This window comes from Acinetobacter sp. YH12205 (assembly GCF_013418125.1).
GTDB lineage: Bacteria > Pseudomonadota > Gammaproteobacteria > Pseudomonadales > Moraxellaceae > Acinetobacter > Acinetobacter towneri.
In genome coordinates this window covers 285,290-400,632 of sequence record NZ_VPCQ01000002.1, presented here as the reverse complement: position 1 = coordinate 400,632, position 115,343 = coordinate 285,290, and the positions used below count along the sequence as shown (strand labels likewise).

99 protein-coding genes, 1 tRNA gene and 1 pseudogene (2 of these 101 running past the window's edge) are annotated in these 115,343 nt (G+C 40.4%); 41 read left to right on the top strand and 60 right to left on the bottom strand.

Annotated features, from left to right (window positions below; all coding sequences use genetic code 11):
- Positions 1 to 1,545, bottom strand: partial view of a penicillin-binding protein 1B gene (gene mrcB, locus FTU92_RS04200; protein ID WP_180095693.1) — the 5' portion only. The gene continues 849 nt to the left of window position 1, outside the view; the window shows 1,545 of its 2,394 coding nt (coding positions 1-1,545); the start codon lies at positions 1,543 to 1,545; its stop codon lies beyond the left edge, outside the window.
- A 103-nt stretch (positions 1,546 to 1,648) separates the two neighbouring features.
- Positions 1,649 to 2,179, bottom strand: a complete 531-nt coding sequence (locus FTU92_RS04195) for a hypothetical protein (RefSeq protein WP_167846107.1) — start codon at positions 2,177 to 2,179, stop codon at positions 1,649 to 1,651.
- Positions 2,180 to 2,468: 289 nt separating this feature from the next.
- Between FTU92_RS04195 and FTU92_RS04190 the strand changes: the two genes are divergently transcribed.
- On the top strand, positions 2,469 to 3,386 hold the full coding sequence (locus tag FTU92_RS04190; protein ID WP_207973958.1) for an NAD(+) kinase: 918 nt from the start codon (positions 2,469 to 2,471) through the stop codon (positions 3,384 to 3,386).
- Positions 3,386 to 3,655: a YeaC family protein gene (locus tag FTU92_RS04185; RefSeq protein ID WP_004972971.1), complete on the top strand. Its 270-nt coding sequence runs from the start codon at positions 3,386 to 3,388 to the stop codon at positions 3,653 to 3,655. Before FTU92_RS04190 ends, FTU92_RS04185 begins: the two co-directional genes overlap by 1 nt.
- Positions 3,656 to 3,739: 84 nt before the next feature.
- Here FTU92_RS04185 and FTU92_RS04180 read toward each other — a convergent pair whose 3' ends face one another.
- Positions 3,740 to 4,750 carry a glycosyl transferase family protein gene (locus tag FTU92_RS04180; RefSeq protein ID WP_096901857.1) on the bottom strand — a complete coding sequence of 337 codons (1,011 nt, stop codon included), beginning with the start codon at positions 4,748 to 4,750 and terminating at the stop codon, positions 3,740 to 3,742.
- Positions 4,751 to 4,990: 240 nt separating this feature from the next.
- On the opposite strand from FTU92_RS04180, the gene FTU92_RS04175 reads away from it, so the two are divergent.
- The 5 genes from FTU92_RS04175 to FTU92_RS04155 all read left to right on the top strand — a co-directional run bounded on the left by FTU92_RS04175 (position 4,991) and on the right by FTU92_RS04155 (position 11,510).
- Positions 4,991 to 6,133 carry an acyl-CoA dehydrogenase family protein gene (locus FTU92_RS04175; protein ID WP_131261776.1) on the top strand — a complete coding sequence of 381 codons (1,143 nt, stop codon included), beginning with the start codon at positions 4,991 to 4,993 and terminating at the stop codon, positions 6,131 to 6,133.
- A gap of 351 nt (positions 6,134 to 6,484) precedes the next feature.
- Positions 6,485 to 7,594: a prephenate dehydratase gene (gene pheA / locus FTU92_RS04170; protein WP_004972976.1), complete on the top strand. Its 1,110-nt coding sequence runs from the start codon at positions 6,485 to 6,487 to the stop codon at positions 7,592 to 7,594.
- Positions 7,595 to 7,667: 73 nt separating this feature from the next.
- Positions 7,668 to 8,759: a histidinol-phosphate transaminase gene (hisC, locus tag FTU92_RS04165; RefSeq protein WP_004972978.1), complete on the top strand. Its 1,092-nt coding sequence runs from the start codon at positions 7,668 to 7,670 to the stop codon at positions 8,757 to 8,759.
- Between the two features lie 3 nt (positions 8,760 to 8,762).
- Positions 8,763 to 11,009: a bifunctional prephenate dehydrogenase/3-phosphoshikimate 1-carboxyvinyltransferase gene (locus FTU92_RS04160; RefSeq protein WP_154320591.1), complete on the top strand. Its 2,247-nt coding sequence runs from the start codon at positions 8,763 to 8,765 to the stop codon at positions 11,007 to 11,009.
- Between the two features lie 135 nt (positions 11,010 to 11,144).
- Positions 11,145 to 11,510, top strand: a complete 366-nt coding sequence (locus FTU92_RS04155; protein ID WP_004972981.1) for a hypothetical protein — start codon at positions 11,145 to 11,147, stop codon at positions 11,508 to 11,510.
- 74 nt (positions 11,511 to 11,584) lie between these two features.
- Here the strand turns inward: FTU92_RS04155 and FTU92_RS04150 are convergent.
- Positions 11,585 to 12,330 (bottom strand): annotated as a pseudogene (locus FTU92_RS04150) (IS5 family transposase).
- 450 nt (positions 12,331 to 12,780) lie between these two features.
- On the opposite strand from FTU92_RS04150, the gene yaaA reads away from it, so the two are divergent.
- Positions 12,781 to 13,560 carry a peroxide stress protein YaaA gene (gene yaaA, locus FTU92_RS04145; RefSeq protein WP_180095691.1) on the top strand — a complete coding sequence of 260 codons (780 nt, stop codon included), beginning with the start codon at positions 12,781 to 12,783 and terminating at the stop codon, positions 13,558 to 13,560.
- A gap of 82 nt (positions 13,561 to 13,642) precedes the next feature.
- On the opposite strand, the gene FTU92_RS04140 is transcribed toward yaaA, so the two are convergent.
- From FTU92_RS04140 to FTU92_RS04130, 3 genes are all read right to left on the bottom strand, one after another.
- On the bottom strand, positions 13,643 to 15,085 hold the full coding sequence (locus tag FTU92_RS04140) for a deoxyribodipyrimidine photo-lyase (protein ID WP_180095689.1): 1,443 nt from the start codon (positions 15,083 to 15,085) through the stop codon (positions 13,643 to 13,645).
- A gap of 254 nt (positions 15,086 to 15,339) precedes the next feature.
- Positions 15,340 to 15,822 carry a peptidylprolyl isomerase gene (gene slyD / locus FTU92_RS04135; RefSeq protein ID WP_096901865.1) on the bottom strand — a complete coding sequence of 161 codons (483 nt, stop codon included), beginning with the start codon at positions 15,820 to 15,822 and terminating at the stop codon, positions 15,340 to 15,342.
- A gap of 283 nt (positions 15,823 to 16,105) precedes the next feature.
- The gene (locus FTU92_RS04130) at positions 16,106 to 17,416 is read right to left on the bottom strand and encodes a D-alanyl-D-alanine carboxypeptidase family protein (RefSeq protein WP_179988814.1); all 1,311 of its coding nucleotides are present in this window, start codon (positions 17,414 to 17,416) and stop codon (positions 16,106 to 16,108) included.
- A 204-nt stretch (positions 17,417 to 17,620) separates the two neighbouring features.
- Between FTU92_RS04130 and FTU92_RS04125 the strand changes: the two genes are divergently transcribed.
- Positions 17,621 to 19,324: a M61 family metallopeptidase gene (locus FTU92_RS04125; protein ID WP_180095687.1), complete on the top strand. Its 1,704-nt coding sequence runs from the start codon at positions 17,621 to 17,623 to the stop codon at positions 19,322 to 19,324.
- 95 nt (positions 19,325 to 19,419) lie between these two features.
- Here the strand turns inward: FTU92_RS04125 and FTU92_RS04120 are convergent, their stop codons facing one another.
- Positions 19,420 to 20,205 carry an rRNA large subunit pseudouridine synthase E gene (locus FTU92_RS04120; RefSeq protein WP_180043807.1) on the bottom strand — a complete coding sequence of 262 codons (786 nt, stop codon included), beginning with the start codon at positions 20,203 to 20,205 and terminating at the stop codon, positions 19,420 to 19,422.
- Between the two features lie 245 nt (positions 20,206 to 20,450).
- On the opposite strand from FTU92_RS04120, the gene FTU92_RS04115 reads away from it, so the two are divergent.
- From FTU92_RS04115 to FTU92_RS04105, 3 genes are all read left to right on the top strand, one after another.
- Entirely contained in the window at positions 20,451 to 21,011 is a 561-nt protein-coding gene (locus FTU92_RS04115) for a M23 family metallopeptidase (RefSeq protein WP_180072563.1), read from the top strand.
- Positions 21,012 to 21,115: 104 nt separating this feature from the next.
- Positions 21,116 to 21,937 carry a PhzF family phenazine biosynthesis protein gene (locus FTU92_RS04110; RefSeq protein ID WP_004973001.1) on the top strand — a complete coding sequence of 274 codons (822 nt, stop codon included), beginning with the start codon at positions 21,116 to 21,118 and terminating at the stop codon, positions 21,935 to 21,937.
- A gap of 263 nt (positions 21,938 to 22,200) precedes the next feature.
- The gene (locus tag FTU92_RS04105; RefSeq protein ID WP_180095685.1) at positions 22,201 to 25,017 is read left to right on the top strand and encodes a pitrilysin family protein; all 2,817 of its coding nucleotides are present in this window, start codon (positions 22,201 to 22,203) and stop codon (positions 25,015 to 25,017) included.
- 96 nt (positions 25,018 to 25,113) lie between these two features.
- On the opposite strand, the gene FTU92_RS04100 is transcribed toward FTU92_RS04105, so the two are convergent.
- Together FTU92_RS04100 and FTU92_RS04095 are read right to left on the bottom strand one after the other, a co-directional pair.
- Positions 25,114 to 26,178, bottom strand: a complete 1,065-nt coding sequence (locus tag FTU92_RS04100; protein ID WP_179989590.1) for an amidohydrolase — start codon at positions 26,176 to 26,178, stop codon at positions 25,114 to 25,116.
- Positions 26,179 to 26,321: 143 nt separating this feature from the next.
- Entirely contained in the window at positions 26,322 to 26,723 is a 402-nt protein-coding gene (locus FTU92_RS04095) for a DUF3144 domain-containing protein (RefSeq protein WP_004973007.1), read from the bottom strand.
- A gap of 108 nt (positions 26,724 to 26,831) precedes the next feature.
- Here FTU92_RS04095 and FTU92_RS04090 point away from each other — a divergent pair, with 108 nt between their 5' ends.
- Positions 26,832 to 27,464 carry a hypothetical protein gene (locus FTU92_RS04090; protein ID WP_167846097.1) on the top strand — a complete coding sequence of 211 codons (633 nt, stop codon included), beginning with the start codon at positions 26,832 to 26,834 and terminating at the stop codon, positions 27,462 to 27,464.
- Positions 27,465 to 27,585: 121 nt separating this feature from the next.
- Here the strand turns inward: FTU92_RS04090 and FTU92_RS04085 are convergent, their stop codons facing one another.
- Positions 27,586 to 29,052: a CHAD domain-containing protein gene (locus FTU92_RS04085; protein ID WP_167846096.1), complete on the bottom strand. Its 1,467-nt coding sequence runs from the start codon at positions 29,050 to 29,052 to the stop codon at positions 27,586 to 27,588.
- A gap of 204 nt (positions 29,053 to 29,256) precedes the next feature.
- Positions 29,257 to 30,729: a CYTH domain-containing protein gene (locus tag FTU92_RS04080; protein ID WP_180095683.1), complete on the bottom strand. Its 1,473-nt coding sequence runs from the start codon at positions 30,727 to 30,729 to the stop codon at positions 29,257 to 29,259.
- A gap of 503 nt (positions 30,730 to 31,232) precedes the next feature.
- On the opposite strand from FTU92_RS04080, the gene FTU92_RS04075 reads away from it, so the two are divergent.
- From FTU92_RS04075 to FTU92_RS04050, 6 genes are all read left to right on the top strand, one after another.
- Positions 31,233 to 31,622, top strand: coding sequence for an Mpo1-like protein (locus FTU92_RS04075; RefSeq protein ID WP_373686042.1), 390 nt, complete (start codon positions 31,233 to 31,235; stop codon positions 31,620 to 31,622).
- A gap of 642 nt (positions 31,623 to 32,264) precedes the next feature.
- Positions 32,265 to 32,885: a thiamine phosphate synthase gene (gene thiE / locus FTU92_RS04070; protein ID WP_180095679.1), complete on the top strand. Its 621-nt coding sequence runs from the start codon at positions 32,265 to 32,267 to the stop codon at positions 32,883 to 32,885.
- Between the two features lie 46 nt (positions 32,886 to 32,931).
- Positions 32,932 to 34,233 carry a glutamate-1-semialdehyde 2,1-aminomutase gene (hemL, locus tag FTU92_RS04065; RefSeq protein ID WP_180037635.1) on the top strand — a complete coding sequence of 434 codons (1,302 nt, stop codon included), beginning with the start codon at positions 32,932 to 32,934 and terminating at the stop codon, positions 34,231 to 34,233.
- A 486-nt stretch (positions 34,234 to 34,719) separates the two neighbouring features.
- On the top strand, positions 34,720 to 35,364 hold the full coding sequence (locus tag FTU92_RS04060; protein ID WP_004973024.1) for an RluA family pseudouridine synthase: 645 nt from the start codon (positions 34,720 to 34,722) through the stop codon (positions 35,362 to 35,364).
- Between the two features lie 146 nt (positions 35,365 to 35,510).
- A complete protein-coding gene (rapA, locus tag FTU92_RS04055; RefSeq protein WP_180008524.1) occupies positions 35,511 to 38,348 on the top strand; it encodes an RNA polymerase-associated protein RapA in 2,838 nt (945 codons plus the stop codon).
- Positions 38,349 to 38,759: 411 nt separating this feature from the next.
- On the top strand, positions 38,760 to 39,569 hold the full coding sequence (locus FTU92_RS04050; protein ID WP_180095677.1) for an alpha/beta fold hydrolase: 810 nt from the start codon (positions 38,760 to 38,762) through the stop codon (positions 39,567 to 39,569).
- Positions 39,570 to 39,646: 77 nt separating this feature from the next.
- Here the strand turns inward: FTU92_RS04050 and fabR are convergent, their stop codons facing one another.
- Positions 39,647 to 40,327, bottom strand: a complete 681-nt coding sequence (gene fabR, locus FTU92_RS04045) for an HTH-type transcriptional repressor FabR (RefSeq protein ID WP_026438369.1) — start codon at positions 40,325 to 40,327, stop codon at positions 39,647 to 39,649.
- 154 nt (positions 40,328 to 40,481) lie between these two features.
- Here fabR and FTU92_RS04040 point away from each other — a divergent pair, with 154 nt between their 5' ends.
- Both FTU92_RS04040 and FTU92_RS04035 read left to right on the top strand, forming a co-directional pair.
- The gene (locus FTU92_RS04040; RefSeq protein ID WP_180095675.1) at positions 40,482 to 41,552 is read left to right on the top strand and encodes a ferredoxin reductase; all 1,071 of its coding nucleotides are present in this window, start codon (positions 40,482 to 40,484) and stop codon (positions 41,550 to 41,552) included.
- Positions 41,553 to 41,565: 13 nt separating this feature from the next.
- On the top strand, positions 41,566 to 42,660 hold the full coding sequence (locus FTU92_RS04035; RefSeq protein ID WP_096900933.1) for an acyl-CoA desaturase: 1,095 nt from the start codon (positions 41,566 to 41,568) through the stop codon (positions 42,658 to 42,660).
- 292 nt (positions 42,661 to 42,952) lie between these two features.
- Here FTU92_RS04035 and FTU92_RS04030 read toward each other — a convergent pair whose 3' ends face one another.
- Both FTU92_RS04030 and FTU92_RS04025 read right to left on the bottom strand, forming a co-directional pair.
- Positions 42,953 to 43,600 carry an HAD-IB family phosphatase gene (locus FTU92_RS04030; protein ID WP_004973036.1) on the bottom strand — a complete coding sequence of 216 codons (648 nt, stop codon included), beginning with the start codon at positions 43,598 to 43,600 and terminating at the stop codon, positions 42,953 to 42,955.
- On the bottom strand, positions 43,567 to 44,772 hold the full coding sequence (locus FTU92_RS04025) for a DUF1615 family protein (RefSeq protein ID WP_180095673.1): 1,206 nt from the start codon (positions 44,770 to 44,772) through the stop codon (positions 43,567 to 43,569). The genes FTU92_RS04030 and FTU92_RS04025 overlap by 34 nt, the downstream gene beginning before the upstream one ends.
- An 83-nt stretch (positions 44,773 to 44,855) precedes the next feature.
- Here FTU92_RS04025 and dusB point away from each other — a divergent pair, with 83 nt between their 5' ends.
- A complete protein-coding gene (dusB, locus tag FTU92_RS04020; protein WP_180095671.1) occupies positions 44,856 to 45,878 on the top strand; it encodes a tRNA dihydrouridine synthase DusB in 1,023 nt (340 codons plus the stop codon).
- 84 nt (positions 45,879 to 45,962) lie between these two features.
- Here dusB and FTU92_RS04015 read toward each other — a convergent pair whose 3' ends face one another.
- Positions 45,963 to 47,009 carry a nitronate monooxygenase family protein gene (locus FTU92_RS04015; RefSeq protein ID WP_168461353.1) on the bottom strand — a complete coding sequence of 349 codons (1,047 nt, stop codon included), beginning with the start codon at positions 47,007 to 47,009 and terminating at the stop codon, positions 45,963 to 45,965.
- Between the two features lie 158 nt (positions 47,010 to 47,167).
- Between FTU92_RS04015 and FTU92_RS04010 the strand changes: the two genes are divergently transcribed.
- A complete protein-coding gene (locus FTU92_RS04010) occupies positions 47,168 to 47,683 on the top strand; it encodes a hypothetical protein (RefSeq protein WP_131260826.1) in 516 nt (171 codons plus the stop codon).
- A gap of 403 nt (positions 47,684 to 48,086) precedes the next feature.
- Here FTU92_RS04010 and FTU92_RS04005 read toward each other — a convergent pair whose 3' ends face one another.
- Positions 48,087 to 48,431 carry a hypothetical protein gene (locus FTU92_RS04005; RefSeq protein ID WP_180095669.1) on the bottom strand — a complete coding sequence of 115 codons (345 nt, stop codon included), beginning with the start codon at positions 48,429 to 48,431 and terminating at the stop codon, positions 48,087 to 48,089.
- Between the two features lie 250 nt (positions 48,432 to 48,681).
- On the opposite strand from FTU92_RS04005, the gene FTU92_RS04000 reads away from it, so the two are divergent.
- The gene (locus FTU92_RS04000) at positions 48,682 to 48,900 is read left to right on the top strand and encodes a DUF1653 domain-containing protein (protein ID WP_004973051.1); all 219 of its coding nucleotides are present in this window, start codon (positions 48,682 to 48,684) and stop codon (positions 48,898 to 48,900) included.
- Positions 48,901 to 48,987: 87 nt separating this feature from the next.
- On the opposite strand, the gene FTU92_RS03995 is transcribed toward FTU92_RS04000, so the two are convergent.
- The 3 genes from FTU92_RS03995 to ahpC form a co-directional block, all read right to left on the bottom strand.
- Positions 48,988 to 49,194 (bottom strand): hypothetical protein, encoded by a 207-nt coding sequence (locus FTU92_RS03995; RefSeq protein ID WP_004973053.1) that lies wholly within the window; start codon positions 49,192 to 49,194, stop codon positions 48,988 to 48,990.
- Between the two features lie 249 nt (positions 49,195 to 49,443).
- Positions 49,444 to 49,761, bottom strand: a complete 318-nt coding sequence (locus FTU92_RS03990; protein WP_225530638.1) for a hypothetical protein — start codon at positions 49,759 to 49,761, stop codon at positions 49,444 to 49,446.
- 345 nt (positions 49,762 to 50,106) lie between these two features.
- The gene (gene ahpC, locus FTU92_RS03985) at positions 50,107 to 50,670 is read right to left on the bottom strand and encodes an alkyl hydroperoxide reductase subunit C (protein ID WP_005178834.1); all 564 of its coding nucleotides are present in this window, start codon (positions 50,668 to 50,670) and stop codon (positions 50,107 to 50,109) included.
- A gap of 372 nt (positions 50,671 to 51,042) precedes the next feature.
- Here ahpC and FTU92_RS03980 point away from each other — a divergent pair, with 372 nt between their 5' ends.
- The 12 genes from FTU92_RS03980 to FTU92_RS03925 all read left to right on the top strand — a co-directional run bounded on the left by FTU92_RS03980 (position 51,043) and on the right by FTU92_RS03925 (position 64,147).
- The gene (locus FTU92_RS03980) at positions 51,043 to 55,002 is read left to right on the top strand and encodes a DUF3418 domain-containing protein (protein ID WP_179989567.1); all 3,960 of its coding nucleotides are present in this window, start codon (positions 51,043 to 51,045) and stop codon (positions 55,000 to 55,002) included.
- A gap of 30 nt (positions 55,003 to 55,032) precedes the next feature.
- Positions 55,033 to 56,145, top strand: a complete 1,113-nt coding sequence (locus FTU92_RS03975) for a beta-ketoacyl-ACP synthase III (RefSeq protein ID WP_154320667.1) — start codon at positions 55,033 to 55,035, stop codon at positions 56,143 to 56,145.
- 199 nt (positions 56,146 to 56,344) lie between these two features.
- Positions 56,345 to 57,766 carry a cysteine--tRNA ligase gene (gene cysS, locus FTU92_RS03970; protein WP_180095667.1) on the top strand — a complete coding sequence of 474 codons (1,422 nt, stop codon included), beginning with the start codon at positions 56,345 to 56,347 and terminating at the stop codon, positions 57,764 to 57,766.
- A 65-nt stretch (positions 57,767 to 57,831) separates the two neighbouring features.
- Positions 57,832 to 57,907: transfer RNA gene (locus tag FTU92_RS03965), tRNA-Gly, on the top strand.
- 403 nt (positions 57,908 to 58,310) lie between these two features.
- Entirely contained in the window at positions 58,311 to 59,288 is a 978-nt protein-coding gene (locus FTU92_RS03960; RefSeq protein WP_004973067.1) for a KpsF/GutQ family sugar-phosphate isomerase, read from the top strand.
- 3 nt (positions 59,289 to 59,291) lie between these two features.
- Complete coding sequence (locus FTU92_RS03955) at positions 59,292 to 59,831, top strand: HAD family hydrolase (RefSeq protein ID WP_004973069.1); 540 nt, start codon at positions 59,292 to 59,294, stop codon at positions 59,829 to 59,831.
- Between the two features lie 40 nt (positions 59,832 to 59,871).
- Positions 59,872 to 60,414, top strand: a complete 543-nt coding sequence (lptC, locus tag FTU92_RS03950) for an LPS export ABC transporter periplasmic protein LptC (RefSeq protein WP_004973071.1) — start codon at positions 59,872 to 59,874, stop codon at positions 60,412 to 60,414.
- The gene (lptA, locus tag FTU92_RS03945) at positions 60,404 to 60,970 is read left to right on the top strand and encodes a lipopolysaccharide transport periplasmic protein LptA (RefSeq protein WP_180095665.1); all 567 of its coding nucleotides are present in this window, start codon (positions 60,404 to 60,406) and stop codon (positions 60,968 to 60,970) included. The genes lptC and lptA overlap by 11 nt, the downstream gene beginning before the upstream one ends.
- Entirely contained in the window at positions 60,970 to 61,737 is a 768-nt protein-coding gene (gene lptB, locus FTU92_RS03940; protein WP_004973074.1) for an LPS export ABC transporter ATP-binding protein, read from the top strand. The genes lptA and lptB overlap by 1 nt, the downstream gene beginning before the upstream one ends.
- Positions 61,738 to 61,959: 222 nt before the next feature.
- Positions 61,960 to 62,559, top strand: a complete 600-nt coding sequence (locus FTU92_RS03935) for a YigZ family protein (protein WP_096900925.1) — start codon at positions 61,960 to 61,962, stop codon at positions 62,557 to 62,559.
- Positions 62,552 to 63,178, top strand: a complete 627-nt coding sequence (locus FTU92_RS03930) for a DapH/DapD/GlmU-related protein (RefSeq protein ID WP_096900924.1) — start codon at positions 62,552 to 62,554, stop codon at positions 63,176 to 63,178. The genes FTU92_RS03935 and FTU92_RS03930 overlap by 8 nt, the downstream gene beginning before the upstream one ends.
- Before the next feature lie 126 nt (positions 63,179 to 63,304).
- Positions 63,305 to 64,147, top strand: coding sequence for a universal stress protein (locus FTU92_RS03925; RefSeq protein ID WP_096900923.1), 843 nt, complete (start codon positions 63,305 to 63,307; stop codon positions 64,145 to 64,147).
- Positions 64,148 to 64,327: 180 nt separating this feature from the next.
- Here FTU92_RS03925 and FTU92_RS03920 read toward each other — a convergent pair whose 3' ends face one another.
- The 8 genes from FTU92_RS03920 to FTU92_RS03885 all read right to left on the bottom strand — a co-directional run bounded on the left by FTU92_RS03920 (position 64,328) and on the right by FTU92_RS03885 (position 72,623).
- Positions 64,328 to 64,993 carry an O-methyltransferase gene (locus tag FTU92_RS03920; protein ID WP_004973089.1) on the bottom strand — a complete coding sequence of 222 codons (666 nt, stop codon included), beginning with the start codon at positions 64,991 to 64,993 and terminating at the stop codon, positions 64,328 to 64,330.
- A 151-nt stretch (positions 64,994 to 65,144) separates the two neighbouring features.
- Positions 65,145 to 65,864, bottom strand: coding sequence for a D-Ala-D-Ala carboxypeptidase family metallohydrolase (locus FTU92_RS03915; RefSeq protein WP_004973092.1), 720 nt, complete (start codon positions 65,862 to 65,864; stop codon positions 65,145 to 65,147).
- A 142-nt stretch (positions 65,865 to 66,006) separates the two neighbouring features.
- Positions 66,007 to 66,330 (bottom strand): ferredoxin FdxA, encoded by a 324-nt coding sequence (gene fdxA / locus FTU92_RS03910; RefSeq protein WP_004973093.1) that lies wholly within the window; start codon positions 66,328 to 66,330, stop codon positions 66,007 to 66,009.
- A 213-nt stretch (positions 66,331 to 66,543) separates the two neighbouring features.
- Positions 66,544 to 69,183 carry a DNA mismatch repair protein MutS gene (mutS, locus tag FTU92_RS03905; protein WP_180095663.1) on the bottom strand — a complete coding sequence of 880 codons (2,640 nt, stop codon included), beginning with the start codon at positions 69,181 to 69,183 and terminating at the stop codon, positions 66,544 to 66,546.
- Positions 69,184 to 69,732: 549 nt separating this feature from the next.
- Positions 69,733 to 70,992: an OmpP1/FadL family transporter gene (locus tag FTU92_RS03900; RefSeq protein WP_180095661.1), complete on the bottom strand. Its 1,260-nt coding sequence runs from the start codon at positions 70,990 to 70,992 to the stop codon at positions 69,733 to 69,735.
- Positions 70,993 to 71,228: 236 nt separating this feature from the next.
- Entirely contained in the window at positions 71,229 to 71,486 is a 258-nt protein-coding gene (locus FTU92_RS03895; RefSeq protein WP_004973099.1) for a DNA-binding transcriptional regulator, read from the bottom strand.
- A gap of 145 nt (positions 71,487 to 71,631) precedes the next feature.
- On the bottom strand, positions 71,632 to 72,066 hold the full coding sequence (locus FTU92_RS03890) for a DUF2946 family protein (RefSeq protein ID WP_179996265.1): 435 nt from the start codon (positions 72,064 to 72,066) through the stop codon (positions 71,632 to 71,634).
- Positions 72,067 to 72,215: 149 nt separating this feature from the next.
- The gene (locus FTU92_RS03885; protein WP_096900921.1) at positions 72,216 to 72,623 is read right to left on the bottom strand and encodes a rhodanese-like domain-containing protein; all 408 of its coding nucleotides are present in this window, start codon (positions 72,621 to 72,623) and stop codon (positions 72,216 to 72,218) included.
- 242 nt (positions 72,624 to 72,865) lie between these two features.
- Between FTU92_RS03885 and FTU92_RS03880 the strand changes: the two genes are divergently transcribed.
- A complete protein-coding gene (locus FTU92_RS03880; RefSeq protein ID WP_004973110.1) occupies positions 72,866 to 73,045 on the top strand; it encodes a hypothetical protein in 180 nt (59 codons plus the stop codon).
- A 230-nt stretch (positions 73,046 to 73,275) separates the two neighbouring features.
- Complete coding sequence (locus FTU92_RS03875; protein ID WP_180095659.1) at positions 73,276 to 74,343, top strand: maleylacetate reductase; 1,068 nt, start codon at positions 73,276 to 73,278, stop codon at positions 74,341 to 74,343.
- A gap of 74 nt (positions 74,344 to 74,417) precedes the next feature.
- On the opposite strand, the gene FTU92_RS03870 is transcribed toward FTU92_RS03875, so the two are convergent.
- The 16 genes from FTU92_RS03870 to FTU92_RS03795 all read right to left on the bottom strand — a co-directional run bounded on the left by FTU92_RS03870 (position 74,418) and on the right by FTU92_RS03795 (position 94,776).
- Positions 74,418 to 76,412 (bottom strand): triacylglycerol lipase, encoded by a 1,995-nt coding sequence (locus tag FTU92_RS03870; protein ID WP_004973116.1) that lies wholly within the window; start codon positions 76,410 to 76,412, stop codon positions 74,418 to 74,420.
- A gap of 128 nt (positions 76,413 to 76,540) precedes the next feature.
- The gene (locus FTU92_RS03865; RefSeq protein ID WP_154320674.1) at positions 76,541 to 77,443 is read right to left on the bottom strand and encodes an ABUW_2363 family tetratricopeptide repeat lipoprotein; all 903 of its coding nucleotides are present in this window, start codon (positions 77,441 to 77,443) and stop codon (positions 76,541 to 76,543) included.
- A 174-nt stretch (positions 77,444 to 77,617) separates the two neighbouring features.
- Complete coding sequence (gene cysE / locus FTU92_RS03860; RefSeq protein ID WP_004973118.1) at positions 77,618 to 78,415, bottom strand: serine O-acetyltransferase; 798 nt, start codon at positions 78,413 to 78,415, stop codon at positions 77,618 to 77,620.
- A complete protein-coding gene (locus tag FTU92_RS03855) occupies positions 78,408 to 79,256 on the bottom strand; it encodes an RNA methyltransferase (protein WP_004973119.1) in 849 nt (282 codons plus the stop codon). The genes cysE and FTU92_RS03855 overlap by 8 nt, the downstream gene beginning before the upstream one ends.
- A 28-nt stretch (positions 79,257 to 79,284) precedes the next feature.
- A complete protein-coding gene (gene dnaE / locus FTU92_RS03850) occupies positions 79,285 to 82,848 on the bottom strand; it encodes a DNA polymerase III subunit alpha (protein WP_180095657.1) in 3,564 nt (1,187 codons plus the stop codon).
- 244 nt (positions 82,849 to 83,092) lie between these two features.
- Positions 83,093 to 83,788, bottom strand: a complete 696-nt coding sequence (locus FTU92_RS03845; RefSeq protein ID WP_179988650.1) for a methionine ABC transporter permease — start codon at positions 83,786 to 83,788, stop codon at positions 83,093 to 83,095.
- Positions 83,785 to 84,810 carry a methionine ABC transporter ATP-binding protein gene (locus tag FTU92_RS03840; protein ID WP_179988649.1) on the bottom strand — a complete coding sequence of 342 codons (1,026 nt, stop codon included), beginning with the start codon at positions 84,808 to 84,810 and terminating at the stop codon, positions 83,785 to 83,787. Before FTU92_RS03840 ends, FTU92_RS03845 begins: the two co-directional genes overlap by 4 nt.
- A gap of 74 nt (positions 84,811 to 84,884) precedes the next feature.
- Entirely contained in the window at positions 84,885 to 85,757 is an 873-nt protein-coding gene (locus FTU92_RS03835) for a MetQ/NlpA family ABC transporter substrate-binding protein (protein WP_096900915.1), read from the bottom strand.
- Positions 85,758 to 86,541: 784 nt separating this feature from the next.
- Positions 86,542 to 87,825 carry a phosphoribosylamine--glycine ligase gene (purD, locus tag FTU92_RS03830; protein ID WP_004973125.1) on the bottom strand — a complete coding sequence of 428 codons (1,284 nt, stop codon included), beginning with the start codon at positions 87,823 to 87,825 and terminating at the stop codon, positions 86,542 to 86,544.
- 171 nt (positions 87,826 to 87,996) lie between these two features.
- Entirely contained in the window at positions 87,997 to 89,571 is a 1,575-nt protein-coding gene (gene purH, locus FTU92_RS03825) for a bifunctional phosphoribosylaminoimidazolecarboxamide formyltransferase/IMP cyclohydrolase (protein ID WP_004973127.1), read from the bottom strand.
- Positions 89,572 to 89,663: 92 nt separating this feature from the next.
- Positions 89,664 to 89,933 (bottom strand): DNA-binding transcriptional regulator Fis, encoded by a 270-nt coding sequence (fis, locus tag FTU92_RS03820; protein WP_001086304.1) that lies wholly within the window; start codon positions 89,931 to 89,933, stop codon positions 89,664 to 89,666.
- A 389-nt stretch (positions 89,934 to 90,322) separates the two neighbouring features.
- Entirely contained in the window at positions 90,323 to 91,177 is an 855-nt protein-coding gene (locus FTU92_RS03815) for a DUF3426 domain-containing protein (protein WP_180095655.1), read from the bottom strand.
- Between the two features lie 16 nt (positions 91,178 to 91,193).
- Positions 91,194 to 92,096: a 50S ribosomal protein L11 methyltransferase gene (prmA, locus tag FTU92_RS03810; RefSeq protein WP_004973131.1), complete on the bottom strand. Its 903-nt coding sequence runs from the start codon at positions 92,094 to 92,096 to the stop codon at positions 91,194 to 91,196.
- Positions 92,097 to 92,350: 254 nt separating this feature from the next.
- Positions 92,351 to 93,232: a bile acid:sodium symporter family protein gene (locus tag FTU92_RS03805; RefSeq protein ID WP_004973133.1), complete on the bottom strand. Its 882-nt coding sequence runs from the start codon at positions 93,230 to 93,232 to the stop codon at positions 92,351 to 92,353.
- A gap of 88 nt (positions 93,233 to 93,320) precedes the next feature.
- Entirely contained in the window at positions 93,321 to 94,232 is a 912-nt protein-coding gene (locus FTU92_RS03800; protein ID WP_178319170.1) for a bile acid:sodium symporter family protein, read from the bottom strand.
- 187 nt (positions 94,233 to 94,419) lie between these two features.
- Entirely contained in the window at positions 94,420 to 94,776 is a 357-nt protein-coding gene (locus FTU92_RS03795) for a hypothetical protein (protein WP_004973135.1), read from the bottom strand.
- A 242-nt stretch (positions 94,777 to 95,018) separates the two neighbouring features.
- Here FTU92_RS03795 and mnmG point away from each other — a divergent pair, with 242 nt between their 5' ends.
- Positions 95,019 to 96,899: a tRNA uridine-5-carboxymethylaminomethyl(34) synthesis enzyme MnmG gene (gene mnmG, locus FTU92_RS03790; protein WP_096900911.1), complete on the top strand. Its 1,881-nt coding sequence runs from the start codon at positions 95,019 to 95,021 to the stop codon at positions 96,897 to 96,899.
- Positions 96,900 to 97,246: 347 nt separating this feature from the next.
- Here the strand turns inward: mnmG and FTU92_RS13990 are convergent, their stop codons facing one another.
- Complete coding sequence (locus tag FTU92_RS13990; protein WP_004973137.1) at positions 97,247 to 98,245, bottom strand: YafY family protein; 999 nt, start codon at positions 98,243 to 98,245, stop codon at positions 97,247 to 97,249.
- 398 nt (positions 98,246 to 98,643) lie between these two features.
- On the opposite strand from FTU92_RS13990, the gene FTU92_RS03780 reads away from it, so the two are divergent.
- Positions 98,644 to 99,243 (top strand): hypothetical protein, encoded by a 600-nt coding sequence (locus tag FTU92_RS03780; RefSeq protein WP_004973138.1) that lies wholly within the window; start codon positions 98,644 to 98,646, stop codon positions 99,241 to 99,243.
- Positions 99,244 to 99,410: 167 nt separating this feature from the next.
- On the opposite strand, the gene FTU92_RS03775 is transcribed toward FTU92_RS03780, so the two are convergent.
- The 5 genes from FTU92_RS03775 to alr form a co-directional block, all read right to left on the bottom strand.
- Positions 99,411 to 100,589: an acetyl-CoA C-acetyltransferase gene (locus FTU92_RS03775; RefSeq protein WP_179988648.1), complete on the bottom strand. Its 1,179-nt coding sequence runs from the start codon at positions 100,587 to 100,589 to the stop codon at positions 99,411 to 99,413.
- 82 nt (positions 100,590 to 100,671) lie between these two features.
- Positions 100,672 to 102,444 (bottom strand): class I poly(R)-hydroxyalkanoic acid synthase, encoded by a 1,773-nt coding sequence (locus FTU92_RS03770; protein WP_167846072.1) that lies wholly within the window; start codon positions 102,442 to 102,444, stop codon positions 100,672 to 100,674.
- 125 nt (positions 102,445 to 102,569) lie between these two features.
- Positions 102,570 to 102,914 carry a phasin family protein gene (locus tag FTU92_RS03765; RefSeq protein WP_004973142.1) on the bottom strand — a complete coding sequence of 115 codons (345 nt, stop codon included), beginning with the start codon at positions 102,912 to 102,914 and terminating at the stop codon, positions 102,570 to 102,572.
- A 51-nt stretch (positions 102,915 to 102,965) separates the two neighbouring features.
- The gene (locus FTU92_RS03760; protein ID WP_180095653.1) at positions 102,966 to 103,712 is read right to left on the bottom strand and encodes a beta-ketoacyl-ACP reductase; all 747 of its coding nucleotides are present in this window, start codon (positions 103,710 to 103,712) and stop codon (positions 102,966 to 102,968) included.
- Between the two features lie 530 nt (positions 103,713 to 104,242).
- Positions 104,243 to 105,319, bottom strand: coding sequence for an alanine racemase (alr, locus tag FTU92_RS03755; protein WP_179989546.1), 1,077 nt, complete (start codon positions 105,317 to 105,319; stop codon positions 104,243 to 104,245).
- 466 nt (positions 105,320 to 105,785) lie between these two features.
- Between alr and FTU92_RS03750 the strand changes: the two genes are divergently transcribed.
- Positions 105,786 to 106,352 (top strand): hypothetical protein, encoded by a 567-nt coding sequence (locus FTU92_RS03750; protein ID WP_179996264.1) that lies wholly within the window; start codon positions 105,786 to 105,788, stop codon positions 106,350 to 106,352.
- A gap of 20 nt (positions 106,353 to 106,372) precedes the next feature.
- Here the strand turns inward: FTU92_RS03750 and dnaB are convergent, their stop codons facing one another.
- From dnaB to FTU92_RS03700, 10 genes are all read right to left on the bottom strand, one after another.
- Positions 106,373 to 107,818, bottom strand: coding sequence for a replicative DNA helicase (dnaB, locus tag FTU92_RS03745; RefSeq protein WP_004973149.1), 1,446 nt, complete (start codon positions 107,816 to 107,818; stop codon positions 106,373 to 106,375).
- 233 nt (positions 107,819 to 108,051) lie between these two features.
- Positions 108,052 to 108,498, bottom strand: a complete 447-nt coding sequence (gene rplI / locus FTU92_RS03740; RefSeq protein WP_004973150.1) for a 50S ribosomal protein L9 — start codon at positions 108,496 to 108,498, stop codon at positions 108,052 to 108,054.
- A 9-nt stretch (positions 108,499 to 108,507) separates the two neighbouring features.
- On the bottom strand, positions 108,508 to 108,735 hold the full coding sequence (gene rpsR, locus FTU92_RS03735) for a 30S ribosomal protein S18 (protein ID WP_004719336.1): 228 nt from the start codon (positions 108,733 to 108,735) through the stop codon (positions 108,508 to 108,510).
- An 11-nt stretch (positions 108,736 to 108,746) separates the two neighbouring features.
- Positions 108,747 to 109,136, bottom strand: a complete 390-nt coding sequence (rpsF, locus tag FTU92_RS03730) for a 30S ribosomal protein S6 (protein WP_004973153.1) — start codon at positions 109,134 to 109,136, stop codon at positions 108,747 to 108,749.
- 354 nt (positions 109,137 to 109,490) lie between these two features.
- Complete coding sequence (gene cyoE, locus FTU92_RS03725; RefSeq protein WP_004973155.1) at positions 109,491 to 110,369, bottom strand: heme o synthase; 879 nt, start codon at positions 110,367 to 110,369, stop codon at positions 109,491 to 109,493.
- Positions 110,370 to 110,379: 10 nt separating this feature from the next.
- On the bottom strand, positions 110,380 to 110,706 hold the full coding sequence (locus FTU92_RS03720; RefSeq protein ID WP_004973158.1) for a cytochrome o ubiquinol oxidase subunit IV: 327 nt from the start codon (positions 110,704 to 110,706) through the stop codon (positions 110,380 to 110,382).
- Positions 110,706 to 111,323, bottom strand: coding sequence for a cytochrome o ubiquinol oxidase subunit III (gene cyoC, locus FTU92_RS03715; RefSeq protein ID WP_096900905.1), 618 nt, complete (start codon positions 111,321 to 111,323; stop codon positions 110,706 to 110,708). Before cyoC ends, FTU92_RS03720 begins: the two co-directional genes overlap by 1 nt.
- A 3-nt stretch (positions 111,324 to 111,326) precedes the next feature.
- A complete protein-coding gene (gene cyoB / locus FTU92_RS03710) occupies positions 111,327 to 113,315 on the bottom strand; it encodes a cytochrome o ubiquinol oxidase subunit I (protein WP_096900904.1) in 1,989 nt (662 codons plus the stop codon).
- 3 nt (positions 113,316 to 113,318) lie between these two features.
- Positions 113,319 to 114,392 carry a ubiquinol oxidase subunit II gene (gene cyoA, locus FTU92_RS03705; protein WP_004973169.1) on the bottom strand — a complete coding sequence of 358 codons (1,074 nt, stop codon included), beginning with the start codon at positions 114,390 to 114,392 and terminating at the stop codon, positions 113,319 to 113,321.
- Between the two features lie 302 nt (positions 114,393 to 114,694).
- On the bottom strand, positions 114,695 to 115,343 hold the 3' portion of the coding sequence (locus tag FTU92_RS03700; protein ID WP_180051852.1) for an RDD family protein. The gene runs 149 nt beyond the window's last position; the window shows 649 of its 798 coding nt (coding positions 150-798); the start codon falls outside the window, past its right edge — the gene reads right to left on this strand; it ends in the stop codon at positions 114,695 to 114,697.

The following is a 115,343-nucleotide window of genomic DNA, read 5'->3' as shown; positions in this document are numbered from 1 at the left end:
GTTATAAGACTGAGATAGGGCTTGTGACATAGACACAATCCCATGATCGCTGCCGCTATAATTACGTGGTGTCCAAGATTTACCATCAATTGGGATGCTGATTTGGCTGTCTTCTACAGGACTTGCCCAGTTATATCGACCAGACTCAATCGCACTTAAATAAATAATTGGTTTGAGCAGTGAGCCAACTTGACGTTTGGCATCCAAGGCACGGTTAAAACCCGTAAAATCTTGCGTAGAACCTACCGCTGCCACTAACTCGCCATTTTCAGGATGAGAAATTAGCACCGCGCCTTGTAATTCTTTTAAACGCTTTGGATTGGCTTTGCTTAAACGCTCAACCGATGCTTTAAAAGCATTTTGTACGTTGGTTTGTGCAATCGGATCAAGCGTCGTGAAGATACGCAAACCCTGATTGGTCAAATCTCCTTCTTGATATTCAGTACGTAATTGACGGCGGACAATATCTAAAAAGTCAGGGAAACGGGCAGGGCCAATGTTCGGTTTTGTAATGACATTTAAGGGACGCGCAGTTTCTTTTTCATATTGTTCTTGGTTTAAATAACCCATCACCAACATATTGTTTAGTACAATGTCACGACGTTTTTTGGCAGCTTCAGGGTTGCGCCAAGGATTATATAATGATGGACCTTGTACCAAACCGACCAAAAAGGCTTGTTGTGAAATGTTTAGCTCACGCAACGGCATACCAAAATAAAACTGTGAAGCTAGACCATAACCATTAATAGAATAGTTACCGTTTTGACCTAAATTCACCTCATTTAAATAGGCTTCTAAAATTTCATCTTTGCTGTAATGCAACTCAATCAGCATAGCCATGAGTGCTTCATTGGCTTTACGTTTTAAAGTGCGCTCTGGGCTTAAATAAAAGTTTTTCACCAATTGCTGCGTAAGGGTAGAACCACCCTGACGTTTGCCACCCGTGACGTTGCTGACAATGGCACGTGCAGTACCACGAATTGAAACGCCGTGGTGTTGATAGAAATTACGATCTTCGGTGGCAATAAGAGCTTCAATGAGTGGTTTAGGCACTTTATTCAGTTTAATCAGCACTCGATCTTCATTGTGCTGCGGATAGATTCCGCCAATCAACATCGGTTCTAAACGTGCAATGCCTGTATTAGAAGGCTTGGTGGCACTCACCTCACTAATTTGATTATTGGCAAAGCTGACTTTTAAAACCTGTTCAGGTTCAACACTATCGCCAAAGTCAAAACCACGGGTATGCACAAATAAAGTATTACCATCGCTGACATAACTGCCTGATTTAGCGTAATTATCTGTATTTTTATAGCCAAGCAGTTTTAGTTCTTGAGTAAAGTCGGTCTGGCTGACAGGTGCATTGTTATACACTTCTAATGGGCGTGCAAAAACCTTGGCTGGAATATCCCAACGCTGTCCTTCAAATTTGTCTCTGACAATATTATCCAGACGAATCAAGTAGATACTAAATGCAATAAATCCACCAATAACGATGATGCAAAATAGTAATGCAATTATGCCTATGCCACGCTCAGACTTCATAAATCGCGATAAGATCCTGATAAATTTTGCTAATCATGCGAAGCTTTTACTGAATTTGCAATAATTAATCTGTGACTGAAGGGAAAAATTATGCTCAATTTAATTAAATAGTATTAGCTTGTTGTAAACCTTCGCAGTGATTAAGGTTGGTGCTTAAGTCCAAGATACGATTCATGTGTAGGTCAAAAAATTTATAAGTAAAACTAAAACCTGCATTTAAATAGGGTTGCAAATATTCATCATTACAATTGGTTTCAGTAATCAAGCGAATATATTCTGCGGTAAAATCAGATTTTGTTAGCGGGGTAATAATGGTATAGGCAACATCTTTATCTATGAGAATTACATCTATAAAGGTTGATTTATCTTCATTTTGCAAAGGGAAGGACAGTTTTGTATCTTCTATATCTACTTTAAGTTGTTCCAAAAGATTTTTGTCTGACTGATTTGGTAGGGTGTTTTGAGAAAGACTAACCTTGTTTTCAATAGGCTGAACAAAACTTACGGGTTTATTAGTGTTAAATTCTTGCGCTTTTTCTTGATAGAAATTTAAGTAATCATGTTTAGCCAAAAACATAAGTCCAGCAAAAAATATTCCTGCTCCGTAAATGGCTAAATATTTATTAAGATTCATAAAAATGACCGATATATTCTTTAGAATTTAAGAGTAAAAAAAGATGTGGTTAGAAGTGTGTAGCATACAGATTTTTTATTGTTTTAGCTTGTTAGAAATTTTAAATATATTTGATTTTTCTCGTTTTATAGTTATCTTATTTTGCGAAAAATTTGTGTATGAAAAAGTTTGATAATATAACGATAAATGATGAGAAATAGTGTACTAAAAAATTAGAATTTTGAATCACTAAAGTTTTTTTAAATCAACTAGGTTAGTGCTATGATAGGCGTCGAATCGTAGCGGAGCGATATCGCAGGTGCAAATTTCACATAAGAACTTTCGGAACATTGGACTGATTGGTCGTCCAGACAAATATTCTGTTGTAGAAACATTATGTCTGATTCACGACCATATTTTAGGATTGGGTTTGCATCCCGTTTTTGATTCTGACACTGCTCAACTTGTACCTTATAACAATACCCAAACAGTTAGCCGTGCTTTATTAGGCGAAGTGGTCGATTTGGTGATTGTGGTGGGTGGTGATGGTTCATTGCTGCATGCAGCACGCGCTTTGGTTAAATACAATACCCCTGTAATTGGTGTGAACCGCGGGCGTTTAGGCTTTTTAACCGATATTAAACCGACAGAAGTAATCTTTAAACTTGATCAGGTTTTGCAAGGGCATTTTCAGTCAGACCGCCGTTTTTTACTGGAAATGGAAGTGCGCTCTAAAGGCGAAATCATTTATGAAGCCATTGCCTTAAATGATGTGGTGCTACATTCGGGTAAGTCGGTTCACATGATTGACTTTGAACTGAATATTGATGGGCAATATGTCTATCGTCAGCACAGTGATGGTTTAATCGTTTCGACCCCAACAGGTTCAACGGCTTATGCTTTGTCGGGTGGTGGCCCAATTGTGCATCCGAGCATGGATGCAATTGCATTGGTGCCTATGCATCCTCATACCTTATCTTCACGCCCAATTGTGGTGGGTGGACACAGCGAAATTAAAATCAATATTCGTGAAAACCGTGTGTTGCCGATGGTCAGTGCCGATGGTCAACATAGTGTTTCATTAAATGTTGGAGATAGTTTGCATATCCGCAAACATCCTTATAAATTAAATTTATTACATCCACCAGGTTATGACTTCTATATGGCTTGTCGAACCAAGTTAGGGTGGAATCAAGATTTTGAATCAATGCAACAGCAGGATGAATGATGAATATTGAACAAATGCTTGCCGTACTCGATCCTGAAATTGTTGGACGTTTAAAAACGGCAATTGAAATTGGCAAGTGGCCTAATGGTGTTGCGCTGACCCAAGAGCAACGTCAAATTTGTATGCAAGCAGTGTATGCGTGGGAAATGAAAAACCTGCCTGAAACTGAGCGTAGTGGCTATATTGACCGTGGCACTAAAGAAGAAGGCGAGCAGTGTGATGACGATCATCACAAGCATGAAGAATTTAAACCGATTCGTTTTGTTTAAATGATGCAAAACTGCTTTCATGAAAATTGAAAGATAAAAAAGACACCTGAGATGGGTGTCTTTTTTTGTATCTTCAATGACGTTTTAGTTGTGACGATTTTGCCAAAGCTGCTGTGCATTTTGCATTGCTGCCGCATAATCATCACAAACACCCATGGTATATAAAGCAATACCCATGGTTTCAGTAATGGCGACTTCACCATACTCATGAGTTTGCTGACCTAGCCAGACGGCTTTAAATACTGCCAAATCCAATTCTTCTTCTACAGGGCTACGGTTATCGGTCAGTTTAGGCAGTTCGTGTTCATATAAAGCGCCATTTTTGATGCCACAAATTAATGTCTTGGCATCAGGGTTGCGCTCAAATTCACCGCCTTCGCCTTTAATTACTGCACTGTTTTGATAACCCAACTGAAATGCGGCTTGTTGATGCGAGCTGCGATAAGCGGGGTGGAAGATCGCCTGCATGGTGGCTTTGGCATTAAATGGATTGATTAAACGGGCAAGGGTATGAATGGGTGAGCGTAAACCCATCACATTGCGTAAATTAATCAACTCACTCAAAATCGGTGAAATAACATCTAAAGGTAAATAAGCAAAATTACGCTGCGCTAATTGTTGCTCAACGTCTAGGTCATTTTGGCAAATTGGATAATCTAAATATTGCAGTGCTTGTTCGGTATATAAACGGTTGATGGTATGCCCAGAAGCACCATGCATCACCACTTTATAGCCATGTTTTGCTAAAGTCAGCGCTGCCAATAAAAACCACGGATAATGTCTGCGTTTACCTGCATAAGATGACCAGTCTAAATCGACCTGAAGCGGTTTAAATTGCAGTTGATCACGGGTAGCTTGTACAAAACCTGCCAACTCCTCTACAGATTCTTCCTTCACACGCAGCAACATTAAAAAAGCACCCAATTGCACATCCAACACTTCATTGCGCAAAATCATAGAAAAAGCTTGATAGGCCTCGTCATAGGTCAGTGAACGTGCGCCTGTTTTGCCTTTGCCAATAATTCGAATAAATTGTGCGAATGGATGTTCTGCATCTTTATAAATATTTCTTTTATTGGGGTTTGTATTTGGCATAAGCGAGTTCACACACATCTTTAGTTAGTATACTAGTGTATAAACTTCGGCAACAGTTTGCAGCACTATTCACAGCTTCAGCTTGTACGAGCTGCCATAAGTTTCATTGCATATCTGAAATGACGACTAAAGTTTGACTGTAAAGTAAGACAATCTGTAGGGATAACACATGACAGCCTGTATAAAAATGCATAGCATGGATACTATTCAAAACAACAATTGAAAAATAAAGGATTGGATATGCTGGCTTATGATGCTGATTTAGAATTATTTAGAGATAACTTTCGACGTTTTATGCAGGAGCATATTGCACCGCATTATGCTGCGTGGGAACGTGAGGGCATCATGCCGCGCAGCGTGTGGAATCTGTTAGGTGAAAATGGTTTTTTATGTATTGATGTGCCTGAAGAATATGGCGGCTATGGTGTTCCAACGCATTATTCCCTAATGTTGGTCGAAGAGTCGGCACGTGCAGGTTATAGCGCACTCTCTACAGGTATTTCCTGTCACTCTGAAATTGCTGCGCCGTACATTTTGCATATTGGTACAGAAGAACAAAAACAATACTGGCTACCTAAAATGGTGTCGGGTGAAGTAGTTGGTGCAATTGGCATGACCGAGCCAGGTGCGGGTTCAGACTTACAAGCCATGCGTACTAATGCCATTTTGCAAGAAGATCATTATGTACTGAATGGCTCTAAAACCTTTATTTCCAATGGTCAGCATGCAGACTTGGTGGTTTTGGCAGTAAAAACTGATCCGCAAGCACGTGCCAAAGGCGTGTCGCTCATGTTGGTCGATACTCACTTGGAAGGCTTTAAAAAAGGCACCAATTTGGAAAAAATTGGTTTGCATTCACAAGATACGTCAGAGCTATTCTTCGACAATGTCAAAGTGCCGAAAAACCAACTGTTGGGACAGGCAGGGCATGGTTTTGCCTATTTAATGCAAGAATTGCCACGTGAACGTACCGCGATTGCAGCCACAGCATTGGGTGCTATTCGTGGTTCAATTGATGTGACCACACAATATGTGCAAGAGCGTCAGGCGTTTGGACAAGCCATTGGTCAGTTCCAGAATACCCGTTTTGTTTTGGCACAGGCTAAAATTGATGAATTGGCAACCGCTGCTTTTTATAATCAAAACGTCGAATTGTATATGCAGGGCAAACTGGACGTCGAAACTGCAGCCGCTTTAAAAAGCTTTGCGACAGATATGCAAATGAAAATTGCCGATCAATTGCTGCAACTGTTTGGCGGTTATGGCTATATGACGGAATACCCGATTTCTCGTTTCTTTGTCGATGCGCGAATCCAGCGAATTTACGGTGGAACCAATGAAATTATGAAAGAAATTGTCGCGCGTGGTTTATTGGGGCGTTAAAACAATGCCTAAAAGTCCAATTGAATAAAGATCAAGGATCATCTCCAGAGTCAGCCCAGTGCTGGCTCTTTTTTTATGAATTTGATCAGACTTAAAAGCAATGAGCTGATTGATAATTACACTTAAAAATAAAATTACACCGCTTAGAATTAGAGATGCAAAAAAGAAAAGCATAGTTGCCCAGTTTTAAGCGGTACGTTGTGCAAAGTTGCGGCTTAAATGTATAGATTGGTGATGCTTTGATCAACTGTATGTTTTTAAATCTGAAACACTGAAAGTTGTATTGCGCAACATTTGAAAGCTAACTATTGTTATACTATTTGCAAAATGTTTATGAAGGGCGACATAACAATGATCCAAGACGATCAGAACACAACGACTTCTCTTGATCTCGCTAAAATCCGTGAAGATATTGACTCTGTAGATCAACAGATTCAGCAGCTGATTAACCGTCGAGCACGACTTGCTGAAGCGGTGGCGAAAGCAAAATTTGCAGCAGAAGAGAGCCCGTTGTTTTACCGTCCTGAACGTGAAGCGCAAGTTTTACGTAATGTTATGGAACGCAACGAAGGGCCGTTGTCTGATGTGACCATGGCACGTTTATTCCGTGAAATTATGTCGGCATGTTTGGCACTTGAAGCGCCACAAAGTATTGCGTTTTTAGGGCCAATTGGTACTTATACGCATTCCGCAGTACTTAAACATTTTGGTCAAGACGCGATTGTGCGTCCTTTGCCTACTATTGATGAAGTCTTCCGTGAAGTGGAAGCAGGTAGTGCGCACTATGGTTTAGTGCCTGTCGAAAACTCATCTGAAGGTGTGGTGAACCATACTTTAGACTGCTTTAAATCATCGCCATTAAATGTGATTGGTGAAGTGGAATTGCGTATTCATCACCAATTCCTTGTGTCAGAAAACACTCGTAAAGACAGCATTAAACAAATTTATGCGCATCAGCAAACTTTGGCACAATGCCGTAAATGGTTAGATGTACATTATCCGGGTGTAGAGCGTGTAGCACTCAGCTCCAATGCAGAAGCAGCACGCCGTATTCGTAATGAATGGCATTCTGCTGCAATTGCTTCTGAAATTGCGGCCAATATTTACGAACTTGAAATTTTACATAGCAATATCGAAGATAACCCAGAAAATACCACACGTTTCTTGGTGATTGGTCGTGAGAAAGTTCCACCTAGTGGCAATGACAAAACTTCATTGTTGGTGTCTGCACATGACCGCGCAGGGGCGTTGCTTGAGATTCTTGCGCCATTTGCGAAGCATAATATTAGCTTGACCAGTATTGAAACACGTCCTGCCTTGCCTGAAAAATGGGCCTATGTATTCTTCATTGACCTAGAAGGGCATGTCGAGCAAGACAATGTCCGTGCAGCGATTGAAGAAATCCGTCCATTGGTGAAAGAAATTCGTGTCTTGGGTTCTTATCCTGCTGCCGTGTTGTAATCGTATTTAATTCAGTGGTGTGCATGTTTGTCATGCGCGCCACATTCACCACCTAGTCAACTGGAAGTGTAAAATGTCGTTTGTCCCAGCCAATGAAGGCATCTCGAAGTTAAAGCCTTATCAACCAGGTAAACCAATCAGTGAACTTGAGCGTGAGTTGGGGATTACAGATATCGTCAAACTTGCTTCAAATGAAAACCCATTGGGCTGTTCAGACAAAGTCAAAGAAGCCGTTGCAGCAGAAATTGCTGAAATTGGTCGCTATCCAGATGGTGGTGGTTTTATTTTAAAAGACCAAATTCAAAAACAATTTGGCTTTGCGCATGACCGTATTACTTTGGGTAATGGTTCAAACGATTTGCTAGAAATGTTTGCTCGCGCATTCGTTTCAGATCAAGATTCAGTGTTGTACAGCCAACATGCCTTTGCAGTATATGCTTTGGTAACGCAAGCGATTAATGCTCAAGCGATTGAAGTGCCTGCCAAAGGTTTTTCACATGACTTGGATGCTATGGCGGCAGCAATTCAAGACAACACCAAGTTAATCTTTATTGCCAACCCAAATAACCCAACAGGCACATGGTTTGAAGAGGCTGAATTTGAAGCCTTTATGCAAAAAGTTCCTGCACGGGTGATTGTGGTATTAGATGAAGCCTATGTGGAATATTTTCCAGAGAACTTCAATAGCCTTAAATTCCTTGAGCAATATCCAAACTTAATCGTGAGCCGTACTTTATCTAAGTGCTATGGTTTGGCGGCGCTGCGCGTTGGTTTTGCTTTAGCTTCTGCAGAAGTGACCGATTATTTAAACCGTATTCGTCAACCATTTAACGTCAATCACTTGGCAATGGTGGCTGCGGTTGCGGCATTAAAAGACGAAGATTTTATCGAAAAATCACGTATTGCCAACAAAGCAGGCATGGCGCAATTGGAAGCAGGCTTTAAAGCATTGGGTCTGAATTATGTGCCTTCACGTGCTAACTTTATTTTGGTAGATGTAGAAGCCGATCCGGGTCAAACTTTTAATGCCTTATTGAAAGAAGGTGTAATTGTACGTCCTGTGGGTATTACGACCCATTTACGTGTTTCAATTGGCACAGAAGCAGAAAATGCCAAGTTCCTGCGTGCATTAGCCAAAGTATTGGGCAAGGAAGCGAAGGCATAAAACATGGCGCAACCATTGTTTGAAAAAGTTGCATTTATCGGACTCGGGCTAATAGGCTCGAGTTTGGCACGTGTAATGCTGGCAGAAAACTTAAGTCGGCATATTGTGGCATCGACCCGTTCTGAAAAAACGCTGCAAGATGCTTTGGAATTAGGATTAATTGAACAAGGCTTTAACAATCCTGTAGATGCGGTACAAGGCGCAGATTTAGTGGTGTTGGCGCTACCTGTGCAAGCCACAGAAAAAGTCTTGCGATTAATTCAGCCACATTTGGCAGATAATGTAATTCTGACCGATGTAGGCAGCACCAAAGGCAGTGTCGTGGCTGCAGCCAAAGCGGTTTTTGGAGAACATTTACCTGCAGGTTTTGTACCCGGGCATCCAATTGCTGGGGCAGAGCATACAGGCGTGCATGCAGGCAAGGTTGATTTATTTGCCAATCACAAAGTTATTTTGACACCATTGCCAAGCAGTGCGCCGTGGGCAGTCAATAAACTGATTCAAATGTGGGAAAGCGCCAAAGCCGAAGTAATTTGCATGGATGTGGAAAAACATGATGAGGTATTGGCGTATACCAGTCATCTTCCACATTTAATGGCCTTTAATTTGGTCGAACAATTGGCAAATCGGGAAGATAATTTAGACATTTTCCGCTATGCTGCAGGTGGCTTTCGTGACTTCTCACGTATTGCTGCCAGCGATCCACAAATGTGGCATGACATTTTCTTGGCCAATAAAACTGCATTGTTAAAAGCGGTGGATGGCTTTGAAAGTCAACTCGCGATTATTCGCCAACTGATTGAACAAGAAGACTCGCATGCTTTAATGGGCTTGCTTGGACATGCACAAGCGGCACGACAGCATTTTAATCATATGCTCGCCAAGAAACCTTTTATGGAGAACAATAACGTGACACAACAATTTACGATTTTGCCAGGTGCTAAGACTTTCCAAGGTAAATTTACCGTACCGGGTGACAAATCTGTGTCACATCGTTCAATTATGTTTGGTGCAATTGCCGAAGGCACTACGCATGTGACAGGTTTCCTTGAAGGTGAAGATGCATTGGCGACTTTGCAAGCATTTCGTGATATGGGTGTGAGCATTGAAGGCCCTAAAAATGGTGAGGTCACCATTTATGGCGTAGGTATGCAAGGTTTAAAAGCACCTGCAGGCCCAATTTATATGGGTAACTCAGGCACATCTATGCGTTTGTTGGCAGGCATGTTGTCTGCACAGCAGTTTGATTCTGTTATGACAGGTGATGCGTCACTGACCAAGCGTCCAATGGAACGTATTGCTAAACCATTGCGTGAAATGGGTGCACAAATTCAAACGACGGGTGAACGTGGCACACCGCCAGTATCGATTACAGGTGCGCAAGCGCTGAAAGGTATTCACTATGATTTGCCAATGGCATCTGCACAGGTGAAATCTGGTATTTTATTGGCAGGGCTTTGGGCAGAAGGTGAAACTTCAGTGACTGAGCCTGAACCAACGCGTGACCATACCGAACGTATGTTACGAGCATTTGGTTATGAAGTGAAAACTGAAGGTAACCGTATTTCATTGCAAGGCGGCGGTAAATTGGTGGGTACAGATATTCAAGTACCTTCTGATATTTCATCTGCGGCATTCTTCATGGTGGGTGCAGCCATTACAGAAAATTCAGATGTAACCTTAGAAGCGGTGGGCATTAACCCAACCCGTACAGGTGTGATTGAAATTCTGAAACAAATGGGTGCAGACCTGAGCGTGGAAAATGAACGTATTGCAGGCGGTGAACCAATTGCAGATATTCGTATTCGTGGTTCACGTACTTTAAAAGGGATTCATGTTCCTGAAGATCAAGTGCCATTGGCAATTGATGAATTTCCTGCATTGTTCATTGCTGCAGCTTGTGCTGAAGGTCAAACTGTACTGACAGGTGCTGCAGAATTGCGCGTAAAAGAATCAGACCGTATTCAAGTGATGGCAGATGGTTTAAAAACCATGGGCATTGACTGCACACCAACTGACGATGGCATCATCATTCAGGGTAAAGGCAAAGCAGGCGACTGGTCAGCGATATTTACAGGCGGCGAGATTGAATCACATCATGACCATCGTATCGCCATGAGTTTCTCTATGGCAGGCTTGCGTACTTCTGGTGAAATTAAAATTGTAGGTACAGAAACAGTAGCAACAAGTTTCCCTACCTTTACTGAGCTTGCAGGTGTGGCAGGTCTGAATATTCAAGTGACAGAATAAGCCAAAACGATAGGGGCTGCGATGAAGAGTCGCAAAGCCTAGACTTTATGCTGAAACAGCCAAGCTTTTGCTTGGCTGTTTGCGTTTTATTGCTTATGCTAAACCCATACAAGAAAAAAGCCTTTGGGTTCGAGCATGCGCAAATTAAAATTTATGGCGAATTGTGAAAATAAACAAGAGTTACAAGATTGCACTCTGGCACAGAATTATGTGGCGAATTTACTTTCACAAAACTTATCTCATTATGGCTTTCAAACGTTGCCGCAGAGTGGTGCACAAGTCGCTGTAAGTGTAGATCAACATGCGCTGCCTTTGGCAGTAAACTGTCAAAGCCGTGGTGAAGATGGGCATCTTGTTTGTGAAATTACTTCATACCCAAATGAGGAACAAGACTGGCTAGAACGAATTACCGAGCAAAGTTTATTAAATCAATTGGCGCAAGCGGTAGAAAATACTCTGAAAGAAGACCAATCTTTTAGTGAGTTTGAATGGAAAGGTTAAACCAAGCTGCAAAGACGTTGGATGTTTAAAATTTATACTTGATTTTTAAATTAAAAATAGGGTCTGTTGACATTTCATAAAGGCAGCCACAGATAAATACAAGCTAAGGCAACTGCGCTTCGAAAGTTTCGCTTTAGTTTATCAAACCGTGTAGCAATTCCTCGGAATTGCTTCAAACGGCAAAAAGCATTCTCAACTAAGTGTCTGATTTTATATAAATACCAGTCCATATGATCATTACTTGATTTCGTGTTTGATTTCTTCGGTATATTCGCTTTAGCACTTTAATTTTTAATCTGCTCTCTTAATATTTCAGAATCATAGCCTTTATCCATACAGACTATTTCAGTGTCAGTTAAATCTAATTGTTCGACTAAAATAGGGGCAACTTTGACATCATGGGTGGTTCCATCTGAAATAATAAATTCGATCGGGTTACCGTGAGAGTCAACAGCTAAGTGAATTTTAGAATTATTACCCCCAACACTTTTTGAAATATCCTGATTAGGGATTTCTGCTGAATGTTGGTGTGCTCTAACATGAGTAGCATCAATAAATATCCATTCACGATCAGCGTTCTCTGAGAATATTTTAAATATTTTCATTATCTTATCTTTATTAGACCAGCGATTGTACTTTTTAAAAATTGAGTTTGGATTACCAAAAACCTCGGGTAAATCTCTCGAAGGGCATCCTGTTCTAATACGATATAGGATTGCCTCAAAAAAATTTCTCAAATTTGATTTGAGATAAATATTAAAATTGCGAGAATAGCTTTTAACTTAGACCAGTGTTGATCATTCAACATTGTACGAGGTATAGCGAGTAGTGAATTTGGTTTGGCGATTGAATTTTACTATCTCGCTATTTTTTTATACAGCAAATGTCAACAGATCCTATTAATTTTTTAATTGAAATGTCATCTAAATGACACATCGCAACCGTATATTAAGCAGCAAGAACAATACAACAAAATAATTTTTATTTAACCCGCTTAATTTGGGAGAGTTAAGTGGGTTTTTTATTGCCTAGAGAAATGTTGCAAGTACTATAAAAAAAATAAGCTCAACTGATCAGAGTGAATCAATGTTTTTTTAAAGCAGACACTGAAATAAAAGCACCTCAGCCTCCACGTTGGATTGATCTAAGAGATCATCTTCTAGCAATACAACGCAACGTGTTTTTCCGATAGGGTTAAACAAAAACACGCATTGGAGTTTGTTGAAAGCTGCTGCTATAGTGAGCGCAGTATTTTTTATTTAGGTGGTTTATGCTCGCTTTAATTTCTCCAGCCAAGACTTTAGATTATGAAACTGCATTACCAAGCGATGAATATACTCAACCTAGATTACTTCAACATTCACAAGAGTTAATTGATGTAGCACGTAAACTTTCTGCTACAGAAATTGCCAGTTTAATGAGTGTCAGTGAAAAAATTGCCACTTTGAATGTCGAGCGTTTTCGTGACTGGCAAGCAGAGTTTGATCTTGCCAATGCACGTCAGGCCATGTTTGCCTTTAAAGGTGATGTGTACACAGGCTTAGATGCTTATAGTTTATCTGCTGCAGAGATTGAGTTTGCTCAACAACACTTGCGCATGCTTTCTGGCTTATATGGCTTATTGCGTCCATTGGATTTAATGATGCCGTATCGTTTGGAAATGGGCACTAAGTTGCATAATGCGCGCGGTGAAAATTTGTATCGTTTCTGGGGCGATATCATCACCAATTTAATTAACCAAGATTTAAAACATAACCAGTCGGCATTATTAGTTAATCTAGCTTCCGATGAATATTATAAGTCGGTGCAGGAAGCAAAAATTCAGGCTGAAATTATTAAACCTGTATTTTTAGATCAGAAAAATGGTAAATATAAAGTCATCAGTTTTTTTGCCAAAAAAGCCCGTGGTTTGATGGCACGTTTTATCATCGAGAATAAATTAGAACGCGCAGAAGACTTAAAAGCATTCAATAGTGAAGGTTATTATTTCGATGCAGACAGTTCTTTAAAAGGCGAATTGGTCTTTAAACGTGACGAGCAAGCCGCCTAACTGTCGGTTTAATCGTTGAATCTCCCATCATGCTAACCTATGGCAGATGGGGGCGAGACTGACCAATCTCCTGTTTGTACTCTTAAAGCTGTTTAAAGGCTTCTATGGCACGTAATCGGCTAAGTTTTAAATCTACAATTGGATGAGGATAATCCAGTTTTAGGTTTGGATTTTTCACATACGGTTCATGAATGTTTTTGGCATCTAAATGTGCCAGTTCAGGTAGCCATGTGCGAATATAATCACCATTGGGGTCAAACTTTTGTGATTGGCTCACAGGGTTGAAAATCCTAAAATAGGGCACTGCATCTGTACCAGTCGAGGCACACCATTGCCAGCCACCGTTATTGGCAGCCAAATCACCATCAATTAAATGTTGCATAAACCACTGTTCGCCCAAGCGCCAGTCAATTAACAGGTTTTTGCACAGAAACATTGCGCAAATCATTCTGACTCGATTATGCATCCAGCCCGTTTGCAAAAGTTGTTGCATGCCTGCATCCACAATGGGGATGCCTGTTTTTCCTTGTTGCCATGCTGCTAAACCTGCAGGATCATTTCGCCACGCCACCTGCGCGGTCTGATCTTTAAAAGGGCGGTGCTTTGAAACTTTGGGATAATCAAACAAAATATGTTGATAAAACTCACGCCACAGTAATTCATCTAACCAAGTTTGTTGCCCTGTATTTTCAAGATGAAAATGTCCTTGTGAATGCGCAAAAACCGCAGCCAGACATTGCCGAATGGAGAGAATGCCACAGTTTAAATACGCAGATAATTGGCTGGTACCAGACAACGCTGGAAAATCACGCTGTTGCTGATAATCTTGCATTTGTTCACGCGTAAAATCATCCAACAATTGCTGTGCATGTTGTTCCGTGACTGCCCATAAATTTTGTTGTGCCGTTGGAAGTGGGTCGAAACCTAAGTGTTCTAAACTTGGTACAGTAGAGAGATATTGTTCAGGAAGTTGAATCGACGTTTGAGCTTGTGGCAGAGGAAAGCAACGCGGAATACTGACACTCAACTGTTGATAGGCATATTTTTTAAATGCGCTGAATACCTGATACGGTTTCATGCTCTGATTGCGCACCGTACCCACAGGAAAAAGCGTGCGGTCATGGTACAAAACCAAATCCTGACCGTGTTGGTTCAAGGTTTGTTGAACTTCAAGATCACGTTTTAGCTCATTCACTCCCAATTCAATATTGGCATAAATATTTTGAATCGGATGAGAGTCCTTCAATGTTTGGCATAGTTGGAGCAGTGTTTGTGCAATGTCAGCCCAAGATGGTGTAATTTGAACAATCAGTGGGATATTGAGTTGTGCGAGTTCGTCTTTTAGTGCATTTAATTGACGCAAGTAAAAGTCAATTTTAATGGGCGCATCGTGATGTAAACGATATTGCTGAGGCGAAAGAATCACCACGCCAATACAAGCTCCTGCTTGGCTAGCATGCCAAAGTGCGGTGTGATCTGAAATTCTTAAATCTTGTCGGAACCAAACTAAATTATAGTTTTGCATGGGAAGAATGCTTGATGTGAGCGCTAGAAAGGTGACTTCATTATAAGCATGACTGGGTAAAATTGTCTTAAATGCGAAGGGTTTAATTGTCCAATAAAACGACAATGTGCTGTGTTGATTTTTCCTGTAATGATCTTTCCGCAATAGTCTGCCTGAAAGGATCTTTCAGTCATGTGCTTATCCTGAATTTTAGAATGACAAACAAAAAAGGCAAAGTAAAAATACTTTGCCTTTTGCTTCGGTCAATACTGATCTTAGTGGTGATGACCACCCGCACCGTGTACGTGACCGTGATCTAATTCTTCTTGAGAAGCTTCACGGATTTCAATGATTTCAACTTCAAACGTTAAATCTTGACCAGCAAGTGGGAAGTTTGCATCAACAATTACGTTGTCGCCTTCAACTGCTTTTACAGTTACGATTTGAACGCCATCATCAGTTTGCGCTTGGAATTGCATGCCTGCTTGGATGTTGTCTACACCTTGGAACATTTGTGCAGGAACTTCTTGTACTAAGTCTGGGTTGTATTCGCCATAACCTTCAGCTGCAGGTACGTTTACAGTAAATTTTTCACCTACTGTTTTACCTTCTAACGCTTTTTCTAAACCAGGGATGATATTACCTGCACCATGCAAATAGGCAAGTGGTTCACCTTGAGATTTGTCGAGAGTTTCACCCTCTGCGTTAGTCAATGTGTAGTGGAAAGAAACCACGAGGTCATTTGCAATAGCAGTCATGTTATTGATCCATTCAATTTTTTAAGGGTACATCATAAAGTGAAACGTGGAATTTGTTATAGACATTTCTGCAAATTCTTCACTTTTCCGAGTTTTTTATGACATTTTTTAGTTAATCGGGGCAATTTTTATAATTTCAATGCAAATTTGTGCGTCATACCTATAAATTTGCAGATTTTATTGCAGGCTCATTTTAAGCCCTTTGTATGATGTGTAGATGACAATAAAAAAGATGGGACATTGCCCATCTTGGTGATATTTAATTCTTGAGGATCATCGGCTTCTAACCGAGTGAAGTTTTCTCATCTTCTACAGGTTGATGGCTAAAGAAATTAAACAAACTGCCAAACCACATCATGATTCTTTCAAAAATATTGGCTTCAACAATGTTGACCTGTTCTTCAATTGCAAAGCTGTTAATCAATTGATTATTTTGATAAACGTGTACGGTTGCCAGTTTCATAACCTGTGCCAATGGCGCAGTCAGTAACTTTTCAGACAATTCAATATTGACATGCGTTTGTGTACGCTGTGCAGGTTCAAGTGTTTCTAATTCGCCCTGTGCATTCACAAGTTGTAGACGTTGAGTACTTTGATCAAACTGCGACAAGTTAATTGCATATGGCTGTTCATACAATGATGTCGTCACAAACTTTGGCTGACTGCTTTCAATCTTAAACATGCGTAAGGTCGATTTCACCACAGGCAATTCTGCAATCATTTGTTTGGGTTTAATCGCGACTTCATTACGGGTATAGCTATAAGCTAAATTTAATAATTGATGTGCCACTTCAGCACGTTTTTGCGCACTCTTGGTTCCCATCACCACCACCACTAAACGACGCTCAGGTGCAGCACTATCCAATGTTGGGCGGTTTGCAGTTAAGGCAAGGTTGTAGCCTGCAGCTTTGGTGAAGCCTGTTTTTAACCCATCTACACTTGGGTCTTGTTTTAATAATATATTGGTCGCACGGTGAAAGTGCTGATTGTAGGTAAAACTAGTTTGTTTTGAATAAGCCAAATAATCGGGTGTTTCAGTCACTATCGCTTGTGCTAAACGTGCCATATCTGCCGCAGAAGAATAATGACTAGGCATAGTCACACCAGACGGATTCTGAAAATGTGTGTCTTGCATACCCAAAGCTTGCGCTTCCTGATTCATTCGGGCAATAAACTGCGGCACACCACCTGCAACACGTTCACCTAAAGTGAGTGCAGCATCGTTAGCAGACATAATAATTAAGCCTGCCAATAATTGATCTACCGAAATCTGCTCACCTGCTTTTAGATACATTTGTGATTCATCCCACATCACTTGTTCTACCACAGGTGTTGCGGTCAAAATTTCATGTCGGTCTAATTTACCTGCCTGAATATCTTTCAGCACAATATAGGCCACCATCATTTTAGTGAGTGAAGCAGGTGCACGTTGTACGTGACTATTGTGTTCTGCAATCACTTGCCCAGATTGTGGGTCTAAAATTGCCCATGCTTCGGCTTCGACACTTTCAGCTTGAATATTCAATAATGCGGCATGCGTGATTGCGCTGCAGAGCCAGCAGAGCGCCGCAATCAGATAGATAACACGTTTCAAAGAAGTTCCTTATTTACACCAATCCATTGGTGTCACAATGGTTTTAAGCAGCAAAAACAATAACAATTGACTAGGGAATGCTATGCCTTTTTTGCTCAGATGGCTACCCATAAATGCAGACAAATCTCATCTTGACGCATCAATTGCTAAAAAAATGTTAAGCTTGTGGTCAAGTTCTTATTTATACATTTTGTATTGCCCATTATGTTGCATTATCAAATCGAATTTGACGATTATCGTCAGCATCTTATGCATGTCACAGTGCGTTTTTTGGCTAATCCTACTCAGGTTTTATCGCTACCTACTTGGATTCCAGGCAGCTATTTAATTCGTGAATTCTCCAAACATCTTGAATCGGTACGTGCTTATGATGAAGCAGGGCGTATCCTCAAAATTCAGAAATTTGAAAAGAATAAATGGCGCTTATTTAATACCGATCATGAATTGATTACGGTGGAATATGATGTCTACGCTTATGATTTGTCGGTGCGTGGCGCTTATGTCGATCAGACGCGTTTATATGTCAATCCTGCCTGTGCTTGTTTGGGCTTAGATGGACAAGAAGACAAAGCCATTGAAGTTGAAATATTTTTACCAGATGAGCTGAAGCATTTTCAGCTTGCAACAGGTTTGATTGCAAAAAGTTTGGTAAAAGGGCGTTATACCTTAAAAGCCAAAAACTATGCCGAACTGATTGATGCACCGTTTGAATTGGCAGAACAAACTCGTTTTAGTTTTACCGCAGCAGATATTCCACATGAATTTGTGGTTTCGGGTAAACATGCAATGAATGCTGCACGTATGCAGCAAGATATTGAAAAAATCTGTGCCACGCAAATTGCTATGTTTGGTTCTGCGCCATTTGAAAACTATACCTTTATGACCATGGCAACAGGCAATAGCTATGGCGGTTTAGAGCATCCAAACAGTACCAGTTTAATTACACCTCGTGATGATTTGCCGAAAGCTAACGAACCTGAACAACCTTCTAAAGATTATCAGCGCTTTTTAGGTCTGTGCAGCCATGAGTATTTTCATAGTTGGTTGGTGAAATTCATTCGTCCTGAAAGCTTTGTGAATTATGATCTGAATCAGGAAGGTTATACATCGCTGTTATGGATTTTTGAAGGCTTTACGTCTTATTACGATGATTTGTTATTGCTGCGTAGTGGTGTAATTGATCTGGCGGCTTATTTGGAGTTGCTCAAAGCACAAATTGATCGTTATTTGCAAAATCCGGGTCGTGCGATTCAAACGGTAGCAGAATCTAGTTTTGATGCTTGGGTTAAGTTCTATCGTCAAGATGAAAACTCGAACAATGCAGGAACCAGCTACTATAACAAAGGCTGTTTGGTGGCTTTATGTTTAGATTTGGGCTTGCGTTTACGTGGTTCAAGCTTAGATGCCTTAATGCAGAAATTGTACGCTAATGCGCAACAGGGCATTCAAGTGCATGAGCGCACTATCTTTGAATTATGTAAAGAATTGACAGGAGATGATTGGTCGGAGCAAATCAATCATTTAATTAACACGACTGATGAATTGCCGCTCGATCAGTTATTGCCTGAATTTGGCGTTGATTATCAGCTAAAACAGGATAAGTCTTTGCCGTTTGGTTTAAAATTGGCAGATAAACCTGAAGGGGTGTTGGTACAAGCTGCCCATCGTGAAGGTGCTGCGGCAAAAGCAGGACTTTCTGCGCTTGATGTGATTGTTGCGATTGATGGCTTAAAGGCATCTGTAAAATCACTTGAGCAATATGCCAAACAGGATGCAGCTTATACTGTTCATGCATTCCGCCGTGATGAGTTGATGACTTTTGAACTGAATGCTGCGCAGATTGAATTGCCAGAAGTGGCATTAAGCGTTACAGATCAGGCAAAAGTAGAACAGTGGTTAAAAGGCTGAGTTAAAGTTTAATTTAAAGTTCAGCTATAAAAAAATGGATGCTTCGGCATCCATTTTTGTATCTTGAACAAGTTGAGTTTTGACTCACCAACTCATTAACGTGCCCGACGTCCACGGCTTTTGGTATTAGGGCGTGTAGTACCATTGGTCTTACGACGAGGTTTCTCACTTTCTTCCATTTGCCAAATACGTGGCGTACCTGATTTTTTCTTGGTAGTGCCATCTTTATTTTTCTTTTGATGGATTGGCTTGCCACCCGTACCACCAGGTTTTTTCACATAAGAACGCGAGCGATACGGTTCAGCAGCAGGCACATCTTTAAAATCAGGATACAACAACGGTTCAATTTCTTTGGTTTCACCAGGCTGTAAACCCAATTGCACCAAATCAATTGAACCAATTTTGGTACGAATTAAACGCAAAGTTGGAAAACCAACCGCAGCCGTCATACGACGTACTTGGCGGTTGCGACCTTCACAAATTGAAATTTCAATCCACGAAGTAGGTACAGAAGCACGGAAACGTACAGGAGGATCACGCTCCCACAACCATTCAGGCTCATCGACTTTATACGCTTGCGCAGGTAAAGTTATTCCATCTTTCAGTTCTACGCCTTTACGCAATTGTGCTAAGGCATCTTCAGTGACATCACCATCGACTTGAACCAAATAGGTTTTGTATTTTTTATTGGCTGGATTGGTAATAAACTGATTCAAGCCGCCATGATCAGTCAAAAATACCAAGCCTTCCGAATCCATATCTAAACGCCCAGCTAAACGTAAGTCTGGATCATCTACAAAAGCCGACATGGTGAGATGTTTTTCATCTTCACGGAATTGAGAGAGAACGTCATATGGTTTATTTAAGATGACGATTTTCATAAGAAGTGCTTCTTTAAATTCAACAAATTGGGAAAATTGAGAGTATTTAAAAGGAAAAACGGGCGATTTCCAATTAAATCGCAAATACAGTGTGTTTAAGATGGGTCTATTATGCGATAAGAATAGGGGAAAGTATTGCTTAAAGACAATTATTTTTGTGTGTGTGCATTAAACTACAGAAACAGACTAGGCATCTATAATGCATAAAATTAAGATAAACGTGTATGAATATAAATTAGGATGTTATGCAACAAGGTCATTGGTGCTTTATACTCTTCTTTAGCTTTTCAATGCTGGCTTTGCTTAGTGCATGTCAGCCACCCGTGTCTGGCAAGTCTGCAGGAATTCAAACCCCGTATTTATACTGGAAATTGCAACAAACTGAATTCGCAGTGACTCCACTACAAATTCCAGTGAAAGGTGTAAATTTTGCTCAAATACAAGATACCTGGGGGGCAGCACGCAGTGAAGGGCGAAAGCATCAGGGGACTGATATTTTTGCGGTGCGTGGTACAGCCGTCATTGCGGCGACAGATGGCGTTGTGCATAAAATTGGTTTAGACCGCTTAGGTGGAAAAGTCATTTGGATTACTGGGCCTGCATTAAGCCAACATTATTATGCACACCTTGATGATTATGCCGAACATATTCATGTGGGAGACTGGGTTGAAGCTGGTGAAGTTATTGGTTTTGTTGGCACGTCAGGCAATGCCCAAAACACGCCGCCACATTTGCATTATGGCATTTATCTACGCGGGCATGGGGCTGTGAATCCTTATCCATATTTACTAGCAAGTTCACGCTAACCTCAGCTCTAATATTTTATAAATATGACATATTTTTAGCATTTATGTTTAAAGCCTATTCATATTAGGTAGCCGTCATTATTTTTAGGACAAACCATTTAATCATGAAAATTTACCAAGTTGATGCTTTCAGCCATGAATTGTTTAAAGGCAATCCCGCCGCCGTGCTTGTGAGTAAAACATGGTTAGCTGATGATTTAATGCAAAATATCGCATTGGAAAATAATCTGTCCGAAACCGCTTTTGTCAAAATGATAGATGCAGAAAACTTTGAAATCCGCTGGTTTACCCCCATAACAGAAGTCGATTTTTGCGGACATGCCACACTTGCCAGCAGCTTTGTTTTATTTAAGGATTATACAGAGGCAAATACAATTCAATTTCATGTGAAAAATTTGGGGATTTTTACAGTTCAGCAACAGCAAGATGGCAAAATTTGCATGAATTTCCCGATACGCGCTGCCCAGAAAGTTGAAGATTATCCCGATATTTTACGCCAAGCTTTGACTAAACCATTTAAAAATGTCTATATCAATGCGCAAGCTTATATTGTGGAGTATGAATCGGTACAAGATGTGCTAGATGAACAGCCGAATCTTGAATTATTAAAACAATTGGGACAATTGCGTACAGCTATCACAGCACAGTCGAGTGATGATGTTGCGATTACTGCTTCTAAAAATGCACAGTATGACTGTGTGTCGCGTTATTTCGCACCCGCTATGGGCATTGCAGAAGACCCTGTTACAGGCTCAATTCATACTGCAATTGCACCACTTTGGGCAGAAAAATTGCAGCAAACTGAACTTGTGGCTTATCAGGCTTCAGCCCGAGGTGGCATACTGTATTGCAAGATGTTGCCTAATGGTCGTATCGAAATTTCAGGTTATGCACAGCTATATTTGCAGGGCGAAATCATGATTTAAACTATGTCCTGCATTAGATTTCTTTCATCCTTTAAAAATGATCAAATGCATAGTCAAATTTACGATTGATCATTGCTTTATTTTTGTCATATTAAGTTTTCATCTTTCTTTATTGGAAAAAAGCTGAGATGAGAGTAGTTTGCAAGTTTTGCTTGGTTTAAATCATATATTTTGCAAATTTTTACGGTTGATTTAATCGCAGCTTGGTATGCTGTTAAGCTCAAGTTGAAAATTGCCATTTTCGATGGCAAATCAAAAATAGAATGAAATCAATCGGGAAAAAGAAGTTGCTACGTTTTAAAACCCTCACTTTATCTTTATGTGTACTGGCATTCAATGGCGTGGTTTTCGCCCAGCCAGTTTTAGTAAAATCTCAGCAAGAAATACAAGAATATCAACTTGATAATGGCTTAAAAGTCATTTTGGCACCCAATCAAAAAGAAAATAAAGTCTTTATGAATATGGTGTATTTAACGGGCTCATTGAATGATCCCCAAGGCAAAGGTGGTTTGGCACATTTGTTGGAACATTTGGCATTTAAAGGTACAGAAAATGTACCTGCCGAGGAATTTCAGCGCCGTTTAGATCAATATAGTTTAATGCACAATGCCAGCACCGACTATTATTCGACTAAATACACCAACATCATTCGTCCTGAAACTCGCGCAGTCAATGAGATGATTTATCTTGAAGCGGAACGCATGGATAAGTTGGTCATGCAGGAAAAATATGTGCCTGCCGAAATTGCGATTGTAAAGCGTGAACGTGAAGTGCGGATGGATCAACCGTTTTCAGTCTTGATAGATCAGGTGTGGAAATCGGCCTATGGCAATCAGTATTTCGGACGCTTACCTATTGGCGATTTAAACGAACTGCAATCCATCAAAATGCAGGAATTAAATCAATTTTACCGCACATGGTACGCGCCGAATAATGCCATTTTAGTGATGACAGGCAAGTTTGATCAGGCAGCGGTGTTAAAACAAATTGATCAACATTTTAGTCCAATTGCAGCACGACAAATTCCCAAACAAGTACAAGTGCCTCGATTAGACAGTAACAAAATTCAGCAACGAAATTTTGTGGTACAAAAGGGCAGTCAACTGGCCAAATTTAATCTGTATTTAAATGGCAATGACGAAAAGATCAAAACCGCTTTGGCGCTGTCACCTTATTTACATACGTTGCAACCGAGTGGGCATTTGTATCAAGCACTGGTAGAAACAGGCAAAAGTACCATGGTGCAGTCCAGCACTTGGTTAGATCAAGATTTTAATTTGGTGCTGATGGGGGCTTTGTATGCACCGAATCATGATGCCAAGCAATTACAAGCTGGCTTGAATCAAAGTATCGAGCAGGCAAAAAACTTTGATGATGCCGAGTTACAACGTGTGAAAAACTTGATTCAAAATCAGGCAGACAGTGTAATGAATGATGCGGTGGCTTTGGGTGGTCGCTTGAGTGATTATGCTGTGGCTTATCAGGGTGATTGGACACAATATTGGCGTGATTTAAACAATATTCAACAGTTAAATGCAGATGAACTAAATCAGCGTTTAAAACAGTTCTTCACTGCACAGCATCGGGTCATTGGCGATATTCAGCCCACACCTGAAGATCAAAAACAGGCACTCACAGCAAAAAATAATCTAAATACAGCAAAAACTTTAGATCAGCAAGATACACCTGTTACACCTTTGAAAGATGTGAAAAGTTATCAGCAAGAAGTGACAGACTATGTGCAAAAATCTAAACAAGCTTTGATTCAAAATGAAAAAAAGATTCAGCGTGGCAGCTTAAAAAATGGTGCCAAGTATGCATTATTTCCAACCGCAACTCGTGATGATAAAACCTATGCCACTATTTCGGTAAATTTTGGTACGGCACAATCTTTATTTAAGCAGGGCGAAATTTTAGATTTAACCGCGTATTTGTTGCTGCGTGCATCTCAAGAGCATAGTTTGCAAGACATCGCCGATCAGTCAATTGCTGCAGGTGGTTCGGCTTTTGCACAAGCCGATGCTAATGCGATTCATATTCAAATTGTGGCAAAAAAAGAAAAGTTTAATGCGTTTTTTAATTTTGTTTTAGATGTCATGCAAAACCCAAGTTTTGAGCAAAGTCAGTTTGATTTAATTCGTTCTCAAAGTTTATCCAGTTTAGAACGACCTTATACCGAGCCTGAAACTGTGGCTGCTTTGACTATGGCGCGTTTAATTGAAATTTACCCGCAGGGCGATTTACGCTATCACTTCGAACCTGGATTTGCGAAGCAACAACTGCAAGCTGCAACCCAAGCGCAGGTGCAGCAGTTATATCGTCAATTTTTCGCCATGAATTATGCACAGATTGCCATTACAGGTGAGTTTGATCCGAAACAAATTAAAAAAACTTTAGTTCAGCGTTTGGGGCAATCGCGTAATACGGAAGTGTATCAACGCTTAGATTCAGCCTATACGGCATATCCTGCGAAAAAGTTGCATGTATTGGCAGAACAGCGCGAATTTGGCAGTTATCAAAGTTTATTGACCTTGCCTTTGGGCGTAAATCATCCTGACACACCTGCCATGATGGTGCTGAGTTATATTTTGGGCGAATCGCAATTGTCTTCACGTTTGGCGCAAGAATTACGTGAAAAAAATGCATTGGTTTATGGTTTTAGTAGTGGTTTGAGTTTAAGTGAATTTGAACAATCGGGTGCGCTCAGTATTTCTGCGCAATACAGTGCAGGCAAGTCGGCTCAAGTGTCACAGGCGGTGCATAAAGTGTTGCAGGAATTGCGCCGTGATGGTGTCAGCTTGCAAGAAGTTGAAGCTGCAAAAGCCGATATTTTGAAAAAACGTGTGACTGCCTTGGAAGATGAACGCAGTATCCACCGTATGTTAGTGCCACAATTAGAACAAGGTCGTGATTTACGTTACCGTGAGCGACGTGATCAAGCGTTAGCAAAACTCAGCAAAGCCGATGTAGATGCTGTGATTCAGAAATATTTACGCTTAGAACATTTGCTTGAAGTAGCCGCCGATCAATATGGTCAAGCCAATGTTGAGGTGCTGCCGTTAAAGCCGCAGTCTAAATAAAGATTCAATTTAATTTTGAGCAGATACAAAAAACGCATCCATTTCGATGCGTTTTTTGTCTTCAAGTTTGCTATCTATGCTCAATTGGCTAAAGCTTTATAAACGATAAAACTGTTTGGCATTATGATGAAACACTTGCTGCAAAGCATTTGGATGATAGGCCGCAACAATATCACTAGTCGCATCAATTAAATTGACCAAAGACGTGCTCACTCGATCTATTGGAAAATTGGAAGCAAACATCAACCGATATATTCCAAAGCTTTGTAAGGCATGCTGAATCAGTGGTGCAGTTAAATCTATAATTTCCTGTTTTGAGGCTTCACGTTTTTGCAAGTGAAATTGATGTCCTAAAACAGGCATAAATAACCCTGAAATTTTGCTGTAAACATTTGGGCAGTGTGCCAACTCGGCAATATCTTCTTGCCAACGAAATAGAATATTTTCTCGTGCTGTTTTGGTCACGCCTGTATGTGTGCCAACTTGCCCGAACAGCCCCGCGGGTGTGCCCAAATGCTCAAGCACAATAGAAGTTTCTGGAAATTGTTTGGCCAATGCCAAGACATCACCCAATTGGGTCGAATACGTCCATGCATCAAAACTTAAATTATATTGCGCCAAAGCTTCAAAACCTTTTAGAAACTTTTTGTTCCGATATAAGTGTGGTTCGTCTGCCCAAGCAAAAATCCCGCGATCTTCATGCACGGCTGCCATTTTACGAATTCCGCGAAAATGCGGAGAAGCTTTGTGATGTAATTTGAGAATTTTCTTAAAATTAGAATCGCGCGGGTCTGCAGTGGCGACAATCGCGCCCAAAGCCAAACCATTATTTTTAAAATCCAGACTTTCTATAAATTCGGTTTCACCAACTACGCCTTTGCCTTTATGGTCGTGCCAATTGGCTTCAATATGCACGACTTTTTCAGCCGTATAAAAACCTAAGTCACGGGCATAATGCTCAGGTAAATAGGGCGATGTGACGTGCTCGGTGCGTCCTAAAGTTTCAATGAGTGTTTTTGGTTTTATCAGGCGGATGGTTTTATCTAGCAAATTGGGATGCTTGCCCAAAAGCTTAACAGCAAGTCGTGCGCTGTGCGGCGTGTTGTACGGATCCCACTGATGAATATGTGCATCAATGAGTGCAAATCCTAGGTTCTGCATAATCATCCTGTTTTTATGACGCTAGTATTTCACTATTCAAAGCCATCATGTTGCAAAAGGGAAGGGTTATTTATCGAAAAACTACAAATTTGAAAAATTGCCGCAATAAAAAAAGCCCTGTAGGGCTTTGTTTATACGCAAAATTAATGATCGTGCGAGTGGTCGTGATCATGTTTATGGGTATGGAATTCTTCGTTGTGGCGGAAGCGCAAATAGTTTTCAAACTGTTCGCAATATTCGTCATAGTTATCTTCAAGCATCATTTGAAATTGCTGCAAGATATATGACATAACTTGGTCTTTGGCATCGCGCATTTCATTGCCATCTTTAAAATTATTGGCTGCCACCCAAGTATTAAAACGTGCAGTAGCAAATAACATGGCAGCACTCACCTGACCACGAATTTCGGCAGGTTTTACTGTCGAGCCTTTTTCAAAATGACAGAAGCCATTGGCCTGTTTAATAAATTCATCGGCACGTTCAAAAAAAGCCGCATTTAATGCTTCTTCTTCGGTTACATCGGTTGCTTCAATCTTTTGAACCATGAATTTTTCCTAAGCTAAAAATCTGAATGTTTCATTATAGGCAAAGCCTTGCAGAAACAAAACCTTTGCCTTAAGCTAAAAATAGCCTAAGCAAAATTGGAGTGGTTGATGCAAGATGCGATTGCGGTACAAAGTTTAAAAAGCGACATTGCTTTATTACGTCAAAATATTTGGCCACCCGTGCAACTTGCCCATGTTGAAGGCTTGCCGATTTATTATGGAACACGCGCAGAAGTAGCAGAATACTATAAACAATGGACAGGGTTGATTGAACGTGCACAGGATTTATTTCAGCCTTTTATGCAAGATGCAGTCATTGATGCGGTGCATTTACCCAGTCATTTGAACTTGCCCTTATTTTATTTTCATGTCGATCGGATTCGAGTGAATAAAACCCGCGCCAAAGAATCGAAAACTTTTCGGGGGATTGCCAGCCTGATCGAAAAATGTGGGCAATTTGAACCGCAGGAAATTCAGCTCATGCAGCGTTGGTTAGACAGTGATGACAATGCAGCACTGGTGGCACATCGTGAGTTTATTGATTTGCGTACTTATGTGTTTCAGCATGGGCAAAGTGACTACACGCGCACCCGTTTTTATGTGAATGGTATTGTATTAAGTGTCGAACCATATTTTGAACTGGTCGATGCCCGAGATAAGCCACGTAAGCAGCGTAGTGACAGTTATCAAGACCCTTTGGCAGATAACCAAACATGGAAAGTATTTGGTAAATATCGTTAATCTTTTAGAAAGTTTGGAATTTGCAGATTAAATACTAATCTAAGATATAAAAAATAAGCTCAACATGAAATGAATCCCTGTTGAGCTTAAATGTGATCATTGATTGATGATCAAACTTCAACTACGACCAAAAAGGCTGACTTTCAGCAAACTGCTGTAAATCCTGTTCAATCTGTATGGAAATATGACGTTCTTCCGACGCAATCCAACCCAATACAAACCATGTTTTCGGTTCAGTTTGAGCATGGCTTTCATATAGACCTTGTGCCACCATTAAATCATTAAAATGCCCTAAAGTTTCCTGTAATGGTTTTAGGGTTTTTAAATACGTTTTGACGTCATCTTCTGCAAATAAACTACTCACAAACTCCACGGTATAGCGTAAACGTTTTACACGCTTACGCGTGCGGTGTTTAGATTCCACATCCAAGGTTTGGAAATGACCTGTATCATCACAAATTTGTTGATGCATTTTCTGCAAGCGTTTACGTAATACTTTTTTGAATGGTTTTGATTCTGCATCTGCAATCGCAGCCGAATGTGCAAAACTCATAAGTTGTAACAGTAATAAGGTTGTGGTCGGTGAGCGGAAAATTGCATCAATCGCAATGTTTTCAGATGCTGCAGGTGGTAGTTCGGTAATAGGTGAGCCTGCATTTTCAAGTTGCGGAATCAGACTCTCGCGCAAAGCATCTTGATCGCGGGTCGAACCTAACTGCTGAAAAAGTGTCGCCAATTGACTTTCCCAATTGTTATTTGCCAACGCATCATATTCAGCAAAAATTTTTAAGGCACTGCGTAAACGTCGAATGGCAACACGCGCTTGATGCACATGCCCACTGGCATAATCTTGACTGGCAATCGCAGTTGCATTTGGCAGCAAGTGTGCCAAACAATTCTGGGTAATTTGCGCCAACAACTCATGCATATTTTCGGGGTGTTGCAATTGCAAGGTACTTTGCTGCTGTACAGGAATCATGGTTTCATTGTTATACAGCATATTGCCACGCTGCGATTTACTGCGTGTGTCGAGCCATAAATGATATTTTTTAATCCACGGCTGAATATAGGCAATTAAGTCTGCAATTTCACCTTGTTTCAGTTCAAACTCAACTTCGTAAATTTCAACCGAATTTTTGCCTTGGCGGATTTCACCTAAATCAAAAGCAACTTCAATTTGGCTGTTTTTATAATGTGCCAATTGGCTGTAGCGTAAAACATCGGTTTCAAACTGCAGGGTTAAATCTACCTCTGAACCGTCTAAGGCTTTTTTTAAAATCTTTCGTGCTTGTTTATGATTTTCATAACATGCCAAATCACACAATTCAGGCGCATCATGTCCTAATTCATGTTCAAGCTCAAAGCGTTCATAATGTTGTGGACTAGGCGCTTTTAAAGTTTGTTTCCAAATATCGCCCTCTAAACGCTGACGCAGGGCAATGCGTTGCTTGGCTAAGTGCTGTTCAGGACTATCATAATATTTAGCCCATAAGCGTTGTTGTTGAACCAGTTTGTTCTTTTTAAATGCTTTTTCAAATGCCGCACGATAGTTGTGTGGAATTTGAAATTTTAATTCTATTTCACACATCGGGAATGCCCTCGATGAAACAAGATAAGTTCTCTTTACTATAGTGTAAATCTATAAATGAACAAGGGGAGAACTGTGAACAAAAGCTTGAAAAATAATATAATTTGTATTCAGTTTTTAACACAAAGCAGCCGAATGAATATTCACAAGGCTGCCGTTGTATTGCAGTATTTTTAGCGTGTGCTTTGAGGATGTTAAGGATACTTATTTTAAGAATTTACGGCTCACCATAAATTGTTCTGTCGCTTCCAATAAACGCTGTGCATACACTTCCTGTTTTGCAGTGAGCCAACCTAAAACAAACCAGTCGCTCGCTTCCAATTCAGTTTGTTGAATGTATGCTGCAGAAGATGCCAACACTTGATATTCCTGTGCTGCAAGCTGTGCATCATTCAAAGCTTTACTATATTTCTGCAAATTTTTGACATCATAAATATGCGTCAAAATGGGGAAGCTAAATTTTAGTTCCTGAATACGCAAAGCCAGTTGATCTAAACTTTCAAAATCGTGAATATCACTGTGCTGTAATTGTTCATGCAACTGCTTATATTGCTGTTGCAACGTGTTTTGTGCGGCAGTTTTTAAGTCTAAACCTGAGTGATCGCTCGCGGCTAAACTAAACATCAATAATTCTAAATAGTGATGCACATTTTGCGTTGAACGGACTAAATTGACCAATTTTTCTTGGGCGTACAAGGTATCTTTTTTTAGGTTCTCTGCAGTCGTCGGGTTCTGTAAAAATGCGCCGAGTGTGGCTTGCATGTGTTCCAAATGCTGCAGGTGATCAAAATGTTGTTTAAATGCTGCAATTTGCATTGCCCATTTATCGCCTAAATGCTTCGACCAATCTTTAAATAAGGATAGTGTTAGTTGTAAATGTTGCAAAGCGAACTGCGCCTGATCAATATGACTTTGTTCGGCAACTTGAGCAGAAATTGCGGCAATATTGGGCAATAAATGCTGTAATTGTTGTGCAATTAACAGGCGTAAATTTTGGTCGGCATGGTCTTTTTTACTGAATTGAAATTCTTTGCTCTGAGCCGCAGGGCTGACTTTTTGCTGCACAGAAAGCAAATGTCCAATTTCTGCTTTATTGCGCACATCCAGCCATAAATGAAATTTTTTCACCCATTCAAAACTAAAAGCCAGCAATTGCTGAATTGAACCTTGTTTCAGTTCAAACTCAACTTCATGTACTTCAACTTCAACTTCAGCATCTGCACAACGAATGTGACCAACATCTAAACTGATTTCAATGTCAGTATCTTCAACGGTCATTAGTCGTGAGGTACGTTGAATATCGGTTTCAAATTGTAGTTGCAACTGATCCCAATTTTGTCCCAAAGCTTGATTTAGCAATTGTTGTGCTTCGGGAATACTTTGATAAATTTGCAGATCAAGTTGTGGTGGAGTATCTGGATTTTCAGTTGGCGCAAGTGGATGGTTATGTTCAAAACTATGAAAATGACTTTGACCTGCCGCTTTTAAAGTTTGTACCCATTGCTCACCTTCTAAACGCAGTCTTAACGCCATGCCATGATGCGCCAAGCTGTGCGCAGATGTATCAAAATAGCGTGCTTTTAATGGAATTTGAGTCGATTTTTTCGGGTCTAAAGTTTTGAGTAGTGCAGTACGACGTGCGACTGGAATTTGAAATTTTAATTCAACTTCGACCATGAAAAATATCCTGAACGTAAAGCATGTTGCGCCAAAGCAGCGGCAAACAAATTGGTATTATAAATTTGTGAAAATTGCAGAACTAAGGTTTTGCAAAAGTGCGTTTGATTGTAACCAAAATATGCCAAGAAGTAAGGCTTGACCTTGGCTTTTTTAGGGTCTGTTGGCATTTCCTAAATGGCTTGCGCTGTAGGCTAAAACTGAGCAGATCAGGCATGAAACGCAGGGAATAGTGGGTCTATTGCCAAGTTTCATAACGCAATCTGAGAAAGTTTTAGCCACAGCCTTTCAGGACAAGCATATTTTTTGCTGCTATTGCGTTATGAGTCAGTTATTTAGAACGACTAAATTTCCTGTCTCATGCCTTATATCAGCTGAAAAATATGCGTTGTCGCAAACATAGACGAAGTGTCAACAGACCCTTGAGTTTGGTTTTTTTTTGGCTTAGTTTAAAGTGTCGTTGAGCGTAGCAAAAATAATTCAAACCTATAAACATCAGGATGATGAACATGAACGCAGCATTAAACCCCGAATTTGAGCCGACACCAGATCCCGAGTTTGAATTGCCAATTCAGGATTATTCAACATTTTATCGCTTTTATTTAACTGAACACCGCAACATTATGAGCCGTCGTTTGCACGTTGTTGGCAGTAGTATCGGTTTATATTGTGTGAGTAAAGCCATACGCCATAAAAAAGCCAAATATGTACTCTATGGTTTGCTGGCAGGCTATGCTTGTGCATGGGTCGGGCACTTTGTTTTTGAAAAAAATAAACCTGCCAGTTTTAAACAGCCTGTGTATAGTTTTATTTCAGACTGGCGGATGTTTGCCGATGTTTTGCGTGGTCATTTAAGTTTGCAAGATCGTGCTAAAGATAAAATTCCAAGTTGAATTGAGCGCTTAGTTATACCGTTTAGGCAAAAACTAGACGATATGTGATTATTTTCATAAAAAATGTACAAATAAAATTAATTTTTTGTTGAAATGATAGAGTGAATATTCTAATAATGTGTCATCAAATTTATTGATAAAAGTTTGTGACTTTCCAAGCCTAGAGTGACCTTTCTCTAGGCTTTTTTTATGTGAAAAATTATATTCAGAATGGTGTTAAATCAGAAATCATTCATCTTTAAGCAAGGATATAGAGCAAGCAGGTTACTGATAGAGCGGCATGAAAAAATATAGACACATGATCATTTGTCGCATCCCCACATGCGCTCTGGCACAAATGATCATGTGTCTAAATGGGCGACCTAAATATGTCGTTATTCGCTGTAGTCACCCGTATGGATTTTAAAATCCATATCTTATTGAACTGGTTGCAGTTCTTGTTTTGCGCAGTTCAATTAAAGCTAAATCTATCTTTTAGCGCTATCACTAGAATTTGGTATTTTTAAGTTTTTGACTCAATAAAACCCAAACAAAATAGAAGCTTATAGAGCCTATATAAAAAAACTTGTTGAGCCTGAGGTTCTGACGCATGCCGCCTGAATGTGTAATAATACAGACCTTGTATTATTTGTGGCTGAGATTATGCGCGGTTTATATTTGATTACCAATGATGATCCTATCGAACTGCTTTTGGCAAAATTAGAAGGGGCGATGGCAACTTATGAAGTCGCGGTGTTGCAATATCGCCGTAAAAATGTGCCTCAAGCTCAGCAGGCATACGAAATTGAATATATGAAATCGATGTGTGATCAATACAAAGTGCCATTTGTGATTAATGATGATCTTGAAACTGCAGTGAAATATGGTATTGGCGTACATTTGGGTCAAGAAGATGGCTCTATTGTTGAAGCGGTTGCACGTTTACCACAAGATGTATTGATTGGTCGCAGTTGTAATAACTCGATTGAATTGGCAGAGCAAGCGATTGCCGATGGTGCAAACTACGTGGCTTTTGGTGCAGTCTATGCAACTGAAACTAAACCTGAGGCAAGTACACTTACATTAGACACGCTCACACTGGCGAAGCAACAACTCAATGTGCCAATTTGCGCGATTGGTGGTTTAACTGTTGAAAACAGTCAGCCTGTCATTGAAGCAGGTGCCGATTTATGTGCAGTGATTAGTGATATATTAAGACGTCCGATGCATACTGTTGCACAGCGTGTTTATGATTGGTCTGCACTTTTCAAAGCAGACACTTAAAGCAGACAGCTAATTTTTTATTTTATTTTTTGAGTTGAGTGCCTCCATGAGCTTATCTCCAAAGCAAGAACAATTGTTTAAACAAGCCAATAAGCATATTCCAGGTGGGGTCAATTCACCTGTACGCGCATTTAACGGGGTAGGCGGAACCCCTGTATTTATTGAAAAAGCCAAAGGTGCTTATTTGTACGATGTCGATGGCAAACGCTATGTCGACTATGTAGGTTCTTGGGGACCAATGATTTTAGGTCATGCCCATCCTGCTATTATTCAGGCGGTGCAAGCTGCAGCTGAAGATGGTTTGAGTTTTGGTGCGCCAACGGTGCATGAAACGACTTTGGCCGATATTATTTGCGAAATTATGCCTTCAATTGAGTTGGTTCGCATGACCAACTCAGGTACAGAAGCCACCATGACCGCAATTCGTTTGGCGCGTGGTTATACAGGTCGTGACAAAATCGTCAAATTTGAAGGTTGCTATCATGGACACTCAGATTCGCTGTTGGTCAAAGCAGGCTCTGGACTTTTAACCAGTGGTGAAGGTGAAGCGACTTCTGCGGGTGTTCCTGCCGATTTTGCTAAACATACGCTGACTTTACCGTATAACGATATCGCCACCTTAAAAGAATGTTTTACAAAGTTTGGTGCTGAAATTGCAGGGGTGATTGTTGAGCCAGTTGCGGGCAACATGAACTTGGTTAAACCAATTGATGGTTTCCTGCAAGCAATTCGTGATGTCTGCGATGAACGCGGCTCAGTCTTTATTATTGATGAAGTAATGACAGGTTTCCGTGTTGGCTTAGGCGGTGCTCAGGCGCATTATAATGTTAAACCAGACTTGACCACACTCGGTAAAATTATTGGTGCTGGCTTACCAGTAGGTGCATTTGGTGGTAAACGCGAAATCATGGAATGTATTGCGCCATTAGGTAAGGTGTATCAAGCAGGTACTTTGTCTGGTAACCCGTTGGCGATGCGTGCGGGCATTGAAATGTTTAAACATTTACGTGCCGAAGGTTTTTATGAAAATTTAACTGCGCAACTGGAAAAATTGTTGGCAGGCTTACAAGCTGCGTCAGATGAAGCAGGTATCCCGTTCAAGACGCAACAAGTCGGTGCTATGTTTGGTTTGTATTTTACTGACCAAGATGACATCACCAGTTTTGATTCTATGCTGAATTGCGATGTCGATGCTTTCCGTAAATTCTTCCACGGAATGTTGCAACGTGGTGTGAACTTGGCGCCATCTGCTTTTGAAGCAGGCTTTATTTCATCTGCGCATAGTGATGAAGATATTGCCTACACCATTCAAGCTGCAAAAGAAACATTTGCGGAAATGAAGGCGTAATTTGACCTCTGCTTAACACTGTCCTAAAAGGCATAGATATCTCCAAAATATCTATGCTTTAGGTTAAATTGAAGACATACTCTTCAATTTAATATCAAAGGCTTAGATCAGCGTCTTGTTAAACACTAAAATAGCCTGGTCAAACTAAATATGAATCCTATTACTTCATTTGCTCCCGCCATCAAAGATATAGCTTCAGAACGGCTTTGTTGTGCAACTATCTTGCACTATGATTTCATTGTATTTTTCTATCCAAATTTTAAAAACCTTTAAAACAGTATCTTAAAAAATATTTATGCAACAAAGCCTCCTGCATGCTATAAAACCCACATTTCTAAAAGCAGGCTGATTTAAAATTCAGCAGATTGTCTGATTCAGGAATGTAAATCGGAAAATTCATCGGGAATTGATGTATTTTGCATTGTAATTCTGTGTCAGGCTTTTTATTATTGCCGCCTTGTTTTCACGATCGGCCCGGAATTGAAATTGAGTAATTTTCTAAGCGAACACCTGATTCATCGTGACGATGAGTTTATGGTGATACATAAACCCGCTGGCATACTCACCGTTCCAGGTAAAACAGCAGATTTGCAAGATTGTGTGATGAGTCGTCTAGTTAAAATTGAGCCGCGCACTTTGCTGATTCATCGCTTAGATCGTGATACTTCGGGTATTTTGGTATTTGCACTCACGAAATGGGCGCAAAAACAAATTTCGCGTCAGTTTCAAGAACGCCAAACCGATAAAACCTATCAGGCATTGGTGGCAGGGCAACTGCAAGGTGAAGGCACTGTAGATGTGCCTGTGGTCTATGATCCTGCACATCCTCCATTACACATTGCCGATGCAACCCATAACAAACCTGCGTTAACGCATTGGCGTGCATTGGAGCAATTTGAATTGCAGGGGCAAATTGTGACTCGTGTGCAACTGACGCCGATTACAGGTCGTTCGCATCAACTGCGAGTACACATGCAATATTTAGGTCATCCAATTATTGGTGATACTTTGTATGCCACGCCCGAACAGCAACAACTCATGCCTCGTTTGTGTTTACATGCAGCAGAATTAAGTTTTCTGCATCCACAAACTGAGCAACGTGTACAGTTTACTTGCCCAGTCCCATTTTAAGCGAAAAAGGTTACGCAAAGCCTGTGCTTTAGGCTCTCTTTTTAGTGCGCTTTATGTCAAAATATATTGCTATACGCCCTGAATTTTTGCTCAAATACTCAGCTGGTTTTGCGCAAAAATTTATACGTCCTAACTTCTAAATAAAGGTGGAAAAATTGCAGCAGTTTGCTATTGGTCAACGTTGGTTATCAGACACAGAAACGGAATTAGGACTTGGTGTTCTGATTGATGTAGATGAGCGATCGGTCAGCATTTTATTCCCTAAAAGTGATGAAACCCGTGTCTACGCACGCAATAACGCACCTTTATCGCGTATCATTTTTAATGTAAATGATGAAGTTCAAGACCAAGAAGGCAATGTGTGGACGGTTGAATCGGTCGAAGACCGTCATGGCGTATTGCGTTATAACGTGGTGCGTCGTTTGCAAGATGGCAGTGAAGAAAAAAAATCACTGAATGAAACCCGTATTGGTGCAAGTATCCAACTTTCGAAACCCTTAGACCGCTTGCTTGCCAGCCAAATTGACTATAAAGAATGGTACGACTTGCGTATAGAAGCCTTGTTGATGCAAGCCAATATGCAAAGCAGTCCACTGCGTGGCTTGGTGGGTTCGCGTGTAGGTTTGATTCCACATCAACTTTATATTGCACATGAAGTCGGTAAGCGTTTTGCGCCACGTGTATTGTTGGCAGATGAAGTTGGTTTGGGTAAAACCATCGAAGCAGGTTTAATCATCCATCAGCAACTCAAAACAGGACGTGCGGAACGTATCCTGATTTTGGTGCCTGATTCGCTGCAATATCAGTGGATGATTGAAATGCGTCGCCGTTTCAATCTGCAATTCTCTTTGTTCGATTTAACTCGCACAGCATCTATTAAAGAACACGATCCTGACCTGAATCCATTCTTGACTGAACAATGCATCATTGCTTCAGTCGATTTAATGATTGACCACGATGACTTACGCGAACAAGCCTTAGAAGCAGGTTTTGATTTGCTGGTGGTCGATGAAGCGCATCACTTAATGTGGAGCGAAGAAGAAGGTGGCAATGACCGTTATGATCTGGTCGAAGAATTAGCCGAACAAACTGCAGGGGTGTTATTACTCACAGCAACGCCTGAGCAACTGGGTGTAGAAAGCCATTTTGCACGTTTACGTTTGCTCGATCCGCAGCGTTTTAGTTCGCTAGACCGTTTCTTGGATGAAGAAGCGCAATATCAACATACGGCAAAAATTGCTGAAGTCTTAATGTCAGATGCCGCATTGGAAGAAAGCCATTTGGCTGCGCTAGAAGGCTTATTGGGACATCGCATAGAAGATAACCCTGAACAGCGTTTCCGTGCTATCCACGAATTATTAGACCGTCATGGTACAGGACGTATTTTGTTCCGTAATACCCGTGAAGCAATTCAAGGTTTCCCAGGCCGTGATTGTCAGCCTGCGCCGTTACCTGCACCAGAAAACTGGTCTAAAGATGGTAAGCTGCGTGAACAAATGTGGCCAGAAGAAGCACTGCTCGATGGCAGTTGGATGGAAACTGACCCGCGTGTAATGTGGTTAATGGAGCGTTTGCGTAGCGACTTAAAACATAAAAAAGTGCTTTTAATTGCGCGTAGCGGCCCTGTGGTAGAAGCCCTTGAAAATGCGCTGCGCCTACATGCAGGTATTCGTACTGCAATGTTCCATGAAGGCATGAGCTTGTTAGAACGTGACCAAGCGGCAGCATATTTCGCAGAAGATTCTTATGGTGCACAAATTTTATTGTGTTCCGAAATTGGTTCAGAAGGGCGTAACTTCCAGTTTGCATCAGACCTGATTTTGTTTGACTTACCTGCCAATCCCGACGTGTTAGAACAACGTATCGGTCGTTTAGACCGTATTGGTCAAGAAAACCGTATTCAAATTCATGTGCCGTATTTGGTGGGGACTGCGCAAGAGCGTATGTTCCGTTGGTATAACGAAGCACTCAATATTTTCAGCAATATTTCACCCACTGCACAAACCTTGCAGGAAAACTTTATTGTAGATTTAAAACACTGCTTACTTGCAGATTTAGGACAACAGTTTGAAGATTTACTGGAAGCAGTCAGTGTGCAGCGTGAAGCTTTGGAAGCAGAACTTCAAGCGGGTCGAGATCGTTTGTTGGAATACAACTCTTGCCGTCCTGTGGTGGCGCAGGAAATTGTACAAGCTTTAGAAGATTACGACGACAATACCACGTTGCCTATGTTTATGAAGCGCTTTATGGCATCGACCAATATTGACTTCGATGAACAAAGCAATGGCACGGTGATTATTAAACCAACTGATCAAATGCAAGTGCAAGGTTTGACCTTAGACGAAGAAGGCATGACCGCGACGTTCTATCGGGATCAGGCGCAAATTCGTGAAGATGCACAGTATTTGACCCTAGAGCATCCATTCACAGAAAGCGTGATGGAAATGATCAATACACAAGGTTTTGGTAGCACCAACGTTGCGGTATTAAAATCTGCCGCTTTGCCACAAGGTTCTGTGTTGCTCGAAGTCTGGTTCAAAGTGGATGTCATTGCACCTAAAGCCCTGAATTTGCCATCAAGCTTGCCACAGCAACTCATTCGTGTCTTATTGAGCGAAAAAGGGCAGGATTTATCGCAAAAAATTGCCCCTGAAATTTTAAAACCTTATTTACATCATTTAGATGGCAACAGTTGTCGTCAAGTGGTGAAAGCACGCCGTGACGCGATTGAAGCGCGTTATACACAGGCTTTGGAGTTGGCTAAAGCTGCATTGCCTGAATTTAAGCAACAAGCTAAAGATGTATATAGCAAAAAATGGCAATATGAAATTGACCGTTTAAGCTATTTGAAGCAATTTAACCCAAGTATTCGTGAAGATGAAATTACACGTTTACAGAAATTGCAAAAAGAAGGTGTTGCATTATTAGATGGTTTGTCGGTCACGCCTGAAGCAATTCAGGTGATGGTGGTGGTAAAGCCATAAAGAGTGCATTCAATACAGGTGTCTAGACGGTGTATTTGTATTGAGTCGGTTTTAATCAATCACTTTTTTAAATATTTGGCATCTTCTAAATTGCACGTTTTAAGTTGGGCATTGCGCCTCATTTTTACGGAGCAGTTTAGCGGGTGCTTTTTTAATATCGCAATAAAAATTTTGTGCGAGATTTTTCACATCACAGACTTAAACAAAGTAGCAACCAGTGCTTATGTGTCATTAAAATGACTCATAATTCATCTTTTTCAGCATTCCGGTCATTTGCAAAACCCAGTGGTATGCGTAGTTTAAAGGCTGTTGATCTTTTATCTATGATTGATGTGCCAAGTGTTGAATCTGTAAGCGCGTACGCATAGATCAAGTCACAGACCCGATATTCTTCTTTTAAGCGTATTTTAAATGACTAAAGCTGCAATTCATTTTACCCATGCCAATGGTATTCCTTCTGCCAGTTATCAAAAGTTTTTTCAATGTTTTGAAGCAGATTATCATTTAAAGGCAATTCCACTGATTGGTATGCAAGCAGAATTTCCTGTGACCTATAAGTGGACCTATTTGATTCATCAAGTGATTCAGGACATTGAGCAGCAGTTTCCAAAGCAACAAGTGATTGGTTTAGGGCATTCTTTTGGTTCATTATTAACCCTGATGTGTGCCTATCAGCGTCCAGATTTATTTTCTCAATTGATTATTATGGATCCACCTTTTGTGATTGGATCGAAGTCGGCATTATTTGAAATTTTACAAAAATTTAAACTGAAATATGTAGATCAACTCACACCTGCCGCCGTGACCATGAAGCGTCGAGATCATTGGGCTAGCCATGCAGAAGCCTATCAAGCTTTGCGGCATAACCGTTTATTTAAAAAATTTGATGCACAATGTTTTGAAGATTATTTTGCCAGCGGCATACAAGTCGATGCACAAAGAGGTGGTGTAACTTTAACAATTCCAAAACGGGTAGAAGCTGAAATTTTTAGAACCGTACCTGCATGGTGGTGGCGCACACCACGCAAAGCCCCAGATGTACCTGTGCATTTAATTACAGGAAGGCATAGCCCATTTTATTTGCAAGGTTTACCGCAAGGCATGCAAAAAACTTATGGAATTGAGTTTAGTGTGGTCGAGGGAGGACACATGTTTCCTTTGGAAAATCCTGAAACCACGGCAACACATGTGCAGCAATTAATTCAAAAACAACACGCTTAACAGCGAAGTCTAGCAATTAAATGCTCAAACGGGCGTGACCTGATTCAGGAAAATCGCCCGATTTATCCTGTGTTATGTTAACGAATTTTGGCATCATCCAAATGTCGTGCACCTTCTAAAATCATGCGAATCATGGTCATGGTTTGTTCAGCGGTTTCTTTACGTTCAGTCGCAGGCATATCAATGACTTTAGCGCCCATATTAAACACCAACTGGGTAATGGCTTTTGCGACAATATCGGGATGCGCTAACTTGCTGTTATTTAAACGTTCTAAACGAATTAAATCATCCTGCAATTCTTGCTGGAAATAATTCAATTGGCGCTCAACAGCTAGCTTATAAGAGGTTGAACCCGTATAACCTTCACGTAATAGCAGGCTTAAATTGCCTTCATCGGTATCTAATTGTTCAATAAATACTTCAACCGAGCTGCGAATAATACTGTTTTGTTTAGATGCTTTTAAACGTGCTTCATGCAGAATTTGACGCAACACCACACCTGCACGATCAATCAGTTCAATCGCGAGTTCATCAATATCTTTAAAATGACGATAAAAACTGTTTGGTGCGATGCCTGCTTCACGTGCAACTTCACGTAAACTTAAAGATGCGATACTTTTTTGTGGGCCAATTAAATTTAATGCTGCCTGAAATAATTCTTGTTTGGTAATGGTAGCTTTACGCCCAACCGTACGCACGACAAGAGGCTCATGAACCGTTTCAGATTCTGGAAAAGTCACATCATGGTTTGTTTTCATGGCAGGCTGAGTCATATTTTCAATAATTTATAAGCTTAGAGGCATTATAGCGGTTGCGCCAGTACTTGTGAAATGATTAGAAACAATACAGGTGTATATACAAATATATATACATGTGTATAATAATTAAAATTTCATCGGGTGGTGCTGAATCATGCAGCTAACTGAAAAAAGAAAATCTCCCTTAACCAGTATTGCAACTGCAGTACTAGATCCTTATGCAGCAAATTTCTGGTTGCAAAAAATTAATCCATTATGGTCGGTGAATCAGTCACTCGGCAAAATTGTAAAAAAAGATACCGCTGCACAAGGTGTAGTGAGCTTTACTTTGCAATTCAATAAAAAACTCCAAATTGGCGCAGCAGGGCAGCATCATCCTGTTTATGTGACAATTCAGGGCGTACGCTATGAGCGAACATATAGTTTGACTCAGCTTGATGCACAACACGTTTTGTTGACAGTGAAAAAAGTTGATCAGGGCAAAGTCAGCACATGGCTGGTTGAGCAAGCCAAAGTTGGCGATACTTTAGAGTTTGGTGCGCCTTATGGTGATATGCAATTGCCTGCACAAGCCCAGCCTTTAATTCTATTGGCAGCAGGTAGCGGTATCACACCGATGTATAGTCTGGTACAAGACATGGCGAAATCAGGTCGTCTTGGTAGCACTCCAGTAACTTTAATGTATTGGGTAAAAACCTTTGCAGATGCAGCATTTAAAGCGCAATTTGAAGCTTGGGCACAGCAATATCCAAACTTTAAATTTCAAGTGCTTTATACCCAAGAGCCGAGTTTGGCGCACAGCCGTTTAAATGCAGAACATTTACAAGACTTGGCACAAATCGAGCAAAGTGCAGTGTTTGCATGTGGCCCATCGGGTTTTACTACTCAGGTTGAACAACTGTTTACTCAGGCTGCTGTGGTTAAAACTGAAGCTTTTAGCATGACCCCTGTTTTAGGGGACGATGTGGGCTTGGTACAAGTCACCTTAACTAAATCTAAAAAGATTGTGACCATTCCAAAAGGCAAATCAATTTTAGAAAGCCTAGAGCAGCAAAATATCAAACCGAAATATGGTTGCCGCATGGGTATTTGCCATAAATGCGTATGTAACAAAGCTGAAGGTTCAACTAAAAATTTGGTCGATGGTGTTCAAAACAGCGAACCGAATAACCAATTGAAAATATGCGTCAATTCAGCACAAACCGATTTAATTATTGATTTATAAGCGAGTTCCGATTATGAATATGCCAGTAAAAATAGAATATTTCCGCAATCCTAAAAACCGTGAACTCACTCAATTTGAATTAGATGAGCTTGCACGTGAATTAGACGCCATTAAACAAGAAGTTTTGGATGATATTGGCGAAAAAGATGCTAAATACATCCGCCGTGTTTATTCAACCATTCGTTATAGCTCAATGGCAGGTCGTGCCTTATTGTTCGCAGGATGGTTCCCGCCAGCATGGGTTTTGGGTACAGGCTTGTTAGGCTTTGCCAAAATTATGGAAAACATGGAATTAGGTCATAATGTCATGCATGGTCAGTATGACTGGATGAATGATCCTAAATTCAATGGTGCAAGTTATGAATGGGATACGGTAGGTACTTCAGACAACTGGCGTCAAACCCATAACTTTAAACACCATACTTATACCAATATTAAAGGTATGGATGATGATATTGGCTATGGTTTGGTGCGTTTGTTCCCAGAACAGCGCTGGAGATCAGGCTATTTATTGCAACCTTTATACAGTATTCCTTTCTGCTTACTGTTCCAATGGGGTGTTGCCATTCAGAATTTAGAAATTGGTAAAATTTTGAATGGCCGTAAAAGCAAAGCCCAAGCCAAAAAAGAATGGCAACCTATGCAGAAGAAAATTGGAAAACAATTGTTTAAAGATTATGTGTTCTTTCCATTGATTGCAGGCCCTTCGGCTTTACCAGTGTTTACAGGGAATTTGGTTGCGAATGGTATTCGTAATATTTGGACATTCAGCATTATTTTCTGCGGTCACTTTACGAAGGATGTAGAAGTATTTCCAAAGTCTGTGATGCAAAACGAAAGCCGTGGTCACTGGTATATGCGTCAAATTCGTGGTTCATCGAATCTTACAGGTTCTGAAGCATTCCACATTTTGACAGGACATTTAAGCCATCAAATTGAACACCATTTATATCCAGATATTCCTGCACGTCGCTATCGTAAAATGGCTCCAAAAGTACAAGCTGTGTGTGAAAAGTATGGCTTGAACTACAACAATGCGAGCTTAGTTAAACAGTACGGCAGTGTGCTTAAACGTATTGTGAAATATGCTTTTCCATTTAAGAAATAAGTGACTTACAAATGAGTTGTTTAGTACGAATAGATTAAGTGATTGATCTTGGTTTAAAACTATACTTCTATTTTGAATTAGAGGTGATGCTGTAAAGTGTCACCTTTTTTATTGCTTTAGGTGTTGTAGTCGTTATTTTTATGCAGAATCATCAGCTATTTTATTAAGAGAAAACTCTATTTTTATTTTCTATTCTGGGTATAAAAAAGTAATCACCATAGGCGGCATCCGCTACATGTAACTTAAAAAACCCACAATTCAAATTGTGGTTTTATTATATCATTCATCAAAATCAAGCCAGTTTTTTATAAGTTACAATTTCTGGCAATGAATGATCACTACCCACCATATAAGAATAAGTCGCTAAACTCAGCATGGCATCATCTTCATCACTATTACCATACGCATAAATAGCAGCATAATTTTCTAAATCATATTGTTCTAAAATCCGTATTTTCTTTTGTTCCTGACTGCAATCAGGTGTTGAATATCGCCCTGTAAATTGCTGCTTTTCAATTGCTGTTTCAGTACAAATCAAAGCGACATTTAACTGCTGACAAATATACTGTAAATAAATATCTACACTTGCAGAAACAACCACCACTTCATCTCCATTGAATTGATGCTGCTTTAATTGTTGTAATAGTTGTGGGTTAAGATCATGTATTAAATCTACTGCGTAGCGCTGTGCAAGTGCTAATATTTCAGCTGTATTTGCATCTTTAAACATAGCATTAAACAATTTAGGGCGCATGGCATGTGCAGGATAAACTTTTAAATAGTAAGCCTGAATCCAAGGCAAGATTTTAAGTCCTTGCTTAAAAATATGCCGCTTAGATAAAGCATAGAAAATAAACCCTGTAAAACTGTCTTTGCTGCACAGGGTTCCATCAAAATCAAATAAGGCTAAATTTTTATATTTTTGGCTTTTTGCATGCATGTTTTATAACGTCCATTGACTCGCGTAGCAAACCAATTGGTGTTGTAATCTCGACTCAGTTTAGGCCCTGAAATGACCACTTGCGGCATCATGGCATAAAATGGCTCTTTGCCCGTTTGCGCTTTATAGAGTTTCGTGACCGCTAAATAGGTTGCAGTGTCTTCAAATTTCTTTTCTTTTTCTTTTTTTAAGTCTGCACGAATTTGTCGTGGTGTAACCAAAATATTATGTTTGGCAAAAACAGCAATTAATTCACGTTCAGATTCACTCTTTGCATTACGCACGCCGCCATCTTTAGCGTAAAGAAGTAAATCACCATCTAAATCGAGTTCAGCTTCGGTTAAATCATTCAGCATACTTTGGAATGCTGCATTGCGACTTGAATACATGCCCGAGTTATAGTCAGCAAAGCGGTATAGCGGTTGATCATAGTCGGCAGGGTACATCATTAAACGATGAATCCCATAATATAAGCCACCATACTGGGTATATAGATCGCTGCGTAATTCTGCGATATTACCACTTTTTCGTTTGTGCTCTTTGGCATAGCTAATATGCACTTGCATAGAACCTAAAGTGGTAATTGGATTAAGTTTTTCACCAATATTTTGTCCAAACAGTTTGGCAGCACCTGTTAGTGCGGAAACATGATAATGCTTTGCCATGTAGTCAAAAATTTCACGGTATAGTTCATCTAATTCACGTTCGGTTTTTACCCGACGCATTTGGCTTAAATAGTTATCTTCAGGGCTTGGGTGGTTTTTTAGTACATCCTGAAAATAGCCTGCAACCGTGCCGCCAATTGCTTCGCCCAGTTTGTCTTTAAATTTTTCATCTAAACGATCTTGCACTTCTTTAACAGCTTTTTCACCCAAACCATAAACTTGTGGGTCTGCTACAAAGTTAGATTCCTGATCAACCACAGCAATAATGGTGCACATATTTTCTTTAGTTTGTGGAATACCCAATTGCTCAGAAATATCATAAATATCTTTAGCCCAAGCACTGCGTTCACTGACACGGTTAGGAATCAGTTTGCGAATGTGTTCTGCTTCCAAGGTCGGCTCATTGTCCTTAGACCACCATGCGCTGTCTCCACAGGCTGCTAAGCTTATGGATAAGGCGAGCACGCTGAAGGGTTTCATCAAAGAAGTGAATACAGTGTCTTTCATAGATAGGGAAAACTCGTTCCAAATGGATGAGCCCAAAGGGCAGATGCAGTATACTATGCCAATCGTTAAAGTTAAGAATATATATGTATATTGGTCCCTATCAACTGTCAAATAATTTGATCGTTGCCCCAATGGCAGGCGTTACTGATCGGCCATTTCGCTCATTGTGCAAATACTTTGGTGCTGGGCATGCGGTCAGTGAAATGATGACGTCTGACAAAACTTTGCGCATGAGTAAAAAGAGTTTGTATCGTGCCAATTTTGATGGGGAGCTTGCGCCAATTTCTGCACAAATTGCTGGTTCAGATCCGCATGATTTGGCGGAAGCAGCACGCTATCAGGTGGCCAACGGGGCGCAAATTGTTGATATCAATATGGGCTGTCCTGCCAAAAAAGTCTGTAATAAATTGGCGGGGTCTGCCTTGTTGCAAGATGAAGATTTGGTGGTACGTATTTTAGATACTGTCGTTGCTGCGGTTGATGTACCTGTAACCCTTAAAACCCGTTTGGGTTTTTTAAATGGTCAGGAAAATATCTTACGTGTGGCAAAGCGTGCGGAACAAGCTGGTATTGCCGCTTTGGCTTTGCATGGTCGTACCCGTGAAGATATGTATTTAAATCATGCACGTTACTCACTGATTAAAGACGTGAAAAGTATGTTGCAGATTCCAGTCATTGCCAATGGTGATATAGATAGCCCTGAAAAAGCCAAATATGTACTAGATTACACAGGTGCTGATGCCATTATGATTGGACGTGCAGCACAGGGACGTCCGTGGATTTTTCGGGAAATTGCACATTATTTAGCAACAGGGGAGTTGCTTGCCGCACCGAGTATTGCAGAAGTTCAAAAAGTCTTATTGGGGCATTTAGCCGAGCTTTATGAGTTTTATGGGGAATATTCAGGTTGTCGAATTTCACGTAAACACATTGCTTGGTACACCAAAGGTTTACGTTCAAGTAATGAGTTTCGCCAAAACATGTATAAAGTTGAAAGTACTGCCGAACAATTTAAAGTGGTGGAGGACTACTTCAATCAGTTATTGGCACATGGTGAAATCATGAGTGATGTACAAGTAGAAAGTGTTAATTTACTGGATACTTGATTAGCATTTAAGATTTTGATTTTATAGTTAAAATTTCACTCTTAACCGCTTTGCTTGTTTAAAGCAGAGCGGTTGTATTCTTATTTAATGTGCGTGAATCATCTCTAGCACCAATTGATTGATTAAATCTGCAGCTTCTAATTCACGAATTTGGCTAACATTACTGCCTGCCCAGAATGGCGCATAACCTTGCTCACCATGTTTGACTGCTGCTGCATGTAATTGTTTGGCGAGATCGTAAGTGTATGGATAGCTAGGCACAGCGATACGATTAGGTGTATCAATCTTTGTGTGCCAGTGATTAATCAAACCACGTGCAGGACGTCCAGAAATACTTTCTGTAATTTGGGTGATGTTTTGTTGGAACAAAGCTTGCCGATAAGCCGCATTGGCATTTGAACTTTTACATTGTACAAACGCAGTACCCAGTTGTACGGCAGATGCACCAAGGTTAAGCATGTGTTTGGCCTGCTGACCATTCATAATTCCACCTGCAGCGACCACAGGTGTTGTGCAATGCTGATGAATCAGTTGCACTAAATCACTGGTTTTCACAGCACTATCAAATGCCTGATTAAAAACACCTCTGTGCCCACCAGCTTCAATCCCTTGCGCAATAATAATATCAATTCCTGCTGCTTCGATCGCCTGAGCTTCGGCTAAATTTGTAGCAGAAACCATGGTGATGATTCCTGCATCTTTTAATGCTTGAATTTGATGCTCATGTGGAATTCCAAAATGAAAACTTACTGCTTGTGGTTGGGTTTCCAAAACCAGATTTAAATAATCATCATGGTCTTTAAAGCTTGGATAAATACATTTTAGTTGTGCAGGTGGGGTGACATCATATTGGGCAAAAATTGGCGCAAATTGTGTAATCCATGCCTGTGCAATCTGTTCATTGAGTGGTGTGGATTCATGGCAAAAGAAATTTACTTGAAATGAATTGTCGGTGAGGGCTTGAGTTTGAATGATTTGTTCACGCGCAGCTTCGACTGTATGTGCGCCTAAACCAAGCGAGCCTAATCCACCTTGATTAGAAACTTCTGCAGCAAGTTCAGGGGTTGAAACACCCGCCATTGGAGCAAGAAAAATAGGATGTTTTATATTCAGTTGTTTTAATAAAGCCATATTATTTACTCCAGTTTTTATCTACTTTGCCCAACTCTAGGTAGATTGGCAAATCATATCCGTCATTTCTTTATGAAATATTAAGATGAGCGATATCATTAAATTTGCAGATGCTTTCAGGCATAATAAGCCTGATGTATGAATTGATGAGTAAATTAATGAAGCCTTTCGTTTATGGTGGTTTGCTTGTGGTGTGTGGATTAAGTGCGTGTAGCAATCCACAGCAAACTCAAGTAAAAATTGATCCAAAGCAATATCAGGTTCAGGATGCGACTGCATTACAACAGCGTATAGATGCTTTAAATGTCAAATTGGCGCAAGACTTCAAACAATTTAAACAAGTCGAAAATATCGCATTTGCACATCAATTCCCTTTAGATGTAAATAACTTACAAACTTTGAATCAGCATTTGGTCGCCAGTACTGCTTTAAAGCCGACTAAAATTGCTTATTGCGATATGATGAATGGTTATTTTGCTGAGTTATATCGCTTAGGACATAACAATCTAGATTTTCTTAAAGATGTAAAATTACCGCGTGCAGAGCAGGAAAATTTGGCTGAAAATTTTGCCAATGCAGAATCTTATTATGATTTTATTTTGAATCGTTACACCAGTTACCGCCAAGTACAACAGACCATGGGCTATGGTTGTAATTTAAAAGCGGCGTTATAGTTGCGGCAGGATTTAGGTTTACTAGGGTCTGTTGATATTTCATAAATGGCTTGCGCTGTAGGCTAAAACTGAGCAGATTAGGCATGAAACGCAGGGAATAACGGGTTTATTTTCAAGTTTTATAACGCAATCTGTGAAAGTTTTAGCCACATGAGCAAAAACAAAGCACTGCTTTGTTTGCTGCGCAAGGGTACAAGCATATTTTTTGCTGCTATTACGTTATGTGCCAGTCATTTAGAATGAGTAAATTTCCTGTCCCATGCCTTATATCAGCTAAAAAACCTTGCGAGATATATCTCTCATGTCGCAAACATAGACGAATTGTCAACAGACCCTAATTAAATCGTGCTGAATAAAAAACTCCTGAGAACTTGCTCAGGAGTTTTTGTTTTATACAATCAAATTATTGTTGTGCTTTTTCTTTCACATTTGCAGCACCTTGTTCAACCGCACCTGCAGTCGCAGCAGTTGCATCTTTAGCAGCTTGTACAGTCGCATCAGCTGCGTTTTCTGTTGCTGTTGCAACATTGTGTGCAGCATTTTCAGTTGCTTGCGCTGCGTTATCTACCGCAGTTGCTGTAGCAGTAGCAGCTTCATGTGTTGCATCTTTGGCATCATGTGCAGCTTGAGCCGCAGCGTTTTCTAAGTGTTCACCCGTAGTTGCCCCTGTTTCTGGTGCTTTTTCTTTTGCACAACCAACAAGCGCTACAGTTGCAGCAAGACCTAAAGCAAGAAGTAGTTTATTCATTATCATGTTTCCTTTTTTACATCCACTTAAGATGGGATAATGCGAATATAACCAAAAAACAATCAATTTGAAGCTTAAAATTGTTCAAATAATGTAATGGGTTTAGATATTTTTTTGTTGTGTAGATTAGAACGATAAATTAGAGAAAAATATGCCGATGCGATTCATTTTTTCTGATAAGGTGAAATCTTGAGAATGGTTACAGTTTTTATTGTACAGTAATGCCATTCTGTAAGATTGGGATTGTAAAATGCTTAAAAAAGGGATTTATCAACATTATAAAGGGCAATTGTATCAAGTGCTGCATGTGGCTACACACAGTGAAACCCAAGAGAAATTGGTGGTTTATCAATGCTTATATGGCGATTATTCTATTTGGGCCAGACCGCTTGATATGTTCACGGAGAGTATTACTTTGGATGATGACCGTGAACAGGAACGCTTTAAATTGATTCAAGAAGTGTATTAATATTTGAAGTTATTTACCTATTTAAAACGATCCAATCTATTTTTAGATTGGATCGTTATGTGGATGCTCAAAGTTTAATAAAATCAATTATTGAATGGAAATACGGTTAAAGCTTAAATCGTATGCTAAATATTTACTCACAAAAGCTGCTTTATCACTGCGTCTTAATAAGTTGTCATAAATAAATTGTGGTACAGGATGGAATAAATCCCCAGAGCCATTTTCGTAAAATATTTTTAAATAACGTGAAGATGCACTGTATGTCCAGGATGTCACGGCAAGTGTTTTACCCATAAGCAACTCCTTTATTTTTTATATTATTTTTCACAGAATAAATCTGCTTATTTTGAACATAAGTGAAGTGCTTGCTAAAAAGTATTACAGAATTGTAACTTTTGAATATAAGTTTTTTGCGCAACCTAAACGTGCCAAAAACGACAAAACTATTATGAAGCGAAATAAAACACCACATTTAGGATGTGGTGTTTATGCTTTGCACATGAATAGTCATTCATTTAAATAAAATGATTGAAAGACTAGATTTTATAGATGACGACATTGATCTTCTTTGTCACCAGAAACACGGTTTGTGCCGCCAGTCGGTTTTACGCGGTTATCTTCACATTCTAAATTGCCATTCACGCGGTTATTTTTTACAACGATTGAGCCTGAATTATCTTTAAGTTGAATATTGCCATTTACACGGTTTGACGTGAGTTGGATGTTACGCCCATCTTCGAGTTGGATATTGCCATCAATGCGGTTGGCATGTGCATTAACCTGACTAAAGTTTCCTTTAGATTCTAAATTGCCATCAATCGTACTATTTTTAATTGCCGTATGTGAGTTGGAATGCAACATTAGGTTGCCCTTAATAGTCACATGATCAAGAACACATTGTTTATGCACTTTGACATTATCATCAATAGTTCGATTTTTAATGCTGCCATTACAGTTGAAATCAGCTAAAGCTGGCACTGAAAATGCTATTAATGTTGAAAGTAAAAATAATTTTTTCATAGAACAGCCCTCAAAAATAAATCTCACAACTGTTACCGGTACAGATTCGATTGTAGTGTTGTAATGTTTTTACATTTTCTATTCTAGAGATGAAATATGAATAAATAAGGTAGAAAAGGGTGATGTTCTGATTAAAAAAAACCACGCAAAATATGCGTGGTTTTTTTGAGTGGTTTAATCTAAAACTTAGATTTTACCTACTAGGTCGATAGATGGGGCTAAAGTTGCATCACCTTCTTTCCATTTAGCTGGGCATACTTCACCTGGGTGAGCGTGAACGTATTGAGCTGCTTTAACTTTACGAAGAAGTTCTTGAGCATCACGGCCAATACCGCCAGCATTGATTTCGATGATTTGGATTTTGCCTTCTGGATCGATAACGAAAGTACCACGATCAGCAAGACCATCAGCTTCGATTAATACTTCAAAGTTTTTAGAAAGCGTCCAAGTTGGGTCGCCAACCATTACGTATTGAATTTTTTTGATTTCTTCTGAAGAATCGTGCCAAGCTTTATGCGTGAAGTGAGTGTCAGTAGAAACTGCATAGATTTCAACGCCTAATTTTTGGAATTCTGCGTAGTTGTCTGCAAGGTCACCAAGCTCAGTAGGGCAAACGAATGTAAAGTCAGCTGGATAGAAGAATACAACAGACCATTTGCCTTTAAGATCAGCTTCAGTTACTTCAACGAATTGACCGTTATGGTATGCATTAGCTTTAAATGGTTTAACTTCAGTATTAATTAAGCTCATCATTGTCTCCATGATTAAGGTTTGTATTTCGTTAGCAATAGAGTATCTAATTTTGTTTTATTGCTGAAATGGTATTTTTACATTACTAGCATCGGAAAAACAAATGAGAATGTAAATATCAACAAGTTCATCAATACAGTTTTGAGACTTTATTAGGCCTTAAAATGATGATGATTGAATGACAGCCAATTGTGGGCTATCCAATAAAACCAAATCAGCAATTGAGTTACATTCAACAATATGGGGATGTATTTTAAAAGTTCAAGGTGGCATCAAAAAATATTTAAATGATTGTTCTGTAGCGCTGTTCTTTCGCTTCAGGGCATTAGTGCGTAAAATACGTGTTTGTGTTTTGGTTAGGAAGCGTATTCTGTGCAGAGTCATTTAAATGTAGACCACCTCGTTTTGGCGCGTGATCGTCATCGTTTAAATCGACTACGAAAAGGCAAAGATGCCAATCCAAAGCAATATCAGGAATTATTTGAAAAATCTAATTTAAAAGTGTTGGAGCGTGCACAGCGCATTCCCAACATTAAGTTGAATCAAGATTTACCTGTGACTCAATCTGCCGAACAGTTGATTACTGCAATTCAGCAACATCAGGTCATTATTGTGGCGGGTGAAACAGGTTCAGGGAAAACTACACAGTTACCACAAATTGCAATGTTGGCAGGTCGTGGTTTAACGGGGTTAATTGGTCATACTCAGCCACGACGTCTTGCTGCGCGTAGTGTATCGCAGCGTATTGCCGAAGAAGTTGGCGAAAAGTTAGGTGAGTCCATCAGCTTTAAAGTTCGTTTTAATGAACAGGGTTCGCAAGATTCAATTGTCCGTTTAATGACCGATGGTATTTTGTTAGCAGAGCTTGCCAATGATCGTTATTTAAATAAATACGACACCATTATTATAGATGAAGCGCATGAGCGTTCTTTAAATATTGACTTCATTATGGGCTATTTAAAGCAACTTTTGCCACGTCGCCCTGATTTAAAAGTCATCATCACTTCTGCAACTTTAGATGTGCAGCGTTTTAGTAACTATTTTAACGGCGCACCTATTTTTGAGGTCGAAGGTCGAAGCTATCCTGTCGAAGTACGTTATCGTCCAATTTCTGAATTAAGCATTGGTGGTAGTGATGATGATGAGTTTGATGACTTTGAAGAAAACTTGCCACGCGCAGTGGTGCAAGCGGTAGAAGAATGCTTTGCCGATGCACAGGAAAAAGGTCATCCTGAACATGCCGATATTCTAATTTTTGCCAGTACTGAACAGGAAATTCGGGAGCTGCAAGAAACCTTGCATAAGCATGGACCGCGTCATACTGAAATTTTACCGTTGTATGCGCGTTTGGCTTTGGCGGAACAACAAAAAATTTTTAATCCTTCAGGTGGTGGTCGTCGCATTATTATTGCCACCAACGTCGCTGAAACCGCACTCACTGTACCCAATATCCGCTATGTGATTGATAGCGGTTTTGCACGTATTTCACGTTATAACTATCGCTCACGGGTGCAGCGTTTACCGATTGAAGCAGTATCTCAGGCAGCAGCGAATCAGCGTAAAGGACGTTGTGGTCGTATTGCACCAGGCGTTTGTATTCGCCTGTATTCAGAAGAAGATTTTTTAAGTCGCCCAGAGTTTACTGAACCTGAAATTAAACGCACCAACTTGGCATCGGTCATTTTACAAATGCAAAGTTTGGGCTTGGGTACGCTCGAAGATTTTGATTTTATTGAGCCGCCAGATCATCGTTTAGTCAATGATGGTCGTAAGCTGTTGATTGAACTGGGTGCGATGATTGAGAAGGGTAAAGCCCCTCTTTTAGACGGAATGAGTAGCTCTGCGACGCAAAAGGGAGACAATCATCCGAATAATTCCACTAAATCCACCGCTAATAAAGGCGAGCTTCAAGGCAGCAGCTTAACCAAAATTGGTCAGCAAATGGCAAAAATGCCGATTGATCCAAGACTGGCACGTATGATTTTAGGCGGTGCGCATTTTGGGGTGTTAAATGAAGTCCTGATTATTGTAGCGGCATTGGCGGTACAAGACCCGCGTGAACGTCCTGCAGACAAACAAATGCAAGCCGATCAAAAACATGCTTTGTTCCGTGAAGCAGATTCTGACTTTTTATTCTATTTAAAATTGTGGGAAACTTTACACGAAAACCGTGATGGCATGAGTGAAAACAAACGTCGTACTTTTGCCCGTCAGCATTTTTTAAGTTGGTTGCGTTTACGTGAATGGAAGAAAACTCATGAACAATTGGTGGATTTGGCGCGTGGCTTAAAACTGTCGTTTAATGAGAAAAAAGCCAGTTATGAAAATCTGCATCGGGCGTTATTAACAGGGTTGCTTTCTTTTATTGCCAATAAAACCGATGAGCGCAATGTGTTTATGGCAGTACGCCAACAAAAAGCACGAATTTTCCCTGCATCGACTTTGCATAAAACCAATACACCGTGGGTCATGGCATTTGAGATGGTAGAAACTTCGCAAGTGTATCTACGCACCTTGGCAAAAATTGAACCTGAATGGATTTTATTGGCTGCACGTGATTTGCTGAAGCATCACTATTTTGAACCACATTGGTCTAAAAAAGCAGGCGTGGTGAATGCCTATGATCAAATTTCGCTGTTTGGTCTAATTATCGAGCCGAAACGTCCTGTCAATTACGAAAAGGTCGATCAGGAAGCCGCCCATGAAATATTCTTACGTGATGCTTTAACCACAGGCAACTTGGGCATTACCCCACCATTTTTAAAACACAACCTGCTTAAACTGGAAGAAGTGGAACGGGTTGAAGATAAATTACGTCGTCGTGATTTAGTTGTTGATGAAGAAACTATTTATCAATTTTATGCCGCCAAAGTACCTGCAGAAGTTGCAAGCCGTCGTTCCTTTGAAGATTGGCGTGCCACAGTAGAGCCGCAAAATCCACGTTATTTATTTGTGGAAGATGATGCACTTTGGCTGAATGATCGTCCGACCACGCAGCAATTTCCTGACTATTTGCGTAATGGTGAGCTGCGCTTGGCGGCCAGTTACCGTTTTGACCCCAGCCATGATGAAGATGGCGCAACCGTTAAAATTCCAGTGCAAGCGTTGGCACAGGTCGATGAAAATATCTGGTCGTGGGGTGTTCTGGGTTGGCGTGAAAATTTAATTGAAGCCTTGCTCAAGACTTTGCCTAAAGATAAGCGTCGTCATTTGGTGCCTATTCCAGACACAGCTCGAAAGTTGCTACAACGTGTTGATGCGGTAAATTTACGCGAGCACATTTTTAGCTTTTTGGCATTTCAATTACGTGCTGAACACATCACCGAAAAAGACTTTAGCTTTGAGCGGGTAGATGCGTATTTATTGCCGTTCATTAAAGTGCTAGATGAAAAAGGGCGGGTGATTGAGCAAGGTCGTGATTTATCTGAATTAAAAGCGCGTTGCCATACCGAAACGCATAGTCCTGTAAAGCAGGTGCACGGAGAATTTCAAACTTTTCCTGAACGATTTGTATTTGAAGCTTCGCAAAAAGTTACGGGCGTAGTGGTTAAGCAATATCAGGCGTTGGTACCAAGCAAAACATTTGCAGAGCTTTTACCAAAAGATGAATCGGGTGTGGTGATTCAAACCTTTAATGATCAGAGTGAGGCGATTCGTCAGCACCGTGAAGGCGTGATTCGTTTGCTATATGTGCAATTGGGTGATTTATCACGCCAATTGAAAAAACAAATTGATAAACCCTTGGCTTTGGCGTATTCGCCTTTGGGTGATAAAGCTCAACTTGAGCAAATGTTGATCTATGCAACATTGCAAAGCATTATTGGTGACTTACCAGTCAACTTGGAAGAGTTTCAAAAGTTGCAGCTTGAGGTAAAAAAGACTTTCCTCAGTCATGGTCAAACCACGCTGCGTATCTTTAATGAAATTTATATTGCATGGCAAGACATCCGCCGTCAGCTTCTTATGCTTGATGAAGCAGTTTTTGCTAAAAATATGGATGATATAGAAGATCAGCTGGACTTAATGCATCTGGCAGACTTTGTGTATAGCAAGCCTGTAGAGGTGTGGAGCGAATATCCGCGCTATTTGAAAGCGTTGTTATTACGTTTAGACCGCTTACCCAATAACTTGCAAAGAGACGATGCTGCCATCGCCCAAATTGACCCTTGGATGGACAAATTGTTTAAACACAAACAAGATGCCCGACTCAAGGAATTGTACTTTATGGTGGAAGAATTACGCATATCGCTGTTCTCTCAACCCATGAAAACCAAAATGCCAATTTCTGCAACTCGGCTGCAAAAAGTATGGGAAAAGCTCGGAATCAGTTAAGATATTAGTAATTTCTAGAAGGAGTTTTACATGGGCATTCGCATTATAGGTACTGGTCTTTATCACCCAGAAGATGTTATTACCAATGAAGAGTTGGTCGAAAGTTTAAATGCTTATGTGGAACAGTATAATCAGCTCAATGCTGACAAAATTGCAGCAGGTGAGCTTGAAGAACGTCGTGGCTCAAGTGCTGACTTTATCGAAAAAGCCTCTGGGGTAAAACGCCGTTACGTGTCAGAAAAAACAGGTATTCTGGACATTAACCGTTTACGTCCAAATTTGCGTGAACGCGGGGATGATGAAATTTCGCTACAAGCAGAATGGGGTGTAATTGCTGCAAAACAAGCCATGCAAAATGCAGGCGTGACCGCAGAAGATATTGATGTGGTGATTTTGTCTTGCTCAAACTTGCAGCGTGCTTATCCTGCGGTGGCGATTGAAATTCAAACTGCGCTTGGTATTCAAGGTTATGCCTATGACATGAACGTGGCATGTTCTGCTGCGACTTTCGGCATTAAGCAAGCGCATGATGCGATTAAAGCAGGTGCGCGCCGCGTACTGTTGGTGAATGTCGAAATTACCTCAGGTCATAACGATTTCCGTTCACGTGACTGCCACTTTATTTTTGGTGATGTAGCAACCGCTTCAATTTTGGAAGACACTGAAACCAAAGCAGGTTTCGAAATTTTGGACATGAACCTGTTTACTCAGTTCTCGAATAATATCCGTAATAATTTCGGTTTTTTAAACTTAAGTGAAAATGCAGATATTGACGATAAACGCTTCCATCAAGATGGTCGTAAAGTCTTTAAAGAAGTTTGCCCCTTAGTTGCCAAAATGATTACTGCGCAATTAGAAAAGAATCAGATTGCGCCAACCGAGGTGAAGCGTTTCTGGTTGCACCAAGCCAATGCCAGCATGAACGAACTCATTTTGAAATTGGTGGTTGGTAAAGAAGCAGCACAACCAGGTTTAGTACCTATTATTTTAGATGAGTTTGCCAATACTTCTTCGGCAGGGGTAATTATCGCTTTACACCGTACTGCACACGAAGTCGAAAACGGTGAATATGGTGTCTTGTGTTCATTTGGCGCAGGCTATTCAGTTGGCGCGATTTTGGTACAAAAACGTGATGCTGCATAAGCTTTGCCAAACCGTATAAGATCAGCAAACGCCTAAGTACAGGTATTAAAAAGTTCCTTCTCCTTCGGGAGAAGGCTTGGATCATCCGCGATATTCTCTTCACACAGACACATACATAATAAAAACATCGAAAAACTTTATGAAAAATAATGCTTAGGTTAAGATGGAGCATCTTTTAATAGACCTATTTTGAAAACCTATGCAACCATTTGTTCTATATAACTCAGAGCAACGAAAAAAAGTTGAATTTGTTCCGCGTAAAGAAGGACATATCGACATGTATGTCTGTGGCATGACGGTTTATGATTACTGTCATATCGGGCATGCGCGGGTTATGGTTGCATTTGACTACATCATTCGCTTTTTGCGCAGTCAAGGTTGGAATGTGAAATATGTCCGCAACATTACCGACATTGACGACAAAATTATTAAACGTGCCAATGAAAATGGCGAGAGCATTCAAGCTTTAACAGATCGTTTTATTCAAGCCATGAATGAAGATGCGGCAAACTTAGGCTGTGTTGAACCTGATGCTGCACCACGTGCCACTGAATATATTGATCAAATGCAAAATATGATTGGTAATTTGGTCAATAAAGGCACAGCTTATCCTGCAAGTAATGGCGATGTTTATTTTCAGGTTGAAAAATTTGACAAATATGGCCGTCTTTCAGGTCGCAAGCTAGAAGACATGCAGGCGGGCGCGTCTGAGCGTGTTGATGTTGAAGTCGACAAAAAGCATCCATTTGACTTTGTTTTGTGGAAACATGCCAAAGAAAATGAACCATCTTGGGCTTCGCCGTGGGGCAATGGACGTCCGGGTTGGCACATTGAATGTTCTGCGATGTCGACTTGCTGCTTAGGTAATCATTTTGATATTCATGGTGGTGGTTCAGACTTAATGTTCCCACACCATGAAAATGAAATTGCCCAGTCTGAAGCATCAACAGGTGAGCAGTATGTAAATTACTGGATGCACGTTGGCTTTATTAATGTCGATGGCGAAAAAATGTCGAAGTCATTGGGTAACTTCTTCACCATTCGTGATGTGATGGAAAAATTCCATCCTGAAGTGATCCGCTACTTTATTGTGTCATCGCATTATCGTAGCCCTGTAAACTTCTCCGATGTAGCACTCAAAGAAGCCAAAACCGCATTATCACGTTTCTATCACTCATTTAAAGCTTATCAACAAGCGTACGGTACGCAAACAGTTGAGCAGTTAGATGAGGCTTTGGTGGAACGTTTTAATGCCGCAATGCGAGACGACTTTAATACAGCCGAAGCAATTGCAGTGCTGTTTGAAGTGAATAAAGAGCTGAACCGTGCGGTAAAAGAGCAGCAGGCAGATCAGGCGGCGGTGTACTATTCGACTTTGCGTCATTTGACCAATATTTTAGGTTTGGTGCAGCATGATGTCGATGAATTCCTGAAGTCTGATATTGGTCAGGACGCTTTAGGTTTATCTGAACAAGCCATTGCAGACTTCATTCAGCAACGTCAGGATGCCAAAAAAGCCAAAGATTTCGCCCGTGCTGATGAAATTCGTCAGTCTTTGCTCGATCAAGGTGTGGTCTTGGAAGATACCCGTCAAGGTACAGTATGGCGTCGTGCTGATTAATTGAGCACTTGGGAGCATAGAGAGTTGACAGTTGTATGAAATTCTCTATAATTCACTTCCATATTGCGGGAATAGCTCAGTTGGTAGAGCACAACCTTGCCAAGGTTGGGGTCGCGAGTTCGAGTCTCGTTTCCCGCTCCAAAATTTTAAAAAACGCTTATCGAAAGATAAGCGTTTTTTTATGGCTGTTTGTTACAGCTTGCTTGCAGTCAGCTTTATAGATGGGTTTGATCCATAATTTTTAGAGCATTTTCGTTGAAATATGCTTCTGAGCTAGTTCTATCTTTAGCTTTATCTGCAACTTTGAATCAATAAAATAAATAGCCTAAGCTCAAATATGATTGTTTTTCATTTGAAACTCGAGTCAAAAAGCGAGTTAATTAAAACAGCATACAAAAATGCGTTAAAACAAAAAACACACGCAGAATCAAAGTGTAGAATTGCATAGATATGCTAAAATTGCGAAAATTAAATGTGCTTCAATAAATCACTTTTATTGAGGTGTAGAAAATACTCAATTTAAGTTGAACGTTGAATGCCAAACATGTCAAATACCATTGATTTCCAATCTGTAGCCTTAGACACTTTAAGAATAGAAGAACAAGCATTACAAGTCTTGGCGACGCAAATTGATCAGCGTTTTAGCCGTGCCTGCGAAATCATGTTGCATTGCAAAGGGCGTGTTGTGGTCACAGGTATGGGAAAATCAGGTCATATTGGTCGTAAAATGGCTGCGACGTTTGCCTCTACAGGCACGCCGTCTTTCTTTATGCACCCGGGTGAAGCAGGGCATGGTGATTTGGGAATGTTGGTACGGGGTGATGTTTTAATTGCCATTTCCAACTCCGGCAAAAGTGATGAAATTATGATGTTGATGCCACTCATCAAACATCTGGAAGTTCCTCTAATCACAATTAGCGGTGATGATCGCGGGCCGATGCCACAAAATGCTGATGTCGCTTTAACATTAGGCAATATTCAGGAAGCTTGTCCACTTGGTTTAGCACCAACCTCAAGTACGACTGCAACCTTGGCATTAGGTGATGCATTGGCTGTAGCGTTACTTGATGCACGTGGTTTTACTGCCGATGATTTTGCTCGTTCACATCCTGCAGGCGCTTTGGGTAAGCGCCTGTTATTGCATGTGAAACATTTGATGCATACCGGTACAGAATTACCTAAAGTTGCACCAGATACACCAATGAACAAAGTGTTATACGAAATTTCAAACAAACGTCTAGGTTTAACCACAATTGTCGATGAAAATGACGTCTTGTTAGGCATTTTCACCGATGGTGATTTACGACGTTTAATTGATAAACAACAGGGCTTTGATGTGAATTTACAAGTTGGGCAAGTGATGACTCAACATCCTGCAACGATTTCACAAGAAGCACGTGCAGTTGAAGCTTTAGAACAATTACGTGACCGTAAAATCAATCAGTTTGTGGTGGTGGATGATGCCAATAAAGTCATTGGTGTGATCAGTATGCATGACTTGATTCAAGCAGGGGTAAACTAAACAATGGCATCTTATATTTTATTAGAGCAAGCGCGTCATATTGAAGCTTTGGTTTTAGATGTCGATGGAATTCTAAGTGATGGTTTTGTCACCTTAACCAACAGCGGTGATGAAATTAAATCATTCGATATTCGTGATGGTTTAGGTATGAAACTGGTGCAACAAGCAGGTGTTAAAGTCATTATCATCACGGGTCGTAAAAGTAATATTGTCGAAAAACGCATGTCCGATTTAGGTGTAGATTTGGTCTACCAAGGACGTGAAGATAAAGGCACTGCATTGCAGGAAGCCTGTGCCAAGTTAGGTTTATCACCTGCAGATTGTCTCTATATGGGCGATGACTGGCCTGATCTTTCAGCGTTTTCGATTGCAGGGATGAAAGTCACAGTGCCAAATGGACATATTGAAGTGCGTCGTCGTGCCGATTTAGTCACACAGGCCATGGGTGGGCGCGGTGCGGTACGTGAAATCTGCGATATGATTTTAACCGCCAAAGGTGTGTACCAAAGCTTACTTGAAAAATATCTCAGCATCCCTCATTAATTAAGTCATACATTCAAAGGTTTGAGTTACAGCCCCACTTATGGATACTAAAGTTTTATACGTTACTGCGATTGCAATTGCAGCTGTAAGTGGTGGTTATTACTATTACAGCGGTAAAGGCAAAAAACTGGAAACTGACGCTGCTCGCTCTATGACTTATAGTGCAGAGCAAATTCATCTGACCCAAACAGATGAGCAGGGCAATTTATATGTGCGTGCGCAAATTGACCGTTTAGAGCAAGACATGCAGCAAAAAACCTCTAAGCTGGAAAATTTGAATGCCTCTATGTATAAAGCGGGCGCGGTGGATGCCACTTTTTTTGCTAAACAGGCACAAGGTTTTAATGACAATGAAAAGGTTGTGTTGTCAGATCAAGTGCTAGCAACCAAGTTACTCGCTCAAGGCAAACTGACGCTTGAAACAGTCGAGTTGAATGTGTTTCCTAAAACACGTGAAATCAGTACCGAAAAACAAGTGACTGTACAATCTCCACAGGCTGATTTTATCAGTCAGGGCTTAAAAGCCAATTTAAATGACGGGCAATACGAATTTTTTAATATTCGAGGAAAGTATGAACCATAAATCTAAGCTTACCGCGTCTAAAACGTTGATAAAACAAGCAGTACTTGTAGGCTTGGCGGTGCTTTCATCGGCAGGTAGTTGGGCAATTCCTTCTGACCGTAATCAGCCAATTAGCTTGGTGGCAGACCGTGCAACCTTTAGTGAGCGTTCGGGTGTAACGACTTATACTGGCAATGTGATTATTGAACAGGGCACCATGAAGCTACAGGCTGACTCTATTGTTGCTAATTTGAACAGTAAAAAAGAAATTAGTGTAATTACGGCTACAGGTAGACCTGCACAATTTCAGCAAAAAACCGAACCTGCCAAAGGGCTAGCGAAAGGCCAAGCGCAGAAGATTGTTTACAATGCAGAAACAGGCATTATCACCTTAACGGGTGGCGCACTTTTAGAGCAAGATGGAGCCAGTATTCGTGGTAATACCTTGCGTTATAGTATGAACAAAGGCGATGTTGAAGCGATTGGTACACCGAACAAAACTGGTTCTGAAGCGGGTCGTGTAAAAATTGTGATTCCACCATCAAGTTCAAAATCATTCCCGGGAGCGCGTGATTAATGGATCAAACGAGCGCAGCACAGGACAGCGTCCAGCACGGTCAGCAGACTTTGTGTATTAAGCATTTAGCCAAAAACTATAATAAGCGCTGGGTGGTTAAAGACGTTTCATTTGAAATGAAAAGTGGTGAAATTGTCGGGTTACTTGGGCCGAACGGTGCGGGTAAAACCACCAGTTTCTACATGGTTGTGGGTTTGGTGCGTATGGATAAAGGCGAAATCCATTTAGATCAACTGGATTTATCTGACCTTGCCATGCATGAACGTGCGCGTAAGGGGATTGGTTATTTACCGCAAGAAGCCTCTATTTTCAGAAAGCTGACCATCGCTGAAAATATTATGGCTATTTTAGAAACCCGCAAAGATTTAAATAAACAGCAACGTCAGCAGCGTTTATCAGAATTACTGGCAGATTTTAAAATCACGCATATTAAAGATTCATTAGGGATGAGTGTGTCGGGTGGCGAACGCCGTCGTGCAGAAATTGCCCGTGCTTTGGCAGCAGACCCTAAATTTATGTTGTTAGATGAGCCTTTTGCAGGGGTCGATCCTATTTCTGTCGGTGATATTAAAGATATCATTCGTACCTTAAAAGATCGTGACATTGGCGTATTAATTACCGACCATAACGTCCGTGATACTTTAGCCATTTGTGAACGTGCTTATATTGTTAGCGAAGGTTCAGTCATTGCAGAGGGTACACCGCAAGAAATTCTGGAAAATGAAATTGTGCGTGAAGTTTATTTGGGTGAAGACTTTTTTGTTTAAAGCTTGAATGTTCTAACCGTTATTGGTTTTCGTATGCTTACTGCATAAGTTGTAGAACAGAAAGTCGTGTAAACATTATTTAACCTTCTATACCTTTGAGGATAGAAGGTTTTTTCATGGTGGTTATCAGTCCAAATAAGCTATAACTCTAAATACGTTAGAGCGCTAAACACGTTATAATTATCAAGTTTTTATTTAACTGATTGATTGATCTGGAGTGTTATGCCATTTACCATTGCTGCGCCCATCACTTTTGAAGAAGAAATTAAAAAAAGTCGATTTCAGGCAATTGCTGTGCCTGTAGATAATGAGCAAGCGGTAAAAACTTTTTTGGAACAGCAGCGTGATTCATCTACCACACATCAATGTTGGGCATGGAAAATCGGGCATCAATTACGTTTTAATGATGATGGCGAACCTTCAGGTACGGCAGGACGTCCTATTTTAGCCACGATTGAAGGCAATGAGTTGACTAATGTTTTGGTGTTGGTGAATCGTTGGTACGGCGGCATTAAATTGGGCACAGGCGGCTTGGTACGTGCCTATGGGGGATGTGCAGGGCAATGTTTGGCTCTAGCAGAAAAAATAGAACTGATTGAAAAAAAGACCGTGCAATTTTCCTGTCATTTTAATGAGTGGGCAATTTTACAATACGAGCTAAATAGTCAGCAGATTGAGTACAGCGAAGACTACACCGCCGAAGGCGTGTTGGTAAAGGCATTCATGCAAGTCGATCAAATAGACCCTTTAAAACTAAAATTACAAGATATTAGCCGTGGGCGTGAACAACTCAAAATCCTTGAGGATGATCAAGATGACTGAAGCAAATTCACCTGATCCATTATCGAAGTACCGTGAGCAGCATAAACACCGTTTAAACTACATGCCGTGGTTATATTGGTCATTAAAACCTAAACATCGTGTATGGGCAGAAGCTTGGCAGCAGGAATATCAAGCTTATTTAATGGCAATGGAAACGGTGGAGATTGGCAAAAACTGTTTTATTTCCCCTTTGGCACATATTTTTGCAGAGCCGGGGCGTAAAATCAGTATTGGCGATAATACCTTTATTGCAGCCGATTGTACTTTGCATGGCCCTTTAGAAATTGGCAATGAAGTCGCGATTAATCACCACTGTATTTTAGATGGTGGCAGAGTTGGAATTAAGCTTCATGATCAGGTGCGTATCGCAGCATATTGTCATTTATATGCATTTGATCATGGCATGGCTTTGGATCAGCCCATTTATCAGCAAGCGGTGCGTTCACAGGGCATTGAAGTTGGTAAGGATGTTTGGTTAGGTGCGCATGTTGGTGTTAAAGATGGGGTGAAGATTGCGGCACATGCAGTCGTTGGTATGAATAGCATGGTCACCAAAGATGTTCAGGAGCGGGAAATTGTGGTAGGAAACCCTGCCAAATTGATTCGTTATCGTGAGTAAATACGATGCAGCAAGGCTAAATCTTTAAACTTCATTACATTTTTTCATGTCCCTGCAACACGAGTTGTGTTAAGTTAAAAATAACAACTAAAAAATAGCCTGCAAAAGGCAGTAAGAGAGGCAATAATGAAACGTGTAATTGCTTGTATTGATTCTTCGCCTTGTATTAATGCGCTTGCTGAAGCTGCTGCGTGGATTGCAACACAAACTCAACGTGAATTGGTGTTATTACAAGTTTTGGATTATTACCCCGCCAGTTATCATTTGGGGGAAATTAGTGGCGTGATTGGTTTTGAAAGTAATGCCATGTTACTCAAAGAATTAGCCGAATTAGAACAAAAACAAAGTGAATTAGCACTCGATTATAGCAACAATTTATTGCAGCACATTTCCAGTATGATTCAGGAAAAGTTCGGCATTGTACCTACCCACATTCAAGAAAAAGGCGACTTTTTAGAACAAAGTTTTAGTGTGCTGAACGAAGAAGATATTGTGGTGATTGGACGTGTGGGCGAGAAATCTGCTGAACGCAATAAGGCATTAGGCAGTAATGTCGAAAACTTTATTCGTGGTGCAAATTGTACTGTGATGACTGTCGGAGAGCATTTTAAAGCACCAAACCGTTTTATTTTTGCTTATGAATATTCCCCAACTTGTATCAAAATGATGAAGCGAATTGCACAAAGTGATTTGCTTAAATTATTGCAATGTCATTTGCTCTATGTCGGTGATCACCCAGAAGTTTTAAATGAACCTGCAGATTTTTTAACTTCAGCTGGTTTAGATGTGGTGGTGGAATATCGTTATGGCGATGTGGCTGAAAATATCTTAGATTATCAACGTGAACATGGTATTCAGTTGATTGTACTGGGGGCATTTAGTCACAGTAAAATTCACCAATTTTTCTTGGGAAGCATTACCACCAATATTTTCCGTAACTCAACTGTTCCTTTGTTGGTGGCAAAGTAAAAATCGTAAATGATTCAAAAAAGATCATTTCAAAAGATTGTTTAGTTGAACTGATGTAAATGCTTGCTGACTGTCCATGGTTATCCGCATAATTTGTGGATAACTGTATGGACAGTATATGTAACATTATAATATATAATGTAAAATTGCTTTAGGTTGTTTTTTAACCTTGTGTGGACTTTACTTTACAATCGCTAAAGCAAAGCCATCATGTCCTTTGCTGCCTACAGTTTGTAATGCTGTGCACGATAAAATTCGCGAATGATTTTGCATGGCTTTGAACATGTCACGAATCCCTTCAATGCTTGGTTTGTGATTGTCAGGATTTAAAATTTCCCCTGCACGAATTACATTGTCTAAAAAGATAATTGTACCTGAGCGTGAAAGTTTAAGACTCAGTTCCAAATATTCAGGATAGCTTTGTTTGTCGGCATCAATAAAAATAAAATCAAAAGCTTCAGTATCTTCTGGCAGAGCTTTTAGAATTTCTGCAGCACGACCAACTTTTAATTCAACCTTTTGTTTTAATTGAGCGCGGTCAATATTTTCCTGTCCCAAAGCTGCATGGGTATCACGTCCTTCAATCGTGAGTATATAACCATCTTCAGGCAGCGCACGTGCTAGCCACATTGTGCTATAAGCTGCGAATGTGCCCAATTCCAACACACGTTTGCATTGATTCATTTGAATGAGCATTTGTAGCAACATGCCCTGATTTGCCGCAACTGCAAGGTGATCTGGAAAACCTTTGGCATCGGTATTTTCTAAAGTTTGCGTCAAAATTGGGTCTTCGGGAATTAAATGTGATTCGATATAGTGATCGATATCCGTCCACATTTGTTGCATAGCGTGCTCACCTTTGTTGCGATGTGTGCATTGTAAACTTTTCTGCTCAGAGTGCAATTTATTCGCGGAATGGAGCAGGTGATAATCTATTTCGCAATAAAAAAAGAGGTCAATTTGACCTCTTTAGGATTTAATTCTAAACAACACTGAATTAGAAATTACACATAGATGAATGGCGGCTTAAATCTGGCCCCCAAGTTCGATAACCTTGTGTATCAATATGAATTTGTCCTGAAGCGTATAAGCCTAAGCCCATGTTTAAACTTTGACCATATTGCTGCCAGAACTGACACAGTCTGTATTTGGTACTTTCAATATAGGCATAGTCTTCGGCATTCGGGAATTGTGGCCCAATTCTAAAATCAATGGCTGAGTTAAATAAGTGACGCGATGAGTTCGCACCACCTGCACATTGATTCAGTGGTAAATCTCGATAGACAGAAGTGACTTCAAAATCAGTTAAGACTTTAGAGGCGACCAAATATTTAAATACACGCAAGGTAGGCACCTGATTTTGCCACAATTCACGACTTGGAATCATAAATTGCGAACGTCCACAGCGTTGCCAGTCACGTGCGGTACGCATTAATTCAAAACTTGGAATAATATTGCCAACACCGTTGTGTTCCAAGAAGCGTTCATATTCACGAACTTGGCGTAAATTGTCACTCACTGCCACCCATGCATTATACGAATAAGGCACAATTTTAGGTGCTACCTGACGCTCATAGGTGATTTTTTCTTGAGGAATGAAAATTCGTTTTCCATCGGGCGTGGTGATCGTTGTTGTTCTGTTTGGGGTTGAACTACAGGCAACCAAGATAACGGGAACAATGCTGAACGAAAACAGCGCCTTGAAAAATTTCTTCATTAGGCAAATCAGATATTTATTTAAAGTGGCAGTATTCTAATCGAAAATGCTGGTTAAAATTTGAAAATATTGCAATCAAATGTGTGTTTTAGGTATAAAAAAAGATCAGCACAGGACTGATCTTTTTCACAACAAGACGAACTTACTTTTCTAAGTATTGTAATTTGTCTGGTTTGCCATTCCATTCTTCACGATCAGCAGGTTGATCGCCAATTTGTGTAATGTTTGGCCAAGTCTGTGAAAGTTCAGCATTTAGCTCGATAAACACTTCCTGACCTTCTGGTAATTCATCTTCAGAGAAAATAGCGTTGGCAGGACACTCTGGTTCACATAATGCACAGTCGATACATTCGTCTGGATTAATGACAAGGAAGTTCGGACCCTCGTAGAAGCAGTCTACAGGACAAACTTCAACGCAGTCTTGATATTTACATTTAATACAGTTTTCAGTGACAACAAATGTCATGGCGACAGCTACCTAAAAATATGGTTCTAATTCAGAATAGTCTATTTTAGGCAAAAATCACTACAACTAACAATCGCTTTTACTGATATTTGATATAGACAGTGCTGCTAAATTTGATAAAAGGGGGATAAAACCATCAAAAAAACTTATAAATGACAAAGACTCTCAATTGAGAGTCTTTGTTTAGCTCAAATCTTTTAGAAATAACAGCGGCTAAGCGTTCAATTGTTCCTTTAAAGCATACAATTGTTCCAGCGCTTGTCGTGGCGTTAAATTATCGACATCTATACTGCGTAATAAATCTAAAGCAGGTGATGGTTTTTCTACCTCTATTACACGTTCAATCACTTCTGGTTCAGCTGAGCTTGTTGCTGGTGCAAATAGGTCATCTTGAACGGCTAAATTGACATTTTTGTGCTGCTGTTTTTCTAAAATTCTTAAACGGTTTTGCGCTTCTTTAATCACATTGGCTGGAATGCCTGCCAATTTTGCCACTTGCAAACCGTGACTTTGGCTTGCAGGACCTTGTTGAACTTTGTGCAAGAGAATCAGGTTGCCATTCATTTCTTTGGCGGTTACGTGGTAGTTATCCACCCCAGATTCTTTGCTTAATTCGGTCAATTCAAAATAATGCGTTGCAAATAGGCATAAACATTTGATGCGTTTGCTTAAATCCAACACACATGCCCATGCCAAAGATAAGCCATCGTAGGTACTGGTTCCGCGACCAACTTCATCCATCAGCACCAAAGACTGTGAGGTTGCATGGTGTAAAATTTGTGAAGTCTCAGTCATTTCGACCATAAAGGTCGATTTACCTGTCGATAAATCATCGGCAGAACCAATACGGGTAAACACGCGATCAATAGGACCTAATACGGCTGTTTGGGCAGGCACATAACTACCACAATAGCCAAGTAGGGCAATGAGTGCGGTTTGACGCATATACGTTGATTTACCGCCCATATTCGGGCCAGTAATAATTGCCAAACGATGATTGTAGTCGAGTAAAGTATCATTCGGTGTAAAGGCGGTTTTACTCAAGGCCTCAACAACAGGATGACGTCCTGCAGTAATTTTAATTCCAATTTCAGGGCTATATTCAGGGCGTCCCCAATTGCGTAAACGTGCTTGATGGGCAAAGTTTGCCAATAGATCAATTTGTGCAATCGCGCTGCTCATCATTTGTAATTGAGCAATGTCTTGGCGTAATTCATCCAATAGCATTTCAAATAGCATCTTTTCACGGGCTAAAGCACGGGACTCGCTAGACAGGACTTTATCTTCAAAACTTTTTAGCTCTGGGGTGATGTAGCGTTCTGCATTTTTTAAAGTTTGACGACGGATATAGTGTTCAGGTGCTTGCTCGGCTTGGGCGCGAGTGAGTTCAATGTAGTAACCACTGACACGGTTGTAGCCAATTTTTAACGTTGGGATACCGCTTTCTTGGCGCTCTTTGACTTCTAAATCAATCAGGAATTGCCCCGCATGATCACGGATTTTGCGTAGTTCATCGAGTTCACTGTCAAAACCCTCTGCAATGACATTGCCATCACGCAATAGTACAGGTGGGTTTTCTACAATTGCCTGCATCAGCCGTTGATGCAGTCCATGAAAATCGCCCAGTTCTTCATTCAGGTTTTGAATGAGTGCGGATTGTTGTGCAGAAACAATGGGCTGTAAGGCATGACGCAAATAGGGAATTTGCGCACAGGCCTGACGTAGTTGTACCAAATCACGTGGGCGTGCGCTACCGAGTGCGACACGACTCAGCACACGTTCAATATCACTAATTTCTTTCAGTACCAAACGCACAGGCGACTCATGGTAACCTTGTATTAAGGCTTGAATTGCATCCAGTCTTGCATCTAACAATGCCGTGTCACGCAAAGGTTGCATCAAGGTACGACTCAGTAAACGGCTACCCATGGCAGTTTGGCAATCGTTAATCAGTTGGAATAAAGAAGTGCCGTGTTCAAATAATGGTTCAACCAATTCCAAATTACGTCGGGTCACAGGATCAAGCGCAATAAAATTGCTGCTTTGTTCTAATTGAATACTGCGAATATGTGGTAAAGCCGTTTTTTGGGTTTCTTTGGCGTAGTGTATTAACGCTGCCGCTGCTGCTTTGGCTAAGGGCAAATGATCAATACCAAAACCTGAAAGTGTCGATACAGCAAACTGATCACAAAGCGTTTTTTGCGCATTGTTTAGGTTGAAATCGACATTTGGGCGTTTGGTCACAGGGCAGTCAAGTTGCTTTTTAACCTGTTCAATAATATTCGGATCGACAATATCTTCATCGACCACAATTTCGCTTGGCATTAAACGAGAAAGTTCAATCGCGAGTTGTTCAGGCAAATAATCCATTTGCTGAACTTTAAAAATCCCTGCACTTAAATCCAGCAACGCGATACCAATTTGGTTTTGCTGTAAGCATAAAGAGACCAAGTTGGAAGATTGATGACTGTTGAGCAGGGCATCATCGGTGAGCGTACCAGGGGTGATAATCCGTACCACTCCACGCTCTACAGGACCTTTGCCTGTTACCTCGCCAATTTGCTCACAAATTACCACGGTTTCGCCTTTTTTAACCAAGCGAGCGAGATAACCTTCGGCAGCATGATACGGTACGCCTGCCATTGGGATAGGTTTGCCGCTGGTTTTACCTCGATGGGTGAGGGTAATGCCTAAGAGTTTGGCAGCTTTGTGTGCATCATCAAAAAATAATTCGTAGAAATCGCCCATGCGATAGAACATTAAAGAATGTGGATGTTCCATCTTCACCCGTAAGTATTGCTGCATCATTGGAGTGTGTGAAGATAGATCAGCCATGATTTCTGTCATGTTCATGCAGTTGAAGTCCTTTAATTTGAAGCGTAATTTAAGTGTAAGTATGTGACTAGCTTATTTTACGCCATCTTAGTCAAATTAGTGAACCTGCATGTCATTGTTGCTCGCTCTCTAACGAGTCGAACATCGAGCGGTTTAAGCTTTTAAATGGATAATATTCAATTGATCTGGTGTGTTAGTGAGCACACAGCCATAAAAAATATCGCCCATAAAATCTAAACCGACAGTTTCAAAAATGATATCGCATAGCTCAAAGAGCTTAGCTGTTGAAAATGTATGATTTGCGAAGTTAAAAGTGAAAATTATTGTGTCATTTGGCTGAATTTTACTGAGTTTTTCGTGTAATTCATCGTTATAAAAAGCATCGAAATTTGATTGTTTTCTATGGATTCATTTAGAAAGTAGTGCATGTTGTAACATTATGCTTTGCATGGTCTTATTTCTAGCTAAAGCCGTACTTTGGAAAAACTTCATCACAATCAAAGTAAAAAAAGCCATCATCTTTTCAGATCATGGCAAGCTATTATTCAAACTCAAGCTATGTAGAATTTAAAAATTCAAACTATATGACACGCCCAAAATATTTTGGCTCATGCTTAAATTGGCTTCGCCACCACCAAAATCAGCGGGGATAGAGTTGTTACCTTGCACTGTTTCTTTGAGTGCGTGTGTATAAGCCACACTTACATTTTGTTGATCATCGAGTCGCCAAGTTGCACCAACACTTAAATGCTCTTGTACCACACCTGGTGCCAAAATATTTAGGAAGGTTTGATCATTTTTAACAGGCTGATCGTTATAGCTATAACCCGCACGTAAAGTCAGTTTTTCTGAGGCTTGATAAGTCGCTGAAATTTTATAGACATTGATGTCATCCCATCCAAAACCAGGACCTTGTGTTGTGCCAAATTTATTGTTTGCGAATAATTGATCCAGTTTATTGCCAACAGAATCTACATCTGAATAATTAATGCGTAAGTAATCTGTCGCGACTGATAAAGCAGGGGTAAGTTGATAATTTAAACCTACACCATAGCTTTCAGATACGTCAAAATCACCTTGTTTGGCAAATAAACCTTCATATTTCTTAAAGCGGCTGGCATTAATTTTAGATGAATAGCTTGCACCAAGGGTCAGTTTCTCATTTGGTTTTGCCGACCAGCCAATACGTGCACCTACACCGTATGAATCGTCATTGCCACGGTCGCTAATTGCTGCATCGTTGGACGAAGCACCACCAAATACATCACCAGCAAAACCTTGTGCGCTAAAACGTTGATATAAAATATTTGCAGCCAAAGCTATAGATTGATTTTCTGCATATTTCCAAGATAAAGCAGGTGAAATAAAGGCTTGGGTTAATGAAATACCTGCGCTTCCTGTATTATCATAAACTGCATAAGGATTATTTTTATAATTGGTATTCATGCCACCATTGCCATAAACCGCAATACCCGCAGTGACTTGTTCATTCACTGGGTGAACATAACCTACATCTGGAATTACAAAGTATTTACGGCTATTGCCATCATACTGACCATTTGCTCCATAACCATTTCCTGTAATTTCAGACTCACGATCTGGAGAGAAAATAGTTAAACCTGCATCAACACGCTTATCTAACCAGCTCAAACCCGCTGGGTTGCTTGCAATAGTCAGACTGTCCTGAAAATTGGCAATGGCTGTGCCTGCATTTCCTTGAGATTTCGCACTATATGCATGCATGAAATATCCTGTTGTTGCAAAAGCAGATGTTGAAAACAAAGGTGCGATAACAGCAATTGAGATAAAAGAAGATAGATATTTCATGAGAATATAGATCGAGTAAAAACAATATATGTGGCAGTATATTGAAAAGTTATATTCTTGTATTTGAATATAAATTCATATCTTTATTATATTTTTGAATATAGAGCTATGAAAACAGCAAGGGTATTCATTCTATATGTATATCAAAATGATGCTTCAAATCTTTTGACCAAAGAAGCTCCCTTGGGAGCTTCTTTATTGATTTACATTGCTTTAATTCATAATTATCAAGTGCTTTATGCCAAATTTTCTAACACAAATTGTGGCGATTTAATAAATAATCGAATTAATGCTTGAGCAGAACTCGAGGGTTGACGAACACCACGTTCCCAACTTTCTAAAGTTCGGGCAGAGATACACAATTTTGCCGCAAGTTCAGTTTGTGAAATATTCATTTTTTGCCGAACTTTAATGATCTGTTGTGCTAAATCCAAACAAGCCGTTTGCTCTACAGTATGATTCACATGATTATGACTGTGTTGAAGCAGATGCATAGTTATCTCCTCCTTAGGGTCGAATAAACAAGTCAATGAGTTATTAAAATAAGTATTGTCCTACAGCTGCATAAATTTGATACTGCAAAATTTACACTTTAGAGTGAAGCAAAGATGGCAACACTGTAAGAAATGATAAGAAAATTCAAGAGTCAAAACGAGGCGGAGCACGACCTTGTGGTAGAATAAAAAGCGGCTCAGTTTGAAATAGTGTTGGTGTAAACGATGTTTTAAAAGACAAAATCCGAATTTGCGTTCGGACTAAAATTGGTCTGAGTTTGTTTTCAAATAATGGTAGTGCAAAACTATAAACTAGACAGTATTCACATTCATGATCTGTATGCGCCGCATCTTCAGGTGATGCATGTTCGTGTGAACTTTCAAGTTCCAATGCAACATGAGTCGCAGTTTCATGGTGTGTAGATGAATACGAAGAATGGGGTGCGGTGCGTTCTAAAAATAATGCTTGGGCAATAGTTTCACAGACAGAGGAAAAATGTTGTTTCTCTGGCAATAAAGGCTGTAGGAACACAGCGACTTGTAACAAGATTGCAAATAATCCTAGCAATCTGCCCAACATCATAAACACTGTATCAATCTTTTATTCAATTTATTCATGTAATACTATAACAAAAATGCCAATGATAAATATTGAAGTATTACACGAAGTTTTAATTAATATTTAACCTTAATATTGAGCGTTATTTAAGCATTCAACAGACCCTAGTATCATCTTGTAAAAGAAACTGTCGGAAAACCTGCTTCCAGCCAAGCTTGCATACCACCTTGCATTGAATAGACTTTCTCGAAACCCATTCTTTGTAAGGCTTGAGTGGCAAGTGCAGAACGCGCACCAGTACCACAAAGTAAGTAAATATCTCGTTCAGCCAGATTGGTAAGAGCACGTTCAACATCGCAATAGTGGTTTACTACAGGGTGTTGTGCAATTTTCATTTCTAACATGCCGCGTGGAAAATTCACTGCACGGTCTATTGCACAAGCCTGATGTTCTTCAGGTTCTCGTACATCAATCAAAATAATATCGGGATGTTGCAAATATTTTTCATGCAATTCTTGCACGCTAATTTCTGTAATTTCACTTTTGGCTTCAGTGATTAGTTGATCTGGTGTTTTCATTCATCCACACTCATTTATTTTGAGTTTATATAATATAATATTATATATTTAATAAGATTTTATTATTGTTAGGAAATGTGTCTGATCGAATATCGTTGTGATTTTCTATAAAAACATTTTAAATCAGGTGTTTAAATCCTAATAAAATTTAAGTCATCAATTGATCAAAAAGTCATATCTTATTCAACTATAAGGTATATACTAGATCTAACACTTTTGTTCGATTGTTCAGGGGACGTCAAATGCCTGCAAGATTTTTTGGAATTTTTCTGGGTTTAATTGCAGCGGTATTAATCATTGGTGGATTATTCATCAATATGATCAGTGGTGAAGCTACCGTCGTGGAATACTGGATTTTATTGTTGCTTCCATGTTTTGGTATTCCAATTTTGTCTGCAGTGTGCCTAAAAGAAATAGACTAAGCACAAAAGTATAAGTTTTCTTTACATTAAAATTGATAGATGATTCATCGCATTTAATTTTAATGATCCAAAAGCCCATGCGATCATGGGTTTTTGTGTTTACAGCAAAACAGTTGGTTTTGAGTTTTATTTGAATATTTGCAAAGCAGCGTTGCAGAATTGGGCTGTTCAGTAGCCTAGTCATAGTTATATGCTATTAAAATGTAACGACAATATTTAAGCTCAATAACATGCAAGCATTCCATTATCAGGCATTGCCAATCGATGTTCACTTTGGCGTAGGTCATCTGCAAAAAATCCAAGAGATTTTACGTCCTTATGCCTATCAGCGTATTTTAATTATTACTACTGCAGGGCAACAAGCCGCAGGCGAGCGTTTATTGGCACAAATCCAAGACATGGCTGTAGCGGTCTATCCTCATGCGGTGATGCATGTGCCAAAAGAGGTTGCAGATCAGGCCATTCAAGATGTGCAGCGTTTAGGAGTAGATTGCTGTTTGGCATTAGGCGGTGGCTCTGCGATTGGTTTAGCCAAAGCGATTGCCTTAGAAACTCATTTGCCGATTATTGCAATTCCGACCACTTATGCAGGTAGTGAAATGACAGCGGTGTATGGCATCACCGAAAACCAGCTGAAAACCACAGGCAAAGCAGCTCAAGTTTTGCCTAAAGTTGTGATTTATGATCCTGAATTGACACTCAACTTACCCACTGAAATTTCGGCATGTTCGGGCATGAATGCGATGGCACATGCAGTTGCGGCATTATATGCACAGGATAAAAATCCCATTGTAAGTTTAATGGCGCTAGAGGCGATTACTCAACTGGCACAGGCTTTACCTGAAATTGTGCAAGCGCCTCATAATATGCAGGCACGTGAACACGCTTTATATGGTGCATGGTTGGCTGGTGTGTGTTTGGGTTCGGTGGGGATGGCAATTCATCATAAAATTTGCCATAGCTTAGGTGGACGTTATCAGTTGCCACATGCGCAAACCCACGCCATTGTGTTGGCGTATTCAGTGTATTACAACCGACATGCAGATATTGCTGCAATGAATCAACTGGCAGCGGCTTTAAATGTGTCAGATCGGGAACAGTTGGGCTTGGCGATTTATCAGCTTAACCAAAGATTGAATATTCCAATGGCACTTAAAGATTTAGGATTACCCGAAACAGCACCTGCCCAAGTGGCACGTATTATCTGCGATAGTCCATATTATAATCCACGCGAATATGACTATGCCGAATTAGAGGCCTTATTGACCAAAGCTTATTGGGGACAAGCACCAATCTAATACTGCTGAGAAATAGCATGATAGATAAAAAACCGAAGCCACTTAGACTTCGGTTTTTTATTTGCCGTGACGGATTACGGTTTATACAAGCCTAAATCTTGCAAATGTAATCTAAGAATACGTCGCAGTTCCAATACAGCTTCTGGCGTTTCCTGAATGGAATGTCCGCCTTTAATAATTTTTTCTGAAACAGCACCATCTAAGTGGGCACTGTTGTAATGCACCACATCGTCATTCATTAACAGATGCTCAGTGCTGTCGGTATTATTGCCAATAATACTGTGATATTTAAATCCTTTGACAGGCAAAATATCTTCAGTTAATTCCGTAAATTTGGAATTTTTACTTAAATCACTCGGTCCATTTTGAATGACGCCATGCCCAATTTCTTTGGTTAGATTTTTTAAATCGACTTCATGTTGCTGCAAGGTATCCGCAAACGCGCTTAAAAATGCAGTCGGTAAGCGAATGACTTTACGTGCTGCAAGGGTGAACCAGCGGTCTGCAAACTCTGTACCTTTATGCGGTGCAGCCAAGAATATTGCACGGTTAAAATTGGTGATGGGTTTAAGGCGCAAACGTGCTTGCAACAAAGGATCAGATTTAAAGCGTTCCAGACGTCGGTTTTTAAGCATTTGCATGGCAGGTTGAGTTAAATCAGTATCGCTGACCAACAAACGTGCCAAAATACCACCCATGCTGTGTCCAATTACTACAGCATCTTTTTTGGCTGCAGCAGAAGGACTGACCTGTTTAAAGCCTTGTTGAAGCAAGGCATAAATTTGGAAACGGCTTTCTAAAATTGGCATATTGGTCGAGTAAAACACTTGCCAGACTTGAAAGTTTTCCCGCAATACAGGATCGCCCATAATATCGTTGGTTAAGCGAATCCACGCTTCGGGGCTACTGGCCAAACCATGAATGAGGACAATGACTTTTTTATTCGGATTATACGGCTCAAGTAAGTACAAATGCGGCATACTGAGTCGTTCTTCACGATCAATTAAGGATAAATAAGCCGATTTACCTAAATTATTTTGCGCTAACCACAAGCCATAAGGTGCAGAAAAGTTAGCTGCAAGCGGGTAGTTCTTTTGTGCAATTTGGGCAGATTCATATTTATACGGATCATAAGCCTTGAGCTTAAAATGCGGCCGATTCAAAATATCTTCAATGGAATTGGCGCTATGTGGTTCTGCAGTGATTGTCGCGGCTAAATAGCGAGCTTGGTGAATATTTGGATTTTTTCCTGCAGGATAATCATATTTTAGCGGATCAATAATATATTTGCTTTTGCTCAGATCATCGTTTGGATTTTCAGGCAATACCACCAGAAATTCAGACCCAAAACCATCACGGCGCGTGACCGAGCGCAAACCCGAAAAGTTCAGGTTATAGGTTGACATCAACTGCTGAATTTTTTGTTGTTTCAGCTGCGGGTAGTACTCAAAATCAATGTCATAAATGCTGTTGCCAACACGAATTTGTTGTTGCAATTCATCGTGTTTATAGCGCAGCGCATAGCTGCTGACCAATTTGGCAATCGCCTGATTATAAAAATCCCGAATTTGGACTTGTCTGTTATCAAAAAGACGGTCTTGCGGCGCACGTTTGGTTTTAAACATGTAGGCGTAACTATAACGAATACTTTGATCGAGCATGTGCAATTGCTGATCTAAACATTGTTCATAATTGGCCTGATGAATTTTTTGTTGTTCTTCCGATCTTTTACTGTTCAGAATACTGATTTTACAGGACGATGAATTTTCCAGTTCAATCGCTTTCGCTAAATATAATTCACTGGCGGTTGAGAGCAGTTGTTCATCTTGAATTTGCGGGATTTGTTTGAGTGCACTTACACATTCTTCAGGTTTTTCGGCACAAATATTGGCTTCACGTCCTGTCATCGACAAGACATTTAAACTGGCTTCACTCAGTTTTTTGCGCGATAAAATACTATCACGTTCATTGGCAATACTAACTTTTAACGCCTGATTTTTAACACTGACCACCTGACAACCAGACAGCAGTGTTGTACTGAGCAATGCAGCAATCACAATTTTATTCATGGAAAGTCTGGCTTAATTTTTAAGATTTTTTTCCATCATACGTTTTTTTAAAGCTTTTTCAATTGCGTAGAAAGCAAAATAGACCGTCGAAACGGTCTATTTTTAGGTATTTTTGTATCGATTTTTTATTAAGTGCGTGGTGCGATCACTTGCCACACATTCCAGCGACCTTGCTTTTCAATTTCAGCAATCAAACGGTCAGCCACTTCGGCTTCTTGCGGGTATTTGATTTTATAGTTTTTCAAAGTTTGTACTGCATTTTTCTTTTGTTCCATGGCAATATAATTGTTTGCCGCAGACAAATAAGCTTCCTGCACACCTGCTTTCATGGCTTTGTCTAAATAAGGAATGGCTTCACGATGACCGCCACCTTCAGACAGACCGAAACCAAACCAGAAATTCGCTTCGGCATCTTCCTGATTAATTTTTAAGATACGCTGCGCATAGTTAAGTGAGCGTGTGGTGTAAACAGAGCCTAAGTCTAGGTTACGTGCCATAACACTGGCTTTAAATGCACGCATCAAAATATCAAAAGAGGCATTTTCATTGGCTGCCAAAGTGTCTAATTGTTGAGTCAATTCTTTGAGCTTTGCCTCGAAACCACGACGTTCCTGACGTTCGCTAAAACGTGGTGGATAGTGACGTGCTTTGCCTTCGACCAATTGTAAGAAGTCATCAATTTCGGTGATGTCAATTTCGTTTTCACCTGCCAAAACTGCAAACTTCAAGCTACGGGCATTGTTATTGACCGTAGGTACAATCAATTTGTTTTGATCTAAGGTAATGCTTTTGCTTGGATCATTTGGGTTAGTAACCACCATTTTAGTCACAGGCTGTGCTGCTGCTTTTTGTAGGTTAATTTCAAATGGTGGTGGGGCATCATAATTAAATGGATTTAAGGCATAGAATGGTGCACTTAATTCAGGTTCGGTAAATACGATAGGTGGTTTTACTTCTTGTTTTGGTGGTGCAACACAGGCGCTAACGAGCGTTGCGGCTAGAATACTGAGTGCCAAAGGCTTAAGAGTCATGGTGTTCTTCCGTTCAATTTATTTTAAAAGTGAGAGGTGATTGTGTCGGATTAAAATATTGCATGTCGGTCAGTCTAAGAAATCTGTTCCGAACATGCAATACAATTGAGGGGGCTTAGTTACACAGTGATACGAAGTTTTTTTAAGTATGTAGGATTGATCAAATAAACAGCCCTATTTACTTTGTGCTTCACACTCACGTCTAACATCTTCAATTATTTTTAATTCTTCTGCACTATAAGGTTGTTCATTTTGCTGTGGGTTTTTAAAGCTTGGGTCAAGTAAAGAGAGACGCTGACATAATAAATTCATACGTTTTTCATTTTGTTCCAAGCGATCTAGTAATACTCGCATGCCGTCCAATACTGGGTCAGATTGGTCCTGCGTTGCTGCATAAGGTTGGAAACCAATACTGGCAGCATAATCACGACGACGTGCTTCCTGATCATCGGCAGGTTTATTTTTCATAATAAAGCGCGCAGGGTTACCCACAGCAGTTGCGCCTTCAGGTACTTCTTTGGTCACAACCGCATTAGAGCCAACTTTGGCATTTTTATGTACGGTGAATGGGCCTAGAATTTTCGCGCCTGCACCGACTACTACGCCATCTTCCAAAGTTGGATGACGTTTGCCTTTATTCCACGTTGTGCCGCCTAAAGTCACGCCATGATATAAGGTGACATCATCACCAATTTCAGCAGTTTCACCAATCACCACGCCCATGCCATGGTCAATAAAAAAGCGACGACCAATTTTTGCACCGGGATGAATTTCAATTCCTGTAGCAAAACGGCTAAATGACGAGAGTAGACGTGCCGACCCCTTGCAGTCTTTGTTCCATAATTCATGCGCCACACGATGCATAATTAAAGCGTGAATTCCTGGATAAGTGGTTAAGACTTCAAGTGTATTTCGAGCAGCAGGATCGCGCGCGAAGACAGCTTGAATGTCTTCTTTGAGCTGTTTAAGCATTAGTTTGATCCTCGTCCTGTGTTGATGTAGATTTTTTCCATGAACCGTTATTCATTGCTTGTACGCGGCTAAAAATACCGCGAAGTAAATGGTATTCCATACGATCTAATTGTATACGTCCGAAAAGCCGACGCAAGCGCAAAGGCAATAATCGTGGATTTTTTGGATCCATAAATTCAATTTCTGCCAGCATTTTTTCTAAATGTGGATAGAACTGTTGCATTTGTTCATGGTTGACCAAAGGTTCATCCCATTGCATCGCTTCAGAATCTGTCACTTGCATCGTCGCTGCAGGATCGGCAATTTTTCCGACAATATCGATGGCAGCCATACGCATTTCATAGCAAATCACTTGAATGGCTTGAGCAACATTGAGCACACCATATTCTTCATTGACAGGAATCGTCACGTGATAATTCGCCAAAGCCAGCTCTTCATTGGTTAAACCACGATCTTCACGTCCAAAAATAATGGCAACATTTTGCCCATGCTGTGCCACAGCATTTAACGACTTTTCTGCCGCAGGGCGTGCATCTAAGAGTGGCCAAGGAATAGTACGACTACGTGCACTGGTGCCAAAGACCAAATGGCAGTCGGCAATTGCATCTTCGAGCTGTTCAACCACTTCAATCTGTTCAATTAAATCGGTTGCACCTGCCGCCAAAGCATCAATATCTGGATGCGGATAGGTTTTTGGATCAACCAAAACCAATTTACATAGCCCCATGGTTTTCATGGCGCGTAAGGCACTACCGATGTTGGCAGGCAGGGTGGTATTCACCATGACAATACGCACGTGGGAGAGGTGTGCGGCAACAGCTGCATTGTCGGTTTGACTCATAACAAATCCAGATGGGTTAAATTTTTAATTAAGAATATTGATCAACTTCGGTATGGTATAAATCCATAGCATCATCCATGCTCATATCAGCAGGTGGTGGAGCAATCGATGCAGGTTTCGCCACATCGACAGCTTTCGCGGCTTTGGATTTCACTTGATATTCGATATGCAGGCTTTCTTTACCAAAATAGTCACGCAATTTGACCAAGGCTTCATCTAAGGGTGCGATTTTCCACTGAATGCCCAAATGTAATTCTGCAGTGGCATAAGCATAGTCAAGGTGCAATAACACAGGAATATGTGTGCATAAATCCACATTACAATAAGGCAGCAACATATTTTGTAAGTCTTGACTCAAGGTCTTGCTTAAATGTTCTGCATGCAAGTGAATTTGAATACTATTGGCGCGTTTTTGACGAATTTCATTCAAGCTAAACGCTTTGGTTAAGCGTCCCATTGGGCGGTCAAAACCTTCACGTTCGTAAATTTCGCCTTCAATCACCACCACTTTTTCAGTTTGTACAATATCTTTAAAGCGTTGGAAGCGCTCATGGTTGGCAGATACTTCAATACGTGCAGTACCATCATCTAAAGTGACCACCATCCGATTTGGGAAGTTGGCGACATCCACCACCAAGCCTGCAAAGACGGTGGTCACGCCACGACGGGTTGGCGTCAGTTCATTAATTTTACTTGGAATAAAGGCTTTTAATTCATTGCGATAGACATCAATCGGGTGACCAGTGAGGTAAAGTCCAAGTGTGTCTTTTTCACCTTTAAGTCGGACTTCATCTGACCATGGTTTTACAGGTTTGGCAGGCTTACGTTGTACTTCTTCAACTTCGCCAAACAAATCCATGATGCCTGTTTCACGGTTGGAACGCGCTTGTTCCGCCGCTTGTACCGCTTCTGGTAATTGAGCCATTAAACTAGAGCGTTCGATGCCTAAGCAGTCTAATGCACCCGCACGAATTAAGGCTTCAAGGGTTCGTTTGTTGATTTTTTTCAAATCAATACGATGACAGAAGTCAAATAAATCGCGGTATGGGCCTTCTTTTTGGCGAGAATCAATCACCGATTGCATGGCTTGTTCGCCCACGCCTTTAATTGCGCCAAGTCCGTAGACAATGGTGCGTTCATCGCTGGCGTGGAAATGATACAAAGACATATTTACCGAAGGTGGTAAAACTTCCAGACCATTGTGGCGACAGTCATCAATCAGGAACACCACGTTATCGGTGTTTTGCATTTCCGACGACATGACCGCAGCCAAGAATTCGGCAGGGTAATGTGCTTTCAGCCATGCCGTCTGATAGGCAACGAGGGCATAAGCAGCCGCGTGGGATTTGTTAAAACCGTAGCCTGCGAACTTTTCCATATAGTCGAAAATATGGTTGGCTGTGGCGGCATCAATGTCTTTTTTCGCAGCACCTTCAATAAAGATTTGGCGCTGTTTCACCATTTCTTCAGGTTTTTTCTTACCCATAGCACGACGTAGTAAGTCCGCACCACCGAGGGTATAGCCTGCACAATACTGTGCCGCCTGCATTACCTGTTCCTGATAAACCATAATGCCGTAGGTTGGTTCAAGCACACCTTCTAGCAAAGGATGCAGATATTCAAACTCGCCACCGTGCATACGGTGAATAAAGTCAGGAATCAGATCCATCGGGCCGGGACGATACAAGGACACGAAAGCAATAATTTCTTCAAATTTGCTTGGACGTGCTTCTTTCAGCATCTTTTTCATGCCCACGGATTCAAACTGGAATACCGCTGTGGTGTTGGCATTGGCAAAGACTAAATAGGCATCTTTATCGTCCAGTGGAATATGTGCAATATCTAGCGGTGTATCGGCTTGGATGCGTTTATTGATATTTTGTACAGCATCTTCAATAACTGTCAGGTTACGTAAACCCAAGAAGTCAAATTTGACCAAACCTGCCGATTCAACATCGTCTTTATCGTATTGTGCAACACGGGCGGTTCCATCAGCATCGCACATAACCGCAGAAAAGTCGGTGATTTTGGTGGGTGCAATCACCACACCACCTGCGTGTTTGCCTGTGTTGCGGGTAATGCCTTCAAGTTTTAAAGCCATTTCCCAAATTTCTGAAGCATCGTCATAGTCTGGGTTAGATGGATTGGTCACCACATCTTTCAGCTGTGGTTCGGCTTCAATTGATTCTTCCAAACTAAGCCCTAAAGGTTTAGTTGGAATCAGTTTAGAAATACGGTCTGCCAAACCATAAGACTTGCCCAAAACCCGTGCGACATCTCGAATCGCACCTTTGGCGGCCATAGTACCGAAAGTGGCAATTTGTGATACCGCATCACGTCCATAGGTGCGTGCCACATAATCAATGACTTTATCGCGTCCTGCAATACAGAAATCGACGTCAAAGTCGGGCATGGATACACGTTCTGGGTTTAAGAAACGCTCAAAGAGTAGTTCATAACGCAATGGGTCTAAGTCGGTAATTTTTAAGCTATAGGCGACCAATGAACCCGCGCCCGAACCACGACCCGGCCCAACAGGTACACCATTATTTTTAGACCATTGAATAAAGTCCATGACGATGAGGAAGTAACCCGGGAAGCCCATCGAATTAATAATATTAATTTCGTATTCAATTCGCTCATCATAAGGTTTGCGAATCTCTGCCCAGTCTTCATCGCGCTGCGCGACAGGATAGAGCACATTTAGACGTTCTTCTAAACCTTGTTTGGATAGGTGCGCGAAGTAGGTATCAATGGTGTGTCCGTCTGGAATTGGATAATCTGGAAGGAAATATTTACCCAATTGCAGCGTGACGTTACAGCGTTTGGCAATGTGATAGCTGTTTTCAATAGCACTTGGAATGTCGGAAAATAATTCCGTCATTTCTGCAGTAGTTTTAAAATATTGCTCAGGACTATACGTTTTAGGACGACGGTTATCCCCTAAAACATAACCATCGGCAATACAAACTCGCGCTTCGTGCGCTTCATAATCTTCACGGCGGACAAAGTGCACATCATTATGTGCCACCACGCCAATATTATATTTTTTAGCTAATTTAACCGCTTCGGCAATAAAAGCATCTTCATCGGGACGATCTGTACGGGTCAGTGCCAAATAAACCCGATTACCAAATTTTTCGATCCATTCTTCTAGCAACGGTTCGGCTTTTTGTGGATTGGACGTGATCAGCATTTTGCCGACATCACTTTGAATGCCGAGTAACAGAATTAGGTCATCGGCTTGTTCTAAAATCCATGCTTTATTGACGCAAGGGATATTGAGTTGCTGACCTTCAATATAGCCACGCGACACCAGTTCGGTCAGATTGCGCCAGCCGTGATTGTTCATCGACAATAGCGTCACACGATGATCGGCATCATTTAAACGCAGCACTGAACCTAAAATCGGTTTGATGCCTTGTCCCAAACATTTGCCATAAAACTTTACGGCAGCGTGTAGGTTAGAGAGATCGGTCAATGCCAAAGCAGGCATTTCTTCATTGACTGCAGCTTTAATCAAGTCAGGTATGCGTACAATCGACTCGGTAATCGAAAATTCTGTATGTATACCTAAATGAACAAAGCGCATGAATCAGTCCCTTAAAAAATCACGGGTTATTTTAGCATGCTCTGCTCAAGACAAAACATGCTGCAGAGTTTTTCCTACGGTTTTCGATGACCTAGACCGTATATCAAATTTTCAGTTTTTGGGATGTTGATATGGTGTGAATCAAGCATGCATGGAGAAGGAGTACGGTTTTAACCCCTTACATGCTCTTATGAGTAGCAAGGGGTTAAATGATGAATCTATTTCTGATGTGTAGATGAAAGATTTATCTGAGTTTAGATAACCAGTCACCTAAACTTTGCACCAATTGCACTAAAATTAATAAGACCACCACGGTTAGCATCACGACACTACTATCAAAACGCTGATAACCATAAGAAATAGCAAGGTCACCAATGCCACCAGCACCGACTGCACCTGCCATCGCAGTTGCGCCAATTAAGCTAATGGTGGCTGTAGTTAGGTTCAAAATGAGTGAGCTGCGTGCTTCAGGTAAAATAAATTTGAAGATAATTTGTAATGGTGTAGCACCCATTGCCTGTGCAGATTCGACAATCCCTTCATTGACTTCAAGTAGTGAAGTTTCTACCAAACGACCAATATACGGGCCGACATAAATGGTCAGCGGTACAATGGCTGCCCAAGTTCCGATGGATGTACCCACTAAAAATTTAGTCAGCGGAATCACCGCAATCAATAAAATAATGAAGGGCAGGGAGCGCAGTGCATTTACAATCGGGTTGAGTCCGTGATAAATCACACGGTTTGGTAAAATACCTGTCGGACGAGTCACTACAAGGGTAATGCCCTGAATAAAGCCCCAGATACAACCAAACAACATGGCAAAGAACACCATATGAAAGGTTTCTTGTAAGGCCGTAACAAATTGGTCAATAGATAAAGAGCTTTTCCAGAAAGGTGTGGTTACCGAAGTCAGCCACTGTACAATTAAATCTCTCATGCTTGTATTCCTGACTGTTCAACTTCAACGCCATTGGCTTTCAGAAACTCAAGCGCCTGTTGAATGACGTTTGTATCACCGAGTAATTGAATGAACATTTGCCCAATCACAGCACCATCAATTTCGGTCATATTGGCAAATAAAATATTCAGGCTAATATCAAACTGTTTAATGATAGCTTGAATCACGGTTTCCTGAGCCGATTTACCTAAAAATTTCAGACAATAAATGCTGTGCTGATTTTGATTTTCCAGATTATTCAAAATATTGATAGGCAATTGTTGCTGCAACACAGTTTGAATGAAGCTTTTAGTGGTCGGGTGTTGCGGCTGACTAAAAATTTCCAAGGTTGAACCTGTTTCAATCACTTTGCCTTGTTCCATCACTGCAACATAATCACAAACCGATTCAATCACATCCATTTCATGCGTCACCATTACAATGGTAATGCCTTGTTCACGGTTAATTTTTTTCAGTAATTCCAGTACAGATTTGGTAGTCTGCGGATCAAGTGCCGAAGTCGCTTCATCGCAGAGTAAAATTTTAGGATGATTGGCTAGCGCACGCGCAATACCGACACGTTGCTTTTGTCCGCCTGAAAGTTCATCAGGATAGGCATCTTTTTTATGTTTTAAATCAATAAACTCAAGTAATTCATTTAAACGTTTTTCACGTTTGGCTTTGTTCCAGCCTAACAGTTTCATCGGCATTTCAATATTGGCAGCCACAGTTTTGGTCTGCAATAAATTGAAGTGCTGAAAAATCATTCCAATATGGGCACGTTCTTGACGCAATTCACGGGCATTGAGTGCAGTAAAATCTTTTTGATGAATGATGACTTGCCCAGCATTTGGACGCTCCAACAAATTGATCAAGCGGATTAACGTACTTTTACCTGCACCACTATAGCCAATAATGCCAAAAATACTGCCTGTTGGAATTTGTAGATTAATTTGATCCAACGCACGCAGTGTTTGACCTTTGAGCTGATAGTGCTTTGAAATGTTTTTAAATTCAATCATATCGTCAAGAAATGTCCATAAATGAAAAAACAGGCAAAGTTCGCTTTGCCTGTTTTGTTTAACGCATTATATTACTATTTTGCTGCTTCAGTGAAATAGCTGACAGGTTTATTTACCGCAACTTTTGTTCCGCCAAAGTGCTGATCAATATATTGCTTCACCGCTTCGGTATGATACAACGCACCTACTTTTTGCAAGATTGGGTCATTTTGACGATCTGCAGCAGTCGCGAGAATATTGACATTCATTTTTGTGCTTTGGTCAATTGGTTCGTAATAAATTGAATCTTTCAGTACGTTCAAACCACCTTCCATTGCAAGGGTGTTGCCCAAGACAATTGCATCGACTTCATCTTTTACACGTACAGCCGTTGCCATTTGAATTGGTTTGATTTGAATTTGCTTAGCATTTTCTACGATGTCTGCAGGCGTGCCTTGAACATTGTCAAAACCATCTTTCAGTTTAACCAAACCAGCCGATTGAAGTAATAACAGTGCACGTGATTCATTGGCACCATCATTTGGAATAGCAATGGTTGCACCTGTTTTGAACTCATCCAACTTTTTCACTTTGCTTGAGTAAATACCCATTGGCTCTAAGTAAGTTGTCGCTACTGGTGCAATTTGATCTTTATTGTTGGCATTAAATGCCACCATATAGGCATAAGATTGGAATGCGTTAAGATCAATTTCTTTATTTGCTACCGCCGTGTTCATTGACACGTAATCGGTGAAGTTTTTCACTTCAAGTTGAATACCTGCTGCTTTGGTTTCAGGTAAGTCGGCAATAAAACGCCAAATATCTGCATCTGAACCAGTCGATGCCATAGTGACAGTGTGTAGAGCAGAAGAATCTTTTTGTGCCGCGTCAGTCGCAGGCGCTTCTTGTTTGCCACAGCCAGCCAAGCCAACTGAAAGACCAAGTACAAGACCAAGGAGCTTTTTCATGAATATATCCCGAGCAAGTTTAAGCAGTGCCTAAAGTTGCCAATGATTGAGAAGAATCAAATCAGCACGATGGATGGAATCGCATGATGATGATTTTGTATGTTTCTCAAATATGTTGTAGGTATTGTTTGAGTACTGAAAAAGTCAGCCCACAGCTCAATCAATAATTTTGAGATGGATGGGCAATTCACTTTTTCAAAAGATGCACCATCATAACAATAAAAAATAATTCTATATAGTGCTGTGTATGTTATGCATATCACTGTTTTACAACAGAAAGCGAATAAGTCAAAATAAGTTCTTATAAATAAATATATTCTGTAAAGATTAAGGATTTGAACAAGTGTTTAAATATTTAGGTGCTTTAAAATTTATTCTGCAATCGATAGTAAAAAACGAGATATGAAATTGTCGGTATGAAATCGGCTTAGTTACAAGAATCAGAACATGGCTGTAAATACATAAAAGAAGTTATGAATGATTTTTCCAACGATAATATATCGCCCATATATAAGGCAAACAGAGTAACAATGAACCTATCCCTATAAAAACATAAGCCAAATATATTAATCCTGCAAAAATAAAAAGTATTTGCAATGTAAACTCAACGAATATTGAAATTAAAAATTCTTTGAAGCTTTTTATTTTTTGCATGTTTATTGATCTAAAGTATTTTATAAACGTAGATCATCACAATGTACATGGGTTACAACCTGATAAACAAAAAGCTCGTACAGTGACGAGCTTTTTTATGGACTTAAATTTTTAGGCTAAACTAAAAATTTTAAGCATTTTCACGAGCAATGGCACGATAGCCAATATCTTTACGATATTGCACACCATCAAAGGTAACTTTTTCGCACAGTTCAAGGGCTTTAGCTTGCGCTTCGCCAATGGTATTACCGAGCGCAGTTACACACAGTACACGACCACCATTGGTCACAATCTCACCATCGGCATTGCTTGCTGTACCTGCGTGGAATACTTTCGCATCTGCCATTTGTGTTTCTAAACCAGAAATCACATCACCTTTGCCTGAAGTTTCAGGGTAACCCGCAGTCGCCAATACAATCCCGACAGTTTTGCGTTCATCCCAGTCTGCTTCGGCAGGTAAGTTGCCAGCAATACCTGCTTCAACCAAATCTACCAAAGATGACTTTAAGCGCATCATAATTGGTTGTGTTTCTGGGTCACCAAAACGGCAGTTAAACTCGATCACTTTTGGTTGACCTTTGTCGTCAATCATTAAGCCTGCGTATAAGAAACCTGTATAAACATGACCGTCTTTTTTCATACCTTCAACAGTAGGACGCATCACTTCATTCATGGTTTTTTCAAATACGTCTGCAGTCACGACAGGGGCAGGAGAGTATGCACCCATACCACCAGTATTTGGACCTTGGTCGCCTTCAAAAATACGCTTGTGGTCTTGTGAAGTTGCCATAGGAAGGATGTTGTCGCCATCAATCATACAAATGAAAGAAGCTTCTTCACCTGCAAGGAATTCTTCAATGACTACACGTGAACCTGCATCACCAAATTTGTTGCCTGCTAGCATGTCATCAATTGCATCAAATGCTTCTTGATTGGTCATCGCCACGATCACGCCTTTACCTGCAGCAAGACCGTCCGCCTTGATCACGATTGGAGCACCATTTTTTTCAACAAATGCTTTTGCCGCATCAACTTCGGTGAATACGTCATAGAATGCAGTTGGAATGTTGTGACGTTTTAAAAAGTGCTTGGCAAAGGCTTTAGAACCTTCAAGCTGTGCAGCAAACTGGGTTGGGCCCCAAATTTTTAAACCCGCTTCACGGCAGGCATCTACTACACCATTGACCAGTGGTGCTTCAGGGCCAACAATGATTAAATCAACAGCATTATTTTTGGCAAAGTCGATGATTGCAGGGTTATTTTGAATATCTAACGCTACATTCTCGCATTTGTTTTCTGTTGCCGTACCTGCATTACCCGGTGCAACGAAGACTTTAGCGACTTTGTCATCTTGTGCGATTTTCCATGCCAACGCATGTTCACGACCGCCGCTACCTAAAACTAAAATATTCATCTAAAAATCCCTCAAAGAATAAAATCCCCCTAGCGAAGCTATGCTTTTCACCCTTGAAAAGGAAGGAGATTGTGCATAAAAACACAGTTCCCTTACGTGAAAAGTCCCCCTTTTATAAAAAAGGGGGATTTCGGAGGATTATTAAATACGACTTCTAATTAATGAGTTTAATTAGTGACGGAAATGACGCATGCCAGTGAAGACCATTGCAATACCAGCTTCATCTGCTGCTGCAATCGTTTCTTCATCACGCATAGAACCACCCGGTTGAATAATGCATTTGATACCAGCTTTAGCTGCGTTATCAATACCATCACGGAATGGGAAGAATGCGTCAGATGCCATTACTGCACCTTCAACCACTAAACCTGCATGTTCTGCTTTAATGGCAGCAATACGAGCAGAGTTTACACGGCTCATTTGACCTGCACCAACACCAATGGTCTGACGGTTTTTTGCATAAACAATTGCGTTCGATTTTACGTATTTCGCAACTTTCCAAGCAAAGATCATGTCGTCAATTTCTTGTTCAGTTGGTGCACGTTTGGTCACAACTTTTAAGTCATCTTTAGTGATCATGCCCAAGTCTTGATCTTGAACCAATAAACCGCCGTTGACACGTTTGTAATCCATTTGTGGAGCGCGTGCATCAATCGCAGGAAGTTCGCCACATACCAGTACACGTACGTTTTTCTTCGCGCCAGTCACTTCAAGTACGCCATCTGCAATGCTAGGCGCAATGATTACTTCAACGAATTGACGGTCTACAATCGCTTGTGCAGTGGCAACGTCTAACTCACGGTTAAACGCAATGATGCCACCAAATGCAGATTCAGGGTCAGTTGCATAAGCAAGGTCATAAGCCGCTTGAATACCGTCTAAAGATACAGCAACACCACATGGGTTCGCGTGTTTTACGATCACACAAGCAGGTTTTGCAAATGATTTCACACATTCAAGTGCGGCATCAGTATCTGCAATGTTGTTATAAGATAATTCTTTACCTTGAAGCTGTTTCGCTGTAGAAACAGAAGCTTCAGTTGCAGCAGGGTCTACATAGAACGCTGCAGATTGATGCGGGTTTTCGCCGTAACGTAAATCTTGCGCTTTGTTCAATTGTGTATTGAATGTACGTGCAAATTGGTCAGCAGTACCTTCTTCTTTACCTACACGTGCACCTAAGTAAGAGGCGATCATGCCGTCATATTGTGCAGTGTGTTCAAATGCTTTCACTGCCAAATCAAAACGAGTTTCGTAAGACAATGCACCGTTGCTTTTCATTTCTGCAATAACAGTCGCATAGTCAGAAGCATTTACTACAATACCTACAGAAGCATGGTTTTTCGCTGCAGCGCGAACCATAGTAGGGCCACCAATGTCGATGTTCTCAATCGCATCTGCAAGTGAACAATTTGGTTTTGCAACAGTCGCAGCAAATGGATAAAGGTTAACAACAACCAAGTCGATGGCATCAATATTGTGTTCTGCCATGACTGCTTCGTCTAGACCACGACGAGCCAAGATACCGCCATGAATTTTTGGGTGTAACGTTTTTACACGACCATCCATCATTTCAGGGAAACCAGTATGCTCTGATACTTCTACGACAGCAATATTGTTGTCTTTAAGCAACTTATAAGTACCGCCAGTAGATAAAATTTCTACCCCAAGAGCAGCAAGGTCTTGTGCAAATTCAACAATACCTGTTTTGTCAGAAACAGAGATTAAAGCGCGTTTAATAGTCATGATCTTCGTCACAGTTTTCAATTACAGATTAAAACAAACTAGCAAAATGCAGGTAAAAAAAATGCCTGCGGAGGTCGCAAGCATTTTATCACTTATTCACTCATTAAACCGTGAGCTTTTAACTTTTTACGTAAAGTACCACGGTTTAGTCCAAGAATTTCAGCAGCGCGTGTTTGGTTACCGCGAGTGTATTCAAGAACAACAGATAAAAGAGGTTTCTCCATTTCTGCTAACACCATGTCATACACTTGTGAAGGTTGTTCACCTTGTAGTTGTGCAAAATAATGGCGAACTGCGCGATCTACGTGAATACGTAAAGCAACATCAGATTGTGCAGTAAAAATAGGAGATTTGCTATTCATGCGAATTAATCCGAAAATCAGATATCACTGGGATAAAGTGATATATCAATGTGGTCTATAAATTAAATGAACTCCGTTTTAGATCCTAAAACGGGAAGTTCTAAAACTGGAACATTTAGCTTGCCACAACTCTAGGCATTGGTCGAAATTTAAGCGTAACAATACATTAATAATTGTTACAGACCAAAATCAAAACAAAAAATCTACTCTGTACGCGATATATAAAAATAAAGCGCATTAGACAGATCTATATTTGTTGTGAATCTTGCGAGGAGTTTGCAGCACAAAGCTTTCGTGGCGCGTATGATACCATTGTATGAGAAAAAGTGAGCAAGAAAACTGCAATTTTTTTAATTTTTTTCGCTATTTTTTCACTATTTTTTTGTGAATTAAGGCTTGATAATTTCTAAAGTATAGGCATCGAAGTCGTTTCGTGATATTGGAACTAAAATGTCAAACTTAAATGGACTGTTTTTAGGAATACGTTGAATGCTCGAAAGACTTTCGACCAAATACTCCTGTGGGGAATAGATGTAAGTCGATAATGTTTGTTGTTTTTCTTTTAAAGTGACTTTGATATTAGGCAAAGCCAAGCTTTTATCATAGTAATTGATCAGCTCACCCGTAAATTGTGTATTCATACGATCTACACGTTTAACCTTCACGCGATTTGCTGAAATTAAGCTATAGCGTTCTTCTAAACTGCTACAGTTAAAAAATTGACAGACTTGGGTAAACACAGAATTCAGTGCAGGGCTGCTGTTTAAAAACTTTGGGTTAAACCACAAAATTTGGAAGATCAACAAGCCAATCAATAAAAGATTAATACTTCCCCAAAGTAAGTAGTAACCATTGCCATGCTTTTTTTCACTTTCAAGATCAGGCGCAGACAACTTCATGGCAGGAATGTTGCCAATCGGTTCAGTACTGAAATAATTGAGGTTATTCAGATAGGTTTTCAGATCAATATTGGAATGTTCAACTTTACGCTGAAAAATATCTAAAATATGTTGCGGTTGCGCAAGTTCAGCAGTTGCCTGCATAAAACTGCGGTTTTGAATGTGATGTAATTGTGATGTGACTGAGTTTTTATTTTGAGGAAAGGCAAATACCAAATGCGAAAGAGCATTAAAGGTATTGTCGCATTTAGGACAACAAACCATCCCTTGCGCAACGGTCAGCTGCGCAACGGATACTTTATAAACAGTTTGGCATTCAGGGCACTTGGTTTGCTTGTCACTCATAACTCAAAAATTACAGTTAGTGGGGATGGCGTTTCCCAGAAATTCGACACCAGTTTTCTTCACGTTTTTCGACTTGTACTATATCAAAAAATTCAGAATAAACACTAGAAACTTCAGCAACTTGCTCTTCAATTACACCTGCAAGTGCGAACTCGCCCTCAGATTTAATTAAAGTTGCAAACTCTGGCGCAAGCATCATCAATGGGCCTGCCAAAATATTGGCAACTAAAATGTCTGCTTTTTCATTACCGATGGTTTCATTGAACTCTTCTGGAAGTCCCACATATAAGTTTTTAAGTACACCGTTGAGTTCTGCATTTTGTTTGGTCGCTAAAACTGCTTGCGGGTCAATATCAGTCGCATAGACTTTTTTTGCACCGAGCAACAAAGCCGCTACTCCTAAAATACCTGAACCACAACCGTAGTCGATCACGACTTTATCTTTTACATTGGTTTTACCTAACCATTGCAGGCACAGGAACGTACTGGCATGGTTACCTGTACCAAAAGCCAAACCTGGGTCAAGTTTAATATTGACTGCATCTGCCTCAGGTGGTTCTAACCATTCAGGTACAATCCAGAATTTCTCTGCAATCTGGATTGGCTCGTAGTAATCCATCCATGAGCGTTCCCAAACCTGATCTTCCAAAAATTCACTGCGTAAAGGGGCATCTGGCATTTGCGCACGAATAAAGGTTTCTAAGGCTGCAACATCAATTTCTTCACCTTCGTCTTGTGCATAAATACCTGTCACAATGACTTTGTTCCAAAGTGGTGTTTCACCTGGCAGTGGCTCAAGTAAGTCCTGATTTTCCGCATCATCTAAGGTTACGCTGACTGCACCCAATGAACTGAGCAGGGTTTCAGTAAAATCGACTTGCGCTTGATCAACAGTAATATGTATTTGTAACCACTTCACGGAGATAACCTAAAATTTAATGCGAAAGCGCTATTGTAACTGAACTGGTGCAGACGCTGTTATTTTTTATTCGGATTGCGAAAGGGAAAACTCTATACGATTGGAAGTTTCAAATTCGCTTTATGCTTATAGTCGAATAATGTGACAAAAATATAACTCTAAAAAATATAAGTTAAGAATTTGTTTGAACCATCATCGCTCAATCATCCCCAAAACAGTCAAATTGCTGGATTGGGGATGATTGAGAGACTTGTTTAGGATGCAGATTGCTCCGATGCAGGTGTCGGCACAAATTTATTTAGTAATGTGCCTAAAATTGCGGCAAAAATATACATGAAAATAGAATAAACCGCAGCAGGCATGGCAATGGTTGAGCTTGACATAACGGTTAGGGCGATAGTCATTGCAAGGGTACTGTTGTGAATGCCAATTTCAAAGGCGCAGGCTCGGGCTTGTTGGCTATTTACGCCAAAGAAACGCGGGACAAAATAACCAATCAATAAACTGCAGGCACAGAACAGGGCAGTGGCAAGTCCTACATCTGCCAAATAAAGCATGATGTTGTTTCGCTCTTTGGCAATTGCGCCAATAATAATCACAATTAGAAAAACCACAGCAAAAATACGCACAGGTTTGTTTAAGCGGTCTGCCGTTTGAGGGCTAAAATGGCGTACTAACATCCCTAAAGTGACAGGGATAATAATAATTAAAAACACCTGCAATACTTTGGCAAATTGTAAGCCAACTTGTTGCCCATCCTGCATAAAATGCTGAATGGCAAAGTTGACAATCAGTGGTAAGGTAAATGCTGCAATCACGGAATTGACGGCAGTAAGGGTGATGTTTAGGGCAATATCGCCCTTATATAAGTAGCTAAACAAGTTGGCTGTTGGCCCGCCAGGAGATGCTGCCAGTAGCATGAGTCCGACTGCAAGCAATGGTGGTAAATTCAGCAGTTTACAAATAAAAAATGCAATTGCTGTCAGGACGACCAATTGACAAAATAAAGCAATAAACACTGCTTTGGGGTGTTTGCTCACCCGTTTAAAGTCGTTAGGAGTGAGTTCTAAGCCAAGTCCAGCCATGACCACGGCCAAAGCCAGCGGCAAAAATATTGTGATTAATCCTGAATCCATAAACACTCCTTTGTTTTTACATCTATAATGATCTATTTAATATCTAACTATTTGTTTAATCTGTGGTTAATTGAATATTGCTCACATCTTAAATTGTATTTTTATTGTGGTTTAAACTCTGCTCCTGTTTGTTTTGAAGGGCAAGTTTGGCAGATTGTCTAGCTAACATACTCCCTAAAATAAAGCTGAACATATACATAAAAATGGTGTAAATCGCAGAAGGAATGGCAATTTCAGTGCTTTGCAAAACTGATAGTGCAATGGTTAAAGCAACGGCAGTGTTATGAATGCCAATTTCAAAACAACAGGAGCGTGCTTGTTGATCAGGCACACCCGCCAAATACGGCACCAGATAACCAATAAGTAAACTTAAAAAGCAAAATAGTGCAGTTGCGATGCCAATTGCACTGAAATAGTCAAAGACATTGGCGCGTTCGCGGAAAAGCGCATAAAAGAATAAAGCGAAAATGAAATAAATGGACATCAAACGCATAGGTTTGCCCAACTGTAATGCAATTTGTGGCATCGCATTACGCACCGCCATTCCTACACATACAGGCACAATAATCAGTAAAAAAACCTGTGCCATTTTTTCAATAGGCATGCCAATTTGTTGTTGATCGGTCATAAAATATAGAAAAGACAAATTAACAATAAAAGGCAGGGTAAAGGTTGCCATCACAGAGTTCATTGCGGTTAGGGTAATATTTAGGGCAACGTCACCTTTATAGACATAGCTAAATAAGTTCGCAGTAGGCCCCCCTGGTGAGGCAGCAAGCAGCATTAAGCCAATTGCCAATAGCGGTGGCAATTCTAAAAATAAACAAATTGAAAATGCTAAAACAGGCAAAATGACCAATTGTGAAAAAAGCGTTAAAAAAATGACTTTAGGAAATTGATTGACCCGAATAAAGTCTTTAGGCGTGAGTTGTAAGCCTAAGCCCATCATCATCACAGCCAAGGTCAGTGGTAGAAAAAAGGTAAAAAAGCCTGAATCCATAGCACATCCTTTATTTTTTTCTTATGGGTATAATTTTCCCTCTCTTTGCAGTGTAATTGTTTTTTGAGCTTGTGCAATAAACAAAGCAGTCACTTCTTATAAATGACTGCTTTGGTGTTATTTTCATGCTTTCAGTTTGAATGAATACAAGCCGATCTGTTCATGAAAATATAGATTAAGTGATTGATCACATGGCAGCAGGGCGTGGTGGCGTAAAGCCTAAGGCACATTTGCCTTTTAACTCAGTACCATTGACTGTAATGACGGTACTTTGCGCATCTGCCATACAAGAACGGTATAATTCAGGCTCATTGCCTTGTAATTGCACTGCTTTAGATGAACTAAAGAATTGTGGTTCGCAGGTACCATTCCAGATAATCCCACGATAAGCAAAGCTTACTGGTGCGCCCTGAGTTTTACCTTTACAGACTTGCTGGAATTTTTGCGCGTTATAGACGGTTTCTACTTTATCATTTGCCTGCACTGCAAATGGACTGAAAAATAAGCCACAAAGCATAGAGGACAGCAAAATTTTCTTATTCATGATGTTTCCCTTTGTTTCTCATATCTGTGCTATTAGGATAAAAAATAGACAAATTAAAACAACGGTGATCTGGTTAATTTTTAGGTCTAAATGTTTTTATGTACAGTAAAAATGCAAATTTGGATTACAAAATATTAATTTTGTAGCGCGGTTAAGCCAATAAAATCGACTGAATCTGTCAACTTATGCCACAAGTTTTGCTATAATATTCCGTCTTTATTTTTTATCTCTCATTGACCATTATGCACTATCCTAAAGTTTACGATGTCATTGTTATTGGTGGCGGTCACGCAGGCACCGAAGCGGCGCTTGCAGCAGCACGTATGGGTCGTCAAACCTTACTCTTAACTCATAACATTGAGACTTTAGGGCAGATGAGCTGTAACCCTGCAATTGGCGGGATTGGTAAGTCACATTTGGTACGTGAGATTGATGCCTTAGGCGGCGCAATGGCATTGGCTGCCGATAAAAGCGGGATTCAATTCCGTATTTTAAACTCGCGTAAAGGTGCTGCTGTTCGTGCAACACGTGCGCAGGCAGACCGAGTTCGCTTTAAAGCTGCGATTCGCGCCACTTTAGAAAACCAAGCCAATTTAGATATTTTCCAACAAGCAGCCGATGACCTGATTGTAGAAGGCGATACTGTAAAAGGTGTAGTCACTCAAATGGGGATTCGTTTTGATGCGAAAACCGTGGTATTGACCACAGGTACATTCTTGGGTGGTGTGATTCACATCGGTTTAGAAAAATCGAGCGGTGGTCGTGCAGGCGATCCTCCATCAATTGCTTTGGCGGCACGTTTACGTGAATTAAATTTGCCTGTTGGGCGTTTAAAAACAGGTACGCCACCACGTATTGATGCACGCTCAGTCGATTTTTCGGTCATGATTCCGCAGCCAGGTGATTTCCCATCACCAACCATGTCATTCATGGGTGATGTGTCGATGCACCCTGAACAAGTGAACTGCTATATCACCCATACCAATGAACGTACTCACGAAATTATTCGTGGTGGTTTAGATCGTTCACCGATGTATACAGGTGTGATTGAAGGTGTTGGCCCACGTTACTGCCCATCGATTGAAGATAAAATTCACCGTTTTTCTGATAAAGACTCGCATCAGGTATTTTTGGAGCCTGAAGGTTTAGATACACATGAATTGTATCCAAACGGGATTTCAACCTCTTTACCGTTTGATGTGCAGTTCGAGTTAGTTCGTTCAATTCGTGGTATGGAAAATGCGCATATTTTGCGTCCAGGTTATGCGATTGAATATGATTACTTCAATCCACAAGCCTTGAAATTCACTTTGGAAACCAAAGCCATTAATAACTTGTATTTTGCAGGTCAAATTAATGGTACGACTGGCTATGAAGAAGCGGGTGCGCAAGGTGTGTTAGCTGGTTTGAATGCGGCACGTCGCGCTTGGGATCAGGAACAATGGACACCAAAACGTGACGAAGCTTATATTGGTGTATTGGTTGATGATTTGATCACGCTAGGTACCAAAGAACCGTACCGCATGTTTACCTCACGTGCGGAATACCGTTTGATGTTGCGTGAAGATAATGCCGATCAGCGTTTGACGCCAATTGGTCGTGAGCTTGGTTTGGTGGATGACACTCGTTGGGCAGCTTACTGTGAAAAAATGGAAGCAGTAGAACGTGAAACAGGGCGTTTACAACATTTGTGGGCTGCACCAAACAACCCAATGGGTAAAAAATTTGTTGAAATGACAGGTGCAGATTTATCCAAAGAATGTTCTGCGATTGATCTGTTAAAACGTCCAAATATCAGTTTTGCGCAAATCGCAGAATTAACGGGTTCAGACGTTTCTGCACAAGTGGGCGATCAAATTGAAATTGCAGTGAAATATGCAGGTTATATCAACCGTCAGCATGAAGATGTCGCACAATTAAAACGCTTGGAAGAAACCAAAATCCCTGCCGATTTTGATTATGATGCAGTGTCAGGTTTATCGCGTGAAATCACGCTAAAATTGAAGCATGTTTTGCCTGAAACTTTGGCACAAGCCAGTCGTATTCCAGGTGTGACACCTGCCGCAGTTCAATTGGTGATGATCACCATTCGTAAAAATGCACAGTCACGTAAATCTGCTTAAGGTTTGATGGATTGATGAAGAAGCCCACAATTTAAATTGCGGGCTTTTTTATGCGCCAAAGTAAATCAGATGCTAAGCAAAGAAGAAGTTGCGTATAAGAATAAATCTGATTTCGACTGCATATCTTATGATTTCACAGCTAGATCAGGAGCATTTAAAGTGACACTTATCAACATAGATAGGAGCAAAATATGACTTTAAAAAGCATTCGTTATAGTACAGCTGAACTGGCATGCCCACGCTGAACGATGCCGAGTCAATTTTAATTTTAACTTCAATCAGCAATCACAATAATTTGATTTAAAAGAGAACGATAATGCTATCGCCCCAATATATTTGGGGCTTTTTTATTCCTGAGTTTGATGCACCGCATTGGCAACTTCTACAGGTTCAATCTGAATTAGCTTTTTACCAAAACTACGCAACCACCAAACCAATTGTGAGGTAAACGGCACAGTGGCAGTCACCAACACATTACCATTTTCCAGTGTTTCCATAGTTTGATCTTTGCTTAATTGGCTTTCATCGAAGTATATGGCATCAGCTTTTTGCATGGTAAGTTTGAGCTGAATATTTTCAGTAGCTTTACTGAAATCGACTCTAAAACCTAATTCGCCAGATTCAATATAGGCATCAATATCAAAATTAACAGGATGCAAGGCGCGTGAATCTAAAACTTTGGCTGCTTTAAAACGATGCAGGGCAAAGGTTTGAATGTCGGTTTTGTCAAATCGAGTACAGATTAAATAAATCACCGCACCTTTTTGCACCAAAGCCAAAGGATTCAGCACATAAGTTTTTTCTTCGCCTGAATTGCTGCGTGATTGATAAATACATTCTAGTTGTTTGTCTTGGAGCAAGCCTTCATATATCGCCTGTTGTGCATTGCGGTCTACGACTGGTGGAATTAAAGGTTGTGTTGCAGGCACAATTCGCACACGATTAATCCATTGGCGGACATTGTTTTGGGTCGATAGACTGCGTCGTGCCAAATCAAACCATGGGTTCATTTCTTCAATCAAACTTGGCGGCAGCAGATGTTTTAAATGTTCCTCGACCATCATAAACGTTACCGCTTGAGAGCTGGTCATGTGCGGTAAACTTTGAATCGGTGCATCTGAACGCCAGCGCCAACCTTGTGGTACGGTACCATTACTTTCAATTGGAAAGCGCTGAGAAATTTGATTTAAGTCACGTTGAATCGTACGCAAACTAATGTCGATACCTTCACGTTGCAGGACATCGTGTAATTCACGTGTGCCCATCCATTTACCTGTAGAAAGGCGCGATAAAATTTGCCATTGGCGATATAAACTATTCGATGTTTCTTTTTCTTGTATAGACATATTCAATATTTACTAGGTCAATTCATACGGATGAAAACTTGTTCTTCCACACAATAAGAAAACTCGGAATGATTAGCAAGTTTTTTACTGAAAAAGGGCAAAATATAACCGCAGATTTTGCAGTAAATATCACAAAATTTGGACGGGCAAAGTTAATCAAATAATAGAAGTGAATCAGAAACTATGACCTCAAGCCATACTTGGATCAATTAGAAAAGCAAGATTGAATAGTTGTGTTTAAGTGAAAACCTGTCATTGTTTTGTATGGTAGATACAGGTTTATGTAAATAAAAGCGGTCTGAGTGGATGAGTGCTGTAGGTTAATTGGGCAAGGCGATTGAGGTGCTTTATCGCGATGAATTATCAACAGACCTTAGAGTTAGGAGGATGAAACAACCGTGAATTTATCTAGCAGCGATGCGCGAGAAATTTTTTGGTTAGCCCGATATTTAACCCGTATTCAATATGTATGTCAGCAATTTCCATTTAAACAAAATGATGCTGCTTTGACTTATGCACATGCCTTTTGTTTGCCTGCATTTGATGCAGCTTCTTTAAATGAATTGATTTTAAACGAAGAACAGCCTGCTTCATTTGCGATGCAGTTTGAGCAAACACGGACAAAAATTCAAAACTTGGCACAGGTGTTTTCTAAAGCTACTTATGTTGAATTACAGCAATGTATTCAAAATGCGTGCGATAACGCGAGTTATATTTGTGATGTGGTACAAGACTGCGAAGCACTATTAGATGCAGAACCACAGCAGATATATTTATTTTTCCAATTGGGGCAAAAAATTGAACAATTAGACCGACAAATTCGGTTAAAACAATCGACTGAAAAGACTTTGTCGCAATTGGAAATGATTGTGCAATGCCTAAAAGATTTAGGTTGGACGTCGTTTGTAGACGCATGGCAACAGCTGAAACAGCAACCCGATACCATGCATTTTTATCACTTTAGTGATCATATTCAGCACTTACTTTCGGTGGATTAAGCAGAACTTGTCATGTCAAATTAATCGACAACAATATTATTTTAAGCTCTGTGTAGTTAAAAAAATAGTGGAAGCCGAAGCTCCCATTATGTCTTAACTTATTACTGGCTTTGAACAGCTATCAAATTCAATAGCTTTGACTCGTGCAGTACTTTCGGCTCGGTTACTTAGTCGCGTTCAACCGCAAGTGCAACACCCATACCACCGCCTACGCAAAGCGTTGCGATGCCTTTTTTCGCATCACGGCGTTGCATTTCGTGTAGTAACGTCACGAGGATACGGCAACCTGAAGCACCAATCGGGTGACCGAGGGCAATTGCGCCACCATTCACGTTTACTTTATCTAGGTCTAAGCCTAATTCTTTGGCAACACCTAGTGCTTGTGCGGCAAAGGCTTCGTTGGCTTCAATTAAATCGACCTGATCTAAGCTCCAGCCTGCTTTATTCAGGGTTTTCTTTACCGCTTCAACAGGGCCAAGACCCATAATTTCAGGCTCAATACCCGACATTGCATAGGCTTTAATACGTGCTAAAGGTTGTAGACCTAAGGCTGCAGCTTTGTCTGCACTCATCATCAACACTGCTGCTGCACCATCGTTGATACCAGAAGCATTACCTGCGGTTACGCTGCCATCTTTTTTGAACGCAGGGCGCAATTTATTCAAGCTTTCAAGGGTGGTATTGGCTTTGATGTATTCATCTTCAGCAAATACAATTGGGTCGCCTTTACGCTGTGGAATGCTTACAGCTGCAATTTCATCTTTAAATTTACCAGCCGCTTGTGCTGCAGCCGCGCGTTGTTGTGAAGTCAGTGCCAATTGGTCTTGTTCTTCACGGTTTAAACCAAGCTTTTCTACAATATTTTCTGCAGTAATACCCATGTGATATTGGTTATAGGCATCGGTTAAACCATCCGCCACCATACTGTCGATCAACTGGGCATTCCCCATTTTTTGACCGTTACGCAACTGCATATAGTGTGCGCTTTGTGACATTGATTCTTGACCACCAGCAACTACAATTTCTGCTTCATCACACTGAATCGCTTGTGCAGCCAAATGTACGGCACGTAAACCTGAACCACACACCACGTTAAGCGTTGATGCAGGTACTTGTACAGGAATACCTGCAGCAATTGCGGCTTGACGTGCAGGGTTTTGTCCTACACCTGTAGTGAGTACGTTACCCATAATCACCTGATCGACTTGTTCAGGCTGTACTTTAGCACTGTCTAAGACTGCACGAATTGCTGTTTGCCCCAATTGTGGTGCAGATAAAGAAGCGAGACTACCTAAAAAGCTACCAATTGCAGTACGTTTTGCAGCAACAATGACAACATCTTTCATTTTATATCCTTAAATTTTATGTTTACGTTTCTGTGGATGCACATGATATATAGCATGTGCATTGCTGATGTTATATGACTGATTAAAATAAATTTACCAAAACATAGCGACCTGGTGCTGCTTCTATCATTGGATATTGCGCATTACCTAAGGCGCGGGCAGGGACTTGTTCGCCTGCATACGGTGTGACCCAAGCCTGCCAGCGTAGCCACCAAGACTCAGGATGATACTCTGCACCATCTAGCCATTGCTTGGTATTTTCAAACTTGGCAGAGTTGGTATAGCAGCCGTATTTATTACGACTTGGCGGATTCACAATGCCTGCCACGTGTCCAGATTCACCAAGTACCAGTGTAGATTCACCGCCTAAGTAATCTGCACCACGGAAGCTTGTATCCCAAAGTGCGATATGATCTTCCTGCGTTGCAATAAAGAAGCTTGGTGTTTTGACACGAGAAAGGTTGAGTCCAACACCGTTTACTTTCACTGCGTTTGGTGAAATCAATTCATTATTCAAATACAAATTACGCAATAAGAAATTATGAATTTTGGCAGGAATATTGGTGCCGTCGCTGTTCCAATACAAAATATCGAAATCTGAAGGCTCTTTGCCTTTTAAATAGTTCTCGATGTAGTAGTTCCAGTACAGGGTATTTTCACGTAACAAACTGAACGTAACTGCCAATTGGCGACCATCAAAATAACCGAATTGATTATTTAAGGTTTCTAAACCATTAATCACAGGTTCATTAATAAATACGCCTAAGCTGCCTGGGTTTTCAAAGTCGATAATGGTTGCCATATACGTGGCAGATTTCACATGACTTTTCAGGCGTTTTGCCACGTAATAAGCCTGCGTTGCAGCAAGTAAAGTACCACCAATACAATAGCCGATACAGTTGGCTTCTTTTTCTCCTGTAATTTCTTCAATAACACGCAAAGCTTCAACCGCACCTGCGGTGATCAGATCAGCGAAAGTGAGTTCTTTTTGTTCAGCATTTGGGTTACGCCAAGACATTAAAAAGACCGTATGACCTTGCTGACGTAACCAGTTCACCAATGAGTTTTGTTCGCGTAAATCCAGCACATAATATTTATTAATAAATGGCGGCACGATTAGAATCGGGGTTTGATATACATTTTCTGTCGTTGCTTCATATTGCAACAACTGGAAAATTTCATTTTCAAAGACCACTGCGCCTGGTGTATAGGCTAAATCTTTACCCAAGCTAAAAGAGTCACTATTGACTATGCGAATAGATAAATATTTTCCGCTATTGACCACATCATCATGGAAAATTTGCATACCACGGACAAGGTTTTCGCCTTGTTCGGTAATGGTTTGCTGAATCACTTCAGGGTTAGTCCAAAGAAAATTGCTTGGTGATAAAGCATTAATCATTTGACGGGTAAAAAAGTGAATGCGGTAACGCACTTTGTCTGGAATGCCTTCTACGACATCCACCATATTTTGTACCAGTTGGCTAAACAGCAAATAAGACTGCGATAACAGGTCAAAATTGGGTTGTTCTTGCCATAATGGGCTGTTAAAACGACGATCACCACTTTCAGGTTGAATGAATGGTTCGATGTCTTTTGCCACACTGCGCATCATCACATTTTGGTAGATTTGCATTTGACCTTGCCACCAGCTCCATTGCATTTCCATCAAGCGTGCTGGATTTTTAGACAAAGCTTCAAAGAACATAGACATATCTTCTTTGTTGAGCTGTGTTAAGGCGTCATTAATAGGGCTTTGCCCATAATAAAATTCTTGTAGTTTTTTCCAGATATCATCGTGGCTAGAGAAAAATTGTAATATATTTTCTTTGAATTGAAATGAGTTCTGTTTCATTTCATCGCTCCATAGCACATGGCTTTTAGCAATCAAATTGAGTGCAAGGCTGAAACTAAAACGGGGAAATTTTCACACTTCCCCGTAACATTCGTCCTGATAACGCATGGTTTTCAGAGCAGTGTTTATTTATTATTTGGCATTGAATCGCTGACTAACTTTTCAAATTCTGCTTTGACTTCTGAAGTCAGTGTTGCTAATTTTTTGCCATCTTCAATCATTTGCTGACTGAGTTTGTTCATAGTTTCTAATTGCTTGGTGGTGCAGTTCACCATGCTTTGCATGTCTTTCACTTCGCTATTGGCAAACATTTGTGCTAAACCAATGTTGGCATAGTTGCGTGCTGCTTCTAATTGTAGGTTGGTTAAGTTAGCAAAATTTTTTGCAACTATACTGTTGAATTTGGTGTACGGTTCAAACACGTTTTTGTATTGAGCATTCATGTTTGAAAATAAGTCGCCGTATAGCATGGGTGTCACTCCAGTAAATAAACTTGTAGATTAAAATGAGGTGTTACACGCTTAGTGCATGTATAAGCCGCCGTTGATTGATAAGGTTTCGCCTGTTACGTATGCAGCATGATCACTCACTAAATACATAACTGCTGCCGCAATTTCGGTAGGGGCGGCAAGACGTTGCAGAGGAATTTGTGCTTCAATGCTTTTAATTACTTCTTCGCGCATGGCTGTGACCATCGGGGTTGCGGTATAACCTGGTGCAACGACGTTCACGCAGATATTTGAACGTGCGCCTTCTTGCGCCAAAGCTTTGCTAAAGCCGATGATGCCTGCCTTAGTTGCAGAGTAGTTGGCTTGACCAAATTGACCTTTTAAACCGTTCACCGAACTAATGTTCACAATGCGACCAGACTTTTGTTCTAACATTTTGTTAAATACAGGCTGAGTCACGGTAAAAAGTGTTTTTAAGTTGGTTTCAATCACTTCAGCCCACTGCGTATAGCTCATTTTTTTGAAAGTTGCATCGCGGGTAATACCAGCATTGTTGACCAACACATCTACACGACCTTCAGCATCAATTGCTTCTTGAATGACTGCTGTAGCCGCTTCATGCTCATTTAAGTTGGTTAAAACAAAGCGCACATCACTTTCTGTAAAGCCTTCGTCTTTAAGCCATTGCTTTTCGCGATCTTCTTCTCTTGGTACAACCGTTGCAATAATTTTATAGCCTGCTGTAACCAGTTGACGGCAAATCTCACTGCCAATACCACCTAATGCACCCGTCACTAAAGCTACTTTTTGTTCAGACATATTCTTTTCCTAAGCAGAATAAGGTTATAAAAATTAAGGAGTTTTTCCTCTTTATTCTTGTTTAGAAATTAAGCGTTTTATATTTCAAAGAGGCTGCAGTTTGATGATGCTTTGAAGTCAAAAGTAAACAAATATTGGTAATAGATTATTTTCTTATCATGTGGATGCTTTTATAAATGGCTTAAATAGTCGTGAAGTCATTGATTCATCGTAGCGCGCAGCACAAACTTCTGAGAACTGGTGAAATGTGATTAATCCATGAATTTGAAGCGATGTGGCAGTTTAAAGACAGTGCGCGAGCATATTGTTTTTTCTTGAGATTTTGAGTGTGATTTTCAGCTAAATATTTGGATGACTGTAAAGCGCTAAATGCAAATGTGGGTGACCACAAATTTTTATCAATATGAATGGAAATACAGTGAATTTAAGAAAATAAAAAGCGAAAAGAAAAATATAAGAAAGAAAAAGAGAATGGCTTAGACGATTGCATGCAGCAAAACTGCTACATGCAACAGATCGAAAAAAGAAAGTTAAATGCTGGTTGCCTTGCGCTGTGGGCGAGGGCTTAAACGACACAACAACTCATAGCCAATCGTACCATTGGCTGTGGCAACATCATCCACCAAACGGTGTTTGCCCCATAGTTCAACTTGTGTGCCTAATTCAACGTCTAAACCTGTGACATCAATGGCAATCATATCCATAGACACACGACCAAGTACAGGCGTTAATTTTGTACCAATCGCAACAAAATTTGGCTGCACAAATGTACGTGGATAACCATCGCCATAGCCAATTGAAACAATCGCAATTTGCATGGCTTGTTCTGCAGTAAAGGTTGAACCGTAGCCGACGTGTTCGCCTGCATCAATTTCATTTAGTGCGATCACTTCTGCGCTTAAAGTCATCACAGGCTTTAAGTCGAGTGTATGCACATTATGTGCGGCAAAAGGCGTTGCACCGTAAAGCATAATGCCTGGGCGTACATAATCAAAATGCAATTCGGGATAACGATAGATTGCAGCAGAGTTACAGCAAGAAGCAAGAATAGGGCTGCAATTGTCTTTGACATGCAAAAATTGCGCGACTTGTTGATCATTTAAAGCATGATCACCATCGGCATTGGCAAAATGCATGGTCAACACACAGGTAAAACCTTCGGCTTTGAGCATGTGAATCACATCAATAATTTCAGGAATTTTAAAACCTAAACGATTCATGCCGCTGTTGAGTTTGACCCAGACTTTTAAGCCTTGTGCGATATAATCAGCTTTATGTTGTAGTAGCCAATCGAGCTGTGCTTGATGATGCACTACACATTCCAATTTGTGTGCCAACACACTTTGCATTTCATCGGCAGAAAAAACACCTTCAATCAGGGTGATGGGCTGCGTATATCCCAATTCACGAATTTCTAAGGCTTCTTCAACGCAAGCGACACCAAAGGCATCGCTGTCTTTTAAAGCTGCTAAGCAGTCTTTTACACCATGTCCGTAAGCATTGGCCTTGACCATGCTAACAATTTTTGCTGTTGGGGCAAGTTGTTTGACACGGTTTAAATTATATTGCAGTGCCTGACTGTCAATATAAACTGTTGCTTGGCGCACCCTAAATACTCCTTGGGAATGACAATTGGTAATTTGTGTTAGATACACTGTGGAGTGATAAATAAATACTAAAAATAGTTCTATTTAAAAATATTCACTATTGTAGACCTATCAACCTCAAATAGACATGAACATTTAAGTTTTTGATCATAAATTAATTTAAGATCGAAAAATCTATTAGGTTATTGATTGCAAATAATTTGTAAAAGTTTCAGACTTTATTTTTCATATAAAACTATACGTTCTAAAAGCTATTATGGTGTTAGATGCTCTCACTCAGGAAATTCTAAACTGTACGAGTTATGGCAAGATTCAGATGATTGTGGAGAGTGGGTTCGTAATTTAAATGAACTCAAAGAGAGATTAAACAATGCATTTTAAACTTGGATATGTTGAATAAATAATGAAAATATTTTGTTATCTGGGATGGAGTACTTTATTTTTTTGTCAGTCAGTTATGGCTTGTATGCCACATTCACCCAATGACGTATTTATTGCCCGTTACCAAGGTTCACTGGCAGTACAGGGGAGTTCAGACTTCATCTTTCAACTTAGTTCAGGTCAATTTATTTTTCGCTCAATACTAGATGAAGTTAAATATAAAAAGCCCACCCAATGGTACAGTGGATTTTCAGGTAAAAGTACAGCTAAAAACCAATTAATTATTGGTTTAGCTTATGCACCAGATGGTGCTAAACCCCAGCAATATCGAGTAATTTCATTTGCAGCATTAAACTGTAAGAATGACCAGTTTGTTTTATCTAAACCGATTGCCCCATTTTTAGCTTGGAATAAGCAGACATCAAATTGTTCTACAGGCGATAGAGCAGAGGTTGGGATTTTAGATGGTTTTATAGACTATGATCAGACACATTATTTGGCGCAACTGCAACAAAAGTATCCGACATGCGAGCAACTAAATAAAGCATTTCCATCATTTGAAATGGAAGAAAATAGCCAAGATTGGAATTTACTCTCAAGCTGGAAACTATGGTGGGCAAAGTTAATAAGTCAGATTAAATCATGGTTTTAATAAAAAGAGCAATGCAAGCATTACTCTTCATCATCATACTGAGCATAATACTCAGGAGATAAATTACTAAAACGGGTATATTGTCCTTCAAAAGCAAGACGTACCGTACCAATAGGGCCGTTACGCTGTTTACCAATAATAATTTCGGCAGTGCCTGCTTCTTTAGATTCTTTATTGTAAACTTCGTCGCGGTAAATAAACATGATTAAGTCCGCATCTTGCTCAATTGCCCCCGATTCACGCAAGTCAGACATCACAGGACGTTTGTTGGGGCGGTTCTCTAATGAGCGGTTGAGCTGTGACAAAGCAATCACAGGGCAGTTCATCTCTTTGGCCAAGGCTTTTAAGCTACGTGAAATTTCTGAGATTTCGCCGACACGGTTATCGCCCATGCCTGGGACTTTCATTAACTGCAAATAATCGACCATGATACAGCCAATTTTACCGCCATGTTGTTTGGCAATGCGTCGCGCACGTGCACGTACTTCCGTAGGCGGCAGGGCAGATGAGTCATCAATATACAAATGCTTTTCTTGCAGTTGTAAAATCGTGCCTGTGACTTTTGACCATTCATCGCCACTGAGTTTACCTGAACGTAAATTCCCTTGATGCACTTTGCCGTATGCAGAAATTAAACGCATTGCGATTGAGTCTGCAGGCATTTCCATAGAGTAGACAAGGGCAGGCAAATCATTGTTAAACAAAACACTTTCGACCAAGTTCATGGCAAAGGTGGTTTTACCCATAGATGGACGCGCAGCGACAATAATCAAGTCACCCGCTTGCATGCCCGAAGTTTTATTATCTAACTCCACAAAGCCTGTGGTTAAGCCTGTGATGTTACCTTCCATTTTAGAAAGTTCATCAAGTTTGTCGAATACATCGGCAACCACGCTCGAAATGGCTTTTGGGCCTTGTGCTTTGGCATTGTTATTATGTTGTTCGGCAATTTGGAAAATATTGGTTTCGGCCAAGTCTAAAATTTCACTTACGCTACGACCTTTGGTGTCATAGGCATTTTGTAAAATTTCAGAACTGACTTTAATCATGTTTCTGAGGGTCGAGAATTCTTTAATTTTCGTGGCATAGGTTTCTAGGTTATAAAAACTAGAAGGCGAGTCTGCCATGAGCTGCATTAAGTATTCTTCCCCGCCTGCAGCTTCAAGTAAATTTTGTTTAATCAGCCAGTCATTCACCAATACGGCATCATAAGGTGAGTTTTCTTTAGACAAAGAATCAATGGCGCGGAAAATATATTTGTGGCGTGTCGCGTAAAAATCAGATTCTTGTAGCACATCACCCACTTGTTCAAAAGATTCGGCCACAGTCATTAACGCAGCCAAAACAGCTTGTTCGATGGCTAAGTTATGCGGTGGGGTACGAAACTCTTTAAGCGGGCTGTTCTCATTTGGTTTTAGATCAGACTTTGCAGTATGTTGCTTTGCGCTAGCAGTCGCCTGTGACATATAAATCCCTGATTTTTAAAACAGTAAATGCTGAATAATGCACGGGGGATAGAACTTGAAACTCATATTCTTTCCACTTCCCGATGATACGCCCTCTAGAAAAAAAAGCGAGTAGATTTTGGTGAAGGATAAGTCAAAGCGTATAGATCGATTTAGGAAAATTGTACTAACTGTATATTCTAAAGACAAAAAAAGAGCATGCGATTAGGCATGCTCTTTTCTTTTGCAGAAAATTACTCAGATACGATAGTAACGAGAACTTCAGCAACAACATCATGGTGCAATTGGATTGCGATGTTGAATTCACCAGTGTGACGAAGCGCACCGTTTGGTAAACGAACTTCTGCACGGTCAACTTCAAGACCAGCATTCGTTAACGCGTCAGCGATGTCACGAGTACCGATAGAACCGAAAAGTTTACCTTCATCACCAGCTTTAGCAGTGATTACGATGTTAACTTCGTTCAATTGGTCAGCACGTGCTTGAGCAGCAGCTAAAATTTCAGCTTCTTGCTTCTCAAGTTCAGCACGACGAGCTTCAAATGCTGCAGTGTTTGCTTCAGTTGCAGCAACTGCTTTACCTTGAGGGATCAAGTAGTTACGGCCGTAACCAGCTTTAACTGAAACTTTATCGCCTAATTTACCAAGGTTCTTAATGCGTTGTAATAAGATAATATCCACAGCTCAACCTCACTTATGATTGTCAGTGTAAGGGATCAACGCTAAGTAGCGAGCTTGTTTAATAGCAAGCGCTAATTGACGTTGGTAACGAGCTTTAGTACCTGTAATACGGCTAGGAACAATCTTGCCATTTTCAGTGATGTACTGTTTTAGTGTATCGATATCTTTGTAGTCGATGTACGTAACGTTCTCAGCTGTAAAGCGGCAGAACTTGCGACGACGGTAAAAACGTGCCATTGATGTTCTCCTTAAGCTTCAGCAGAGTCTTGGTTAGCGTGTTGTGCTTCTTCACGTTGAGCTTTACGCGCACGTTTTTCTTCAGCACTCTTAGCCAATAATGACTCTTCAGTGATAGCGTTTTCACGACGGATGATCAAGCTACGAAGGATCGCATCGTTATAACGGAACAATTCTTCTAACTCGTCAAGCGTAGTTTGACCACATTCAACGTTCATAAGAATGTAGTGCGCTTTGTGAATTTTGTTAATTGGGTAAGCCAATTGACGACGGCCCCAATCTTCTAAACGGTGAATTTGACCTTCAGCTTCTTTGATGTGAGTTAGGTAACGTTCTACCATACCCACAACTTGATCGCTTTGGTCTGGGTGTACCAAAAGTACGATTTCGTAGTGACGCATTGTCAGCTCCTTACGGTTTATGCAGCCCCTGACTAAATTGAGCCAGAAGCAAGGAGTCACAACCGAAGTTGTGTCGCAAAATTGCGAAGCGTGAATTTTAGAGCTTTTACCAAGTAAATACAAGGCTTGGTCTAAGAAAAGATCGGCTTGGGTAAAAAGGGAATGTAATATTTTGCATCTATGATTGGAATTTAAATTTTATACTTTGTATTTGTATGTCACTAACTTTTAGAGTGTTTAATTCGAAAATTATTAAGGACGAATAAATCAAAGACAGATAAATTGTTATTATTTAAATATTGAAGTGTGGAGAGGGTAGGCACTCCATTAAAAGATAGAGCTAAACTCTATCTTTTAAAAAAGTATGATTTGCGTGCTTGGTGCGGTTGCTGTAAAGCTAAAACATAAACTCACAACAGTAATTAAAATAACCGAAAATAGGAAAAAGCGTTTTGCCCATAATTGATCATTTTCTGCTTTGAAGCCAATGACGCCAATATAGAACCAATAAATACAAAGTGCATTCAAAATAACCAGATATAGCCAGTTTGCATAACCAAATACAAACAGTCCATTCATGGCAACGGTAAATAACACCACATAAATTAGTGATTCAATTTTCGTTCGTAAAATTGAACGAGCAACTGGCAAAATTGGAATCCCCGCATTTTTGTAATCATCAAAACGGTAAATTGCAATCGCCCAAGAGTGGGGCATTTGCCAAAGTGCATAACCTAAAAAGATAAGTAGTGCAGCTAAGTCAAATTGATTTGCAACAGCGGTATAACCAATGACAGGTGGGCTTGCGCCTGAAATACTGCCAATAATGGTTTGATGAATTGTTGTGCGTTTGGTCCATAGACTGTAAAAGCCGACATAAACCACGAAACCAATCAGTGCAAAAAGAAAAGCGTATGCGTTAACTCCAAACCATAAAATGCTAAAACCAATTATGCCCAATACCACTGAATAAATCAGCGCAATAGGAACAGAAACAGTTTTTTTCACTAAAGCACGGTTTTGTGTGCGTTGCATTTTTTGGTCGATGTCTTGGTCAATAATATTGTTGACCACACATCCTGAGGCGACAACAAGCGTTGTACCAAGCAGAGTAAGCAGTAGGAGAAGGAAATCTACAGAACCTTGGGCAGCTACAAAGTAGCCACCCAAAGTGGTAATAAAATTACCAAAGAGAATTCCTGGCTTTGTCAGGAATAAATACTTTTTCAGCATGACAACCAGTTTAGATCATCATGTTGTAGTGTAGGTAGTTCATGATCCATACAGAACCAACCAAAAGGATGGCAATGGTCAGAATGGTATACACGAATGCAATCACGTTCCAACGTTGCTCTGAAGAAGAATTCATATGCAAGAAATAAATTAATTGAATAAGAATCTGAGCAACTGCTGTAATCGAAATAACAGTAATCAAAATACCACGGCCAAAACCACCTGCCATAACCATACCAAAAGGAATAATGGTAAGGATAACAGAAAGGATAAAGCCAATCGTATATTGCTTAGTGTTACCGTGTGATGCACCAGCAGAGTTGTGATCGTGACTCATTAGAGAACTCCCATCAAGTAAACTACGCTGAATACACAGATCCAAACGATGTCAAGGAAGTGCCAGAACAAGCTTAGGCAAGCTAAACGACGCATGTTCGGAATAGTCAAACCATATTTCTTGATTTGAACCATTAACACGATCATCCAAACTAAACCTGAAGTTACGTGAATACCGTGCGTACCAACCAAAGTAAAGAACGCAGATAAGAACGCACTCGTACTTGGACCATGTCCAGCGTGAACTAAATGGTTGAACTCATAAAGTTCCATACCAATAAAGATCGCACCGAAAACCCAAGTCACGCCTAACCAAGTTAGAACTTTAGCAACATCTTTCTTGTAAGCAGCTAAAACGGCAAAACCGAAAGTTACAGAAGAAATCAACAGGGCAAAAGTTTCTGTTAAAACGAAGCCTAATGACTCGCCAAACAAATCTTTAGCTGTTGGAGTGCCTACTGGAACGTGGCTACTTAATACAGCGAACGCGATGAAGAGTGTACCGAAAATTACAAGGTCACTCATCAAGTAGGTCCAGAAACCAAAGACGGTGATGTCTGTATCATCGTGGTGATGATCATCATGTCCGTGGTTGTCGTGATGAAGTACTTCAGCCATGTCTTAGTCCTTCTTCAAGTGTTTTTCAAGGATCGCATAGCGTTCGTTTTCAATACGCTCAACTTCAGCAGCAGGAACATAGTAGTCCACTTTCTTCGTGAAAGAACTCACGATGAAGCTGATGATTGCCGCAATGAACGTAACGATTGCTAGCCACCAAATATGCCAGATTAATGCGAAGCCCATAGTTGTAATAAACATTGCAATTATGAAGCCAGCTGCACGGTTAGTTGGCATATGGACATCTTCATACTTAGTTGGACGAGCGTATGCAACACCATTTTCTTTGTCAGTCCAGAAAGTATCAATACCATTGATCTTTGGAAGGTGAGCAAAGTTATAGAACGGTGCTGGAGAAGAAGTAGCCCACTCAAGCGTACGGCCATCCCATGGATCTCCAGTAAGGTCTAAGCGTTGGTTGCGTTGTAGGAAGCCAACCACAATCTGCATAACGAAGCAGAATAGACCAATAGCAATTAACACAGAACCGAAGAACGCAATTGCCAAGTATGGATCCCATTCTGGGTTGTCATATGTATTCAAACGACGAGTCATACCCATGAAACCAAGGATATAAAGTGGCATGAATGCAAAGTAGAAACCGAAGAACCAGAACCAGAATGCTGCTTTACCCCAAGTTTCATTGAGTCTCCAACCAAACATTTTTGGCCAGTAGTAAATGATACCTGCGAACATCGCGAATACTACACCACCAATAATTACGTTATGGAAGTGAGCAATTAGGAATAAAGAGTTGTGTACAAGGAAGTCCGCTGGTGGAACTGCCATTAATACACCTGTTAAACCACCGATACCAAAAGTCACAAGGAAGCCAAGTGTCCAAAGCATTGGGGTAGTGTAGGTAATACGACCCTTGTACATGGTGAATAACCAAGAGAAGATTTTCACACCAGTAGGAATCGCAATAATCATGGTCATGATACCGAAGAACGCGTTAACGTTGGCACCTGCACCCATGGTAAAGAAGTGGTGAACCCATACAACAAGTGATAACACACCAATTGCAACAGTTGCGTACACCATTGATTTGTAACCGAACAATGTTTTGCGAGCAAAAGTCGCAGTTACTTCTGAGTAAATACCAAATGCTGGTAATACTAAGATATAAACTTCTGGGTGACCCCATGTCCAAATCAAGTTTACATACAACATTGGGCTACCACCCATGTCGTTCGTAAAGAAGTGGAAACCGAAGTAACGGTCAAGCGTTAACATTGCAATTGTCGCAGTTAAAACTGGGAATGTTGCAATGATAAGTACCGCAGTAACTAATGTTGTCCAAGTGAAAACAGGCATGTCCATAAGTTTCATGCCAGGCGCACGCATTTTGATGATGGTAACGAAGAAGTTAACACCAGTAAGAAGCGTACCTAGACCAGAAACCTGAAGTGCCCAAATATAGTAGTCAACACCAACACCTGGAGAGTATTCGATACCAGATAGAGGAGGATAAGCCATCCAACCTGTAGCAGCGAATTCACCTAATGCAAGTGAAACCATCATTAAACCTGCAGCACCAGCGAATAACCAGAAGCTTAAAGAGTTTAATAACGGGAAGGCTACGTCACGAGCACCAATCTGTAATGGTACAGAGATGTTCATTAAGCCAACAACAAGACCCATTGCCACGAAGAAGATCATGATCACACCGTGTGCGGTGAAAATCTGGTCATAGTGTTCTGGGTGTAAATAGCCTTCACCACCACCTTTCGCAAGGAACTGTTGAAGACGCATCATGATCGCATCTGCGAAGCCACGAAGTAACATGACTACAGATACAAAGATATACATGATACCAATTTTTTTATGGTCTACAGATGTGAACCATTCGTTCCACAAGTAGCCCCATTTTTTGAAGTAGGTAATACCAGCAATCGCTGCAAGACCACCTAAGATCATCGCTGCAACAGTTACCAATACGATTGGATCGTAAGGAATTGCATCTGGACCTAACTTACCTAATAAGCTCATGTCTTATTCCCCTTGAGAAGCAGTCGCATGTTCAACTGCTACATGAGTTTCAGAAGCAGGCGCTTCACCAGCCACTACAGGAGCTGAATGGTCAGCACCATGGTAGTTACTCATATAGTTATTGATCACTGATTCAAACAAGCCTTGCTCAACAGAAGAGTAATAAGTCACAGGATGTGGCTGAGTCTTATATGGACCTTCTTTTAAAGCCGTTGCAGCAAGTTTTTTCTCTAATTCAGTTTTGGCGTTACGAACCATTGCATCAATTTGTTTCTGTGAACGGTTACCGTCACGTAAAGAAGCAAATTCAGCTTGATCTAAAACTGTTTTTTGAACAGCTTGAGGATTGATAGTCGTACCTTGACCTGCTTTAACAGCTGTTACCCATTGCTCAAAATCAGCTTGAGTTACAGAGTGAGCTTTAAAGCGCATTTGCGAGAAACCATAACCTGAGTAGTTAGATGAGAAACCACGGAATTCGCCCGTGTTGTCTGCTAAAACGTTCAAGTGAGTTTGCATACCCGCCATTGCATAAATCTGACCAGATAATGCAGGGATAAAGAACGAGTTCATTGTGAAGTTAGAGGTTAAACGTAAGCTTACAGGCGTTTGCTCTGGGAAGCGTAATTCGTTAACAGTAGCAATGTTCTGTTCTGGGTAGATGAAGATCCATTTAAATTGTTCAGCAATAACTTGAACAGTTAAAGGAGCTTTTTCGGATTCTAGCGGACGGTAAGGGTCGTACTTGTGGGAACCCCACCAAGTTAACCAAGCTAAAATACAAATAATAATAACAGGTATACCCCATACTACAATTTCAATTGCAGTAGAGTGTGACCATGTTGGTTGATAGTCTGCGTCTTTATTCGATGCGCGATATTTCCAACCGAACCACAATGCCATAATTGCAGATGGAATAACCACCAATAGCATTAGGTAAATCGCAGTCATCATCAGGTTACTTTGACCTGCTGCAACTGGACCTTTTGAGTTCAGAAGTACTAAATCACCGCCACACCCAGTTAAGAGTGCAGCCATCGTAGATAAAGACAATACAGCTAAAATCGTTTGTCTCATTTTACAACCTCGGTGAAGAGTCCCATTCCCTAATTTAATATGGGATAGCGATTAAAGTGTCGCATGATTAAAAAGACATCAAAAAAGATGAAAAAGTCTTCTTAATCATCGGACACCGCTACGTTGTAGGGCATTATGCCTGATATCGACAAACTAAGCTACACATAAAGCGGCTTTAAGTGGAGGGAATGAAAACCAATTTTTATACTCGGAATTATTTGTGTTAATTTTAATTTATTTATATTTATCAATATTATAAGAGAAAAGGGATGATCAATCATCCCTGAATAAATAAAATCAAATTATTGCTTTACGACTTTGGTTTTGGCGAGTTTATCGTGCAAAGCCTGTCGTTTTGCACCAAATGCAAAGCCATAATCTAAAATTGTGATGAAGGGCATAAACATCATATTCAAAATAATGAAAATGATAGAGCGAATAGTAAACACACGCATTAGGCTGACTTTTTCATCGGTTTCAGCATCGACAATCTTAATTTTAGTCAGACGTTTGCCAATACTTTGTCCAGTTTTAGCCAGCAGGAAGGCTTGTATGCCCAGCATAATCAATAAATAAATTGCCACCGCTTGCCAAGCTTGCATTGGAATGAGCTGAAAGAGTTCAGTTTGCAATTGCATGGCTTGATCAGACGTTGTCGCTACCTGCATTTTTTGTTGTAAACCAGACAATTGTTCAAACTGGTCCGCATTTAAGAAAAAAGAGGGAAGTGCTGCTGCAGGCAACCATAACAACATGTCTATAATTTTGGCTAAAGCACGTTGGTTAATGCTCGCCAATTCATTTTTTGTTGCCTGTGTTCTTGAATTTGATGATGCTGAGCTTGGTCGTGATGTGTTTGTAGCCGTGTAATCTGTATTTTGAAAAGGTGAATGTTCAGGGGCAGGTGGTGTGCTGACGTAGCCTTGTGGTTCATATACAAGTTTACCTTGG

Bases quoted from the DNA above. Each gene is read 5' to 3' on its own strand.
- FTU92_RS03845 (WP_179988650.1), bottom strand. From the start codon at position 83,788: ATGAGAGATTTAATTGTACAGTGGCTGACTTCGGTAACCACACCTTTC.
- FTU92_RS13990 (WP_004973137.1), bottom strand. From the start codon at position 98,245: ATGTCTATACAAGAAAAAGAAACATCGAATAGTTTATATCGCCAATGG.
- FTU92_RS04120 (WP_180043807.1), bottom strand. From the start codon at position 20,205: ATGAAAATCGTCATCTTAAATAAACCATATGACGTTCTCTCTCAATTC.
- FTU92_RS04040 (WP_180095675.1), top strand. From the start codon at position 40,482: ATGCAGCTAACTGAAAAAAGAAAATCTCCCTTAACCAGTATTGCAACT.
- dnaB (WP_004973149.1), bottom strand. From the start codon at position 107,818: ATGTCACAGGCGACTGCTAGCGCAAAGCAACATACTGCAAAGTCTGAT.
- FTU92_RS04105 (WP_180095685.1), top strand. From the start codon at position 22,201: ATGAAATCAATCGGGAAAAAGAAGTTGCTACGTTTTAAAACCCTCACT.
- FTU92_RS03870 (WP_004973116.1), bottom strand. From the start codon at position 76,412: ATGAATAAAATTGTGATTGCTGCATTGCTCAGTACAACACTGCTGTCT.
- FTU92_RS04100 (WP_179989590.1), bottom strand. From the start codon at position 26,178: ATGCAGAACCTAGGATTTGCACTCATTGATGCACATATTCATCAGTGG.
- cyoB (WP_096900904.1), bottom strand. From the start codon at position 113,315: ATGAGCTTATTAGGTAAGTTAGGTCCAGATGCAATTCCTTACGATCCA.
- FTU92_RS03875 (WP_180095659.1), top strand. From the start codon at position 73,276: ATGCAAGCATTCCATTATCAGGCATTGCCAATCGATGTTCACTTTGGC.
- FTU92_RS04155 (WP_004972981.1), top strand. From the start codon at position 11,145: ATGCGCAAATTAAAATTTATGGCGAATTGTGAAAATAAACAAGAGTTA.
- cyoE (WP_004973155.1), bottom strand. From the start codon at position 110,369: ATGCTGAAAAAGTATTTATTCCTGACAAAGCCAGGAATTCTCTTTGGT.
- FTU92_RS04025 (WP_180095673.1), bottom strand. From the start codon at position 44,772: ATGAAAGACACTGTATTCACTTCTTTGATGAAACCCTTCAGCGTGCTC.
- FTU92_RS03760 (WP_180095653.1), bottom strand. From the start codon at position 103,712: ATGTCTGAACAAAAAGTAGCTTTAGTGACGGGTGCATTAGGTGGTATT.
- FTU92_RS04015 (WP_168461353.1), bottom strand. From the start codon at position 47,009: ATGGCTTTATTAAAACAACTGAATATAAAACATCCTATTTTTCTTGCT.
- pheA (WP_004972976.1), top strand. From the start codon at position 6,485: ATGATCCAAGACGATCAGAACACAACGACTTCTCTTGATCTCGCTAAA.
- FTU92_RS04080 (WP_180095683.1), bottom strand. From the start codon at position 30,729: ATGGTCGAAGTTGAATTAAAATTTCAAATTCCAGTCGCACGTCGTACT.
- FTU92_RS04195 (WP_167846107.1), bottom strand. From the start codon at position 2,179: ATGAATCTTAATAAATATTTAGCCATTTACGGAGCAGGAATATTTTTT.
- FTU92_RS03805 (WP_004973133.1), bottom strand. From the start codon at position 93,232: ATGGATTCAGGATTAATCACAATATTTTTGCCGCTGGCTTTGGCCGTG.
- FTU92_RS04000 (WP_004973051.1), top strand. From the start codon at position 48,682: ATGCTTAAAAAAGGGATTTATCAACATTATAAAGGGCAATTGTATCAA.
- mutS (WP_180095663.1), bottom strand. From the start codon at position 69,183: ATGAACATGACAGAAATCATGGCTGATCTATCTTCACACACTCCAATG.
- FTU92_RS03800 (WP_178319170.1), bottom strand. From the start codon at position 94,232: ATGGATTCAGGCTTTTTTACCTTTTTTCTACCACTGACCTTGGCTGTG.
- FTU92_RS03855 (WP_004973119.1), bottom strand. From the start codon at position 79,256: ATGAGTCAAACCGACAATGCAGCTGTTGCCGCACACCTCTCCCACGTG.
- FTU92_RS04125 (WP_180095687.1), top strand. From the start codon at position 17,621: ATGTTGCATTATCAAATCGAATTTGACGATTATCGTCAGCATCTTATG.
- FTU92_RS03770 (WP_167846072.1), bottom strand. From the start codon at position 102,444: ATGAAACAGAACTCATTTCAATTCAAAGAAAATATATTACAATTTTTC.
- FTU92_RS03895 (WP_004973099.1), bottom strand. From the start codon at position 71,486: ATGCATCTGCTTCAACACAGTCATAATCATGTGAATCATACTGTAGAG.
- FTU92_RS03750 (WP_179996264.1), top strand. From the start codon at position 105,786: ATGCCACATTCACCCAATGACGTATTTATTGCCCGTTACCAAGGTTCA.
- cysE (WP_004973118.1), bottom strand. From the start codon at position 78,415: ATGCTTAAACAGCTCAAAGAAGACATTCAAGCTGTCTTCGCGCGCGAT.
- rpsF (WP_004973153.1), bottom strand. From the start codon at position 109,136: ATGCGTCACTACGAAATCGTACTTTTGGTACACCCAGACCAAAGCGAT.
- FTU92_RS03925 (WP_096900923.1), top strand. From the start codon at position 63,305: ATGAAACGTGTAATTGCTTGTATTGATTCTTCGCCTTGTATTAATGCG.
- ahpC (WP_005178834.1), bottom strand. From the start codon at position 50,670: ATGAGCTTAATTAATACTGAAGTTAAACCATTTAAAGCTAATGCATAC.
- FTU92_RS03765 (WP_004973142.1), bottom strand. From the start codon at position 102,914: ATGCTATACGGCGACTTATTTTCAAACATGAATGCTCAATACAAAAAC.
- FTU92_RS04075 (WP_373686042.1), top strand. From the start codon at position 31,233: ATGAACATGAACGCAGCATTAAACCCCGAATTTGAGCCGACACCAGAT.
- lptA (WP_180095665.1), top strand. From the start codon at position 60,404: ATGAACCATAAATCTAAGCTTACCGCGTCTAAAACGTTGATAAAACAA.
- FTU92_RS03835 (WP_096900915.1), bottom strand. From the start codon at position 85,757: ATGAAAAAGCTCCTTGGTCTTGTACTTGGTCTTTCAGTTGGCTTGGCT.
- FTU92_RS03960 (WP_004973067.1), top strand. From the start codon at position 58,311: ATGTCAAATACCATTGATTTCCAATCTGTAGCCTTAGACACTTTAAGA.
- thiE (WP_180095679.1), top strand. From the start codon at position 32,265: ATGCGCGGTTTATATTTGATTACCAATGATGATCCTATCGAACTGCTT.
- FTU92_RS04115 (WP_180072563.1), top strand. From the start codon at position 20,451: ATGCAACAAGGTCATTGGTGCTTTATACTCTTCTTTAGCTTTTCAATG.
- fabR (WP_026438369.1), bottom strand. From the start codon at position 40,327: ATGAAAACAAACCATGATGTGACTTTTCCAGAATCTGAAACGGTTCAT.
- FTU92_RS03920 (WP_004973089.1), bottom strand. From the start codon at position 64,993: ATGCAACAAATGTGGACGGATATCGATCACTATATCGAATCACATTTA.
- dusB (WP_180095671.1), top strand. From the start codon at position 44,856: ATGTATATTGGTCCCTATCAACTGTCAAATAATTTGATCGTTGCCCCA.
- FTU92_RS03995 (WP_004973053.1), bottom strand. From the start codon at position 49,194: ATGGGTAAAACACTTGCCGTGACATCCTGGACATACAGTGCATCTTCA.
- FTU92_RS04160 (WP_154320591.1), top strand. From the start codon at position 8,763: ATGGCGCAACCATTGTTTGAAAAAGTTGCATTTATCGGACTCGGGCTA.
- FTU92_RS03990 (WP_225530638.1), bottom strand. From the start codon at position 49,761: ATGTTGCATTCCAACTCACATACGGCAATTAAAAATAGTACGATTGAT.
- fdxA (WP_004973093.1), bottom strand. From the start codon at position 66,330: ATGACATTTGTTGTCACTGAAAACTGTATTAAATGTAAATATCAAGAC.
- cyoC (WP_096900905.1), bottom strand. From the start codon at position 111,323: ATGGCTGAAGTACTTCATCACGACAACCACGGACATGATGATCATCAC.
- FTU92_RS03955 (WP_004973069.1), top strand. From the start codon at position 59,292: ATGGCATCTTATATTTTATTAGAGCAAGCGCGTCATATTGAAGCTTTG.
- FTU92_RS03815 (WP_180095655.1), bottom strand. From the start codon at position 91,177: ATGAGTGACAAGCAAACCAAGTGCCCTGAATGCCAAACTGTTTATAAA.
- FTU92_RS03930 (WP_096900924.1), top strand. From the start codon at position 62,552: ATGACTGAAGCAAATTCACCTGATCCATTATCGAAGTACCGTGAGCAG.
- purD (WP_004973125.1), bottom strand. From the start codon at position 87,825: ATGAATATTTTAGTTTTAGGTAGCGGCGGTCGTGAACATGCGTTGGCA.
- FTU92_RS03840 (WP_179988649.1), bottom strand. From the start codon at position 84,810: ATGATTGAATTTAAAAACATTTCAAAGCACTATCAGCTCAAAGGTCAA.
- FTU92_RS04035 (WP_096900933.1), top strand. From the start codon at position 41,566: ATGAATATGCCAGTAAAAATAGAATATTTCCGCAATCCTAAAAACCGT.
- cysS (WP_180095667.1), top strand. From the start codon at position 56,345: ATGCAACCATTTGTTCTATATAACTCAGAGCAACGAAAAAAAGTTGAA.
- FTU92_RS03900 (WP_180095661.1), bottom strand. From the start codon at position 70,992: ATGAAATATCTATCTTCTTTTATCTCAATTGCTGTTATCGCACCTTTG.
- FTU92_RS03795 (WP_004973135.1), bottom strand. From the start codon at position 94,776: ATGAATAAGAAAATTTTGCTGTCCTCTATGCTTTGTGGCTTATTTTTC.
- FTU92_RS03890 (WP_179996265.1), bottom strand. From the start codon at position 72,066: ATGTTGGGCAGATTGCTAGGATTATTTGCAATCTTGTTACAAGTCGCT.
- FTU92_RS04185 (WP_004972971.1), top strand. From the start codon at position 3,386: ATGAATATTGAACAAATGCTTGCCGTACTCGATCCTGAAATTGTTGGA.
- FTU92_RS04085 (WP_167846096.1), bottom strand. From the start codon at position 29,052: ATGTGTGAAATAGAATTAAAATTTCAAATTCCACACAACTATCGTGCG.
- FTU92_RS04005 (WP_180095669.1), bottom strand. From the start codon at position 48,431: ATGAATAAACTACTTCTTGCTTTAGGTCTTGCTGCAACTGTAGCGCTT.
- FTU92_RS04140 (WP_180095689.1), bottom strand. From the start codon at position 15,085: ATGCAAAACTATAATTTAGTTTGGTTCCGACAAGATTTAAGAATTTCA.
- FTU92_RS04030 (WP_004973036.1), bottom strand. From the start codon at position 43,600: ATGCATGCAAAAAGCCAAAAATATAAAAATTTAGCCTTATTTGATTTT.
- FTU92_RS04110 (WP_004973001.1), top strand. From the start codon at position 21,116: ATGAAAATTTACCAAGTTGATGCTTTCAGCCATGAATTGTTTAAAGGC.
- FTU92_RS04090 (WP_167846097.1), top strand. From the start codon at position 26,832: ATGCAAGATGCGATTGCGGTACAAAGTTTAAAAAGCGACATTGCTTTA.
- purH (WP_004973127.1), bottom strand. From the start codon at position 89,571: ATGACTATTAAACGCGCTTTAATCTCTGTTTCTGACAAAACAGGTATT.
- FTU92_RS04175 (WP_131261776.1), top strand. From the start codon at position 4,991: ATGCTGGCTTATGATGCTGATTTAGAATTATTTAGAGATAACTTTCGA.
- FTU92_RS03935 (WP_096900925.1), top strand. From the start codon at position 61,960: ATGCCATTTACCATTGCTGCGCCCATCACTTTTGAAGAAGAAATTAAA.
- FTU92_RS03885 (WP_096900921.1), bottom strand. From the start codon at position 72,623: ATGAAAACACCAGATCAACTAATCACTGAAGCCAAAAGTGAAATTACA.
- FTU92_RS03975 (WP_154320667.1), top strand. From the start codon at position 55,033: ATGGGCATTCGCATTATAGGTACTGGTCTTTATCACCCAGAAGATGTT.
- mnmG (WP_096900911.1), top strand. From the start codon at position 95,019: ATGCACTATCCTAAAGTTTACGATGTCATTGTTATTGGTGGCGGTCAC.
- FTU92_RS03880 (WP_004973110.1), top strand. From the start codon at position 72,866: ATGCCTGCAAGATTTTTTGGAATTTTTCTGGGTTTAATTGCAGCGGTA.
- slyD (WP_096901865.1), bottom strand. From the start codon at position 15,822: ATGACTGCTATTGCAAATGACCTCGTGGTTTCTTTCCACTACACATTG.
- FTU92_RS03720 (WP_004973158.1), bottom strand. From the start codon at position 110,706: ATGAGTCACGATCACAACTCTGCTGGTGCATCACACGGTAACACTAAG.
- FTU92_RS03775 (WP_179988648.1), bottom strand. From the start codon at position 100,589: ATGAAAGATGTTGTCATTGTTGCTGCAAAACGTACTGCAATTGGTAGC.
- FTU92_RS04180 (WP_096901857.1), bottom strand. From the start codon at position 4,750: ATGCCAAATACAAACCCCAATAAAAGAAATATTTATAAAGATGCAGAA.
- FTU92_RS04010 (WP_131260826.1), top strand. From the start codon at position 47,168: ATGAAGCCTTTCGTTTATGGTGGTTTGCTTGTGGTGTGTGGATTAAGT.
- fis (WP_001086304.1), bottom strand. From the start codon at position 89,933: ATGAATAGCAAATCTCCTATTTTTACTGCACAATCTGATGTTGCTTTA.
- rpsR (WP_004719336.1), bottom strand. From the start codon at position 108,735: ATGGCACGTTTTTACCGTCGTCGCAAGTTCTGCCGCTTTACAGCTGAG.
- lptC (WP_004973071.1), top strand. From the start codon at position 59,872: ATGGATACTAAAGTTTTATACGTTACTGCGATTGCAATTGCAGCTGTA.
- cyoA (WP_004973169.1), bottom strand. From the start codon at position 114,392: ATGAGACAAACGATTTTAGCTGTATTGTCTTTATCTACGATGGCTGCA.
- lptB (WP_004973074.1), top strand. From the start codon at position 60,970: ATGGATCAAACGAGCGCAGCACAGGACAGCGTCCAGCACGGTCAGCAG.
- FTU92_RS04095 (WP_004973007.1), bottom strand. From the start codon at position 26,723: ATGGTTCAAAAGATTGAAGCAACCGATGTAACCGAAGAAGAAGCATTA.
- hisC (WP_004972978.1), top strand. From the start codon at position 7,668: ATGTCGTTTGTCCCAGCCAATGAAGGCATCTCGAAGTTAAAGCCTTAT.
- FTU92_RS03915 (WP_004973092.1), bottom strand. From the start codon at position 65,864: ATGAAGAAATTTTTCAAGGCGCTGTTTTCGTTCAGCATTGTTCCCGTT.
- hemL (WP_180037635.1), top strand. From the start codon at position 32,932: ATGAGCTTATCTCCAAAGCAAGAACAATTGTTTAAACAAGCCAATAAG.
- FTU92_RS04050 (WP_180095677.1), top strand. From the start codon at position 38,760: ATGACTAAAGCTGCAATTCATTTTACCCATGCCAATGGTATTCCTTCT.
- yaaA (WP_180095691.1), top strand. From the start codon at position 12,781: ATGCTCGCTTTAATTTCTCCAGCCAAGACTTTAGATTATGAAACTGCA.
- dnaE (WP_180095657.1), bottom strand. From the start codon at position 82,848: ATGCGCTTTGTTCATTTAGGTATACATACAGAATTTTCGATTACCGAG.
- FTU92_RS03865 (WP_154320674.1), bottom strand. From the start codon at position 77,443: ATGACTCTTAAGCCTTTGGCACTCAGTATTCTAGCCGCAACGCTCGTT.